At 68.6% G+C, this 95,478-nt stretch carries 102 protein-coding genes and 3 pseudogenes; 62 read left to right on the forward strand and 43 right to left on the reverse strand.

Annotated elements, in window-relative coordinates:
• Positions 1–78 precede the first annotated feature (78 nt).
• Both ACWGID_RS08215 and ACWGID_RS08220 read right to left on the reverse strand, forming a co-directional pair.
• Positions 79–570 carry a hypothetical protein gene (locus ACWGID_RS08215; protein ID WP_452195671.1) on the reverse strand — a complete coding sequence of 164 codons (492 nt, stop codon included), beginning with the start codon at positions 568–570 and terminating at the stop codon, positions 79–81.
• A gap of 116 nt (positions 571–686) precedes the next feature.
• Positions 687–1,226 carry a hypothetical protein gene (locus ACWGID_RS08220; RefSeq protein WP_452195673.1) on the reverse strand — a complete coding sequence of 180 codons (540 nt, stop codon included), beginning with the start codon at positions 1,224–1,226 and terminating at the stop codon, positions 687–689.
• A 238-nt stretch (positions 1,227–1,464) separates the two neighbouring features.
• Here ACWGID_RS08220 and ACWGID_RS08225 point away from each other — a divergent pair, with 238 nt between their 5' ends.
• From ACWGID_RS08225 to ACWGID_RS08240, 4 genes are read left to right on the forward strand one after another with little or no spacing between them, the layout of a single operon-like run.
• A complete protein-coding gene (locus ACWGID_RS08225) occupies positions 1,465–2,100 on the forward strand; it encodes a hypothetical protein (protein WP_452195675.1) in 636 nt (211 codons plus the stop codon).
• A 13-nt stretch (positions 2,101–2,113) separates the two neighbouring features.
• Positions 2,114–3,313, forward strand: coding sequence for a sensor histidine kinase (locus tag ACWGID_RS08230; protein WP_452195677.1), 1,200 nt, complete (start codon positions 2,114–2,116; stop codon positions 3,311–3,313).
• Entirely contained in the window at positions 3,303–3,953 is a 651-nt protein-coding gene (locus tag ACWGID_RS08235; RefSeq protein WP_452196099.1) for a response regulator, read from the forward strand. The genes ACWGID_RS08230 and ACWGID_RS08235 overlap by 11 nt, the downstream gene beginning before the upstream one ends.
• A gap of 13 nt (positions 3,954–3,966) precedes the next feature.
• On the forward strand, positions 3,967–4,323 hold the full coding sequence (locus ACWGID_RS08240) for an MmcQ/YjbR family DNA-binding protein (protein WP_452195678.1): 357 nt from the start codon (positions 3,967–3,969) through the stop codon (positions 4,321–4,323).
• Here ACWGID_RS08240 and ACWGID_RS08245 read toward each other — a convergent pair.
• Positions 4,320–5,051 (reverse strand): hypothetical protein, encoded by a 732-nt coding sequence (locus tag ACWGID_RS08245; RefSeq protein WP_452195680.1) that lies wholly within the window; start codon positions 5,049–5,051, stop codon positions 4,320–4,322. The genes ACWGID_RS08240 and ACWGID_RS08245 overlap by 4 nt on opposite strands.
• Positions 5,052–5,257: 206 nt before the next feature.
• Between ACWGID_RS08245 and ACWGID_RS08250 the strand changes: the two genes are divergently transcribed.
• The 7 genes from ACWGID_RS08250 to ACWGID_RS08280 all read left to right on the forward strand — a co-directional run bounded on the left by ACWGID_RS08250 (position 5,258) and on the right by ACWGID_RS08280 (position 9,357).
• Positions 5,258–5,530: a hypothetical protein gene (locus ACWGID_RS08250; protein ID WP_452195682.1), complete on the forward strand. Its 273-nt coding sequence runs from the start codon at positions 5,258–5,260 to the stop codon at positions 5,528–5,530.
• A 104-nt stretch (positions 5,531–5,634) separates the two neighbouring features.
• Positions 5,635–6,138: a DUF1269 domain-containing protein gene (locus ACWGID_RS08255; RefSeq protein WP_452195684.1), complete on the forward strand. Its 504-nt coding sequence runs from the start codon at positions 5,635–5,637 to the stop codon at positions 6,136–6,138.
• Between the two features lie 2 nt (positions 6,139–6,140).
• Positions 6,141–6,644, forward strand: coding sequence for a hypothetical protein (locus tag ACWGID_RS08260; protein ID WP_452195686.1), 504 nt, complete (start codon positions 6,141–6,143; stop codon positions 6,642–6,644).
• Between the two features lie 116 nt (positions 6,645–6,760).
• Positions 6,761–7,246, forward strand: coding sequence for a DUF7144 family membrane protein (locus tag ACWGID_RS08265; RefSeq protein WP_452195688.1), 486 nt, complete (start codon positions 6,761–6,763; stop codon positions 7,244–7,246).
• 25 nt (positions 7,247–7,271) lie between these two features.
• On the forward strand, positions 7,272–8,567 hold the full coding sequence (locus ACWGID_RS08270; protein WP_452195690.1) for a diacylglycerol/lipid kinase family protein: 1,296 nt from the start codon (positions 7,272–7,274) through the stop codon (positions 8,565–8,567).
• Positions 8,567–8,785 (forward strand): amphi-Trp domain-containing protein, encoded by a 219-nt coding sequence (locus tag ACWGID_RS08275; RefSeq protein WP_452195692.1) that lies wholly within the window; start codon positions 8,567–8,569, stop codon positions 8,783–8,785. Before ACWGID_RS08270 ends, ACWGID_RS08275 begins: the two co-directional genes overlap by 1 nt.
• Positions 8,782–9,357, forward strand: a complete 576-nt coding sequence (locus ACWGID_RS08280) for a phosphatase PAP2 family protein (protein WP_452195694.1) — start codon at positions 8,782–8,784, stop codon at positions 9,355–9,357. Before ACWGID_RS08275 ends, ACWGID_RS08280 begins: the two co-directional genes overlap by 4 nt.
• On the opposite strand, the gene ACWGID_RS08285 is transcribed toward ACWGID_RS08280, so the two are convergent.
• Positions 9,354–9,968 (reverse strand): hypothetical protein, encoded by a 615-nt coding sequence (locus ACWGID_RS08285; RefSeq protein WP_452195696.1) that lies wholly within the window; start codon positions 9,966–9,968, stop codon positions 9,354–9,356. The genes ACWGID_RS08280 and ACWGID_RS08285 overlap by 4 nt on opposite strands.
• Positions 9,969–10,011: 43 nt before the next feature.
• Positions 10,012–12,633 (reverse strand): LuxR C-terminal-related transcriptional regulator, encoded by a 2,622-nt coding sequence (locus ACWGID_RS08290; protein WP_452195698.1) that lies wholly within the window; start codon positions 12,631–12,633, stop codon positions 10,012–10,014.
• Between the two features lie 246 nt (positions 12,634–12,879).
• Between ACWGID_RS08290 and ACWGID_RS08295 the strand changes: the two genes are divergently transcribed.
• From ACWGID_RS08295 to ACWGID_RS08320, 6 genes are all read left to right on the forward strand, one after another.
• Positions 12,880–13,146, forward strand: a complete 267-nt coding sequence (locus ACWGID_RS08295; RefSeq protein WP_452195700.1) for a hypothetical protein — start codon at positions 12,880–12,882, stop codon at positions 13,144–13,146.
• The gene (locus tag ACWGID_RS08300; protein WP_452195702.1) at positions 13,133–13,384 is read left to right on the forward strand and encodes a hypothetical protein; all 252 of its coding nucleotides are present in this window, start codon (positions 13,133–13,135) and stop codon (positions 13,382–13,384) included. The genes ACWGID_RS08295 and ACWGID_RS08300 overlap by 14 nt, the downstream gene beginning before the upstream one ends.
• A 120-nt stretch (positions 13,385–13,504) precedes the next feature.
• Complete coding sequence (locus tag ACWGID_RS08305) at positions 13,505–13,951, forward strand: DUF6325 family protein (RefSeq protein ID WP_452195704.1); 447 nt, start codon at positions 13,505–13,507, stop codon at positions 13,949–13,951.
• Positions 13,952–13,961: 10 nt separating this feature from the next.
• Positions 13,962–14,276: an SHOCT domain-containing protein gene (locus ACWGID_RS08310; RefSeq protein WP_452195706.1), complete on the forward strand. Its 315-nt coding sequence runs from the start codon at positions 13,962–13,964 to the stop codon at positions 14,274–14,276.
• 15 nt (positions 14,277–14,291) lie between these two features.
• Positions 14,292–15,878, forward strand: a complete 1,587-nt coding sequence (locus tag ACWGID_RS08315) for an MFS transporter (protein ID WP_452195707.1) — start codon at positions 14,292–14,294, stop codon at positions 15,876–15,878.
• Between the two features lie 156 nt (positions 15,879–16,034).
• Positions 16,035–17,660, forward strand: coding sequence for a DUF2252 domain-containing protein (locus ACWGID_RS08320; protein WP_452195709.1), 1,626 nt, complete (start codon positions 16,035–16,037; stop codon positions 17,658–17,660).
• On the opposite strand, the gene ACWGID_RS08325 is transcribed toward ACWGID_RS08320, so the two are convergent.
• Both ACWGID_RS08325 and ACWGID_RS08330 read right to left on the reverse strand, forming a co-directional pair.
• Positions 17,596–18,936 carry a hypothetical protein gene (locus ACWGID_RS08325; protein ID WP_452195711.1) on the reverse strand — a complete coding sequence of 447 codons (1,341 nt, stop codon included), beginning with the start codon at positions 18,934–18,936 and terminating at the stop codon, positions 17,596–17,598. The two genes, ACWGID_RS08320 and ACWGID_RS08325, sit on opposite strands and share 65 nt — an antisense overlap.
• Positions 18,937–18,966: 30 nt before the next feature.
• Positions 18,967–19,350 (reverse strand): SHOCT domain-containing protein, encoded by a 384-nt coding sequence (locus ACWGID_RS08330; RefSeq protein ID WP_452195712.1) that lies wholly within the window; start codon positions 19,348–19,350, stop codon positions 18,967–18,969.
• Positions 19,351–19,501: 151 nt separating this feature from the next.
• Here ACWGID_RS08330 and ACWGID_RS08335 point away from each other — a divergent pair, with 151 nt between their 5' ends.
• Together ACWGID_RS08335 and pgm are read left to right on the forward strand one after the other, a co-directional pair.
• A complete protein-coding gene (locus tag ACWGID_RS08335) occupies positions 19,502–20,065 on the forward strand; it encodes an HdeD family acid-resistance protein (protein WP_452195714.1) in 564 nt (187 codons plus the stop codon).
• A 40-nt stretch (positions 20,066–20,105) separates the two neighbouring features.
• Positions 20,106–21,728, forward strand: a complete 1,623-nt coding sequence (gene pgm, locus ACWGID_RS08340) for a phosphoglucomutase (alpha-D-glucose-1,6-bisphosphate-dependent) (protein ID WP_452195716.1) — start codon at positions 20,106–20,108, stop codon at positions 21,726–21,728.
• Here pgm and ACWGID_RS08345 read toward each other — a convergent pair.
• The 7 genes from ACWGID_RS08345 to ACWGID_RS08375 form a co-directional block, all read right to left on the reverse strand.
• Positions 21,725–22,102 carry a DUF3037 domain-containing protein gene (locus ACWGID_RS08345; RefSeq protein ID WP_452195718.1) on the reverse strand — a complete coding sequence of 126 codons (378 nt, stop codon included), beginning with the start codon at positions 22,100–22,102 and terminating at the stop codon, positions 21,725–21,727. The two genes, pgm and ACWGID_RS08345, sit on opposite strands and share 4 nt — an antisense overlap.
• Positions 22,099–22,836 (reverse strand): HipA family kinase, encoded by a 738-nt coding sequence (locus ACWGID_RS08350; RefSeq protein ID WP_452195720.1) that lies wholly within the window; start codon positions 22,834–22,836, stop codon positions 22,099–22,101. Before ACWGID_RS08350 ends, ACWGID_RS08345 begins: the two co-directional genes overlap by 4 nt.
• 107 nt (positions 22,837–22,943) lie before the next feature.
• Positions 22,944–24,722 carry a glycerophosphodiester phosphodiesterase family protein gene (locus ACWGID_RS08355; protein ID WP_452195722.1) on the reverse strand — a complete coding sequence of 593 codons (1,779 nt, stop codon included), beginning with the start codon at positions 24,720–24,722 and terminating at the stop codon, positions 22,944–22,946.
• Positions 24,723–24,834: 112 nt separating this feature from the next.
• Positions 24,835–25,557 (reverse strand): hypothetical protein, encoded by a 723-nt coding sequence (locus ACWGID_RS08360; RefSeq protein ID WP_452195724.1) that lies wholly within the window; start codon positions 25,555–25,557, stop codon positions 24,835–24,837.
• 46 nt (positions 25,558–25,603) lie between these two features.
• Positions 25,604–28,258 (reverse strand): ABC transporter permease, encoded by a 2,655-nt coding sequence (locus ACWGID_RS08365; RefSeq protein ID WP_452195726.1) that lies wholly within the window; start codon positions 28,256–28,258, stop codon positions 25,604–25,606.
• Positions 28,255–29,022, reverse strand: a complete 768-nt coding sequence (locus ACWGID_RS08370) for an ABC transporter ATP-binding protein (RefSeq protein ID WP_452195728.1) — start codon at positions 29,020–29,022, stop codon at positions 28,255–28,257. The genes ACWGID_RS08365 and ACWGID_RS08370 overlap by 4 nt, the downstream gene beginning before the upstream one ends.
• A 420-nt stretch (positions 29,023–29,442) precedes the next feature.
• Positions 29,443–30,048 (reverse strand): hypothetical protein, encoded by a 606-nt coding sequence (locus ACWGID_RS08375; RefSeq protein WP_452195730.1) that lies wholly within the window; start codon positions 30,046–30,048, stop codon positions 29,443–29,445.
• A gap of 375 nt (positions 30,049–30,423) precedes the next feature.
• Here ACWGID_RS08375 and ACWGID_RS08380 point away from each other — a divergent pair, with 375 nt between their 5' ends.
• The 8 genes from ACWGID_RS08380 (at position 30,424) to ACWGID_RS08415 (ending at position 38,233) form a co-directional block, all read left to right on the forward strand.
• Positions 30,424–30,825 carry a hypothetical protein gene (locus ACWGID_RS08380; RefSeq protein ID WP_452195732.1) on the forward strand — a complete coding sequence of 134 codons (402 nt, stop codon included), beginning with the start codon at positions 30,424–30,426 and terminating at the stop codon, positions 30,823–30,825.
• A gap of 82 nt (positions 30,826–30,907) precedes the next feature.
• Entirely contained in the window at positions 30,908–32,017 is a 1,110-nt protein-coding gene (locus ACWGID_RS08385) for a GNAT family N-acetyltransferase (RefSeq protein WP_452195734.1), read from the forward strand.
• Positions 31,989–32,939 carry a potassium channel family protein gene (locus tag ACWGID_RS08390; protein WP_452195735.1) on the forward strand — a complete coding sequence of 317 codons (951 nt, stop codon included), beginning with the start codon at positions 31,989–31,991 and terminating at the stop codon, positions 32,937–32,939. The genes ACWGID_RS08385 and ACWGID_RS08390 overlap by 29 nt, the downstream gene beginning before the upstream one ends.
• Positions 32,940–33,056: 117 nt before the next feature.
• The gene (locus ACWGID_RS08395; protein WP_452195736.1) at positions 33,057–34,046 is read left to right on the forward strand and encodes a LacI family DNA-binding transcriptional regulator; all 990 of its coding nucleotides are present in this window, start codon (positions 33,057–33,059) and stop codon (positions 34,044–34,046) included.
• Positions 34,043–34,966: a carbohydrate ABC transporter permease gene (locus ACWGID_RS08400; RefSeq protein WP_452195737.1), complete on the forward strand. Its 924-nt coding sequence runs from the start codon at positions 34,043–34,045 to the stop codon at positions 34,964–34,966. The genes ACWGID_RS08395 and ACWGID_RS08400 overlap by 4 nt, the downstream gene beginning before the upstream one ends.
• A complete protein-coding gene (locus tag ACWGID_RS08405) occupies positions 34,963–35,796 on the forward strand; it encodes a carbohydrate ABC transporter permease (RefSeq protein WP_452195738.1) in 834 nt (277 codons plus the stop codon). Before ACWGID_RS08400 ends, ACWGID_RS08405 begins: the two co-directional genes overlap by 4 nt.
• A gap of 8 nt (positions 35,797–35,804) precedes the next feature.
• Positions 35,805–37,085, forward strand: a complete 1,281-nt coding sequence (locus tag ACWGID_RS08410) for an ABC transporter substrate-binding protein (protein WP_452195739.1) — start codon at positions 35,805–35,807, stop codon at positions 37,083–37,085.
• On the forward strand, positions 37,085–38,233 hold the full coding sequence (locus ACWGID_RS08415) for an ADP-ribosylglycohydrolase family protein (RefSeq protein WP_452195740.1): 1,149 nt from the start codon (positions 37,085–37,087) through the stop codon (positions 38,231–38,233). Before ACWGID_RS08410 ends, ACWGID_RS08415 begins: the two co-directional genes overlap by 1 nt.
• 3 nt (positions 38,234–38,236) lie before the next feature.
• On the opposite strand, the gene ACWGID_RS08420 is transcribed toward ACWGID_RS08415, so the two are convergent.
• A complete protein-coding gene (locus ACWGID_RS08420; protein WP_452195741.1) occupies positions 38,237–39,049 on the reverse strand; it encodes a discoidin domain-containing protein in 813 nt (270 codons plus the stop codon).
• 12 nt (positions 39,050–39,061) lie between these two features.
• Positions 39,062–40,627 carry an alkaline phosphatase D family protein gene (locus ACWGID_RS08425; RefSeq protein ID WP_452195742.1) on the reverse strand — a complete coding sequence of 522 codons (1,566 nt, stop codon included), beginning with the start codon at positions 40,625–40,627 and terminating at the stop codon, positions 39,062–39,064.
• A gap of 80 nt (positions 40,628–40,707) precedes the next feature.
• Between ACWGID_RS08425 and ACWGID_RS08430 the strand changes: the two genes are divergently transcribed.
• The 8 genes from ACWGID_RS08430 (at position 40,708) to ACWGID_RS08465 (ending at position 50,298) form a co-directional block, all read left to right on the forward strand.
• Positions 40,708–42,003, forward strand: coding sequence for an ADP-ribosylglycohydrolase family protein (locus tag ACWGID_RS08430; RefSeq protein WP_452195743.1), 1,296 nt, complete (start codon positions 40,708–40,710; stop codon positions 42,001–42,003).
• Positions 41,993–42,904: a ribokinase gene (locus tag ACWGID_RS08435; RefSeq protein WP_452195744.1), complete on the forward strand. Its 912-nt coding sequence runs from the start codon at positions 41,993–41,995 to the stop codon at positions 42,902–42,904. Before ACWGID_RS08430 ends, ACWGID_RS08435 begins: the two co-directional genes overlap by 11 nt.
• On the forward strand, positions 42,901–44,889 hold the full coding sequence (locus tag ACWGID_RS08440; RefSeq protein WP_452195745.1) for an SUMF1/EgtB/PvdO family nonheme iron enzyme: 1,989 nt from the start codon (positions 42,901–42,903) through the stop codon (positions 44,887–44,889). The genes ACWGID_RS08435 and ACWGID_RS08440 overlap by 4 nt, the downstream gene beginning before the upstream one ends.
• The gene (locus ACWGID_RS08445; protein ID WP_452195746.1) at positions 44,886–46,073 is read left to right on the forward strand and encodes a CaiB/BaiF CoA transferase family protein; all 1,188 of its coding nucleotides are present in this window, start codon (positions 44,886–44,888) and stop codon (positions 46,071–46,073) included. Before ACWGID_RS08440 ends, ACWGID_RS08445 begins: the two co-directional genes overlap by 4 nt.
• Before the next feature lie 28 nt (positions 46,074–46,101).
• Complete coding sequence (locus ACWGID_RS08450) at positions 46,102–46,929, forward strand: HpcH/HpaI aldolase/citrate lyase family protein (protein WP_452195747.1); 828 nt, start codon at positions 46,102–46,104, stop codon at positions 46,927–46,929.
• 9 nt (positions 46,930–46,938) lie between these two features.
• Positions 46,939–48,531 (forward strand): phytoene desaturase family protein, encoded by a 1,593-nt coding sequence (locus tag ACWGID_RS08455; protein ID WP_452195748.1) that lies wholly within the window; start codon positions 46,939–46,941, stop codon positions 48,529–48,531.
• Positions 48,528–48,935, forward strand: a complete 408-nt coding sequence (locus ACWGID_RS08460; protein ID WP_452195749.1) for a TIGR03668 family PPOX class F420-dependent oxidoreductase — start codon at positions 48,528–48,530, stop codon at positions 48,933–48,935. The genes ACWGID_RS08455 and ACWGID_RS08460 overlap by 4 nt, the downstream gene beginning before the upstream one ends.
• A 127-nt stretch (positions 48,936–49,062) precedes the next feature.
• Entirely contained in the window at positions 49,063–50,298 is a 1,236-nt protein-coding gene (locus ACWGID_RS08465) for an RNA polymerase sigma factor (RefSeq protein WP_452195750.1), read from the forward strand.
• Here the strand turns inward: ACWGID_RS08465 and ACWGID_RS08470 are convergent.
• The 3 genes from ACWGID_RS08470 to ACWGID_RS08480 are packed head-to-tail and all read right to left on the reverse strand — an operon-like array spanning position 50,285 to position 53,305.
• Positions 50,285–51,262 carry a Gfo/Idh/MocA family protein gene (locus ACWGID_RS08470; RefSeq protein ID WP_452195751.1) on the reverse strand — a complete coding sequence of 326 codons (978 nt, stop codon included), beginning with the start codon at positions 51,260–51,262 and terminating at the stop codon, positions 50,285–50,287. The two genes, ACWGID_RS08465 and ACWGID_RS08470, sit on opposite strands and share 14 nt — an antisense overlap.
• Positions 51,259–52,266: an alcohol dehydrogenase catalytic domain-containing protein gene (locus ACWGID_RS08475; protein ID WP_452195752.1), complete on the reverse strand. Its 1,008-nt coding sequence runs from the start codon at positions 52,264–52,266 to the stop codon at positions 51,259–51,261. Before ACWGID_RS08475 ends, ACWGID_RS08470 begins: the two co-directional genes overlap by 4 nt.
• Before the next feature lie 58 nt (positions 52,267–52,324).
• Positions 52,325–53,305: a LacI family DNA-binding transcriptional regulator gene (locus ACWGID_RS08480; RefSeq protein WP_452195753.1), complete on the reverse strand. Its 981-nt coding sequence runs from the start codon at positions 53,303–53,305 to the stop codon at positions 52,325–52,327.
• Between the two features lie 82 nt (positions 53,306–53,387).
• Here ACWGID_RS08480 and ACWGID_RS08485 point away from each other — a divergent pair, with 82 nt between their 5' ends.
• Both ACWGID_RS08485 and ACWGID_RS08490 read left to right on the forward strand, forming a co-directional pair.
• On the forward strand, positions 53,388–54,692 hold the full coding sequence (locus tag ACWGID_RS08485) for an acyl-CoA dehydrogenase family protein (protein WP_452195754.1): 1,305 nt from the start codon (positions 53,388–53,390) through the stop codon (positions 54,690–54,692).
• Positions 54,692–55,900 carry an acyl-CoA dehydrogenase family protein gene (locus ACWGID_RS08490; RefSeq protein WP_452195755.1) on the forward strand — a complete coding sequence of 403 codons (1,209 nt, stop codon included), beginning with the start codon at positions 54,692–54,694 and terminating at the stop codon, positions 55,898–55,900. The genes ACWGID_RS08485 and ACWGID_RS08490 overlap by 1 nt, the downstream gene beginning before the upstream one ends.
• A 145-nt stretch (positions 55,901–56,045) precedes the next feature.
• Here ACWGID_RS08490 and ACWGID_RS08495 read toward each other — a convergent pair whose 3' ends face one another.
• The 3 genes from ACWGID_RS08495 to ACWGID_RS08505 all read right to left on the reverse strand — a co-directional run bounded on the left by ACWGID_RS08495 (position 56,046) and on the right by ACWGID_RS08505 (position 58,388).
• Positions 56,046–56,462 (reverse strand): hypothetical protein, encoded by a 417-nt coding sequence (locus ACWGID_RS08495; RefSeq protein WP_452195756.1) that lies wholly within the window; start codon positions 56,460–56,462, stop codon positions 56,046–56,048.
• 317 nt (positions 56,463–56,779) lie between these two features.
• Positions 56,780–57,442 (reverse strand): response regulator, encoded by a 663-nt coding sequence (locus ACWGID_RS08500; RefSeq protein ID WP_452195757.1) that lies wholly within the window; start codon positions 57,440–57,442, stop codon positions 56,780–56,782.
• Positions 57,432–58,388 carry a HAMP domain-containing sensor histidine kinase gene (locus ACWGID_RS08505; protein WP_452195758.1) on the reverse strand — a complete coding sequence of 319 codons (957 nt, stop codon included), beginning with the start codon at positions 58,386–58,388 and terminating at the stop codon, positions 57,432–57,434. Before ACWGID_RS08505 ends, ACWGID_RS08500 begins: the two co-directional genes overlap by 11 nt.
• 191 nt (positions 58,389–58,579) lie before the next feature.
• Here ACWGID_RS08505 and ACWGID_RS08510 point away from each other — a divergent pair, with 191 nt between their 5' ends.
• The 3 genes from ACWGID_RS08510 to ACWGID_RS08520 are packed head-to-tail and all read left to right on the forward strand — an operon-like array spanning position 58,580 to position 60,095.
• The gene (locus tag ACWGID_RS08510; protein ID WP_452195759.1) at positions 58,580–58,921 is read left to right on the forward strand and encodes a TraR/DksA family transcriptional regulator; all 342 of its coding nucleotides are present in this window, start codon (positions 58,580–58,582) and stop codon (positions 58,919–58,921) included.
• A gap of 29 nt (positions 58,922–58,950) precedes the next feature.
• Positions 58,951–59,316: a TraR/DksA family transcriptional regulator gene (locus tag ACWGID_RS08515; protein WP_452195760.1), complete on the forward strand. Its 366-nt coding sequence runs from the start codon at positions 58,951–58,953 to the stop codon at positions 59,314–59,316.
• Entirely contained in the window at positions 59,313–60,095 is a 783-nt protein-coding gene (locus ACWGID_RS08520) for a rod shape-determining protein (RefSeq protein ID WP_452195761.1), read from the forward strand. The genes ACWGID_RS08515 and ACWGID_RS08520 overlap by 4 nt, the downstream gene beginning before the upstream one ends.
• A gap of 329 nt (positions 60,096–60,424) precedes the next feature.
• Here ACWGID_RS08520 and ACWGID_RS08525 read toward each other — a convergent pair.
• A pseudogene (locus tag ACWGID_RS08525) lies at positions 60,425–61,326 on the reverse strand (IS3 family transposase); the annotation flags it as partial.
• A 128-nt stretch (positions 61,327–61,454) separates the two neighbouring features.
• On the opposite strand from ACWGID_RS08525, the gene ACWGID_RS08530 reads away from it, so the two are divergent.
• The 4 genes from ACWGID_RS08530 to ACWGID_RS08545 are packed head-to-tail and all read left to right on the forward strand — an operon-like array spanning position 61,455 to position 63,965.
• Positions 61,455–62,147, forward strand: a complete 693-nt coding sequence (locus tag ACWGID_RS08530; protein ID WP_452195762.1) for an arsenate reductase/protein-tyrosine-phosphatase family protein — start codon at positions 61,455–61,457, stop codon at positions 62,145–62,147.
• Positions 62,144–62,815 (forward strand): arsenate reductase ArsC, encoded by a 672-nt coding sequence (locus ACWGID_RS08535; protein WP_452195763.1) that lies wholly within the window; start codon positions 62,144–62,146, stop codon positions 62,813–62,815. Before ACWGID_RS08530 ends, ACWGID_RS08535 begins: the two co-directional genes overlap by 4 nt.
• On the forward strand, positions 62,812–63,561 hold the full coding sequence (locus ACWGID_RS08540; protein ID WP_452195764.1) for an aquaporin: 750 nt from the start codon (positions 62,812–62,814) through the stop codon (positions 63,559–63,561). Before ACWGID_RS08535 ends, ACWGID_RS08540 begins: the two co-directional genes overlap by 4 nt.
• Entirely contained in the window at positions 63,558–63,965 is a 408-nt protein-coding gene (locus ACWGID_RS08545) for an arsenate reductase ArsC (protein ID WP_452195765.1), read from the forward strand. Before ACWGID_RS08540 ends, ACWGID_RS08545 begins: the two co-directional genes overlap by 4 nt.
• Here ACWGID_RS08545 and ACWGID_RS08550 read toward each other — a convergent pair whose 3' ends face one another.
• On the reverse strand, positions 63,966–65,006 hold the full coding sequence (locus ACWGID_RS08550; protein ID WP_452195766.1) for an ArsO family NAD(P)H-dependent flavin-containing monooxygenase: 1,041 nt from the start codon (positions 65,004–65,006) through the stop codon (positions 63,966–63,968). It abuts the gene before it with no gap.
• Between the two features lie 5 nt (positions 65,007–65,011).
• Entirely contained in the window at positions 65,012–65,374 is a 363-nt protein-coding gene (locus tag ACWGID_RS08555) for an ArsR/SmtB family transcription factor (RefSeq protein WP_452195767.1), read from the reverse strand.
• Positions 65,375–65,478: 104 nt separating this feature from the next.
• On the opposite strand from ACWGID_RS08555, the gene ACWGID_RS08560 reads away from it, so the two are divergent.
• Complete coding sequence (locus ACWGID_RS08560) at positions 65,479–66,879, forward strand: FAD-dependent oxidoreductase (RefSeq protein WP_452195768.1); 1,401 nt, start codon at positions 65,479–65,481, stop codon at positions 66,877–66,879.
• Between the two features lie 62 nt (positions 66,880–66,941).
• Positions 66,942–68,111 carry an MFS transporter gene (locus ACWGID_RS08565; RefSeq protein ID WP_452195769.1) on the forward strand — a complete coding sequence of 390 codons (1,170 nt, stop codon included), beginning with the start codon at positions 66,942–66,944 and terminating at the stop codon, positions 68,109–68,111.
• Positions 68,112–68,225: 114 nt separating this feature from the next.
• On the opposite strand, the pseudogene ACWGID_RS08570 reads toward ACWGID_RS08565, so the two are convergent.
• Both ACWGID_RS08570 and ACWGID_RS08575 read right to left on the reverse strand, forming a co-directional pair.
• Positions 68,226–68,459, reverse strand: a pseudogene (locus ACWGID_RS08570) (CoA-disulfide reductase); the annotation flags it as partial.
• A gap of 65 nt (positions 68,460–68,524) precedes the next feature.
• A complete protein-coding gene (locus ACWGID_RS08575) occupies positions 68,525–69,580 on the reverse strand; it encodes a flavin-containing monooxygenase (protein WP_452195770.1) in 1,056 nt (351 codons plus the stop codon).
• A gap of 161 nt (positions 69,581–69,741) precedes the next feature.
• Here ACWGID_RS08575 and ACWGID_RS08580 point away from each other — a divergent pair, with 161 nt between their 5' ends.
• Entirely contained in the window at positions 69,742–70,071 is a 330-nt protein-coding gene (locus ACWGID_RS08580) for an ArsR/SmtB family transcription factor (protein WP_452195771.1), read from the forward strand.
• 6 nt (positions 70,072–70,077) lie between these two features.
• Here the strand turns inward: ACWGID_RS08580 and ACWGID_RS08585 are convergent.
• Positions 70,078–70,821, reverse strand: a pseudogene (locus tag ACWGID_RS08585) (TSUP family transporter); the annotation flags it as partial.
• A gap of 167 nt (positions 70,822–70,988) precedes the next feature.
• Between ACWGID_RS08585 and ACWGID_RS08590 the strand changes: the two are divergent.
• Positions 70,989–71,717 carry a sulfite exporter TauE/SafE family protein gene (locus ACWGID_RS08590; RefSeq protein WP_452195772.1) on the forward strand — a complete coding sequence of 243 codons (729 nt, stop codon included), beginning with the start codon at positions 70,989–70,991 and terminating at the stop codon, positions 71,715–71,717.
• Positions 71,718–72,094: 377 nt separating this feature from the next.
• Here the strand turns inward: ACWGID_RS08590 and ACWGID_RS08595 are convergent, their stop codons facing one another.
• The 3 genes from ACWGID_RS08595 to ACWGID_RS08605 form a co-directional block, all read right to left on the reverse strand.
• Positions 72,095–72,445, reverse strand: a complete 351-nt coding sequence (locus ACWGID_RS08595; protein ID WP_452195773.1) for a hypothetical protein — start codon at positions 72,443–72,445, stop codon at positions 72,095–72,097.
• A 191-nt stretch (positions 72,446–72,636) separates the two neighbouring features.
• Positions 72,637–73,035, reverse strand: a complete 399-nt coding sequence (locus ACWGID_RS08600; protein ID WP_452195774.1) for a hypothetical protein — start codon at positions 73,033–73,035, stop codon at positions 72,637–72,639.
• Positions 73,036–73,050: 15 nt separating this feature from the next.
• Positions 73,051–74,502, reverse strand: a complete 1,452-nt coding sequence (locus ACWGID_RS08605; protein ID WP_452195775.1) for an amino acid permease — start codon at positions 74,500–74,502, stop codon at positions 73,051–73,053.
• Between the two features lie 85 nt (positions 74,503–74,587).
• Between ACWGID_RS08605 and ACWGID_RS08610 the strand changes: the two genes are divergently transcribed.
• Positions 74,588–74,725: a hypothetical protein gene (locus ACWGID_RS08610; RefSeq protein ID WP_452195776.1), complete on the forward strand. Its 138-nt coding sequence runs from the start codon at positions 74,588–74,590 to the stop codon at positions 74,723–74,725.
• Positions 74,726–74,839: 114 nt separating this feature from the next.
• Here the strand turns inward: ACWGID_RS08610 and ACWGID_RS08615 are convergent, their stop codons facing one another.
• The 3 genes from ACWGID_RS08615 to ACWGID_RS08625 are packed head-to-tail and all read right to left on the reverse strand — an operon-like array spanning position 74,840 to position 77,138.
• Positions 74,840–75,373 (reverse strand): cation:proton antiporter domain-containing protein, encoded by a 534-nt coding sequence (locus ACWGID_RS08615; protein WP_452196100.1) that lies wholly within the window; start codon positions 75,371–75,373, stop codon positions 74,840–74,842.
• 9 nt (positions 75,374–75,382) lie between these two features.
• Complete coding sequence (locus ACWGID_RS08620) at positions 75,383–76,672, reverse strand: SLC13 family permease (protein ID WP_452195777.1); 1,290 nt, start codon at positions 76,670–76,672, stop codon at positions 75,383–75,385.
• A gap of 19 nt (positions 76,673–76,691) precedes the next feature.
• Entirely contained in the window at positions 76,692–77,138 is a 447-nt protein-coding gene (locus ACWGID_RS08625) for a CBS domain-containing protein (RefSeq protein ID WP_452195778.1), read from the reverse strand.
• Positions 77,139–77,803: 665 nt separating this feature from the next.
• Between ACWGID_RS08625 and ACWGID_RS08630 the strand changes: the two genes are divergently transcribed.
• The 4 genes from ACWGID_RS08630 (at position 77,804) to ACWGID_RS08645 (ending at position 81,519) form a co-directional block, all read left to right on the forward strand.
• Positions 77,804–78,442 carry a TetR/AcrR family transcriptional regulator gene (locus tag ACWGID_RS08630; protein ID WP_452195779.1) on the forward strand — a complete coding sequence of 213 codons (639 nt, stop codon included), beginning with the start codon at positions 77,804–77,806 and terminating at the stop codon, positions 78,440–78,442.
• The gene (locus ACWGID_RS08635; protein ID WP_452195780.1) at positions 78,439–79,371 is read left to right on the forward strand and encodes an ABC transporter ATP-binding protein; all 933 of its coding nucleotides are present in this window, start codon (positions 78,439–78,441) and stop codon (positions 79,369–79,371) included. Before ACWGID_RS08630 ends, ACWGID_RS08635 begins: the two co-directional genes overlap by 4 nt.
• Positions 79,372–79,458: 87 nt before the next feature.
• Positions 79,459–80,967: an ABC transporter permease gene (locus ACWGID_RS08640; protein WP_452195781.1), complete on the forward strand. Its 1,509-nt coding sequence runs from the start codon at positions 79,459–79,461 to the stop codon at positions 80,965–80,967.
• A gap of 240 nt (positions 80,968–81,207) precedes the next feature.
• Complete coding sequence (locus ACWGID_RS08645) at positions 81,208–81,519, forward strand: hypothetical protein (protein ID WP_452195782.1); 312 nt, start codon at positions 81,208–81,210, stop codon at positions 81,517–81,519.
• Positions 81,520–81,677: 158 nt separating this feature from the next.
• Here ACWGID_RS08645 and ACWGID_RS08650 read toward each other — a convergent pair whose 3' ends face one another.
• On the reverse strand, positions 81,678–82,013 hold the full coding sequence (locus tag ACWGID_RS08650) for a hypothetical protein (protein WP_452195783.1): 336 nt from the start codon (positions 82,011–82,013) through the stop codon (positions 81,678–81,680).
• 200 nt (positions 82,014–82,213) lie between these two features.
• On the opposite strand from ACWGID_RS08650, the gene ACWGID_RS08655 reads away from it, so the two are divergent.
• From ACWGID_RS08655 to ACWGID_RS08665, 3 genes are read left to right on the forward strand one after another with little or no spacing between them, the layout of a single operon-like run.
• The gene (locus ACWGID_RS08655; protein ID WP_452195784.1) at positions 82,214–83,998 is read left to right on the forward strand and encodes a chloride channel protein; all 1,785 of its coding nucleotides are present in this window, start codon (positions 82,214–82,216) and stop codon (positions 83,996–83,998) included.
• Complete coding sequence (locus ACWGID_RS08660) at positions 83,995–84,453, forward strand: nitroreductase family deazaflavin-dependent oxidoreductase (RefSeq protein ID WP_452195785.1); 459 nt, start codon at positions 83,995–83,997, stop codon at positions 84,451–84,453. Before ACWGID_RS08655 ends, ACWGID_RS08660 begins: the two co-directional genes overlap by 4 nt.
• A 55-nt stretch (positions 84,454–84,508) precedes the next feature.
• Positions 84,509–85,027, forward strand: coding sequence for a MarR family winged helix-turn-helix transcriptional regulator (locus ACWGID_RS08665; RefSeq protein ID WP_452195786.1), 519 nt, complete (start codon positions 84,509–84,511; stop codon positions 85,025–85,027).
• 13 nt (positions 85,028–85,040) lie between these two features.
• On the opposite strand, the gene ACWGID_RS08670 is transcribed toward ACWGID_RS08665, so the two are convergent.
• From ACWGID_RS08670 to ACWGID_RS08680, 3 genes are read right to left on the reverse strand one after another with little or no spacing between them, the layout of a single operon-like run.
• Complete coding sequence (locus tag ACWGID_RS08670) at positions 85,041–85,625, reverse strand: GerMN domain-containing protein (RefSeq protein ID WP_452195787.1); 585 nt, start codon at positions 85,623–85,625, stop codon at positions 85,041–85,043.
• 5 nt (positions 85,626–85,630) lie between these two features.
• On the reverse strand, positions 85,631–86,998 hold the full coding sequence (locus tag ACWGID_RS08675) for a sensor histidine kinase (protein ID WP_452195788.1): 1,368 nt from the start codon (positions 86,996–86,998) through the stop codon (positions 85,631–85,633).
• Positions 86,995–87,696 carry a response regulator gene (locus ACWGID_RS08680; RefSeq protein WP_452195789.1) on the reverse strand — a complete coding sequence of 234 codons (702 nt, stop codon included), beginning with the start codon at positions 87,694–87,696 and terminating at the stop codon, positions 86,995–86,997. The genes ACWGID_RS08675 and ACWGID_RS08680 overlap by 4 nt, the downstream gene beginning before the upstream one ends.
• A 184-nt stretch (positions 87,697–87,880) precedes the next feature.
• Here ACWGID_RS08680 and ACWGID_RS08685 point away from each other — a divergent pair, with 184 nt between their 5' ends.
• Together ACWGID_RS08685 and ACWGID_RS08690 are read left to right on the forward strand one after the other, a co-directional pair.
• A complete protein-coding gene (locus ACWGID_RS08685) occupies positions 87,881–88,192 on the forward strand; it encodes an STAS domain-containing protein (protein ID WP_452195790.1) in 312 nt (103 codons plus the stop codon).
• Positions 88,193–88,228: 36 nt separating this feature from the next.
• Positions 88,229–88,678: a hypothetical protein gene (locus tag ACWGID_RS08690; RefSeq protein ID WP_452195791.1), complete on the forward strand. Its 450-nt coding sequence runs from the start codon at positions 88,229–88,231 to the stop codon at positions 88,676–88,678.
• Positions 88,679–89,079: 401 nt separating this feature from the next.
• Here ACWGID_RS08690 and ACWGID_RS08695 read toward each other — a convergent pair whose 3' ends face one another.
• The gene (locus ACWGID_RS08695) at positions 89,080–89,364 is read right to left on the reverse strand and encodes a hypothetical protein (RefSeq protein WP_452195792.1); all 285 of its coding nucleotides are present in this window, start codon (positions 89,362–89,364) and stop codon (positions 89,080–89,082) included.
• A gap of 85 nt (positions 89,365–89,449) precedes the next feature.
• Between ACWGID_RS08695 and ACWGID_RS08700 the strand changes: the two genes are divergently transcribed.
• From ACWGID_RS08700 to ACWGID_RS08710, 3 genes are all read left to right on the forward strand, one after another.
• Positions 89,450–90,175 (forward strand): VIT1/CCC1 transporter family protein, encoded by a 726-nt coding sequence (locus ACWGID_RS08700; protein ID WP_452195793.1) that lies wholly within the window; start codon positions 89,450–89,452, stop codon positions 90,173–90,175.
• A 98-nt stretch (positions 90,176–90,273) separates the two neighbouring features.
• Positions 90,274–90,762 (forward strand): hypothetical protein, encoded by a 489-nt coding sequence (locus tag ACWGID_RS08705; protein ID WP_452195794.1) that lies wholly within the window; start codon positions 90,274–90,276, stop codon positions 90,760–90,762.
• Positions 90,763–90,767: 5 nt separating this feature from the next.
• Positions 90,768–91,115 carry a TraR/DksA family transcriptional regulator gene (locus ACWGID_RS08710; RefSeq protein ID WP_452195795.1) on the forward strand — a complete coding sequence of 116 codons (348 nt, stop codon included), beginning with the start codon at positions 90,768–90,770 and terminating at the stop codon, positions 91,113–91,115.
• A 66-nt stretch (positions 91,116–91,181) separates the two neighbouring features.
• Here the strand turns inward: ACWGID_RS08710 and ACWGID_RS08715 are convergent, their stop codons facing one another.
• Complete coding sequence (locus tag ACWGID_RS08715; protein ID WP_452195796.1) at positions 91,182–91,559, reverse strand: MerR family transcriptional regulator; 378 nt, start codon at positions 91,557–91,559, stop codon at positions 91,182–91,184.
• A 76-nt stretch (positions 91,560–91,635) separates the two neighbouring features.
• Here ACWGID_RS08715 and ACWGID_RS08720 point away from each other — a divergent pair, with 76 nt between their 5' ends.
• Complete coding sequence (locus ACWGID_RS08720; protein ID WP_452195797.1) at positions 91,636–92,364, forward strand: SDR family oxidoreductase; 729 nt, start codon at positions 91,636–91,638, stop codon at positions 92,362–92,364.
• A gap of 6 nt (positions 92,365–92,370) precedes the next feature.
• Here the strand turns inward: ACWGID_RS08720 and ACWGID_RS08725 are convergent, their stop codons facing one another.
• The 3 genes from ACWGID_RS08725 to ACWGID_RS08735 form a co-directional block, all read right to left on the reverse strand.
• A complete protein-coding gene (locus tag ACWGID_RS08725; RefSeq protein WP_452195798.1) occupies positions 92,371–93,318 on the reverse strand; it encodes a glycoside hydrolase family 43 protein in 948 nt (315 codons plus the stop codon).
• Between the two features lie 10 nt (positions 93,319–93,328).
• Positions 93,329–94,084: a FadR/GntR family transcriptional regulator gene (locus ACWGID_RS08730; RefSeq protein WP_452195799.1), complete on the reverse strand. Its 756-nt coding sequence runs from the start codon at positions 94,082–94,084 to the stop codon at positions 93,329–93,331.
• Positions 94,085–94,184: 100 nt separating this feature from the next.
• Positions 94,185–95,478: glycoside hydrolase family 36 protein (locus ACWGID_RS08735; protein ID WP_452195800.1), on the reverse strand; the 1,294-nt coding region annotated here is incomplete at its 5' end.

A 95,478-nucleotide genomic window follows, 5' to 3' on the forward strand; every position in this document is an offset into this window, starting at 1 on the left:
GGGGGTTATCAACACCATTTTTTTGTGGTGGGTGTGTTCGGTGTTTCTCCGCCCCCACCCCCCACCGCGTTCAGGGATTCAGGCGTGCCGGGTGGTCTGCTGCAGCAGGGACTCGACCGCCTGGCGCAGCTCGTTGTCGTGGTGCGGTCCGGACCAGACGACGATCCGGCCCTTGTCGCCGAGCTTCGTGCTGATCAGGTCGCGCGCCGGCGTCGGGTCGCCCTGGTTGAGCAGTACGACGAGACGCCGGCCGTCCCGTTGCAGTCGGTCGAGCAGCGGCGGCAGCGTCGAGCCGCGGAACAGTCCGGGATCGCTCTTCACCTTGGTCTCGATCATCACGCCGCGGCCGCGCACCACGAGCAGGTAGTCGGCGCGGTCCCGGGTGAACTCGCGGTCGTGGTAGATCCGCGCCTTCGGCCACAGGCGTTGCAGTGCCGCGTCGACATCGGCGTCGTACTGCGCCGCGAGGCGACTGACCCGGGAACTCGTACCGCGTGGCCGGAAGGACTCCGGCGTACGACGGCCGCCGAGCCACTCCGGCAGCCAACGCCGGATCTGCGTGTCGATCATCGGTGGACCCCCAGACCTGTTCGGCACTCGGTCGAGAGTGTGCCCGGGGTGGTGCGCGGGAATCCGGTGGGCACGCAATCGTGATCCCACCGCCACAAACTTGTCAGCAGGCGTTGTCAGCAGGCGTTGGGAGTGGTGGTGCCGCCGTCGACGATCCAGCGGGACTGCTGGGGCAGAACGCGCATCTGGTCGAGCCAGCGCGTCGGGGTGGTGTTCGGCAGGACGCCGCGGCCGCGGGCGTTCACCGTGCGGGCCGCGGAGGTGTCGTAGCAGGCGCTGACGATGACGCCGTTCGCCGCGAGGGTGCGCTTGGCCCAGAGCACCTTGGTGACCCCGGTGTTGTGCAGCTTCCGGGTCCGGAAGTACTTCGCCTGGGTGCTGATCGCCTGGAACATCGCGGGCGTCATCACCGGCTCGAGCTGCTCGATCTTGCCGCCGCCGCTGCCCATCATCACGTCGAGCGCGACCCGGTAGGCGTAGTACGCGTTCAGCACCGGGTCGTCCGAGCCGGTGTCCGCGGCCGCTTCGTCGGTTGTGGCGGTCGAGGTCGCCTTGTGGGCGGCGGGCGCCGCGGCGGCGACGTCGGTGCCGCTGGTGCCACAGCCGGGGAGCAGCAAAACCGGGAGCAGCGTGGCGGTCACGGCCAGGTTTCGCATCCGCATGATGATCGAGTACCTCCTGTTGGGCGCGGGTTCCCCGTGGGTGCCAACAGCGAGCCGTGCAGGCTGTCCGGCACTGACCGTGTAACGTCAGCAAACGCTCCGTGGTCACTGTGACCTGGATCACGTCCGACCCCCTACTGGAGTACTGGTCCGCGGTTGGCTCCGCGGCTGGATGTCCCGGCCGCGCCTGATTCCTACTCTCGATCTCAGGACTTGAGACTGAGGAGAGACGATGACGGACACGCTCACCCGCCCCGGGGCGGACCGAAGCCCGCAGGCACGGATCGGCCGGCTGGCCAGGTCGCTGGCGTACGACGCTCTGCTCGCGCCGGTCGGCGTACTGACGATCGGGGACGCGGTCCTCCGCGATCCACGCACCGCCGGCCGGCGCTGGCAGCACCTGGCGAATCGGCGAGTCGCGATCCAGCGAGTCGCGAACGGTCGAGTCGCGAACCGGCGACCGGGGGACGACAGCCTCGCCGCCGCGGAGGAGCGCCCGGCGAGCCGTGCCCGCGTCCTCGGCTACGGACTGATCAGCGCACTCATGGGCCTGGCGAGTTTGTTCGTGATGTTCCTCGTCGTGCTGTGCGTGGTGCGCGGGCCGTTCTGGGGCTTCGTCGAGCACGGTCCGGTCCAGCCGGGCACCTGGGGCGGCCCAACCCGCGCAGGCGCATGGACGGTGCACGGCCTGATCGCCGTACCGTGCGTCGTCGTCTTCCTCTTCGCGCTGCGAGGCATCGCGGCGTTGCAGTCGCAGCTCGTCCGGCCGCTCTACGGAGCGACCTCGCGCTGGTGGGTGCTCCCGGCAACCATCGTGTTGGCCGCCGGTGCCCTGGTGTTCTTCTGGGCCTGGCTTCACCAGGTGTGAGTAAGGTCCAACCGTGACGGGTGAAGCGAACGGGTGGCCCCGCGGGCGGTGGGCCTGGGCGGCGGCGCTCGGCGTCGCGACGCTGCTCGTGCTGACCGTCATGGATCTCGCGCAGCACTACGACGTACAACTCGGGGCTGTGCTGGCGCTGGCGAGCGCTCGAGCGCTGGCCCTGAGTCTGGCGTGGCTGCGGCCTCGCGCGGCGGTGGTCGTCTCGTTGGCCACCACCGCCGTCACTGCTGCGCTGACCACACCGGTGAGCTCGAGCGAACCCTGGCCGTGGGGTACGACGGCCGCGTTCGGCCACGCGTTCGTCGTCGCGATCGCGGGCGCTCGCGGGCTCGGTAGGCGGGAGCAGGTCGCGTGGTGGGTGGCGACGCAGGCTCTGGGCGTGGTCGCCACCGCGCTGGCGCCGGACCGTGGCAGTTGGCGCGGTCTGATCACGATGGCGGTGCTGTCTGCGGTCGCTGTGGTGGTTGGCGATCTGATCCACACGCGCCGCGACACGAACCGCCGGCTGGCCGAGCAGGAGACGATCAGCAAGGCGGAGCGTGCTGAGCGAGAGCGTCTGCAGGAGCGGGCCCGGATCGCTCGCGAGCTGCATGACGTGGTGGCGCACCACTTGTCCGTCGTGGTGGTCCGAGCAGACAGTGCGCCGCACCGGCTGTCCGGCGTACCGGATGACGTACGGGCGGAGTTCACGGGGATCGCTGATGAGGCGCGGGCGTCGTTGACGGAGATGCGTCGGGTACTGCGCCTGCTGCGTGAGCCGGTCGACCAGCCGCCGATCGGACCGCAGCCTGGGTTGGCGCAGCTGACAGAGCTCGTGGAGAGCACGCGACGCGCAGGTGCGGACGTACGACTCGTTGGTGACGTGCCGACGGGGTTCGACCAGGCGGTGGAGCTGACGGCGTACCGCGTGGTGCAGGAAGGGCTCAGCAACGCGGTGCGGCACGCTTCGCATGCTGTCGTGGAAGTGCGCGTGCAGCACAGCGCGGGACGGTTGGAGGTCACCGTGCAGAACGGTCTGCCGCCGCGGGCCGTCGTACCGGCGCCTGGGAGTGGGCAGGGGCTGGTCGGGATGCGCGAGCGGGTGGCACTCGTCGACGGGACGGTGAGCGCCGGGCCGACCCCCGAAGGCGGTTATCTGGTGCAGGCGTTCATTCCGGTCGTGAAGGAGGCGGTGCGTGGCGATCACGGTCATGGTGGTTGACGACCAGGAGATGGTGCGGGCCGGGTTCGGTGCGCTGCTCGACGCGCAGCCGGACCTGGAGGTGGTCGGTCAGGCCGGCGACGGTGCCGAGGCGGTCGAGTTGGCGACCGCGCTGAAGCCGGACGTGATCCTGATGGACGTTCGGATGCCGGTTCTCGACGGTCTCGCGGCGACTCGGCGCATCCTCGCCGGCTCCACTCCTGGTGAGCCGCCGCGGGTCGTGATGCTGACGACGTTCGACCTCGACGACTACGTGTACGCCGCGCTGCGTGCCGGCGCGAGCGGGTTCCTGCTCAAGCACTCGACACCTGACGAATTGGCTGCCGCGGTACGGGTCGTGGCCGCCGGCGACGCGCTGCTCGCCCCGTCCGTGACCCGTCGGCTGGTGGAGGATTTCGCTCGCGCGCAACCCGTCGTACCGCTCGCGCCGGCCCGGCTGACGCCGCGAGAGACCGACGTACTGCGGTTGGTCGCGCGCGGACTGTCGAACCGGCAGATCGCCGACGAGCTGGTGCTGGCGGAGCAGACCGTGAAGACCCATGTCAGCAACATCCTGACCAAGCTGGACCTGCGGGACCGAGCCCAGGCCGTTGTCTACGCCTACGAGTCGGGCGTGGTCGTGCCAGGTCCGCGGCACTGAGGAGGGTGAGTCGATGGACGTCCTGGAGCGGGTACGCCGGTTGTGCCTGGCGATGCCCGAAGCAACCGAGCGGCCGAGCCACGGTGAGCCGACCTGGTTCGTCCGCGACAAGTTGACGTTCGTGATGTACGCCGACCATCACCACGACGACCGTCTCGGCGTCTGGATGGCGGCGCCACCGGGTGTCCAGGAGTCACTGGTCGCGACGGATCCGGAGCACTTCTACCGGCCGCCGTACGTCGGTCATCGCGGCTGGCTCGGTGTCTACCTGGACGTCGACGTGGACTGGGAGCACTTCGAGGACCTGGTCGAGAACGCGTTCCGCCAGGTCGCGCCGAAGACCCTGATCGCGCGTCTGGACGAGGTCTAGTTCGCTCGGCGGCGGGCGTCCTCGACGTACGGGAGTGGGTTGCCGGAGGCTCGCGCCCCGGAGGCGAGCCAGGCCGCGAGTCCCTCCGGGGACCGCCGGTGGAGCTCGTCGAGGTACTGCTGTCGCTGGACGACGACGGAGAGCCGTTCGATCGCCGACGGCGCGGCCTCCAGCAAGCGGAAGCTCCGGCGCCAGGCCCAGCACAACGCCTGGTCGTCGAGGGCATCGAGTTCTCGCGCCGGACGGGACGGGGCGTCGGCGCCAGGTGCCGCCGTGTAGGTGCCCGTGTGATTGGGGGGCAGCGGCATCGGCGGTGGTGGAGCGGGAGGGGCCTTCGTCCTCGGCCGCCTCCTCGGGAGCTTCGAGGTGAGGGCCGGTGTGGTGATCGCGAGAAGCCCCACGATCAGCACGCCGGTGAAGCCGAAGACCGCGATCAGCCCCATGGCAGCCGGCGCGACCAGCGCGGTGGCGAACGTGACCCGGGCGATCCGGCGGAACTCGCCGCTCCCCTCGGTCTTCGCCACCGACGCCGCGATGACACCCGCCGCCATCCCGATCACGACCACGCTGATGGCAGTGCCGCCGATTCCCCAGCTGCCGATCGCGCAGATCAGTCCGGCGATGGTGGTCAGGTACAGGCAGTACAGCCGGACACTTTGCAGTGTGCCGACGTAGGAGGACCGGGCCTCTGGCCCATCGGCGTCGGATGATCGCCACGTCTCGCTCACGTTCTCAGTCCTTTACCCCGGGGTCCCGATAGCGCCGCCGCGGTCGCCAGCATGCCCACGCGGGCCCGGCCGCGCCTCCTCCGTCCGGGGTGAAACTCGCTCTGGCGGGATCGCCGACGCGGAGTACAGTCGAAGTGCTGCCGCTGCACAGGGACAGTTCGGGGGAACAGTCCGTTGGCCGAGCAAGAGTCAGAAGGCTTGAGATCATGGTTGACCACCATGCTGACCACCGTGGCGGCGATCGCCGACCCGACCCCTCCCGCGATCCGTTCATCGACAGTCTCCGGACGGCCACGCTCCGGGACGAAGCAACCGTAGTGCTGGCCGGCTATCACCACCTCGACATCGAGGAGGCGGGCCTGCTCCTGCTCGTGCTGGCCGACTGCCTGGGCTGCTCGATCGACGCCTTGTCCGCCGAACTGGTGCGTGCGGGTGCCGCTCGCGATCTCGCCAGCCTCGGTCGCAGGCTCGCCGACTGACTCCGGTACGCCGTCCTGAGTAGTCCGCACGGGGTGAGGTGTTCCGGCCGCGGCCGGAGGCATCGTGAGGGCGAGAGCGCACGCCCGATCAGGAGGACAGACCCGTGGCATCCGACATCAAAGCTCCCGTCGACCTGTACATCGCCGCGTACATGGACGCGGACGCGGCGCGCGAGGACTGGGACGCGATCAAGCAAGCCGCCTCGGACGACGTGATCAAGGTCGACGGCCTGGTCCTCGTCAGCCGCGACGCCGACGGCAAGATCAATGTGGACGACGACTTCCACACCGCCCGGAAGGGCGCGGCCTGGGGCGCGGTCGGCGGCGCGATCATCGGTCTGATCTTCCCGCCCAGCCTGCTGGCCGGCGCCCTCGTCGGCGCGGGCGCCGGGCTCGGGATCGGCGGCCTCAAGTCGCACCACGAACGCAAGGAGATCAAGGCCGACGTCGAGGACACCTTGCCGCCCAACAGCTCGGGCATCGTGGCGCTGTTCGAGGAAGTGTGGGTCAAGGACGTCGACAAGGCGCTGGCGCACGCGACCAAGGTGACCAAGCAAGAGGTCGACGCGGACAGCGCGTCGGAGGTCAAGGACGCCACCGCGAAGTAGCAGTGCAGCCGACGGGGGACACCATGCCACGCCTCGGCGTACGCCGATCGGTCGCCAGCGCACTGGTCACCCTTGCCCTGCTCGTCGTACTGGTGGCTTGCTCGGGCAACTCGACGTCCGGTCAGTCGACTCCGTCGGGGAACGCCTCGGCGCCGGCGACGGGGAGTACTTCGGAGGCCTGCACGACCGCGCAGGCCCTGAAGTCCTCGCTGGACGACCTCTCGAACGTGAAGCCGGCGCAGGACGGCCTGACCGCGCTGAACGCCGCGCTGTCTGCGGTGAAGAACAACCTGGCCGTTGCGAGCGCCGCCATGTCGGCCGCCCTGCAGCCGGCCATCGAAGGCGTCAAGACGGCGTTCATGGCGTTGGAGACGGCCGCGAGCGGAGTGACCGCGGACACGCTCAAACAGAAGGCGCCGCAGATCACCGCGGCGCTCAGACAGCTCGGCACCGCGACGTCGTCGTTCGCGACGACATTGACCCAGAGCTGCAAGGGCCAGGGCTGATCGACCATCGCTCCGGCGGGCTCATCCGCGCGGGGTGAGGCGTAGTTGTGCCTTCCGGAACAGGCTTTCAGATGCGTGCCGCCGAATCCGCGGCGGCCGATGAGAGGAGTACCACGATGGCCGCGAAAGAGAGCAGTCCGGTCATGACCGGTACGGTCGTGTTCGCCGGCTGCCTGATGCTGGTGATCGGGCTGATCAACATCTTCGAGGGATTCATCGCCCTGTTCTCCGATGAGCGTCTGGTGCTGACGCGGAACCACCTGGTCGTTGTGGACACCACCGGTTGGGGATGGGTTCTGCTGATCTCCGGGCTGCTCCTGATGGGCGTCGGCGCCGGCCTGCTGGTGGCGCAGACGTGGGCGCGGATCACTGCCATCATCCTGGTCGGCCTGCACGCAGTGATCCAGGTCGCCTGGATCGGCGCGTACCCGGTGTGGGCGTTGCTGATGATCGCGCTGGACGTCTTCATCCTGTTCGCGCTGACCGCGCGGTGGTCGGGCGTCCGCGAGCAGCTCGGGGACACGGGTGAGGCTCCGTGGGACGGCCAGCAGATGGCCGATGCGACACCGCCGCAGCGGACCACGCCTCCGCTCCAGCGCTGAGTGCGCCGGCGTCGGTGGGTGAGTTGTGAGACAGCGGCTCGCGGCGGTGGTCGCGTTGCTGGTGGGGGCGGCGACGCTGGTGCTCGGCGGCGTCGTCTCGGTGCGCGAGTTCCCTCGCGGCCTGGTGTTGCTGGGGTGTGCGGTCATCGCCGCGCTCGCTGCGTGGTACGGCGTACTTCATCGTGGAGTCGTCCGTATCGTCGGGCTGGCGGTGGCCGCCGCGGCAGTGATCGCCGCGGTGATCATCCTGATCGTCCGTGGTTCGTTCGGCGCTGATCTCCTGGTCGTGGTGGGCCTGCTGATCACTCTGGCGGCGACCCGCGCAAGTTTCGCCTCGCACATGGATCTTCCGTCGGCTCCCGCACCGAAGCGGGCGGTGCTGTTCTTCAACCCGCTCTCGGGTGGCGGCAAGGCGCAGAAGTTCGAACTCGCCAAGGAGGCGCGGGCCCGGGGGATCGAGCCGATCGAGCTGAAGCGCGGCGACGATCTGGAGACCCTGGTCCGGGGCGCGGTCGAGCGGGGTGCCGACGCGCTCGCGATGGCCGGCGGGGACGGTTCGCAGGCGATCGTGGCCGCGATCGCAGCAGAACGCTCACTGCCGTACGCCTGCATACCGGCCGGCACCCGGAACCACTTCGCGCTCGACCTCGGGGTCGACCGTGACGACGTCGTCGGGGCGCTGGACGCCTTCGTCGACGGTGGTGAGCGGCTGGTCGATCTCGCCGACGTCAACGGCCGGGTCTTCGTCAACAACGTGTCGCTCGGCCTGTATGCCGAAGCCGTGCAGCGGACCGGGTACCGCGAGGCGAAACTGCGCACGATCCTGGACACCGTGCCCGATGCCCTCGGTGCCGGCGGCAGCGATCTCGATCTGCGCTGGGACGGGCCGGGCGGCGACGAACACCGCGGGGGCGCCGCGGTACTGATCTCCAATAACCGCTACCGCCTCGGTCGCGCCGTCGGTTCGGGCACTCGCCCGCGGATCGACGACGGTCTGCTCGGCATCACCGTCGTGGGCGCGCCGGCCGACGGCGAGGACCGTCAGCTGCGTCCGATGCGTGAGTGGACGGCGAAGACCTTCGAGGTCGACGCGGATCGCCCCTTGCCGGCGGGCATCGACGGGGAGGCGCTCGTCCTCGACGCGCCGCTGCGGTTCACGACCCGGCCCGGCGTACTCCGGGTTCGGATCGCGCACCAGCATCCGGGCTCCTCGCCGTCGGCGATGGCTCCCGAAGGCTTCCGCGACGGCTTGGCCGCGCTGGTCCGAGTCGCTCTCGGCCGCGAGGCGCACACCGCACCAACGACGCCTGGGAGGCACTGATGGATCTGATCGAGATCCACGAGAAGGAGCCGATGAGCCGCGAGGCCGCGGCCGCCCGCCTGCACGCGATCGCCGACACGCTCACCAAGGAGAACGACGTCGAGTTCGACCAGGGCGGCCTGGTGGTCCGGGTGCACGTTCCCGACGAGGTGTTCCTCAAGCTCGAGTACGAGCTCGGGGACGACGGGAGCGAGCTCGAGGTCGAGCTGACCTGGTGACGCGCATCCGTCGGGCGACGCAGCGGCTCACGGAGTACGACCGCGCGCTGTACCGAGCGGTCGCCCACCTCTCCACGCCCGCGCTCGACGAACCGCTGCGGCGAGTGTCCGATTTCGCCAACTTCTCCAAACCCTGGTTCCTGGTGTCGGGCGGGCTCGCGCTGTTCGGCGGGCCGTCGGGACGCCGTGCCGCGGTCGCCGGGCTGTCGGCGATCGGAGCCGTGTCGTTGGTGGTGAATCAGCCGCTCAAGAAGACCGGCGGTGAACGTACGCGGCCGGATCGGCGCGGGCTCGGGGTGCCCGCGCAACGATGGGTGCGGATGCCGGAGTCGGGGTCCTTTCCGTCCGGGCACTCCGCCTCCGCAGTCGCCTTCGCGGTCGCGGTCGGGCACGTCGTACCGGCGTTGCGGCCGCCGCTGCGGATCGCGGCGGCCGTGGTCGCGTTCTCCCGGGTGTACACCGGGGTGCACTACCCGAGTGATGTTCTGGTCGGCGCGACGCTCGGAGCCGCCTGCGGTCGCCTTGCCGGTCTGGTGGCCACTCCGCGCAGGCCGGGCCGGCGCAGGCGCTAGGCCGTCACGGCCGGCTGCGCGTTCCGTCGTGGCCAGTACGTACGGCGGTTGAGCGCGCGGATGAAGAACTCGCCCAACTGGAAGCGTGCGTCGGTGGCGGTGGGGACGGACCCGGGGCGCCCGAACGTCACGTCCTCGATCGTCAGCCGGGAACCGCGGCTGAACGCGTCGTGGTAGCCGATGAGCCGCCCGTCGGCGCGCAGATAGGTCTTGCCGTTGGTGTGCCAGTCGAGACGCAGCTCCACGAAGTGCGTACTGGCGTTCGGCAGCTGGCCGAGGTCGTGGTATTTGCGGTGCACCTGGACCCGGACCAAGGCCTGATAGGTGGTCAGCGGCTCGAGACTCAGTTCGACCGCGTTCCCGAGCCGAAGGATCGGTACGGACGAACTCACCGCCAGCCCGGGGCGTTCGAACCGCAAGCGGCAGCTGACCCCGACGACCTCCGTCAGCGGAGTGTCGAGGACGTAGTGGAGACTGCGGCCCGGTGCGATCAGCACGATGCCGGCGGACGGCTCCAGGACCAGCGAGTTCGGCGCCAAGCGTCCTGGTAAACCGTGCAGGGTCTCGACCTGATGGTCCGGAAACTCGTGCAGCAACACCGATCGCCACATGGCGATCCCCCCTTGTCCGACGTACCCGGCGCCCGGAGACCGATCACGGCTCCGGGCGTGAGGGCAGCAGTCCCAGCTCCCAGGCGCGCCGGACGGCCTCGTTCCGGCGGGATGCGCTCAGTTTGCGCAGGATGCTGCGTACATGGCTCCGCACCGTGTTCACCGAGACGTACATGGTGCGCGCGATCTCTTCGGTGGTCAGCAGTTCGGCGAGGTACTCGAGCACCTCGTGCTCCTTGCTGGTCAGCGAGGCGGTGACCACCAGCTCAGACCGTGGGACGCCCCAACGACTGGCGGCACGGTCGCGTCCGTCCGAGGTATTCGGCACCCGGAGCCACGGGTGCTGCCGGAGTAGATCGCTGCTCGGTTGCAGGAGGTTGCGCAGTGGCGGGGGTGCCTCCGCGAACGGGCGACGGAGCTGTTCAGGAGCGGCCAGTCTGAGCGCGCGCTCCAGGTAGAGACCACTGCGGGTGGTGTCGCCGCTGCGCAGCGACTCGGCGGCCTGGACCAACCAGCCGTCCACCTGGGTCTCCAACGGGACAGCGCGGTCCGTGAACGCCGGTGCCGGCGTTGGCGGCTGCTCGCCGGCCTCGGCCGTGGCGCACTGCAGCACCAGGAGGGACCCTGTCTGGTCGCGACCCTGGGACTGCTCGATGACCGAGATGGCCTCACGCGGCTGGTGCTGCGCGACGAGCATCTTCGCCTCGTCGACGACCATCGCCTGGCTGAGCCAACCGCCCTGCGCGCCGTACCGCGTTCCGGCCGCGCGCAGCTCGGCAGCGGCAAGGTCGATGTCGCCGTTGGCCCGCAGCAACCGGGCGCGTACCAGCGCGAGCGCGGCAGCGAGTACGCGTGAGTCGTGGGTCGGCGCCGCGTCGGCAGCACGCTGGACGAGCTCCTCGGCGCTCGGCAGATTGCCCCGCGCGGTCTGCACCCAGGCGTCGGCCACGATCGCGGACTGTGGCACCTCGGTCACCGATTCCGTCACGGACTCCGCCAGGGCGGTCGCGTGCGAGACGACCTCGGCTGCTCGCCGCAGATGTCCCCAGACCGCCTCCACCAGAGCTGCCATCCCGAGCAGGTCGGCCAGGGTCTCGTGCGCGGCGGCCGCTTCCGCGATCGCGATCCCGTCGGTGAAGGCCGCGAGGGCGGCCGGGAAGTCGCCACGCTCCAGCAGCACCCGGCCCTTCCCACTGGCGACCAGGAGCCGCGGTTCCGGGTGTGTGACGGCCGAGTCCCAGGACGCCGCGCGCAGATCCGCCTCCGCGTTCAGTACGGCGCTCAACCCCGTGTCGGTGTCCTCGTCCAAGCTCCCGCAGACTGCCTGCAGGACACTGATCGCCAGTTGCGTCGCCCGGCTTCGCGACGACACCTGAGCGTCCAGCCGATCCCTGGCCTGGTCGAGCTTCGACCGCGCCTGGTCGACGTCGAACGTCGCCAGCGCCCGGGCAGCCCGGACGACCGAGGCCTCGGAGTCGTCCAGGTCGTCAGGGAACCCGGCGAACAACGACGACAGTTGCCGGCGCCGGCGTCCGACGAGCAGATCGGCGACGTCGAGGTCCTCCACCAGGTACCGCGCCGCGCTCCGCCAGTCACCGGCAGCGATCGCGTGGTGGATCGCGTCCACCGGCCGATCGTTGGCGGCGTACCAGCCTGCGGCCGAGTGGTGCAGGGCCTGGACGGCGGCAGGACGCTCGTACAGCAGCTGGGCGCGCAGGAACTCGCGGAACAACGGCTGGTAGGTGTAGCTGTCGACGGTGTCCGGAACCGGCTGGATGAACGAGTTGCCGTGCGACAGCATCTCCAGCGACCGTGGGCTGCACGGACGACCGGTCAGCGCCTCGGCCAACCCCGGCTTGACCTCGTCGACGACGCTGGTCCGGAGCAGGAACTCGCGTAGCTCCGGAGGCTGCGTCTCGAGCACCTCGGTCATCAGGTACGCCGCGACGTTCCCCGTGTCGCCGCGGAACTCGCGGATGACCCGCTCCGCATCGGTCTTCCCGGCCAGGTTCATCGCTGCGAACATCAGTCCGGCCGGCCATCCGTTGGTCCGGGCATGCAGGTCCGCGACCTCCGACGTACTGAGGTCGACATGGTGCCCGCGCATCAGCTCGGCCGCCTCGTCCAGCGTGAAGGCCAGGTCGTCGGCGCGGATCTCGGCGATGGTGCCCGCCAGCCGGTACAGGTGCAGCGGCAACGGCGGATCGGTGCGCGTCACCAGGATCACCCGGACGCGCCCGGAGTTCCCCCGGATCAGGCGATGCAGGCTGGTCCCGAACTCCGGCGTCATCGTCGACGCGCCGCAGTCCACCACCAGCACGAGTACGTCGCGTCCGCGTCCGCGCAGGGCGTCGCGGACCGTGTCCAGTACGACGGCCGGCTGGTCACCGCCGGCGTCCAGCGCGATCCGCCGTACCACGGCCGGACCCTGGTAGAGCGCGGTCCACGCGCTCAGCACCATGGTCTTCCCGAAGCCCGCGGGCGCGCTGACCAGCGTGAGCGACGTCTCGACCCCGACGCTCACGCGTTCGACCAGACGCGGCCGCGGCACCGTCCCCGGTGGCATCACCCAGTGCTTCGCGGTGTTCCTGAGGTGATCCTCGAACGGTGCTGCTGCTCGACTGGTGCTGGTGTTCCCCGCCCCTGACTGCTGATCGCTCGGCATTGCCCCCTCCTGCAATGCGCGGCCTTCGCCTACCGCTGGCAGAGCGGTGTCCGGCGAGGCCACACTCTTCGACGAAAACACGGCAGGTCTGGTAAAACCAGCGTTCTCCGCCCGATTGCCGGACATTCGGAGACGGCCCGCGGCCGATTTCCCCAAGCTGCGAAGGCAGTTCACCCCGCAGGGATGACGCCGCCGATCCCGAGCTTTGCGAGCGTCGAACGGACACGTTGGGAACGGAGTGGGGCGATGGCCGACGCGACGTACGAGATCCGCGTGGCGGGCGCCGTACCCGATCAGGACCTTCAGGACATGGGCGCGGAGACACTGGCGGTCGACCAGGTCAACACCGTCGTGTACGGCATCCCCGACCAGTCCGCGCTCTACGGTCTGCTGGCGCGACTGCGGGCCCTGGGCATCGAGGTGATCGAGGTACGCCGGGTGCTCGACGCGCCCTCGTCGTCGACGGAACGGATCGATATCGATCCGGAGAGGGAAGACGATGAAACCACGTGAGTGTCGCGGCCCGTCGTACCAGGTGGTCGTGCAAGGGGATCTGCGGCCGGCCGTGCTCGCGTTCTGCGCCGGCCCGTTCGCCGAGCACGAGACCTTCGGAGCGATCCGGCTGCGGGTCCGTGAGGGGCAGGGCATCGCCGATCTCGTCGCGATGCTGCAGTCCGCCGGCCTGATGATCCTGAGCATCCGGCAGCTCACCCCGGCCGACGCCGCGGCGCCCGCCGTCCTGCCCGGCTGATTTCAGCGCGTGAGTTCATCCGACTGACTTCATCCGACGTGGGGGATGGCGCCGTCACCGCAGCGCGGCAGGCTGACGGCGTACAGGGGTCGCCGGGATCCTGGTGGAGGGACGGAAACCATGTCAGACGTAGAGGTTCATGGCCCCATCGACTACGTGCTCCTCGAGTTCACCGGCAACAAGTTGACCGGTCGGGCGGCCGAGGAAGTCGTCAGCCTCGTCGAACGCGGCATCGTCCAGGTGTACGACGTGATGCTGGTCGGTAAGAACTCCGACGGCACCGTCTACGGCGTGGACCTGGCCGAAGCGACCGGTGAGGCAGGCAGCTTCGCGGCTCTCGGCGGCGCCCGGTCCGGGATCCTCGCCGACGACGACCTCGCCGAGGCGGCGAACGCGATGCGGCCCGGCACGCTGGCGGCGCTGATCGTCTACGAGAACACCTGGGCGATCCCGTTCATCGCGGCGGCGCTGGAGTCCGGCGGCGAGCTGGTCGCCGGCGGCCGGATTCCCGCCGAGGACGTGATGGAAGCACTCGACGCCCTGGAAAGCATGGAATCGACGAGTTGAGGAGCCTGACATGCCGGGACTGTTGCGAGGAATAGCAAGGACCGCCGCCGTCGCGGGCACCGCGTCGGTTGTCGCGGGTCGCGTTCGGCGGCATCAGGACCAGAAGTTCGCCCAGCAGGACGCCGATGCGGCGGCGGACGACCCGCAGTACGCACAGCAGCCGCAGTACGCACAGCAGCCCGCGCCGGTGGCGCCTCCGGAGGCGCCGGCTGACGCCACTGCGGACCGGTTGGACCAGCTCAAGCAACTGGGTGAACTGAAGTCGTCCGGCGTGCTCACCGATGCCGAGTTCGAGGCGCAAAAAGCCAAGATCCTCGCCGGCTGACCTGGCGCCCGCGCCATGACCGAGGAGACGAGTCAGGGGTCGGCCGGGCGGACGGCCAGTCCGAAGCTGGCCGTCCTGCTGGCGATGGCGATGTTCGTGCTCGTCGTCGACACCTCACTGATGAACGTCTCGATCTCGTCGGTGGTCCGCGACCTCGACACGACGGTCAGCGGCGTGCAATCGGCCATCGCGCTCGAGGCGCTGGTGTCCGCGGCGTTCATCCTGATCGGCAGCAAGGTCGGTGACCTGATCGGGCGCAAACGCGCGTACGTGCTCGGGCTGCTCGGGTACGCCGTCGGCGCGATCGCGATGACCCTGGCGCAGAGCCTGACCGCGATCATCGTCTTCTGGGCGTTCGTCGGCGGCCTCGGCGCGTCCATGCTGCTGCCCGCGATGCAGTCGCTGATCCACGGGAACTTCGAGGGAGCGGCCCAGGTCAAGGCGTACGCCGTGGTCGGGGCCGCTGCCGCGCTGGCGGCCGCGGTCGGACCGCTGCTCGGCGGCTTCATCACGACGTACCTGTCCTGGCGGATCGGTTTCCTGCTCGAGGTCGTGGTGATCGCGGTCGTGCTGGCCGGCCAGGGGCTGGTGCACGACGTGCCGTACACCGGATCCCGGCAGGTGGACGTGGTCGGCGCCATCTTGTCCGTGCTGGGTATGGGCGGCATCGTGCTGGGCATCCTGGTCTGGCAGGAAGGCGGGGAGTACGTCGGCCTGACCATCGCCGTCGGCGCGCTGGCGATGGCGGCGTTCGTCTGGTGGCTGGTACGGCGCAAGCGGCAGGGCAAGGCGACGCTGCTCGACCCAGGGCTGTTCAAGTCCGTCGTCTACCGGCTCGGGCTGTCCGGTCAGACGCTCCAGCAGATCGCGCTGGGCGGCACGATGATCGCGTTGCCGATCTATCTGCAGATGGTCCTCGAGTACAACGCGATGCAGGCCGGCCTGTCCCTCGCGCCGCTGTCGCTGAGCATGTTCGGGATGGCAATCCTGGCCGAGCGCCGAGCGGGACGACGGCGCCCGAGCAGCATCATCCGCGCCGGCTTCGCATTGTTGCTCGTGGGGCTCGCGCTGCTGATCCCGATCGTGCCGCGGGTGCACTCCGGCTGGGCCCTGATCGCGCCCCTGATCATCGCGGGATCCGGGTTGGGTCTGCTCGTGTCGCAGCTCAACAACTACACGCTCGGGCCGATCTCGGAGGAACGCGTCAGCGAAGCGGCCGGAGTCAACTCGGCCGCCGGCTCGTTCGGGCTGTCGTTCGGGCTGGCGTTCACCGGCGCCATCATGCTGGCCACGCTGTCCTTCACCTTCACCGCCAAGTCGGATGCGAGCACGGTGCTGAGCCCGGACGAGCAGACCCAGGTCGCCCAGGCACTGGAGGACGACGCGCAGGTGATGAGCAACACCGATCTCGAGAAGGTGCTCGACGGACAGCCGCCGCAGACCCAGGACGAGATCATCCGGATCAACACGACCGCGCGGCCGATCGCCCTTCAGGTCGCGCTGGGCATCCCGGTGCTCGCCGGACTCGCGGGTCTGATCACTTCGTTCCGGATGGCGCGCCAGCAGGATCCGAGGAAGGTACAGGTTCCACCGGGCGGCTGAGACCATCGCACGCGCCCCTGCCGGACGGTTCATCCAGCGGGGGTGATGTTGCCTGGTCGCTCCCGGTGTTTGCTGAGGGCCCCTGGATCGGAGTCTGCACGGGCCCGGATCGACCATACGGAAGGGAAGGGCAGCATGTCCCCACGGAGCACGACGGTGACGACTCGCAAGTCCGCAGCCACGGCGAAGAAGGCCGCGCCCCGGCCGCGAGCGACGCGCGCCAACGGCGGTCTGACCTCGGCGGTTCGCCGGTTGGCTCCGGCCGACCGCGCCCGGTTGGGACTCGCCGCCCGGGTGGCGCTGGCGCCGTTCGATCAGGGCGAGCTGGTCCTGCCGCCGGATCGTCCGGACCCGGTCGCGCTGCTCGAGGAGCAGGCCGCGATCCGCGTGCCCGAGCTCGTGCCGGTGCGGCACGGCCGGATGATGGTGTCACCGTTCACGTTCTTCCGGGGCAACGCCCTCGGGATGGCGGTCGACCTCGGCGCGGCACCGGTCTCCGGCCTCGCCGCCCAGCTGTGCGGTGACGCGCACCTGTCGAACTTCGGGCTGTTCGGATCTCCCGAACGCCGGATGCTGTTCGACGTCAACGACTTCGACGAGACGTACCAGGGGCCGTGGGAATGGGACGTCAAACGGCTCGTCGCGAGCATCTCGGTGGCCGGCCGCGGGAACGGGTTCTCGCGCAAGGAGCGCAAGGCGAACGTCCTGGAGACGGTACGCCGGTACCGCGACGCCTGCGCCGAGTTCGGGACGATGCGCGCCCTCGACGTGTGGTACGCCCGCGCCGACGTCGCGGAACTCGAGGACACGCTGCGCACCAAGATGTCCCGGAGCCGGCGTAAGAACGTCGACCGGACGCTGCTGAAGGCCCGCGGCAGCGGCAGCATGAAGGCCTTCGGGAAGCTCACCGAGATGACCGAGGACGGGGTCCGGATCAAGGCCGACCCGCCGTTGGTGATGCCGATCGCCGACCTGCTGCCGGACGCCGGCCGCGAGGAGCTCGAGGCCCAGTTCAAGAACCTGCTCGCGCTCTACCGCCGGTCGCTTCCGAACGAGCGGCGGGTGCTGCTCGACCAGTTCGAGTTCGTCGACCTGGCCCGCAAGGTCGTCGGCGTGGGCAGCGTGGGCACCCGGTGCTGGATCGTACTGATGCGCGGCCGGGACGACGGCGATCCGCTCTTCCTGCAGGTCAAGGAGGCCGGCCCGTCGGTGCTGAAGGCGAACGTGCCGAGCGCGCTCAAGCCGCGGTCCGCGCCCCGCAACGAGGGCGAGCGCGTGGTGGTGGGGCAGCGCCTGATGCAGGCGGCCAGCGACATCTTCCTCGGCTGGCAACGGGTCGAGGGGATCGATGGTCAGACCCGCGACTTCTACGTCCGGCAGCTGCGGGACATGAAGGGCTCGGCCGTGGTGGAGAAGTTGGACCCACCCACGATGACGCTGTACGGCCAGCTCTGCGGCTGGACGCTGGCCCGGGCGCACGCGCGCAGCGGTGACCGGATCGCGCTGGCGACGTACCTGAACAGCAATGACGACTTCCCGAACGCGATGGTGGAGTACGCCGAGGCGTACGCCGACCAGAACGAACGCGACTACGAGGCGTTCCTGGGGGCATACTCGCGGGGTGCCATCGCGGCCGCGCCCGGGCTATTAAACTGGGCTAGTAACCGGGAACCCCCCCCGCCTGGACGGGGGGGCGGGGTCGGTTGTCAGTCGGGCGTCAGGCAGCGTCAGCGGGCGGGTCGGCAGGGGGTCCGCCGGCCGGGGCCGGGGGACGCCCGATGAACTCGATCACGGCGATGACGAACACCACGATGATCGCGGTGACGATCACGACGGCCGCGGTCGGCTGCGACCAGAGCGTCAGGACCAGCGCGCCGGCAACCACGCTGAGGACCAGCAGCAGCCGCTTGTGCGCGTAGGTCCAGCTTCCGACGCGGCCCGTGCTGAGTCCCGCGGACTCCGACCGGTTCCGCAGGTATCCGATGCCGTTGCCGAGCCCGGCGCGGGTTCGTACCGCGGTGACCGACGGGCCGGTGAAGAAGGCCGCGGCCGCGACGATCAGCGCGAGCGCTCCGACGGCCCGCAGGCCGTAGCGCAGGAACCGGACCAATGTGTCGAAGATGGCGCCGCCGGCGTCCCGGGAGATCACATCCGTCGGTAGGGCATTGAGATAGAAGATGCGCGCAAGTGTCAGGCCGACACCCAGCAATAGCATCGCCGCGGCGAATCCCAGCGCGCCCCAGAGCAGCGCCCGGCGATGGCTCTTGGCGACGTACACCCCGATGGCGAGCAGGAGCAGGGAGATGATCGGCAGCCAGACGCCGAGGTTGTTCAGCAGCCGGTAGAAGCCCTGGGCCTTGGTGACGCTGTCGGACTTGACCAGCACGATCGACTTGTTCACCACCGGGATCTTGTCGGCCAGGCTGAAGCCGTTCGCGACCAGTCGCTGCTTCACCTGGGCGATGATCGGCGCCAGATTGAGCGTGACGGTGTCGTTCTGCGCGCTGAGCGCGCCGCCTTGCTTGCCTTCGAGCATGTTCACCAGCGAGGCGTGCGCGGTCTCGTTCGCCTGCCGCCACACGGTCGCGAACTCCGGGCTGGCGACGAAGCTCGAGACCTGGCCCTGGATGAAGCCCTGGATACCGCTGACGAGCGGTCCGTTGAGCGCCTGCAGGCTGGAGGTGACCCGCGGCGGCAGGCCCTGCCGGGAGATCGCGTTCAGCGCGTCGTTGGTGATCCCCTGGATGTCGACGGCGTTGAAGATCTCGCGGGTGACGGCGTCCGAGATCGTCTTCTGGACCGCGGGATCGTCGGCCAGCGGCGCGACGGTCGCGAGGTACCTGTTGGTGTCCGAGACCTGCCTGCTCGCCCAGACGGCCGTGACCGACAAGGGCGCGAGCAGGCAGGCCAGCGTAATGAGTACGGCGGCCACGACGGTCCGCCAGGCGCCCCGGCGGCTCGCCCGATCGCGAGTCGCCGGCTGCTCGGCGGTGGCCAGTTCGGATTCGAGTTGGGCCACTCGCTCGCGCAGCCGGGCTACCTCGTCGCGTTCACTCACCGCCGGTCCTCCTCCGCTGTGGGTGACAGGTCAGGCCGCCAGCGCCTTGGCCTTCAGGGTGTCGAACTCGGCCTGCGAGATCTTTCCCTTCTCGAGCAGTGCACTGGCCTGGGCGATCTGGTCGGCCGGGCTGGCCGACGACGACGCGACCTGCTTGATGTAGTCCTCCTGTTGCTGCACGGCATCGGCGTGACTGCGCATGGTCCGGTCCGCCATCCCCTTGCCGCGGACGATGACGTAGACGAGCGACGTGAGCAGCGGGATGAACAGCAGCAGGACCAGCCAGATGGCTTTGACCCATCCTGACGTCCCGGAATCGCGGAACAGGTCCACGATGATCGAGAACAGCACCATCAGGTACGCGACGAACGCGAAGCTGATGATGATGAACCACACAATGTCCCAGAAACTCATTGCGAGCGTCCTTTCTCGGAGCGCGGAACACGTGTATCAACCGTGGTGTCCGAATCCCGGAGCGTCCTCACCTCTACCGGATGATCTTCTGGCCGCCGACCCGGACGATCATGAGGTCTTAGCGCGGGGTGGCGGCCGGAAGGGGCTGGCGATGGACCGGGAGCTGTTCGGGTCGAGCTGGAAGATGATGGTGCTCCGCGGGGCGATCGCGATCGTCTTCGGCATCCTGGCGATCGCCTGGCCGATCGAGACCGCGCTCGCGCTGATGCTGCTGTGGGGCTTCTGGGCGCTGTTCGAAGGCGTCAGCCTGATCGCGCAGGCGTTCCGGTCGAGCACGGAGGGAAGCCGGCCACTGCGCGCGGTGCTGGGGCTGATCGCGCTGGTCGTGGGGCTGCTGGCGATCTTCCACCCGGGCGTGACGGCGAAGACGCTGACCTGGCTCGTGGGTCTCTGGCTGATCATCCGCGGCGTGTTCGAGGTGTTCACTGCGTTCAGCAGCTACCGGCTCACGCCCCGCTGGCTGATCCTGCTGGGCGCCGCACTGTCGATCCTGCTGGGCGTGTTCTTCGTCGCCAACCCGGGCGGCGGCGTCGTCGGGATCGCGGTCTGGCTCGGTCTGATCGCGCTCTGCTGGGGCTTCGTCTTCGTCGTCACCGGCTTCCTGCTGCGTCGCAACCCCACGCCGGCGGCCCCGGCCAGCCCGGCGCCGGCCTAGGACCGTTCGGCGCCACCGTCTGTTGTGGTTGCATGTGGTCATGCACCCACGCGCAGGCCAGCCCGCACAGCCCGAGGACCTCGTCGACGTCGACGCCCTGCTGAAGGCGTACGACGACATCACTCCGGACGTGCGGAACCCCGCCCAGAAGGTCGTCTTCGGTACGTCGGGACACCGCGGCTCGAGTCTCGACGGCGCGTTCAACGAGGCGCACATCCTGGCGATCACGCAGGCCATCTGCGAGTATCGCGCCGGACAGGGGACGACGGGCCCGCTGCTCGTCGGCAGGGACAGCCACGGTCTGTCCGAGCCGGCCTGGCGCACCGTCCTCGAGGTGCTGGCCGGGAACGACGTACAAACGCTGGTGGACAGCGGCGACCGGCTCACGCCGACCCCGGCCGTCTCGCACGCGATCCTGCGGCTCAACCGGGGCGCCGGCGCGGACGCCGACGGCATCGTGATCACGCCGTCGCACAACCCGCCGCGCGACGGCGGCATCAAGTACAACCCACCACACGGTGGTCCGGCCGACTCTGACGCGACCAGCTGGATCGCGAACCGCGCCAACGACCTGATCGTCGCCGGCAACCGCGAGGTACGCCGGAAGCCGTTCGAACAGGCCCGTCAGCACGCGGGGGACTACGACTTCGTCGGCCACTACGTCGACGACCTGCCGTCGGTGCTGAACCTTGACGTGATCCGTTCGGCCGGCGTGCGGATCGGCGCGGACCCGCTCGGCGGCGCAAGCGTCGACTACTGGGCCGCGATCGCCGAGCGGCACGGGCTCGACCTGACCGTGGTAAACCCGCGGATCGACCCGGCCTGGTCGTTCATGACGCTCGACCACGACGGCAAGATCCGGATGGACTGCTCCTCGCCGTACGCGATGGCGTCGCTGGTCGCGCAGCGGGACAAGTACGACGTGGCGACCGGCAACGACGCGGACGCCGACCGGCACGGCATCGTCACCCCGGACGCCGGACTGATGAACCCGAACCATTACCTGGCCGTCGCGATCTCCTACCTGTTCAGCAACCGCCAGTGGGGTGCGGACGTCGCGGTCGGCAAGACGCTGGTGTCGTCGTCGCTGATCGACCGGGTGGTCGCGGACCTCGGGCGTCGGCTCTGGGAGGTGCCGGTCGGGTTCAAGTGGTTCGTGCCCGGGTTGGTCGACGGCTCGGTCGGCTTCGGCGGTGAGGAGTCGGCCGGTGCGAGCTTCCTGCGCTTCGACGGCACGGTGTGGACCACGGACAAGGACGGCATCCTGCTGGCGTTGCTGGCGAGCGAGATCACCGCGGTGACGGGGGAGACGCCGTCGCTGGCGCACGCCAAGTTGGTGGATCGGTTCGGCGCCTCGGCGTACTCGCGGGTGGACGCGCCGGCCACGCGCGAGGAGAAGGCGAAGCTCGCCGCCCTGTCCGCGGATGCGGTCACCGCGACCGAGCTGGCCGGTGAGCCGATCGTCGACCGGCTGACGAAGGCGCCGGGCAACGGCGCCGCGATCGGTGGGCTGAAGGTCACCACGGAGTCGGCGTGGTTCGCCGCGCGACCGTCCGGAACCGAGGACCTCTACAAGATCTACGGCGAGTCGTTCAAGGGGGCCGCGCACCTGGAGCAGGTGTTCGCCCAGGCCCGCGACGTCGTGTCCGAGGCCCTCGCCTAACGCACGAACGCGTCGAGCAACCGGTCCAGATCCGCGGCGGGATCGCTCGTCAGCCCGCTGTGGATCGGCCCGGGGTGGACGACGGTACTGCGTGGCGCGGCCAGCCACCGGAACCGTTCACTGATCGTGGTGGCGGCCGCCGGTCCGCCGGCCGGATCGCCCGCGCAGATCGCCCGGATCTGGTCGAGGGACGCGCACACCACGTCCACGTCGACCGCCGGGTCGAGCGCCCGGAGCCGGGCCGGGTCGACGTCCCACCCGGCCGCGAGGAAGTCGAGCGCGCGGCAGTAGAGCACCGCGCCGACGTTGATGAACTCACCGCGCTGGATACGCGGCGCGGCGCGCAGGATGACGTAGTCGAACGGCGCCGTCATTTGGCACCTCCAGGCATCCACGCGGGCCGGTTGTCCAGACGCGCCAGCAGATGACCGAGGTACCGGTCGCGGTCGCCCTCTTCGATCCATTCGTCCGGCACGAGCCCGATCACTTCCTTCAGCAACTCCGGCGTGATCGCGGCGGCCAGCTCGGCGTCGACCGCGGGAACACCGGGGGCCGCGACCGAGAAGACGTGGTCGGACGCGTCGTACGGGAGGCCGGCGAACTTCTCCGCGGGCATCCAGGAGTGGTGGAAGTACAGCGCGGCGCCGTGGTCGATCAGCCACAGGTTCTTGTGCCAGACCAGCAGGTTGGTGTTCCGCCACGACCGGTCGACGTTGGCGACGAACGCGTCCAGCCAGAGGATCCGCGCCATGCCCTCGTCACCGGGGTTGCCGGCCGAACCGTCGTACCCGAAGGAGCCCGGGAGGAAGTCGACGGCCAGGTTCAGGCCGGCGCTGCGGATCAGCAGCTCCTGGATCTCGAAGTCCGGCTCGGACCGGCCGATCGCCGGGTCCAGCTCGATCAGCTTCAGCTCCGGCACCCGCAGGCCGAGGCGGCGGAACAACTCGCCGACGATCACCTCGGCGACGAGGGCCTTCGGCCCCTGGCCGGCGCCGTGGAACTTGATCACGTACGTGCCCAGGTCGTTGCCCTCGACAACACCAGGCAACGACCCACCCTCACGCAGCGGCAGCACGTACCGGGTCGCGGTGACAACAGGCAGACTCACGCCGCAGAGCTTAATGCGCGGACCTCCAGGCCATCACAATCACCCACCCGGCCGGCGCGCACGCGGCAGACCGGCCGGGCGAGCGGATTGTGATGGCCTGGCGGTCCTCAGCCGCGGAGGAAGTCTTCGAGGCCGTGGAGGTCGTCGGTGTTGAGGTAGTCGACGCCGGCGTCGGTGAGTTCACGCCAGAGCGCCTCGCGGGCCGCGCCGGGGGTGTCCGGGGTGGCCCAGAAGCGGACCTTGTAGCCGGCGTGGTGGGCGGTGGTGACGATGTCGTGCAGCTTGGTCTTCTCGGCCGCCGGCATCGGGCCGACGCCCTGCCAGGTGAAGGCGTTCGTCCAGTTGTCGCTGACGAGCGGCATCAGCGACGCCGGCATCCCGGACTGCAGGTCGGCGAGGCGTCCGTCGTACCCGGCGTAGCGGATCTTCTGCGCCTTCAGGACGTCGAGCGGGCGGTTGCCGCTGATCACCGAGGTGACGGCACCCTTGTGCACCCGTCCGTCGACGAAGGCGGTGCTGATCCCGCGGTACTTCGCGAGCGCCTTGTCGAGCGCGGCGTACGTCGAGGGTCCGTCGCTCTTGATGTCGATCAGCAGCTGGAAGTCCCGACCGTGCTGGTACACCTGCCCGTGGTTCTCGCGGACCCGGTCGGCCAGCGGTTTCAGGTACAGGCTCTCCAGGGTGCGGCCGGGCTTGGCGTCGGCGAGATCGTGGGCGACGCGCAGTTCACCGTCGACCAGCCAGACATCCGCCTCGACGCTGTTGAACCCACGGTCGAGCGCGTCCTGCAGCGGCCGGCGGTGGTCGTAGTCGTTGTGCGCGTGCGCGGACGGCAGCGCACGGACTGCCGGAGCGTCGAACGCCTTCGGCAGCCGCATCCCGTTGGCGCGGACGACGTCGCGGACCCGGTCCGGGTAGTCGCTGATGATCCCGTCGACACCCTGGTCGACGAACCACTGGAGGGTCGCCGGGTCGTCGACGGTCCACGGGATCACCTTGAGACCGGCGTCGTGGGCGGCCTGCACGGTGTCCTTCGTGAAGTACGGGCGGAACGCGGGGTCGCTGATCTTCCCGCCCTGCGGGAACCCGTCGACCGGTGAGATCGCCGAGGCGCCGAACGACTTCACGGCCTTGATCGGGTCGCCGCCGAAGTCGTCGATGTCGATGCCGCCGAGCCACGGCGACTTGCCCGGCTTGCCGACCTGCAGGAAGTCGTAGTTGTCCAGGGCGACCAGCGGCAGCTCCGGCATCACCTGGCGCATCCGCATCAGCGAGCCCCAGTCGAAGCTCTGGATCGTGACCTGCTTGGCGATCTTCGCCTTGCGGATCTCGCTCGCGACGACCTGGACGAACTGCTCGCGCGGCGCGGTCTCGGACGGCGCGCCGGCCTCGACCTTGGTCTCCACGTTCAGCTTCACGTCGTTCGCGTGGTAGCGGTGCACGAGCGCGAAGACGTCCTTGAGTTCGGGCATCCGCGCGCCCGGGTCGGGCTGCTGCTGCGGGAAGTTCGAGAGCGGCTGCGAACCGCAGTCGAGCTGCTTGACCTGCTTGAGCGACAGCGTGTTGATGAACTTGCCGACGTACGGGTACTCCGGGTCGCCCGCGGTGTACGGCGCGGTGTCGCGACACTTCTTGCCGTCGACCTTGCGGTCGTGGGTGACCACGGCGTACCCGTCCTGGGTGATCTGGACGTCGAGTTCGAGCGTGCTGACGCCGAGCTGCAGACCGTGCGAGAACGACGCGATCGTGCTCTCGACCGTGAGCCCGAGGCCACCGCGGTGGCCCTGGATGTCGAAGGTGCCGCGAGCAGCGGCGGCCGGGGCGGCCGGAAGCAGCAGTCCGGCGATCAGCGCGCACGGGAGCAGTGCGCGGGGAAGGCGGCGCATGAGGGGTTCCTTCCGGAGGGGTGGTGGGCGGACGCCCCCGAGGCTGGCTGCCGCAGGAGTACCCACGTCCTCGTGAAGGTAACCGACAAGCGGCCCACTGGTGACCAGACAACTACGGTGCGGAGGTGATCCGCCGTACCGACTGGCTCTCGGCCGTGATCGCGCCGTTCTTGAACGCCTTGTCCAGCGTGCCTTCGGTACGCCGGGTCAAGGTGAGGTCGACGGGACAGGTGGTCGTCGGCTTGGTGCCAGGTGAGGGTGTGCCCGCTACGGGTTTGATGGAGCCGATCGGGATGCTGGCCGACGTACGCCCGGGCTCCAGCTGCAGGCTGCCGTCCTGGATGCACCCTCCGGTCCAGGTGAGGATCGTGGGTGTCTCCGACGGTTGGCTCTCGAAGCGCACCGGGATCGCCGCGCGGCGCGAGTACGTCGTGGCCGCGAGCGGGGCGACCAGACGGACTCGCTCGGGAAGTTTGACGGTGGACTGCGGTGCCGCGTCGTCGTTGCTGCCACGGGTCAGGTCGAACGTGATCTCGGTGCCCGGATCGACCACTCCGTCGAGCTGACCGGTGTACTCCGTGACTCCGGCCGCACGGTGATGCTTGAGGCCCGCGTCCTTCCCGCCACCGGAGGCCTTGATCGACTCCTTGTCACCGAGCTCGACGAACGTCAGAGTCCCGACGCGGAACGAGGCACTTACCTTCGCGGCTTCGGTGGACTCGGGCAGCGTGACCACGTAGGTGGCCGTCATTCCACTGGTGCGGATGTCCTTGGACTCGACCGTGGAGCACCCGGCGAGGACGAGCAGCACTGCGAGGGCGGCAATCCGTTTCACGAGCAGCGAAGCTAGCAGCGCGTGGGGTTAGTGCTCCTGCGTAGAACTACTCGTACTGCAGTGCCTCCAACGGGTTGAGTCGTGCCGCGCGGCGAGCCGGCCAGATCGCGGCGAAGATTCCGACGACCACCGAGAGGACCGCGAAGATCACCAGTTGCCCGACCGGGACGGTGAACGCGATCTCCTCCAGCCGGGAGGCCAGCAGCGCGGCGAGCACCATGCCCAGGACGATCCCGATCACCGCGCCGATCAGCGCCGTGATCACGCTCTCCTGCCGGATCATCCGTTTCACCTGGCCCCTGGTCAGGCCGATCGCGCGCAGCATGCCGAGCTCGCGGGTCCGCTCGAAGACGGTCAGCACCAGTGTGTTCACGATGCCGAACAGGCTGACCAGGACCGACAACGCGAGCAGGACGTACAGCACGTTCAGCAGGCTCCTGATGCTGTCCGTCTGGGCCTTCTTGAACTCCGCGATCGTCACGGCCTTGGCGTTCGGGAACGAACCCAAGGCATCGTTCAGCGTGGCCGTGTTGGCCGCCGTGACCCCGCCCTGCATCTTCAGGAAGGTGTAGATGTTCTGCGGCTGCGGGTTCACGGCGTCGAAGGTGGCCGTCGCGATCGTCACGTTCCCGAACGGCGATCCGCCCGCGGGCGGCTTGAAGATGCCGCGCACGGTGAACGGGACCGTCTTGCCGGTCACCATCTTCAGGCTGATGGGCGAACCCAGGCTGAGCGAGTGCGCCTTGGCGTAAGCGGAGTCGACGATCGCGCCGTCCGGCACCAGCGCCGACAGCGACGCCTGGGAGCCGGCCTGCCAGTCGAAGTTCAGCAACCCGGATGCGTCCTGGTCGACGGCCGTGATTTGGATGGTCTTGTCGAAGGCATGGGCCTCACCACCGCGGACACTCGTCAGCTGTTGGACCCCCGGCACCCTCGCTGCCGTGGCGGCGACCGTCGGCGGTAAGGGGCTGAAGTTGTTCTGCGCGGTGATCGCGTAGTCCGAGGTGGAGATCCGGTCGACGGCGTCCTCGAACGGCTTGATCAGGCCGGCCCCGAGCATGGCCACCAGCGTGACCAGGGCGAGCCCGATCATCAGGGCCGCCGCGGTCGACGCGGTCCGGTGCGGATCACGCCGGCTGTTCTGTCCGCCGATCCCGACCGCCGGCCGGTCCGGGAGGACGCGGGGGAACTCGGGATGCTTGCCGAACAGCCGCCGGATCGCCCAGAACGGTACCAGGATGATCGGCCAGATCAGCGCCGTGAGGACGACGACCGACCAGCGCGCGACGGGATCCGCGACGGCCGCCAGCGGACGGACCAGCCGCGAGGAGAACGCGGCGATCCCGATGAACAGCAACAGGACCCCGGCTCCGAGCAGGATGAGCAGCGTGCGCGTCTTCAACCCGTTGGCGAACAGACCGACGACCACCAGCGCGATGCCGACGGCGGCGAGCAGCGCGGCACCCAGCGGACGGTACCGGTGGAACCGTCCGGGCGCGATCGACGCGCCTTCGCGGACCGCGGCGATCGGGGGTACACGGGTCGCCCGCCAGGCCGGCCGCAGGCTGGCGAGGATCGTCACCACGACGCCGACCACCAGCGCGACCAGGATCGTCCGGGTCTTGAAGACCAGCCCGTTGTTGGGCAGCGTGAAGCCGATCGAGTCGAACAGGTTGAACAGCCCGGTCGCGATCGCGAGCCCGAGGAACAGCCCGACGACGGCCGACAGCAGTCCGGTGACGAACGCCTCGAGGACGACGGACCCGAGGATCTGCCGGCGGGAGGCGCCGAGGGTCCGGAGCGTCGCGAACTCGCGGGTGCGCTGCGCGATCGTGATCGACAACGAGTTCGCGATCACGAACGACCCGACGAACAGCGCGATCGCGCCGAACACGAGCAGGAACGTCTGCAGGAAGTTCAGGAAGCTCGTGGTGTCCGAGGCGTCGTTGGCCGCCTGTTGCTCGGCGGTCCGGACCTGGGTCCCCGGCGGCAGGACCTGCTGGACGGCGTTGACGAGCTCCTGGTCGCTGGTGCCGTTCTTGGCGGCGAGCAGGATCTGGTCGAGCTTGCCCGTTTTGTCGAACAGTCGCTGCGCGGTCCCGAGGTCGAACCCGGCCAGCGTCGCGCCGCCGATCGACGACACCGCTCCGAACTCGACCAGCCCGGAGATCCGCATCCGCTGTTCCGCGCCACGCGCCTGTACGCCGATTGCGTCGCCCGAGTGGAATCCCTTCTTCTGGGCGGTCTGGGTGTCGATCACCACCTCGCCGGGATGCGGCCAGGACCCGTTGATCAGCGTCAGCGAGTTGAACTGCGGCAGCGCGGGATCGACGCTGAAGCCGAGGTTCGGCGCGCCGCCGAAGACGATCGCCTTGCCGTCCTTACCGATCAGTTGCGCCTCACCGCTGACCCCACCACCGGCCGCCCCGACCTGGGGCAGGTCGCGGACCTTCGGCAACAGGGTGTCGGAGAACGACGGCGCGGCGGATCCGTTCTGCCCGGCCTCGAACGCGGTCTTGCCGGTGATCGCGGCGTCGGTGTTCTTGTAGTTCTGGGTGAAGATCGAGTGGAACGCGGACGTGATCGAGTCCGTCAGGACGTAGGTTCCCGAGATCAGCGAGACCCCGAGCACGACGCCGATCGCGGTCAGCGCGGTGCGGAGTTTGCGCGCCAGCAGGCCCTGCAGGGCGAAGCGGATCACTGCAGGTCCAGCGTGTCGATGATCTGCAGGATCTCGTGCTGGTCGGAGCGTCCGGTCTCCTTCACGATCTCGCCGTCGGCCAGGTACAGGACCCGGTCGGCCATCGCGGCCGCGCGGGCGTCGTGGGTGACCATCACCGTGGTCTGCCCGTACTTCTCCACCGAGGACCGCATCAGCGTGAGGATCTCGCCGCTGGTCCGGGAGTCGAGGTTGCCGGTCGGTTCGTCGGCGAAGATCACGGTCGGCCGCGACACCAGGGCGCGCGCGATCGCGACCCGTTGCTGCTGGCCGCCGGACAGTTCTGCCGGGCGGTGCCCGAGGCGGTCGGTGAGGCCGACCCGTTCGACGAGGTCGTCGAAGTACTCCGGATCCGGTTTCTCGCCGGCGATGGTCAGCGGCAGCACGATGTTGTCCCGCGCACTGAGCATCGGGAGCAGGTTGAAGAACTGGAAGATGAAGCCGATGTGCTGCCGGCGGAGCTTGGTCAGCGCGTCGTCACCGAGGGTCGTGATCTCGGTACCGTCGATCCGCACCGAGCCCGAGGTCGGGCGGTCCAGGCCGGCGAGGATGTGCATCAGCGTGGACTTGCCCGAGCCGGACGGTCCCATCACCGCGGTGAGCTGTCCGGGTTCGATCTGCACGCTCACGCCGCGCAGCGCCCGGACGGCGGTGTCCCCCTCGCCGTACACGCGGACGATGTCGGCCGCGCGGACGACTTCGGTCGGCCGCGCGGAATCAGTTGTCTGCCCATTTACGGAGACCATGCGCCCTCCCCGGCGGATCAGCGGCCCCCCGGCCGATCGGTCACCTCTTTCGAGTGTGCGCCTCCTCGGCGATCAGATCTACCCACCCCCCCGCGGGCGGCGACCGAACGGCGCGTTGACCCGGCGGGCATACTCCGACGCGGTCCGTGAACGGGACTGCAGCGCATGGGTTCGCCGTTGCCGCAGGCAACCCAGACGTGGTTGCTACTGGCAACAGTTGCCTGGGGAAGAGTGAAGGCGTCGGACCGGGAAGCGCCTCACGGCGCGTGGCCGCTCGTAGCGGCTTATTTTGGGACCCGGGGCTTGCACCGGCCCGACACCTCGAACAGTGTAGCGGGTGCTCAAACCCCTTGTCCTGTTGAGATCTCGGGCTCCGAGACGGCGATCACGCGCCATAACACCAGGACGCGTCGGGCGCAACTACCAGAGCTGTCCGGCACGTTCGGCGCGGGCCGCGGTCTCCAGTTGGTCAGCGGTCTCGACCAGTTTCGAGGCGGACAGGACCTGGTCGTGCCCGTCGTCGGCCAGGTGCGCGCGCCCGGTCGCCACGATCCGCGCGAACGCCGCCGCCCGGTCCAGGGTGATCGCGAAGTCACCGGTCGCGACACCGCGCAGTACGGCGTCCACCATCTCGCGGACCTCGGTCGGGCCGGGGGGCTCGGCGACACCGGCGACGACGGCGTGGACTTCGGCGTACTTGCGGCCGGTGGCGAACTCGCGGGAGACGGCCTCGGCGTTCGAGTGCACCCAGGAGCGCAGGACGTAGAGCCGCCAGAGCGCGCCCGGCAGGGAGTCGGCGGGGGAGTCGGACCAGAGCTCGGCGAGCTCGTCGAGACCGTACTCGTCGGCCAGTTTGACCACCCGGGCGTGCACCTCGGAGTCCTCGGACTTCCGCACGCCGCGGACCAGCAGTTCGGCGGTCCGGTGGGCGGCCTCGGTCACGGTCGCCGGGTCGGCCGCACCGGGCAGCGACTCGAACAACTTGTTGCCGGGCAGGATCGGCCGACGCGGATTGGGGGAGGTCACGGCCTCCATGGTGCCTGACGCGGCGAACGTCCGCATGCCGACGCGACAGGCAGCCCCGAAATGCGCCGGCGAGGGTGCGAAATGAGCGACGTGACGAAGCTGAGCGCATACTGGTGTCCTGATGGAGTCTTCTCGCGCGACGACGCGTCGTCACCTGCCCACGAGTCCTTTCACCGCCCGGACCGCAGCCCCGATCAAGACATTCGAGACTGGTGACCGGGTATCCCACGACAGGGAGGGCATCGGCCGCATCAGCGCTGTCGAGGGCACTCGCGCGGTGGTGGTCGACCTGGGAGGCGGCCGGCTGCTACGCGTCATGTCGCCGTTCGACAAACTGCATACGCTCTGACCGGCTGAGGTCAGTACGCTCGACCCATGGCGGGTGCGGGGAAACCGAATAGCAAGCTGGCCAAGAACGTCGTCAAGTACGGCGTGCGGTACGGGCCGCTGGTCATCGAGGCGGTCCGGCACGGGCGGGAGCCGGCGCAGCAGGCGGTGCAGGCCGCGTGGGCGAAGCGGTCCGCGCGGCGCAAGGCGGTCGAACATGCTCTCACCGTGCGCGACGGTTCCTTGCTGAAGGTGATCAAGGACGGCGCGGCGATCTTCTTCGTGTTCTCCGGGGACGCGATCGTGACGACGTACCCGCCGGTGCCGCAGAGCAGCTATCCCGAGTTGCTCCGGCACGCCGACCTGGACCAGCGGGTGACCGCGGTGGTGCTGGCCGCGCGGAAGGTGAAGATCACGCCGCACCTGCCGAAGGTCCGCCGGAAACGTTGACGCGGGCGTAACATCCCGGACGCGGCGGAGCAACAGGCCGGACGGAGAGTAGAAGGACGTTTCCACGAGGGAGGGCGTCCGCATGCTCTGGAAGATCAGGACCGAACTCGCCGACCGGCCCGGTGCCCTGGCCGAACTCGCTGCACGGTGTGGTGCGGACGACATCAACATCCTCCACCTGGAGGTCTTCACCGCCGAGACCGGCGCGATCGACGAGCTGGTCGTCTCCACCGGGGTCGGCTGGACCGCTGACGATCTGGCGGCCCTGGTCGCGGAAGCCGGATGCGTCGGTACGACGGTGCGCCCGTGCCAGGCCGACGTACTGAACGACGCCCCGACGCGGTACCTGCGCGCCGTACTGCGGCTGATCGACGACCCGGTGTCGGTGGACGACGAACTCGGGAACCTGCAGGGGTTCGAGGAGTACACGCCCGCCGAATGGGCCCGCGCCGATGTGCTGGTGGAGATCGCCGGGCGGCTGTCCGAGCGCTTCGAGGCGCCGGCGGGGCCGCGGCCCGGGAGCGGCGTCCCTGTGCTGCGGACGGCGACCGTCGAGGACGCCGACGCCGTCGTGGCGATGCACGAGCGGTGCTCGTACGAGAGCCGCACGCGCCGGTACCACGTCCCGATGCCGAAACTCACTGCCCGGACCGCGCGGCACCTGTCCGCGCCGGCCGGTGGCGTCTCGATCGTCGCCTGCCTCGACGGCGCGGTGATCGGGATGGCGACCGCGGCGCCGTGGGAGGAGCTCGGGAGCACGACGATGGAGGTCGCGGTCCTGGTCGAGGACGGCTGGCAGGGGCAGGGTCTCGGACTGCGGCTGCTGCGCCAGGTGGTCGACTCCGCCCGTACGCTCGGCGCCGACCGGGTGGTCTGCATGGTGCAGCCGGAGAACCACGCGATGCTCCGAACCCTCGAGCGGTTGCGGATGCGGTCCAGGGTGGTGCGGGACGGCGACAGTCTGATGGTGAGTGTCGCACTGTCCGACCGGAGCCTGTCCTATGCGATGGATCGGCCGTCCGTGCAATATCGTCGTACCCGTGCCACCCCTTCCCACCGGTCGGAACCCACACGGTCTGCTGGTCAACCTGCCCGCGAGCACGCGCTCGCCGCTCTTTCAGCTCTTCAGCCGATTTCTGGTCGCGCTGGGACTGCTGACCGTGATGGTGCTGATCGTGGTGGTCGACCGTGACGGGTACCGGGACAGCTACGACGGCAAAGTCGACCTGATCGACAGCATCTACTACGCAACCGTCACGCTCACCACGACCGGGTACGGCGACATCACGCCGGTGACGCCCGCTGCCCGGCTGGTGAACGCCTTCATCGTGACTCCGCTGCGGATCGCGTTCCTGGTGGTTCTGGTCGGTACGACACTGGAAGTGCTGGCCAACGAGGGTCGCCGGATCATGCGCGACACGCGCTGGAGGAAACGGATGAAGGACCACACCATCGTCGTCGGCTACGGCACCAAGGGCCGGTCCGCGGTGCAGACGCTGCTCAGCAACGGGGTGAAGCGGGACAGCATCGTGGTGATCGACCCGCGGGCCCAGGCGATCGGTGATGCCGGCAACGACCAGATGGCCGCGTTCCACGGTGACGCGACCAACCGGACGGTACTGCGGCGCGCCGAGGTGATGACCGCGCGCGAGGTGATCGTGACCACCGACCGGGACGACTCGGCGGTGCTGGTCACGCTCGCGGTCCGGCAACTGAACTCGAGCGCGCACATCGTGGTCGCGGTCCGCGAGGAGGACAACGTGCCGCTGCTGCGGCAGAGCGGCGCCGACGCCGTCGTCACCTCGTCCGAGGCGGTCGGCCGGTTGCTCGGCCTGTCCGCGGTCAGCCCGAACCTCGGTGAGGTGATGGAGGACTTGCTGACGTACGGCGAGGGTCTCGAGGTCGCCGAGCGGCCGGTGCTCGGGCGCGAGGTCGGCAAGCCGCCGTCCGCCGTACCGGACCGGGTGGTGTCGGTCGTCCGCGACGGCAAGGTGCACCGGTACTACGACTCGAACGTGTCGGTGCTGGCGGCCGGGGACAAGCTGATCGTGGTCCGGCCGGCCAAGGAGACGCCGTGGGCCGAGCGCCCGGGCGCCGAGGAAGACGACGAGTAGTTCGTCACACCGTAGATAACAGCTTGGCCATCCGGCCGTCCTGAGGTTGACCGCTGGCCGACGGCGCCCTACTGTCTCGCTTGTAAACGATTACAAGAACGATTACAGGAGGTCGGCGTGAGTCGTCCGACGATCGCCGGGGTGGCCCGGGCGGCCGGTGTCTCGGTGGCGTCGGTGTCGCGCGTGCTGAACGGCCTGCCGGCCACCGACGAGATGGCTGAGCGCGTCCAGCGGGCGGTTGCCGAGCTCGGGTACGTGCCGGACGCGCGGGCCCGGTCGCTGAAGGTCGGGCGGACGTTCCAGCTGACGCTGGCGGTCGCGGACGTCGGCAACCCGGTGTACGTGACGATGATGCGGGCGGTCGAGGAGGTCGTCGCGGCAGCCGGGTACCGGTTGGTGGTCACCACCACCGGGCCGGACGTGGTGGACGAGGTCGCGCTGGTTCGGGGGATGGCGCGCGGGTACGCCGACGGTCTGCTGATCAGCCCGCTGCGCGTCGACGAGGACCTGGTGAAGTCGATCCGCGAGTGCGAGGTCCCGGTGGTCGTCGCCGGTAGCGTGCCCGCGAAGGCCGGTGTCGACACGGTTCGCGCCAACTCGCCGAAGGGCATGTTGCTCGCCGTCGACCACCTGCTGTCCTGCGGCCGCAAGCGCATCGCTTTCCTGAACGGCCCCGCCGACACTGTCCCCGGAGCCGCCCGGTCCAAGGGCTTCACCGAGGCGCTCAAGGCTCACGACCTGCAGGCCGTCGCGGTCGCCGAAGCGGCCGACTTCACCTTCGCAGCCGGCCGCGCCGCAGCCGCCGACCTGCTCGCCACCGGCAGGTTCGACGCGGTGGTCTGTGCGAACGATCTGCTCGCCGTCGGGTTGATGCACGAGCTCGCGGCGGCCGGACTCGACGTACCGGCTGATGTGGCCGTGGTGGGGATGGACGACAGCGAGCTGGCCGAGCAGAGCTTCCCGCCGTTGACGAGTGTGAACCTGGGGTCGGCGGAGCGCGGGCGGCGTGCTGCCGAGTTGTTGCTGGCCCGCATCGAGGACAACGACCGGACGCCCCGGCGCATCGTCGTACAACCCTCCTTGAGCATCCGGAGGTCAACCCCGTGACCGCGACCCTGACCGCGCCGACCGAGCTGAAGAAGAAGCCCGGTGGGAAGCCGAAGCAGAACCGCGAGGCGATCTTCCTCTTCCTGCCCGCACTGCTTCCGGTACTGATCCTCAGCGTCTACCCGCTGATCCGCGGGATCGCGCTCGGCTTCACCGACGCCCGCGCCGGTCTGCACGTCCAGACGAACTTCGTCGGCTTCGACAACTTCAGCAAACTCCTGCACAACAACCTGTTCTGGGACTCGTTCCGGATCGGCGTGATCTGGACGCTGTCGGTGACGATCCTGCAGTTCGTCGCCGCCCTCGGCCTCGCGCTGCTGCTGAACGCCGACCTGAAGTTCCGCGGCGTCGCCCGCACTCTCGCACTCATCCCGTGGGCGATGCCCCCGGTGGTGGTCGCGATCATGTGGCGGCTGCTGCTGCACCCGACCAACGGCCCGGTCAACGAGATCCTGCAGAAGCTGCACCTCACCGACCATCCGATCAACTTCCTCGGCGACTTCAGTACGGCGCTCCCGGCGGTGATCGTGGTCGGGATCTGGGTCGGGATGCCGATGACGACCGTCACCCTGCTCGCCGGCCTGCAAGGGATCGACCGAACGCTCTACGAAGCGGCCGCCGTCGACGGCGCGGGCGCGTGGAGCCAGTTCTGGTACATCACGCTCCCGCAGCTGAAGACCGTGATCGTCGCGATCACCAGCCTGGACATGATCTGGAACTTCAACTCGTTCGGCCTGGTCTACGTGCTCACCGCGGGCGGTCCGGGCGGCAAGACGATGCTGCCGATGCTGTTCGCCTACAACGAGGCCTTCCGGTACGGGAACTTCGGGATGGCCGCCGCGATGGGTGACGTGATGGTGGTCATCATCATCGTGTTCCTCTTCTTCTATCTGCGGAACCGGCTGAGGAGCGAGGCATGAGAACGCGTCCGGCCACCCGGTTCCTGCAGTACGTCGCCGTCGTCTGCTACCTGGTCTTCCTCGGCTTCCCGCTGCTCTGGCTGATCTCCAGCTCGCTGAAGTCGCCGCAGGAGTTCGCCAGCATCTCGCCGAGCCTGCTGCCGAAGCACTTCGACCTGTCCAACTACACCGACGCGATGAACGAGCAGGGCCTGGTCCGGGGTCTCGGCAACAGCCTGCAGATCTCGATCTACAGCACGATCCTGGTGCTGATCGTCGCCTTGCCGGTGTCGTACGCGCTGGCCCGGTTCCGCAGCCGGCTGCGCCCGTTGACCAACGGCTGGATCCTGGTCAGCCAGGTGTTCCCGGTGATCCTGATCGTGATCCCGCTGTTCATGATCCTGCGGCCGCTGCACCTGACGAACACGATCCCCGGTGTGGTGATCGTGTACATGGTCTGGTCACTGCCGTTCGCGCTCTGGATGCTGCAGGGGTACGTCGCCGCGGTGCCGCGCGAGCTGGAAGAGGCAGCGTCCGTGGACGGTGCCAGTCGGTTGCGGACGATCGTCTCGATCGTGATGCCGCTGCTCCGGCCCGGCCTGATCGCGACCGCGATGTTCACCTTCATCTCGGCGTGGAACGAGTTCTTCTTCGCCCTGGTGCTCCTGCAGGATCCACAGCTCAAAACACTTCCGCTGGTACTCGCCCGCTTCGTCGGTGCCGAGGGCCAGGTGCAGTTCGGCCCGCTCGCCGCTGCGTCTGTTCTGGCGACCGTGCCAAGTCTCGTGTTCTTCGCCTTCCTCCAACGCCGGTTGACCTCCGGTTTGTTGAGCGGCGCAGTCAAGGGTTAGGAGAAGTAATGAAGAAGGTAGTGACCGCGCTGCTCGCGGCAAGCGCCCTGGTGACGCTTGCGGCCTGCGGTGGTAACAGCAACGACAGTTCGGGATCGGGTGATCCGAACGAGAAGGTGACGCTGAAGTTCCAGAGTCTCGCCTTCCAGAAGACGACGGTCGCCGCGACGAAGAAGATCGTTGCCGACTGGAACGCCGCGAACCCGAACATCCAGGTCGAGTACGTCCAGGGCAGCTGGGACTCGGTGCACGACCAGCTCGTCACCCAGTTCCAGGGCGGGACCGCGCCGGACGTGATCCAGGACGAGTCCGCCGACATCACCGGGTTCGTCAACCAGGGGTACCTCGCGGACCTCTCGCCGTACCTGAGCCAGGGGACCAAGGACGCCGTCTCGCAGGGTGTCTGGGACACGGTCTCCAAGGACGGCAAGGTGTACGCCGCGCCGACCCTGCTGCAGTCGTACGTCGTGTTCGCGAACTCGGCGCTGCTCAAGCAGGCCGGGGTGACCGCGGCCGGTGACTCGCTGAGCTGGGACGACCTGGCCGCGAACGCGAAGAAGCTCACCGCCGGCGGCAAGTACGGTCTCGGCTGGGGCCTGAAGAGCCCGACCGCGACGATGCTGAACCTCGGCCTGAACTTCGACGCGAAGTTCTTCGACGGCAGCGGCCAGGACGCGAAGGCGACCGTCGGCGACGCCGAGCTCGAGGTGCCGAAGCGGATCCACGCGATGGCTTACGACGACAAGTCGATCGACCCGACCTCGCTGACGCAGAGCGGTTCCGACGTCCTGCCCGGGTTCTACGCCGGAAAGTACGGGATGATCGTGGCCGGTAACTACGTCGCGCAGCAGATCGCCGAAGAGGCGCCGAAGGGCTTCCAGTGGGAGGTGCTGCCGCCGCTGAAGGGGACCAGCAGCAAGCAGGCCGCGAACCCGCAGACGCTGTCGGTGCCGGCCGAGGGCAAGCACGTCGAGCAGTCGGCGAAGTTCATCGACTACTTCATGAAGGCCGAGAACCTGGCCGCGGTCGGTCAGGGCGACTGGCTGATCCCGACCACCCAGGCGGCCCGGGACGCGATCCAGACGGCGACCGGCGGCAAGAACGGCTGGCAGCAGATCCTTGCCAGCGGCACCGAGCTGACCAAGGCGCCGTTCCAGAGCGTGGAGAACTACCCGAAGTGGAAGGACCAGATCGCGACGCCGGCGTTCCAGGAGTTCCTGGCGAACAAGACCGACACCGCGGCACTGGGGAAGAAATTGAGCGACGGATGGGGCCAGGTCAACAGCTGATGCCTGCACAAGCCAACACCACGTTGGAGCAGAAGGCACGAGGAGTCCTCGTCGGTTCCGCGGTCGGTGACGCGATCGGTGGAGCCGTCGAGGGCTGGACGCCGGAGGCGATCCGGGAACGGCACGGTGGCTGGGTGACCGGCATCGTCGGTCCGTGGTACGAGGACTGGCGGACGGCGCGACCGATCGCGCCGTACCACAAGGGCGACGGCCACATCACCGACGACACCTTGATGACGCACGCACTGGTCGAGGTGTACGACGAGTGCCGGGCCCACCTGGACGCCTATGCGGTCGCCGAGTCGCTGGTGCCGAAGATGCTGAACGGGACCCGCTGGGTCCCGGAGCTCGAGGCGGACGCGCTGCTGCTGCAGCGCGTCTTCCTCGCCGAGAAATGGCTGGTCGCCCGGCTGCACTACGGGCACGTCGATCCGCGCGAGGCCGGCGTCGGCAACATCGTCAACTGCGGTGCGGCGATGTACATGGCGCCGGTCGGGATCGCCAACGCGGGCGACCCCGAGGGCGCGTACGCCGAGGCGCTCGATGTCGCCGGCGCGCACCAGTCGAGCTACGGGCGGGAGGCGGCCGGCGTGTTCGCGGCCGCCGTCGCCGCCGCGATGATCCCCGGCGCGACGCCCGCGTCGGCGGTCGGTGCCGCGCTCGGTCTGGCCAAGGACGGCACGCGGAGGGCCGTCGAGGCGGTGGCCGAGGCAGCTGACGGCGTCACCGACTGGGAGCAGGCGATTCCTGTTCTTCGCAAGGCGATCGAGCCCTACGACACCGTCGGCCCGAACTATCGTGAGCTGTCGATGGACGCCCGCCGTCCGAGCCGCACCAAGGCGATCGAGGAGCTCCCGGTGGCGCTCGGCTTCGTGCTGGTCTCCGAGGGAGATGTACGCCGGGCCGTCCTGGGTGGCACGAACTACGGTCGCGACGCGGACTCGATCGCGTCGATGGCGGGTGCGATCACCGGTGCGTTGAGCGGCCGGGACGGCGTACCGGAGGACTGGGCCGCGGACATCGCCGAGGCGAGCAAGACCGACCTCGACGAGCCGGGTCGGGTGATGGCTTCGGTGGTGCGGGACATCCGGGCGGCCGACGCCGAGCGGTGGGCCCGGCGGGCGGCCGCGTTGGACGCGCTGGTCTGAATGTCAGTTGCTGTAGGCCTCGAGTTCGACGATGCGGGAGTACCCGTGGTCGTTGGAGTCGCGGATGACGAGCTGGACGGCGTCGACCGGGCGCGGTGCGAAGGTCAGGGTCACCCGGCCCTGCACGTTGCCGCGGACCTCGGCGACCGTCGTCCAGTTGCCGTCGACAAGGACCTGGGCGTCGAAGTCGCGGATGCCCATCACGGCTGCCGGGTAGGTGGTCGAGTCCAGGGTCTGCAGGACGATGCGCCCGACGGTCGTCGGTTGGACGAAGTCGACGCCGTACGTGTCGGGGAAGACGCCCTTGGTGTTGTCGTGCCAACCGCTGGCACCCCATTGCGCGGAGTCCGCGTTGCCGTCGACACCACCGCACAGGCGCATGTTGCCGTTGGTGGAGGACGCGACGGCCTGTTCACCGAGCAGGACGTTGTCGCGCGCGGGGACGGGTTTGATGACGACCGGGACCTTCAGGTGGTCGCGACCGACGCTGAGGTCGACGGAGTGCGTCGCGGGTGCGGTGCCGCGCGGGACGGTGATCTCGAGCGGCGCCTTCACCAGCTGGCCGACCGGCAGATAGCTGGAGAACTGGTGCCTGGACAGCGTCAGTGCGGCGTCGCCGGAGACGCGCATGTCGGCGACCGTGGCCTTGCGGCCGGTGTTGGTCATCCCGACGGCGAGCTTGCCGGACGGGAAGCAGGGCAGCGGGACGACCTCGACCGGTTGCGGGGCAGCGCTGATCTCGATGGGGTTGCTGTTGTTGCTGGCAGCAACGAGAGTGGCGGGGGCGAGCAGGAGCAGCAGGGCGGCGCGTTTCATCAGCGGGTCCGTTCAGGCCAGGTGGGTTCCGGGACGGCCGTCCTCGACGACCAGGGTGGCGCGGGTGGACGCCGTACCGCCGGGTGTGGTGACGCGGTCGACGATGCGGAACTCGGAGGTCCAGTGCGTACTGTCGAGGCGGCAGCTGAGGTAGCCGCGCTGGACGTTCTGGAACTTGACGTGCGGGTTCTCGGCGAGCAGTGCGCGCCCGGTCGCGTCGGCGTCGACGCCGTCCTTGCCGGACGAGATCGACGTGGTGACGAACTCGGTGCCGACCGCGGGCGTGGACGGATCGGCGAAGTCGACGCGCAGGTCGGAGGCGACGCTGCGGTGCAGGTCTCCGGTCAGTACGACGAAGTTCCGCACGTCCCGGTCGCGGACCCCGGACAGGACGCGGTCGCGCGAGGCGGCGTATCCGTTCCAGGTGTCCATCGGGAGCTCGAGCTCCGGCCCGGTCTTGCGGTCGAGCTGGGCCATCGCGACCTGTTGGGCGACCACGCTCCAGCGGCTGGTCGACTTGGCGAGCGTGTCGAGCAGCCAGCGTTCCTGTGCGGCGCCGGTGATGGTGCGGGCCGGGTCGGTCGACACGGCGTCCGGCGGCAGCCAGCCACCGGTGCTGGTCTGGTCGTCGCGGAACTGCCGCGTGTCCAGGACGCTCAGGTCGGCGGTGCGGCCGTAGCGCAGGTGCCGGTGCAAGCGGATCGACGGGCCGTCGGGGGACTGGTCGAGACGCAGCGGCATGTGCTCCCAGTACGCGCGGAATCCGTTCGCGCGACGGACCAGGAACTCGTCGTACGGCAGGCCGTCCTCGGACACGTACCCGGCCCAGTTGCCCTCGACCTCGTGGTCGTCGAGGGTGACGATCCACGGCGCCGCCGCGTGCGCGGCCTGAAGGTCGGGGTCGGTCTTGTGCAGGGCGTAGCGGGCCCGGTACTCGTCGAGAGTGAAGATCTCGCCGGCGAAGTCCACCGGGACGGCCTGGTTACGGACGCCCGCGGTCGGACCGACGCCGACCTCGTAGATGTAGTCGCCGAGGAACAGCACGACGTCGTGGTCCCGGCGTACGACGTCCTGGTACGCGGTGTAGAAGCCGTCGTAGAAGGCCTGGCAGGACGCGACCGCCATCGTCACCGCGGGCTCGTCGGACGGCGCCGGCGCGGTCCGCGTCCGACCGGTCGGACTGATCTGGCCGGCGGCGCGGAAGCGGTAGAAGTAGTGCCGCCACGGGCGCAGGCCCCGGACGTCGACGTGCAGGGTGTGCGCGTACTCCGGACGGGCGTGCGCCGTACCGCGTCGTACCACCGTGCGGAACGCAGCGTCCTCGGCGACCTCCCACTCGACGTCCACCGCGCGGTCGGCCATCCCGCCGAACGGTTCGAGTGGACCGGGAGCGAGCCGGGTCCAGATCACCACGGCGTCGGGGAGCGGGTCGCCCGAGGCGACCCCGAGCGTGAACAGCGGCCTGCTGTCGGTGCGGTGCGGTATTCCTACTGCATCGGCGAGGTCGGGGAGGTTTCCAGTCAGAGCGAGCGCGGCGGCGGCGCCGGTGGCGGTCAGCAGACCGCGGCGGGTGACCATGGCCGGAAGTATCGGCCCGCGCCGACGCAACGATCCAGGTGTGTGTTTCGCCTGGCGCAACAGGGGAAGGAAGAGCCTCGATGAGATTGACCTGGGTGCAGCCGGAGGACCTCCTCCCGCACCAACTGGTCCAAGCGCGTTCCGAGGGGGTCGACGTCACCGACGTCCAGGCCCGCTGGCTGGCCGCCGGTGGTACGACGGACGCGCCGGTGTCCGGTGCCTCGGGCGAGCCGGCGACGCCTGCCTTGCGGGCGTTGGCTCGCGAGCTGCTCGACGTACTCGATGCCCGGACGGCGCGGTGGACCGAGCCGGAGATCCCGGAACTGCCCTCGCTGGGTGCGCCGGTCGACCTCGAGACCCGGACCCTGAACGCGTGGCTCGGCCGCGCCGCCGGGTGCCTGCTCGGTAAGCCGGTGGAGAAGATCCCGCGCGAAGGCATCCGGGAGATCCTGACCAGCTCCGGTCAGTGGCCGCTGGCGCAGTACATCACCGCGATCGGCGTACCGGACGACGTGCAGCGGCGGTGGCCGTGGAACCGGCGGTCGAAGCCGACCAGCCTGCGCGAGGTCATCGACGGCATGCCCGAGGACGACGACATCAACTTCGCGATCCTCGCACTGCTGATGCTCGAGCGCTACGGGCGTGGGCTCAGCACCGAGGACGTGGCGCAGAGCTGGCTGAGTGACCTGCCCGCCGGCCGGGTGTTCACCGCCGAGCGTGTTGCCTACCGCAACCTTCTGGAAGGCGTCGAGCCGGCCCGCGCGGCCGTCGTCGGGAACCCGTTCCGTGAGTGGATCGGCGCCCAGATCCGCACCGACGTCTACGGCTGGACCCACCCGGGGGACCTGACGGCGGCCGCTCGGCTCGCCTTGGTCGACGCCCGGCTCAGTCACACCGGTGCCGGCGTCGACGGTGCCCTGTGGGTGGCCGCGATGTCGGCCGCGGCGCTCGTCCTCGACGATCCGGTGAAGGCCGCGATCGCCGGTCTGGACGTGGTCGGCCAGGGCGCGATCGCCCGCGCGGTCCGTTTCGGGCTGACGCTCGCCGACGCCGAGCTCGACGAGGCCCTCGACGCGCTGCACGCGGAGTACGGCGACCTGCACTGGGTGCACGCGGTGAACAACACCGCCCTGGCCGCTTACGCGCTGACCGCGCCGGACTTCGGCACTGCGGTCGGTCGCGCGGTGATGGGTGGCTGGGACACCGACTCGGTCGGCGCCACGGTGGGAGCTGTGTTTGGCGCGACGCGCGGGGTTCCGGCAGAGTGGTCCACACCACTTGACAACCGGGTGGCCACCAGCCTCCCGGGGATGAACCAGATCGCGATCGGCGAGCTGGCGCGGCGGACTGTGGAGGTGGCCAGGGGTGGCGTCTGAGGTTGTGGTCGTGGGGAGCGCGAATGTGGACCTGGTGCTTCCGGTCCAGCGCATCCCGCGGCCGGGGGAAACTGTGCTGTCGGGTCTGATGACCCGTGGTCCCGGTGGCAAGGGCGCCAACCAGGCGGTCGCGTCGGCGCGGGCCGGTGCCCGGACGGCGATGGTCGTCGCCCTCGGCGCGGACGACGGCGGCGCCCTGCTGCGCGCCGCGCTCGAGGACTCCGGCGTGGACCTGTCGCTGGCGACGACCGGCGACGCCCCGACCGGTACCGCGATCATCACGGTCGAGGACAGCGGTGAGAACTCGATCGTGGTCGCCCCCGGCGCGAACGGTGCGCTGACACTGTCGGCCGACGCACTGGCTGCGGTTCGGAGCGCGCGCGTGGTGCTCGCCCAGTTGGAGATCCCGTTCCCGACCGTGCGGTCGGCGGCCGCGGCGTCGGGGTACTTCATCCTCAACGCGGCGCCGGCGGCCCAGCTGTCCGACGAACTGCTCGCCGAGGTCGACCTGCTCGTGGTGAACGAGACCGAGGCCGAGGCGATCGCCGGGCCCGACCGGTCGGCGCTGCTGAAGAAGGTGCCGGCCGCGATCGTCACGCTCGGCGGCGACGGCGCGGTGATCCTGACCCGGCACGCGGAGGAGATCGCGGTCCCCGGCGTCCCCGTGGACGTCGTCGACACGACCGCAGCCGGTGACACCTTCTGCGGTGTGCTGGCGGCAGCTTTGGCTACCCAATTGACTGCGGCGTCAGCTAACGACTCGATCACGGCAGGCGACCTGACGAACGCGGTCCGACGCGCTAACGTTGCTGCTTCATTGAGTGTTCAGGTGGCGGGGGCGATTCCCTCGGTGCCGCACGGGGATGCAATCGACGCGCGTTATGCGGAGGTATACCTGTGAACCCGCTCGAACCGCGGCCCATCGACCTACCCGCCCGGGTGGATCTGGGGGCCGGGGCCGACTTGTCCTTCCTGGACGACGCCAAGATCCTGGGTGCGCCGGAGGACCCGGCCGAACTGCCGCGGTGGCGTGCCAAGCTCGCCGAGTGGCGCTTCGGCGCCTTCGAACGCACGCGGTACGACGGCTCGCACTACGACGAACCGGGCCGCGAATGGACGCAGACGGCGTACTCCGTGGCGCTGGTCTGGCTGTGGGACGACCTGCTGTACGACGTCGCGACCGGGAAGTTCACGCCGGACAAGTTCGTCCAGCACGGCGTCGACGAGTTCGGCGGGCACGACGCGATCGTGTTGTGGCACGCGTACCCGGTGATCGGGATCGACGACCGGAACCAGTTCGACTTCTACCGTGACGTCCCCGGCCTGCGCGCGCTGATCGACGACCTGCACCGGCTCGGTCTGAAGGTGTTCTTCGACTACAACCCGTGGGACGTCGGCACCCGCCGCGCGGCCCGCTCGGACGCGGACGAGTTCGCCGCCCTGGTCAGCGACTACGCCGTCGACGGCGTCTTCCTGGACACCCTGAAGGAAGGCGACCCGGCCTTCACCCGGGCGATCCGGCAGGCGAACCCGGCGATCGCCCTCGAAGGCGAGTCGCGGTTGCCGATGGCAAGGATCGGGGACCACGCGCTGTCCTGGGCGCAGTGGTTCGCCGACACCGACGCGCCCGGTGTCCTGCGGGCGCACCTGTTCGAGCGCCGGCACATGATGCACCACACCCGCCGGTGGAACCGCGACCACAGCGACGAGCTGCAGTCGGCCTGGGTGAACGGCGTCGGCATGCTGATCTGGGAGTCGGTGTTCTCGGCGTGGGTCGGCTGGAACGCCCGCGACCGTGCGACGCTGCGCCGGATGGTCGCCGCCCAGCGCGCGTTCGCGCCGGTGCTGATCAACGGCGACTGGATCCAGCTGACGCCCGAGATCCCGGAGAAGGCGCGTGAGCACGGTGTGTACGGGTCGCGCTTCGACCTGGCCGACATCACCTTCTGGACGCTGATCAACCGCGACGAGGAGGACTTCGACGGCATTGTGCTGCGCTCCGAGGACCAGGTCGGCGACTGGTACGACGTGACCACGGGCGTGCCGATCACCGCGGACGACCAGGGCGTCCACCTGGTCGTCCCCGGCCGTGGCGTGGCCGGCATCGTCCGGGTCGGCGCGACCGCCGGCGCCTCGTGCCGGGCCACGGCTCGCCGGCTGGGCACGATGCCGCGGGCGCATGTCGACGAGTCCGCGTTCCCGATGCGACCTGCCGAGCGGGTCTCGGTGCCCGCCGTGTCTGGACCGGCCGAGATCGGCGCGGCGGTCGTCGTACCGGCGGGGGAGCGGACGCTGACCGTGACGCACCGGCGGCGCGAGACCGGGTTGTACGACACCGCGCCGTACGTCGAGGAGTGGAAGCCGCTGCCGCCTCGCCTGCACGACATCCAGACGATGACGCGGGAGGTGTCGCTGCCGGAGGTCTCGGTCGCGATCACCGAGGTGACGAATGCGGAGTACGCGGCGTTCCTGGCCGCGACGGACTACCGGCCGCTGGTGACGAACCGGTTCCTGAAGCACTGGGTGGACGGCGCGCCCGCGGCCGGCACCGAGGACCAGCCGGTGACGTACGTCGACCTGCCGGACGCGCGGGCCTACGCCGCCTGGCGTGGTGGCCGGCTGCCCACCGAGGACGAGTGGCAGGTCGCGGCTGGGGTCGATGGGTTCCGTCGGTTGGAACCGCTCGTGTGGAACCTCACCGAGAGCGAGCACCGCGACGGCCGCAGCCGGTTCTGCATCCTCAAGGGCGGCTCGCACTACGTCGCCGAGGGCTCCGACTGGTACGCCGACGGCGGGCCGCAGGAGCCGGAGGTCAGCTTCAAACTGGTGCTCACCGGTGGCGGTCTCGACCGCTCGGCAAGCATCGGCTTCAGGTGCGCAGGATGAGACCTGCAGCCCTTGACGGTGTGAAGGTGCTCGAGGCGGCGACGCTCTTCGCGGGACCGCTGGCGGCGACCTTCCTCGGTGACTTCGGCGCCGACGTGACGAAGATCGAGCACCCGTCCCGCCCGGACGCCGCGCGCACGCACGGCGCCTCCAAGGACGGGGTCGGGCTCTGGTTCAAGACCCTCGGCCGGAACAAGCGGCTCGCGACGCTGGACCTGTCCCGCGGGCGCGACGTGTTCCTGGACCTGGTCAAGCAGAACGATGTGCTGGTCGAGAACTTCCGGCCCGGCACGTTGGAGCGCTGGGGACTCGGGCCGGACGTGCTGCTCGAGGCGAACCCGCGGCTGGTGATCGCGCGGGTGACGGCGTTCGGGCAGGTCGGGCCGTGGTCGCGGCGTCCCGGGTTCGGGTCGCTGGCCGAGGCGATGAGCGGGTTCGCGGCGGTCACCGGTGAGCCGGACGGCCCTCCGACGCTGCCGCCGTTCGGTCTCGCCGACGGGATCACCGCGCTCGCGACGGCGTACGCCGTGCTGGTGGCGTTGCGCGAGCGGGACCGGTCCGGGTCGGGCCAGGTGATCGACATGGCGATCATCGAGCCGATCCTGATGATGCTCGGTGGCGGAATCACGGCGTACCAGCAGACCGGGTACGTGCAGCCGCGGCTCGGGAACCGGTCGTCGAACAACGCCCCGCGGAACGTGTACCGGACTCTTGACGGCCGGTGGGTCGCGGTGTCGACGAGTTCGCAGAGCATCGCCGAGCGGGTGGTGACGCTGGTCGGCCGCGCCGATCTGGTCGCGGAGCCGTGGTTCGCGACCGGGCGGGAGCGGGCCGAGCACGCCGACGAGCTCGACGACGCGGTCGGGTCGTGGATCGCCGAGCGGTCGCTGGAGCTCGTGATGGCGGAGTTCGAGAAGGCCGAGGCCGCGGTCGGTCCGGTGCACGACATCCGCGGGATCGTCGGCGATCCGCAGTACGCCGCGCTCGGGACGATCGTGAGCGTCGACGACGACGAACTCGGCGGACCGGTCGAGATGCAGAATGTGTTGTTCCGGCTGTCCGAGTCGCCGGGGTCGATCAAGTGGGCCGGACGGCCGCACGGCGCGAACACCGACGAGGTGCTCGCGGAGATCGGCGTGACTCCGGACCAGCTCGCGGCGCTGCGTGCCGCGGGTGTGGTGTAGAAGCTTTCGCCTGGAGGGGGCCTCGAAAGTGCTGACGGCACTGTATGTTCCGGCCAACCGGCCGGACCGGTTCGCGAAGGCTGTTGCCGCGGGCCCTGATCTGGTGGTGTTCGACCTGGAGGACGCGGTCCCGGTCGCGGACAAGGCGGATGCCCGCGGCTGGGCGGTCGCCTGGCTCGCGGCGAACGTGAACGGCCGGGTGGAGATCCGGGTGAACGCCTTGACCTCGCCCTGGATCGAGGACGACCTGGCCGCGATCTCCGCCGTACCAGCGGTGCGGATCCGGGTGCCGAAGGTGGAGAGCGCGGACGACGTCCGGGCGGTGCTGGACAAGGTGCCGTCGGCAAGGATCACCGCGCTGATCGAGTCGCCGCTCGGGGTCGAGCGGGCGTTCGAGATCGCCACCGCGGACCCGCGGGTGGTCGCGATCGGGCTCGGCGAGGCGGACCTGTCCAGCGCGCTCGGCGTGGACGGTCCGGCGGGGCTCGGCTGGGCCCGTGGCCGGCTGGTCTCGGCGTCCCGGGCGGCCGGGCTGGGCGCGCCGATGATGTCGGTGTTCCCGCACGTGCAGGACGTCGACGGACTCCGCCGTACGTCGGAGGAGGGCCGCGGCCTCGGGTTCGTCGGCCGGACGGCGATCCATCCGCGGCAGTTGCCGACGATCGTCGAGGCGTTCACGCCGTCCGCGGACCAGGTGGCCGCGGCGGAGGCGCTGCTGGCGGCGGTCGACGAGGCCGGCGTCGCCGACGGGGGAGTGATCGTGCTGCCGGACGGCCGGATGGTCGACCCGGCGATGGTCGGGCGCGCCCGCGAGCTCAGCACCCTGATGCGGGAGATCGAGTCCCGGTCACGTTAGGCTCGAAGCATGCTGCCGCGCAGTGTTGATGCCGTGGTGATCGGTTCGGGGCCGAACGGTCTGGTGAGCGCGATCACGCTCGCCGACGCGGGCTGGGACGTCCTGGTGCTGGAGGCCGCCGATACGTTCGGCGGGGCCGTCCGGTCGACCGAGGACGGCGGCTGGACGAGCGATCGTTTCAGTTCGAACTACCCGCTGGGTGTCGCGTCACCGGTGATCCGCGCGCTGGAGCTGGAGAAGTTCGGCCTGAAGTGGGCGCACGCGCCGCTGCCGCTGGTGCACCTGCTCGACGAGGACGGCGCCGCAGCCGCGATCCACCCGGACCCCGAGGACACCGCGAAGTCGCTCGGCGCCGAGCACCCGGGCGACGGTGACGCGTGGCTGCGGCTGTACCAGCAGTACGTGTCGGTGCGCGAGCCGTTGCTGAACGCGCTGCTCACCACCTGGCCGCCGGTTGTTCCGGGGGTGAAGCTGGCCCGCAAGCTCGGGTCGGTCGGTGAGCTGATGCGCTTCGCGCGGTTCATGGCGATGCCGATGCACCGGATGGGTCAGGAGCTGTTCGCCGGCCAGCACGGTCCCGCGATCATCGCCGGGAACGCCCTGCACGCGGATGCGCCGTTGTCGGGCAGCGTCAGCGGGACGATGGGCTGGCTGCTCGCGATGATGGCCCAGGACGTCGGCTACCCGGTCGCAACCGGTGGCTCGTCCGCGTTCTCCGGAGCGATGGTGCGCCGTGCCGAGCGGGCCGGCGCGTTGCTGGTCTCGGGCATGCCGGTGACCCGCGTCGACGTTTCGGCGGGCCGCGTGACCGCCGTACAGACGGCGTCGGGGGAGACGGTCGCGGTCGAGCGAGCGGTCGTCGCGGACACGTCCGCACCGGTGCTGTACGGCGAGTTGTTGCCCGAGGCACTGATCCCGGCAGGGCTGCGGCGCGATCTGGACGAGCGGTTCGAATGGGACTACCCGACGGTCAAGCTGAACTTCCGGCTCAGCGGCCCGATCCCGTGGAAGGCGGTCGAGGCGCGGTCGGCGGGCGTCGTCCACCTCGGTGGGACCGCCGATGAGCTCGTGCACCTGTCGGCCGATCTGGACACCGGGCGGGTGCCGTCGCAGCCGTTCATGCTGATCGGGCAGACGACGAAGGCGGATCCGTCGCGATCGCCGGAAGGCACCGAGGCGGTCTGGGCGTACGCGCACCTGCCGCGCGGTATCGCCGACGACGCGTCGGCGGAGAAGCTGGCCGGCCGGATGGAGCGGACGATCGAGCGGTTCGCGCCCGGGTTCGGCGACCTGGTCGTCGGCCGCGACCTGCAGCGGCCGTCGACGCTGGAGTCGGGGAACGCCGCCCTCGGGTACGGCGCGCTCGGTGGCGGCACGATGCAGCTGCACCAGCAGTTGGTGTTCCGGCCGACGATCGGGCTGGGCAGCGCGCGAACGTTCGTCGACGGTCTGTACCTCGGCAGTTCCGCGATTCACCCGGGTGGTGGCGTGCACGGCGCCTGCGGACACCTGGCGGCGCGGACCGCCTTGCGCGACGCGTCAGTGATCGGCCCGATCACCCGCAGGATCCCGACCGCAGCCCTCCGACACCTGCAGCGGTGAAACTCGACGAGTCTGCCTGCCGGGCCCGGGTGGCAGCCGCACGGGTCGGACGGCTGGCGACGGTCGGGGAGGATCTGCGACCGCACCTCGTGCCGGTGACGTACGCCGTTCATGGTGACAAGCTGTTCATCGCGATCGACCAGAAGCCGAAGACGACGACCGCTCTGCAGCGACTGCGGAACATCGAGGCGAACGAGCGGGTCGCGGTGCTGGTCGACGAGTACGAGGAGGACTGGACGCACCTGTGGTGGGTCCGCGTGGACGGGGTCGCGCGCGTGGCGGTTGAGCACGCCGCAGCGGTCGACCTGCTGGTGGCGAAGTACCCGCAGTACGACGGGGATCCGCCGCGCGGGCCCGTGATCGTGGTTCGGGTGGAGCGGTGGTCGGGGTGGGCTTACCGGTGATCGGCAGCTCGACAGGAGGTGTCGGCTCGGCACGCCTGCGTTCACGCTCAGCGACCCGGCCGATCGGGTTCAGTGGACGTATACGTCCTGTCGAAATGCCGATTGTTCGGCGCGTAGGCTCGGCGGGGTGAACGTCGAGGAGGTACTGCGCGAGCTCGCGCCGCAGGTGCTGGGGTTTCTGGTGCGGCGGCACGGGCAGTTCGATCTGTGTGAGGACGCCGTGCAGGAGGCGTTGCTCGCGGCGGCGACGCAGTGGCCGATGGACGGTGTACCGGCGAACCCGCGCGGGTGGCTGATCACGGTCGCGACGCGGCGGCTGACCGACGCGTTCCGCAGCGAGAACGCGCGCCGGCGCCGGGAGGACAACGTCGCGGCGATGGCCGGGCCGGAGGAATTGGTTGCCCCGGGCGCCGATATCGGCGAGGCGCCGGACACCGACGACACGTTGACGTTGCTCTTCCTGTGTTGCCATCCGGCCGTCACGCCGGCCTCGCAGGTCGCGTTGACGTTGCGTGCGGTCGGCGGTCTGAGTACCGCGGAGATCGCCCGGGCCTTCATGGTGCCCGAGGCAACGATGGCGCCGCGGATCAGCCGGGCGAAGAAGAGCATCAAGGCGGCCGGCAGCCGGTTCGAGATGCCTCCCGAGTCCGAGCAGGCCGAGCGGCTCCGCGTCGTACTGCAGGTGCTGTACCTGATCTTCAACGAGGGCTACACCGCGAGCTCGGGGGAGGAGTTGCAGCGCGTCGAGCTGACGGCGGAAGCGATCCGGCTGGCGCGGATGTTGCGCGCGGCGCTGCCCGGCGACGGCGAGGTCGCGGGTCTGCTGGCGTTGATGTTGCTGACCGATTCGCGGCGCGCGGCGCGGACGACCGCCGACGGCGGGCTGGTGCCGATCGACGAGCAGGACCGCGCGTTGTGGGATCGCGCGCAGATCACCGAGGGCGCCGACCTGACTTTAGAGACGCTGAAGCAGGGCGCGGTCGGGCCGTACCAGTTGCAGGCCGCGATCGCCGCGGTGCACGCCGAGGCACCGAGCGCGGACGAGACCGACTGGCGGCAGATCTACTCGCTGTACCTGCTGCTCGAGCGCCTCGCCCCGAACCCGATGGTGACGCTCAACCGCGCGATCGCACTCGCCCAGCTCGAAGGTCCGCAGGCGGGTCTGGACCTGCTCGCGACCATCGAGGACGACAAGAACATCACCGAGACCCACCGCCTGGACGCCGTCCGCGCCCACCTCTACGAACGAGCAGGCGATCCGGCCAAGGCTCAGGAGCATTACCTTGCGGCGGCCCGCCGTACGACGAGCCTCCCGGAGCAGCGCTATCTACAGGCGAAGGCCGACGCGATCACCCGGTACTGACCTTTCGTCCGGTCTCGTGTGACTCGATGGCTGCGTACGCGAGTTGCAGCGCTCGCCGTCCCGCGCGGGCGTGCACCGGGGGCTGCTCGCCGGCGCGGAGAGCGTCCAGCAGGGCGTCGACGTGCCGGTCGAAGGTACCTGCGAAGTTGCGGGCCTCGTCGTCGAAGTACGTCGAGTGCCAGCGCTGCTCGACCGGATCGCCGGCCTTGCTGAACGTCAGCGCGCGGACGGTGTCGTGGATGACGAGCCGGCCCGCGGTCCCGTTGATCTCGATGCGTTGCGTGTCGGGATAGGCGTACGACGAGTCGTAGGTCCCGAGCATCGTGCCGACCGCGCGGTTCTCGAAATCGAGCGCGAGGGCGACCGTGCTGAAGGCGCCGTAGGTCTTGTCGGTCATGTGCGCGGAGACCGCGGTGATCGGGCCGGCCAGGTGCTCCAGCATGTCGAACCCGTGGCACTGCGTCTCGATCAGACCCGCGTGCGGCGATCCGCCACGGTTCGCCTCGCCACCGAACCGCCAGGTCGCGAAGACGAGATCGCCCAGCTCACCGGCGTCGATCAGCGCCTTCGCGCGCTGGACCGGTTCGGCGTACCGGTGGTTGAAGTTGATCGCGAAGAACTGATCGCCTGCCGCGCTGAGGAGCGTGTCGGCCTCGGCGAGGTCGAAGACGAGCGGTTTCTCCACCAGCAGCGGTACGCCGGTCCGCACCAGCTTGAGCGTGACGTCGTGGTGGTCCTCGTTCGGCAGACACACCGTGATCAGGTCGGGGCGCTCCCGCTCCAGCATCAGATCGAGATCCGTGTACGGCGTGGCGCCGTACCGCTCGGCCCGCTGCCGGGTCTTCTCGGGGGTGCGGCCGAAGACCGCGCGGAGGTCGGTGTCGGGGCGACGGGAGAAGATGCGCGCGTGGTGCTCACCCCAACCGCCCGCGCCGACGACCGCGACCTTCACTGGGACTGTCACTGGGCGCCCTCTTGTGTGATGACGACCTTGCCCGTCTCGCCGGCCATGAACAGGCGGAACGCGTCGCTGATCTCCTCGACCGGGAAACGGTGGCTGATGACCCGCGAGATGAGGTCCTGGTGCTCGGAGAGGATCGCGAGGTTGCCCGGCATCTCGTCGTACCGGAAGTACTCGCTGCCGAGGACGGCGTGCTCGGGGCTGATCAGGTCGTCGGAGGCGTTCAGCGTCACGCCCTCGCCGTGGCCGACGCAGATCAGCGCGCCGCGTTTGCTGATGATGTCGAGGGCGGCGCGGCGCGCGGACCCCTTGCCGGAGGCGTCGAACGCGATGTCCGGATTGCCCGCCGCGGAGATGTCGTCGGCGAGCAGCGGGATCGCACCGAACGTCTCGGCGAACTCGAGGCGCCAGCGGGAGACGTCGGAGATGTAGACCGGCACGTCGGCGCCGTACTTGAGCTTGCTCATCACGGTCAGGCCGAGGCCGATCGGGCCGGCGCCGGCGATGTACACGCTCTCGACGTCCTGGCGGACGAGGGCCGCGCGACCGAGGGCGTGCGTACTGGTGCCCATCACGTCGAGCAGCATCGTGGCGTTGCCGATCTCGATGTCGTCGGTGACGGGGAAGAAGTTGGACTCGTGGACGAGTTCGTACGGGCCGTAGCCGCCGTCGTGGCTGAAACCCATGTCGGCGCGCTTCGCGAAGCACTGGTTGGTGGCGCCGTAGGTGCAGCTGCGGCACTCGCCGCAGTAGTCCATCAGGAAGACGGCGCCGCGGGTGCCGACGGGGGTGCTGGTGCCTGCACCTGCTTGGAGCACCGTGCCGGCGGCCTCGTGGCCCGGGACGACGGACGAGCCGTCGAAGTACTGATGGCGATCGGTGCCGCAGAGGGCGTTGGCCTGGACGGAGAGCAGGAGCTGACCCGGTCCGGGATCGGTGTACTCGTGATCCGCGAACTCGATGTTTCCGGCTCCGGTGAACCTGGGGGCGAGAGCGGTACGTGTCATGCCGCCGAAATTTACTACGTAGCAAATCTGCGCCACAAGAGGTCGGCGCGAGCAGGTTTCAGCGGGTGCTGCTCTCCCGGATCCGGAGTTCGTAGCCGGCCATCCGGTGCTGCGGCACGTGGTCCTCGTCGAGCTGCTCCTCGAGCAGGTCGAGTGCGTTGACCGCGATCTCACCGAGCAGCGGAGCGACCGTGCTCAGCGTCGGCGTGGACAGACCCGACTCGACGATGTCATCGAACCCGACGACCGACACATCACCCGGTACGTCGATCTTGGCGCGCTGCAGCGCCCTGAGCGCTCCGAGGGCGGCCGAGTCGTTCATCGCGAAGATGCCGTCCGGCTGCATGTCCTTGAAGGTCCGCGTGACGGCCTCGGCGGCCGCGGCAGTCGTCCAGTCGCAGTCGACCAGCAGCCCCTCGGTGATTCCGCGCTTCTTGAGTGCGGCCTGGTAGCCCTGGCGGCGGAGCTGGTACGAGCGCTTCGGTCCGTGGTTTGCGCCGAGCAGGAGGATGCGCTGGCGGCCGGTGTCGAGCAGGTGGTTGACCGCGGCCTGCGCCGCCTCGCGGTTCTTGATCCCGACGTGGTCGATCGCGCTGCCCGGCTCCCGGTCCCCGACCAGGACGACCGGGCGGGTACTGCGCTGATCGGTGCGGCCGAGCGATACCGCGCTCATGATCACGCCGTCGGTGAGGATCTCGCCGCCGCCGCGGAGCAGTTCCAGTTCGGTCTCGCGGCGACCGGCGGTGGTCTCGACGAGGACCGTCGTACCGCGGTCGCGGGCGGCGGCGACGATTGCTTCCGCGAGGTCGGCGAAGTACCGCTCGCGGAAGGTCGGGACGGCCAGCGTGACGGTGCCCGTGCGGCCGGTGCGCAGGCGGCGGGCGGCGGTGTTCGGGCGGTATCCGAGGGCGTCGAGGCTGGCCTGGACGCGGGCGCGGGTCGCGGGGGAGACGTGCACGTAGTTGTTCACCACGTTCGAGACGGTCCGCTGTGACACGCCCGCGTGGCGCGCCACGTCGGACATGCTGACCGCCACCACCGCACCCTCCCTCTGCCGAGGTGCGTCAGGTTACAACGGGCGGGGCGTGACCTGAGTTGTAACTTCGGTTTACAGTAGCCGCATGAGCCTTGACGAGCGGACGCGGGGGCGGCGGGACGCGATCGGCGTCGGAGTCGCCTTCCTGAACCGGCTGGCGCGGTCGCGGGCGATCGACCGCCTCGGACTGCGCAAGCCCACCGAGCGAGCGGTGTTCGAGGCAACGAAGACCGGATTCCGGGCGGCGGGAGCGCTCTCCCGGCGGTTCACGGCAGGTTCGAAGCAAGCGGCGCCCTCCCGGCTGCCCGCCGCCCGCGCCACCGGGCGGTTCGACCTGACGCCGACCGAGGACCAGCAGATGATGGTCGACGTCGTTCGGTCCTTCGCGTCCGATGTCCTGCGGCCGGCCGCGTCCGCCGCCGATGTGGTGTGCGCGACCGACGGCAAGGTGCTCGAGTCGTCCGCCGAGCTCGGGCTGAGTCTGATCGAGGTGCCGGAGGAACTTGGCGGCATCGTGACCGAGCGGTCCGAGATGACCGGCGTACTGGTCGCCGAGGCGCTCGCGCACGGCGACATGGGCCAGGCCGTCGCATGCCTGGCGCCGTCGGCGGTGAGTACGGCGATTTCGTTGTGGGGTGACGAGACGCAGCAGGCGACGTACCTGCCGGCCTTCACGGGGTCGTCGGTCCCGGCGGCCGCGCTGGCGCTGCTCGAGCCGCGCGCGTTGTTCGACCCGTTCGAGTTGCGGACGAAGTGCACGGGCGGGTTGCTGAACGGCGTGAAGTCGCTCGTACCGCGGGCCGCCGACGCGGAGCTGTTCGTGATCGGTGCGCAGACCGACGCGGGGCCGCGCCTGTTCGTGGTGGAGCCGGACCACCCCGGCGTCACGATCGAGGCCGAGCCGTCGATGGGGTTGCGGGCGGCGTCGCTCAGCCGGATGATCCTGACCGACGTACCGGCGGTTCCGTTGGGGACGGTCGAGGACTACACCGAGTGCGTTCGGTTGTCGCGGCTCGGGTGGTGCGCGCTGGCCCTGGGTACGGCGCGGGCGGTGCTCGATTACGTCACGCCGTACGTGAACGAGCGGACGGCGTTCGGCGAGCCGATCAGTCATCGACAGTCGGTGGCGTTCATGGTCGCGAACATCGGGATCGAACTCGAGGGCATGAAGCTGGTGACGTACCGGGCCGGATCGCGTGCCTCGCAAGGGCTCCCGTTCGCTCGTGAGGTGGCGCTGGCGCGGCGGCTGTGCACCGAGAAAGGCATGCAGATCGGGACTGACGGCGTACAACTGCTCGGCGGGCACGGGTTCGTGAAGGAGCATCCGGTGGAACGGTGGTACCGCGACCTGCGGGCGATCGGCGTGATGGAAGGTGCGGTGCTGGTCTGATGATCAACCTGGAGACGCCCCGGAAGTTCCGCGCCTTCGTCAACCAGGCGCATCAGGTCGCCGCCGAGATGCTGCGGCCGAACTCGCGGCGCTACGACCTCGCCGAGCACGAGTATCCGGTCGAGCTGGACATGCTCGCCGCGATGGTCGACGGATTAGGGGCCTCAGGCACCGGTTCCGGCGCGGGCGCGTCCGGGGTACGGCGTACCGCTGCCGCCGAGGACGGAGTCGTCAACGGTTCCAACATGTCCTCGGTGCTGTCGATCATGGAGATGTGCTGGGGCGACGTCGGGCTGTTGCTCTCGATGCCGCGCCAGGGCCTCGGCAACTCGGCGATCGCTTCGGTGGCGTCGGACGAGCAGCTGCAGCGCTTCGACGGTGTCTGGGCTGCGATGGCGATCACCGAACCCGACTGCGGCTCGGACTCCGCCGGCATCCAGACCACCGCACGGCTCGACGGCGACGCGTACGTCCTCAACGGCGAGAAGATCTTCGTCACCGCCGGCGGCCGCTGCGACGCCGTCGTCGTCTGGGCAACCCTGGACAAGACCCTCGGCCGCGCCGCGATCAAGTCCTTCGTGGTCATGAAGGACACGCCGGGCATGACCGTGGAGCGCTTGGAGCACAAGCTCGGCATCCGCGCCTCGGACACCGCCACGCTCCGCTTCGACAACTGCCGCGTCCCCCGCGATAACCTCCTCGGATCGCCCGAGGTCGATGCGGACAAGGGGTTCGCGGGGGTCATGCAGACCTTCGACAACACCCGCCCCCTGGTCGCCGCCATGGCCGTCGGGTGCGCCCGCGCATCGTTGGAGGTGACGCGAGACCTGCTGGCCGAGGCAGGTGTCGAGATCGACTACGACCGCCCCGTCCACCAGCAGCCCGCGGCCGCCGCGACGTACCTCGCGATGGAAGCCGACTGGGAAGCCGCCCACCTCCTCACCCTCCAAGCCGCCTGGATGGCCGACAACGGCCACCCCAACTCCCTCCAAGCCTCCATGGCCAAGGCGAAGGCAGGCCGCACCGCCAACGACATAACCCTCCGCTGCGTAGAACTAACCGGCTCCCTCGGCTACTCCGAACACGAACTCCTCGAGAAGTGGTCCCGAGACAGCAAAATCCTCGACATCTTCGAAGGCACCCAACAGATCCAACAGCTGATCGTGGCGCGGCGCCTGCTCGGTAAGACCTCGGCCGAGCTGAAATAGCCTTGTTTATAACGGCTTCCGGCTTGCCCTGACTTGCTCTCAGAGCAAGCCGGGACCTCGATCGATGTCATCGAAGTCCGAGCTCTGATCGGCCCTGCTCCGTGACTGCTCCGTCAGCCGCAGGGCAAGTCGCTCCAGCCGACGATCAACTGCGTGCCGCGGACGGTCGTAGGAGCTTCCAGACGAGCTCGTCATGTAGACGCGCCGTGAGGTGCCGGCCGTCTGTCCAGCTGAAGATCAGGTCATGCGACTGTAGGTAGCCGTCGAGCCGCTCCCACGGCAGCGAGATGGTGGTGGTTCCGAACCGCTCGATGTGGCTCCTGACGGCGCTTGCGAGCACGGGTGCCATCGGAACGAAGCGCTCTTTGTCATTCTTGGGGAGCGCGAAGACGAACTTCTTGCCAAGGCGCTTCACCTGGCGACGGACTCTGATGAGCATCAGGCTGAAGTCGAAATCGTCAACCGAGAGTCCGAACATCTCGCCCTGTCGCAAGCCGGCTGCCGATCCGATCGTCGGAAGCAGCCTGAACCGCTCAGGGTGAGCCTCGACGATGCGCTCCACCGTTTCGTCCGGCCAGGCAACAACTTTGGCGAGCCGCCTACTCGGCTTCCTGACGATCTTCGACTGACCGGATTGCGCTTGATCAGCTCGTCCGCCACGGCGAGTTCAAGACAGCCGTTGAGCACCAAGAACGCGCTCCTGGCCGTCGACGGGCCATAGGCACCCATGAGATCGGTCAACCAGACTGCGACCTCCGACGGCAGGATGCTCTTGACCATCCGCCGCCCGAACACCGGCGCGACGCGGCTGGGAACTCGCCAGTGCTGAGCATGGAAGCGACCAGGTCGGGGTCAGCGATCGGGCTGTGGCGCGCCACGTCACGGCTCGAGCAGACCGGCGCGTATGGCGTAGCGGGTGAGGTCGAGGCGGTCGCGGAGTCCGAGCTTCTGGAGCATGTTCGAGCGGTGGCGCTCGACGGTCTTGACGCTGATCGTCAGGAGCTCAGCGATCTCCTTCGACGAGTTGCCCTCCGCAACCAGTTTGAGCACCTCTTCCTCGCGTGCTGTGAGGATCTGCTGGGGCACGTCGACGCCCTGACGGACGCGGTCCAGGTAGCTGCGCACCAACGCGGTCACGGCGCCGGCGTAGAGGAACGGCTCCCCGCGCATCGTTGCCCGGCAGGCTTCCACCAGGTCGCGGTCGAGGACTGATTTCAGGACGTACCCCGATGCGCCGGCCTTCAGTGCTTGGAAGAAGTACTGCTCGTTGTCGTACATCGTCAGCATCAGCACCCGCAGGTCGGGGCGTGCGACGGACAGCTCACGGGCAGCCTGGAGCCCGGTCATCCGCGGCATCGCGATGTCGAGGATCGCCAGGTCGACCGGTTGACTGCGGGCGAGCGACACGGCCTCACTGCCGTCAGATGCCTCCGCGACGACTTCCAGATCGGGCTCGCGGTCAAGTATCAGCCGGATCCCACGGCGTACCAGCGCGTGATCGTCAGCGAGAAGAATCTTGGTGGGCTGCATCTCAGGCTTCACTTCCTTGCACGGGCACTGTCAGGCTGACCTCTGTTCCGCCGTTCGGCGCAGCGGCGAGCTCGAGGGACGCTCCGATCAGAAGGGCACGTTCGCGCATCCCGCGGAGGCCGGCGCCTTCGTGCGCCAGGCCGATCCCGCGCCCGTCGTCCTTGACCCGCAGTACCACGGCGTCCTCGTGGCCGGTGAGGTACAGATCGATGCGTTCGGCACCGGCATGCCTGGCGACGTTCGTCATGCTCTCCTGCGCGACCCGGTAGAGGACCAACTCGGTCTGCTCGTCGAGCCTCGGAAGGCCGGCTTCGAAGTGCCGGCGGATGAGCAGACCAGTGTGGTCTGACAGTTCGGTCGTAAGGGCCGTGAGTGCGCTGACCAGTCCGAGATCTTCGAGTACGCCGGGCCTCAGACGGTGGGCGAGTCGGCGTACCTCATCCAGGCTGGATCGGGTGGTCTCCTGAGCCTGTGCGAGTTCGACACGCAGAGCATGATCGACTGACAGGTCCGCCGCGCGCTTGAGGTCGAGGAGCACGGCGGTGAGGCTCTGGCCGACCTCGTCATGAAGCTCCCGGGCGATCCGCCGACGTTCGGACTCCTGCGCCGACAGGGCTCGGGCAGCGCTGGTGGCTCGCTCGCGCTCCAGTCGCTCGATCATGGCGTTGAACGCGCGGAGCAGGTTGGGTACTCCGCCGTGGCCGCTCACGGAGAGGCGCTGACCGGGGCGGAGAAGGTCCACGGTTGACATCTGACGGGTCAGCCGCGCGAGCGGGGCGAGCCCGATCCGCAGTAGCGCCGCGTTCGCGACGAGCATGACCGCCAGGCCACCGATCAGAACGCCGGCCTCGGTGAGCAGAACCGGTACAGAAACCGTTACGGGCGCCAACAGGAGCAACGCGGTCGCCGCTCCGAGCACGATGGCGTTCAGCGCGAAGATCCGCCAGAACAACGACACCGCCAGGATCCCTTCTTCTTGACCAACAGCCTCCACTATCTCGCGAGTCCGTCGAGTCTGCTGCCCACGCCGTCAGGATGCTCCCTTGCCGCCAGGATGTCGATCGGTGCTGACACCCATCTGAGGACCAGAGGCAAAGATGGGTGCTGGTCCCGATGGGAAATGCGAGCGCCAGTGGCGATGGTGGAGGCATGAACCCACCACGGACGATCTCCAGCAGCGGCGGTTCGGCCGGTCAGCCCGGCCTGGCGCGCAAGCACGAGATCCTGCAGAGGCTGCAGCACGAGCGAAACACCCGTCTCGCCCAGGTGACAGCCATGGAATCGGACAAGCCCAACGCGAACAAGGACCTGGTGACCGTACAGACCACGGCGATCCGGAAGGTCCTGGCCGAGATCGATGCAGCCGTGGCTCGCGTGCACGACGGTACGTATGGCGTTTGTCACCGCTGCGAGGGGCGAATCCCGGTTGGACGGCTGGAGATCTTGCCCTACGTGCGTTACTGCGTGCGCTGTCAGCAGCTGGCACTCTGACATCGGCGAATCATCGAGGAGTCGAGCCCATGACGATCGATGCGGCCACCGTCATCAATGCCGGACTGTCTCGGCAGGAGTTGGCGACCCTGCGAGTGAACCTACTCGAGCAGCGAGCCTTCCGCCGGGAACAGCTGAGCGCCATCCGCCGGTCGGCCCGGCCGAAGCAGTCGAGCGGTGGTCAGGGATCGGCGCTGGTCGAGGTGCAGGACCAACTTACTGTCGCGGCGCGGCTAGTCCTGGCGGACGTCGAAGCCGCTCTCGACCGGATGGATACCGGCCACTACGGCCGGTGCCACGGATGTCGCAGTACCGTTGAGGTGCAACGGCTGCGGATCTGCCCACAGTGCCTGTACTGCGGCGAATGTCACCGACTGCGGGAATCCGGTCGGTGACTTCGTTGCCCGCCGTCGTTCGGTCGCGGCGGCTGAACGACTTGACCGCACGGACTACCGCGGGCATTGCCATCGATGTGGGCAGCGCACGGACCAGGGCTTGGACGCCGGAGCACGGTGTGGTAGTCGATGCGCCCACGGTGGCCCGCGGTCCGACGAGGAAGCCGGTGCACCGAGGCAAGATCATCGACGCGGATGCGATGGCAGACGTTCTCGGTAACCTTGTCTGTCCTCGAGCGCGTGGACGCGGGCGTCCTACTGTTGTGGCGACGATCCCGGTTGCCTGCGACGAGGTTGACCGCCTCGAACTCCTCTCCGTACTGGAAGTCCTCGACCCCGAAACCGTAATGACGATCACCAGCGTCAAGGCCGCCGCGCTGGGAGCCCGTGCCGACCTGGCGCGGCCGCTCCTGGTCGTGGACGTGGGCGCCGAGCTGACTGAGATCGCTCTGTTGGCGAGCGGTGCTTTGAGTAGCGCTCGCAGTACGGCGCTGGGTGTCAGCGACCTAGGACGTAACCTTCCGGCCTCGCAGCTCATCCAAGAAGTGGCGGAGTCGATCATCGACCTCATGCGTGGAGACGACGGTCCGCAAATGGTCGACGCGCTTGATCGAGGCATACTCTTGACCGGCGGCGGTGCACTCCGTCCGGAAATCACCTTCAAACTATCGACACAGCTGGGTGCGACCGTCCAGCCCGCGCCCGCCCCACACCTGGCGGCGCTTCGTGGCGCCGGAGCCGTCCTCCAGTCCGCCCGCCGACACCCAGGTGCTGTGTGACTCGGAGCAGCCGTCGCCCGGGTCGGCGGTGCGGGGTGATAGCAGGGGCCGGCGCCAAGGTACGGCGGGGAACTCCTGGCGGCCCCGTCGGGACAGACGAGGCGCGCGCTCACACGGGAACGCGCGCGAACCTGCCAGTTTGCCGGTCGGCACCGACCGCCGGCGCCAGTTGGTGCTCCGAGCTCAGTAGACCGTCGTCGAACGCGGTTGTCCGGGGACGTTGGACGGGAGCGCGGGTCGTCGGGGGATCTCCGCTTGTCGTTTTCCGACACCGTGTCGGTGGTGTTGTACCAGTGGACCCAGTCGGCGGTGATGGCCTCGAGGTTGCTGAGGCCGTGGAGTTGCAGGGTCTCGGCGAAGTGCAGCGAGGTGTACTGGGCGAGTTCAACCGGTCGATGCAACACCGGGCTGTTGAAGTGAGCGTATCCGGCGTCTGAGTGGTGAATCGCCTTGTTTTGCGGGGCATTCACAGGGTTGCCTTGTCTGGCGCGGAAGGCGGCGGCCTGGGCGATGGCGCGTTCGACGAACGTGGTGTGCTTGCTGGTGGAGCATTCCCAGCCGACGATCCGCCCGGCGAAGGCGTCGATGACGAAGGCCGTGTAGGCGAACGTGCCGGCGGCCAGGCGTACGTAGGTGAAGTCCGCGACCAGGAGCCGGTTCGGTGCCTGGGCGGCGAACTGCCGGTTGACCAGGTCCGGTGCCCGGGTCGCGGCCGGGTCCGCGATGGTGGTGCGGACCTTCTTGGCCCTGGTCGCACCACGCCAGCCGTTGGTGCACATCAGCCGCTCGATGGTGCAGCGCGCGACCTGGATGCCTTGCCGTTGCAGGTGGGCCCACATCTTCAGCGACCCGTACGGCGACTCCGGCGGGCGCCGGCCGTCGGGGCCGGGTTCGTAGTACCCGGCCAGCAACTCGGTGACCGTGGTGTCCCACAAGGCCCGTTTCGACGGCGCCCGGGTGGCCCAGGCGTAGTAGGTTCTCGGGGCGATCGTGCTGCCGTGCGCGGACAGCGCACGGCAGATCGGAGCGACCCCGAGCCGAGTCTTGTGCTCGGCGACGAACCGGCAGATCACCGCTGTCGCGGGTCGCTCTCCCGCGCGAAGAAACTTGTCGCCGCCTTCAAGATCTCGACCGCCTTGATCGCCGCCCACTCAGAGTCATAGTCATCAACATGATCGAGGACCAGACGAACCGCCTTCGCGCGGGTCTGCTCGTCGTACTTGCTCGGCATGAATGCCACCTTCCCAACGAAGGAGGTGTGCATCAAACCCGGGGTGGTTCAGTGGTGTGGCCGTTGTTGCCCGAGGTGCGGGGCGCCTGTGGTTGACAGTTCGGGATAGCTCAGTGATTATTGAGGCAATGAACGTTGAGCGTACGTCACTGGTGGAGCGGGCTCGGGCGTACGCGGCGCTCGGGGATGCGGCGCGGTTGGCGATTGTGGATGCGCTGGGGGTGGGGGATGCGGCGCCGGGGGAGTTGGGGGCGATTCTGGAGATGCCGACCAATTTGGTGGCTCACCACCTGAAGGTGCTGGAGGACGCCGGGTTGGTGGTGCGGGGTAGGTCGGAGGGGGATCACCGGCGTACGTACGTGCGGCTGGTGCCGGAGATGTTGGCGAAGATCGCGAGTCCCTCGTTGAGCCAGGTGCCGCGGGTGGTGTTCGTGTGTACGCACAACTCGGCGCGGTCGCAGTTGGCGGCGGCGATCTGGGCGCGGCGGAGTCATGTGCCGGCGGTGTCGGCGGGGACGCGGCCTGCGGAGCGGGTGCATCCGCGAGCGGTGAAGGTGGCGCGGCGGCGTGGCTTGGATCCAGATGGCTGGCGGACGGCTCAGGTGAGCGACGTGGTCCGGCCGGAGGATCTGGTGATCGCCGTGTGCGACATCGCGTACGAGCATCTGCCGGCTGACGCCAGGCCGCGGGTGCATTGGTCGGTGCCGGATCCGGCGCCGGTGGACACGGATGCGGCATTCGAGGCCGCGTACGACGAGATCGCCGGCCGTATCGATCGCTTGGTGCCACTGGTGTCAGAACAGAAGGGGAGGGGCGCATGACCGAGGTTGCCGGGTATCACCGTGAAGACCTGTCCATCGATCAGCAGCTCGCGTTGCGTACGGCGGCATCGCGATTGGGCGAGCAGTTCGCCGGGATCTTCGGGCCGGTGACGATCGAACGTTTCCTGCACTCCAGCTACGACCAGTTCGCCACCGGGAGCACGATGCCGAACTTCCTGCCGCTGCTGGCGGAGCGCTTCGCGCGGCAACGTCTCAGCGCGCTCGCGCGCGTTGAGGGACATCACGATGATGGGAAGCCGGTCGTACTGTTTCTGTGCGTCCACAACGCCGGCCGCAGTCAGATGGCGCTGGGGTTCTTCGAGCGGCTGGCGGGCGATCGTGCGATCGCCTGGTCGGGTGGCTCTGAACCGGGTATCGAGGTGAAACCCGCCGCGGTCGCGTCGATGGCCGAGCGGGGGATCGATATCTCGACCGAGTACCCGAAGCCGTGGACCGATGAGGTGGTTCGGGCCGCGGACGTGGTGATCACGATGGGGTGCGGTGACGCCTGTCCGATCTTTCCGGGCAAGCGGTACGAGGACTGGGTCCTTGACGACCCGGCCGGCCTGGATGTCGCCGACGTGCGTCCGATTCGCGACGAGATCGAGCGTCGGGTTCGTGTGCTGCTCGACGAGCTCGCCGTACCGGCTGCTGGTGGGCGCGCGTGACCACGGTTCCCTTGTGGCGGCGGGTGCTTGCCGAAGGCATCGGTACCGGGCTGCTGGTGACGGTCGTCATCGGTTCCGGCATCGCGGCTGCGGCGCTGTCACCGAACGATGTCGGGCTGCAGTTGCTGGAGAACGCCTTCGCCACCGCACTCGGACTCGCCGTACTGATCCTGATGGTCGGACCCGTGTCCGGCGCACACTTCAATCCGGTGGTCTCGGCGGTCGATTGGTGGCTCGGCCGGAGCAGCGGCAGCGGATTGACCGCGCGTGATCTCGGCGCCTATGTTCCGGCGCAGGTCGTCGGTGCGGTGATCGGTGCCATCCTGGCGAATCTCATGTACGGCGAAGCGGCGGTGTCGTGGTCGACGAAGGACCGCAGCGCCGGGCATCTGTGGCTGGGTGAGGTCGTTGCGACGGGCGGGTTGGTCGTGCTGATCTTCGCGCTCGCATCGGCGGGGCGGGCCGCGTTGGCTCCGGCCGCGGTCGGCGCGTACATCGGATCGGCGTACTGGTTCACCTCTTCGACCTCGTTCGCCAACCCGGCGGTCACGATCGGGCGCGCTTTCAGCAATACCTTTGCCGGGATCGCGCCCGCGTCGTTGCCGGGCTTCATGATCGCGCAGCTCGTCGGTGCCGCTGTCGGAGTGGGTCTGCTGGCGCTGCTGTACCCGCGAGCCGGACGGGCCGCGGACGAAGTTGTCACACCTCATGTCGACACCACTGCGAGTACTGGAGCATCGAAGTGAGCAAGCCAAGTGTCCTGTTCGTCTGTGTCCACAACGCCGGCCGGTCTCAGATGGCTGCCGGGTGGTTGCGGCAGTTGGCGGGTGATTCGGTCGAGGTCCGGTCGGCCGGTTCGGAGCCGCGCGACCAGATCAACCCGGTCGCGATCGAGGCGATGCACGAGATCGGCATCGACATCACCGGGGCGGTTCCGCAGCTGTTGGAGACCGAGGCCGTTCGTGAGAGCGACGTCATCGTGACCATGGGCTGCGGCGACGCCTGTCCGATCTTCCCGGGCAAGCGGTACGAGGACTGGGAGCTCACCGACCCGGCTGGTCAGCCGATCGAGGTCGTCCGCCAGGTCCGTGACGAGATCCGCAGCCGGGTGGAGAAGCTCGTCGGCGAACTGCAGGTTGGTCCTGCCTGATCACAGGTGCGCGACGAGCTCGCGGGCGGTCCGGCCGGCGCCGATGAGCGTAGCGGAGGCAGGCCCTGTCCAGTCGCCGTACCCGATGAGGTGCAGACGGGGTTCCTTGATGGCGTGGGTGGCGTTGGTCGGGATGAGTCCGTCGGGTCCGCGCAGGCCGAGCGGGGCGAGATGCCCGAGGGCCGGCCTGAAACCGGTGCACCAGATGAGCACGTCGTACGACGACTCGCGGCCGTCCGGCCAGCGGACTCCGTGATCGACCAGGCGGCGGAACGGACCGCGAGCCTGCAGTACGCCGCGACTCCGGGCCTCGCGGACGCTCGCGACCATGACGATGTCACCCAGCCCGGCGACTCCGCCGTCGTCGGGTTCGCCGGCCTCGCGGGCCTGGTGCCGTTTGGTGGCGATCTCGAACAGCGCCCGGCCGTCGACCTCGTCGGGCAGGAATCGAGGCGGTCGCAGGGTGGACCAGGTGGCGTCGGCGACGGTCGAGACCTCGGCGAGGATCTGTGCGGCCGAGTTGCCACCTCCGACGATCAGCACCCGCTGACCGGCGAAGTCGGACGCGCGGCGGTAACCGGCGGTGTGCAGTTGCCTGCCGGCAAAGGAGCCCGGGTACGCCGGAACGAACGGCCGGCTCCAGGTTCCGGTCGCGGAGACGACGTGTTCTGCGGACCAATCGCCGTCTCCGGTCTTCACGAGCAGCCGCCCGTCGTCGCCTCGTCGTACTGCGTTGACCTGCGTGTCTCGCCGTACGACGAGGTCGTAGCGCTGCTCGTAGCGGGTGAGGTAGTCGACGACGTGCGCGGCCAACGGGTAACCGCGGTCGCCGGTCCAGGGCGGCATCATCCAGCCTGGCAGTGAGGAGTACTGGGTCGGAGAGAACGTCCGCAACGTCGGCCACATCCGCGCCCAGGCGCCGCCCGGCTGCTCGGCGCTGTCGAGGATCACGAAGTCCTGGCCCGGGACGAGCCCGGCGCGACGCAGGTAGAACCCGGTGGCCAGACCCGCCTGGCCACCGCCGACGATCACTACCCGCACGTCGTTCAGTTGACGGTCGCGGGCGCCGGGACGGCCAGCAGCGTCGAGAGCCAGGTCAGGCGCTCGGGCAGGGGCCAGTAGTAGACCCAGGTGCCGCGGCGCTCGCAGTCGACCAGGCCGGCCTCGCGCAGCACCTTCAGGTGATGCGAGATGGTCGGGCCGGAGACGTCGAACTGCGGGGTGATGTCACAGACGCAGACTTCCTCGCCGGCCGAGGTGATCATCGACAACAGGCGCAGCCGGATCGGGTCGCCGAGCGCCTTGAACACCGCCGCACCCTCGGTCGCGCCGGCACTGTCGAGTGCGGCATCCATGATCGGCGTGCAACAGCCACTCGAGGCCCCGATGACGACGTCCTGTTTTGACATACGTCTATCTTGACTTATGTCTAATCAGGAGGCAAGGTGGGTGTCGCTGATTAGATGAACGTCAACTCAGCCCTCAGGGCTTCGCAGAGTTTTGGAGACAAGCAATGAGCGTTGGATCGAAGGATCTGCCGGTCGTCGTGATCGGGGCGGGGCCGGTCGGCCTCGCGGCCGCGGCTCACCTCGCCGACCGTGGCCTGGACTTCGTCGTCCTCGAGTCCGGCCCGAGCGTGGCCGCGGCGATCGAGGAGTGGCGGCACGTCAAGCTGTTCAGCCCTTGGCGCTACGACATCGACGGTGCCGCGCGCCGTCTGCTGGAGCGGACCGAGTGGATCGAGCCGGACCTGGACCAGCTGCCGAGCGGTGGCGACCTGATCGACTCCTACCTCGCACCGTTGGCCAAGGAGTTGTCGGACCGCATCCGGTACGGCGCCGAGGTGACCGCGGTGACCAGGGTGGGATTCGACCGGATCCGTACGACGGGCCGCGAGGACGCGCCCTTCCTGGTCCGGCTGGCAGGCGGCGACGAGCTGCTCGCCGCGGCCGTGATCGACGCGGCTGGTACCTGGCGGCGTCCGAACGTCCTAGGCGGTTCCGGCATTCCCGCCCGCGGCGAGGCGGAGGTCGCGGACGCGATCTCGTCTGCGCTGCCGGATGTTCTCGTGAGGGACCGTGAGCGTTTCGCGGGTCGGCGTACGGCGGTTGTCGGTGCCGGTCACTCGGCTGCGACGACGCTGTTGGAGCTAGGTGATCTGGTCGCTCAGGAGCCTGGCACCGAGGTGTTGTGGGTGGTGCGCGGTGCGGACCAGGCCCGGACCTACGGCGGCGGTGATGCCGACGAACTCCCCGCGCGCGGCGCGCTGGGCAGCCGCCTGAAGGCGTTGGTGCAGTCCGGCCGGGTGGAGCTGGTGAGCAGCTTCCGGATCGAGTCGATCGCCCGTACGGCGGACGGCCGGGTCGAGCTGGCCGCGGGGGAGCGCCGGGTGGTGGCCGACACGATCGTCAACTCGACCGGCTTCCGGCCGGACCACGACATCGTCGGCGAGCTGCGCCTCGACCTGGACCCGATCCTCGGTTCCACACGGGCGCTGGCTCCGCTGATCGACCCGAACCAGCACTCCTGTGGCACGGTCCCGCCGCACGGCGTCGACGAGCTGCAACATCCGGAGCCCGGCTATTACGCCGTCGGTGCGAAGTCGTACGGACGGGCGCCGACGTTCCTGCTGGCTACCGGCTACGAGCAGGCTCGATCGGTGGTGGCTGCGTTGGCCGGTGACTGGGACGCGGCCCGCGACGTACAGCTGAACCTGCCAGAAACCGGCGTGTGTTCGTCGAACCTCGCTTATGGCGACTCTGCCGATGAGTCCGCGGGTGGTTGCTGCGGCCCGGCTCCGCAGGCTGTCACGATCGGTGCGCCTGCCGGGCGTGGTCTGGCCACCGGTATCAGCGGCGGGCTGCTGACCGTGGTCGACGCGAAGCCTGCCACCCAGTCGGGCTGCTGCAACTGATGTCGCTCAGTTCAGGTCTGGCGGCTCGAATGGTCGCCGCCAGGCCTGGACCACGGCGGCTGGTGAGAGCCCTCGCCGTCACACAGACCGTCGGGTACGGCGTTCTGTACTACGCCTTCAGCGTGATCCTCGGACCGATGAGCCGGGACCTGGACATCTCGAACGCCATGGCCGCCGGTGCGTTGACCACCGCCGTCCTGGTGTCGGGCCTACTGTCCATCCCAGTCGGCCGATGGCTCGACGCCCGCGGCGGTCATGCGCTGATGACGGTCGGCTCGGCCCTGGGCGCGACGGCCGTGCTGGCCTGGTCGCAGGTGCAGACCGCGACACAGTTGTACGCCGTGTTCGTACTGATCGGTGTCGCCTCGTCGATGGTGCTCTACGAGCCGGCGTTCGCCGTGGTCGTCGCCGTCACCGAGCCGGCTCGGCGTGCGAAGGCGCTGCTCGGTATCACGTTGGTCGCGGGATTCGCGAGTTCGATCTTCATCCCGCTGACCGGCCAGCTGGTGGCTCGGCTCGAGTGGCGGTCCTCGCTGCTTGTGCTGGCGGTTCTGCTTGCGGTCATCACGGTGCCGCTGCATGGCCTGGCGTTGCGGCATGCGGGGCCGGCAGGTGAGCGAGTGGGGCGGCGCCAACGCCCGTCACCGCGGCGGGCGCTCCGCGATCCGGCCTTCTGTTTGCTGGCAGCAACGTTTGTGCTGCAAGGTGCCGCGCTGGCGGTGATCGCCGTACACCTGGTGCTGTATCTGACCAGCCTCGGCCACTCGGCCGCGTTGGCCGCGACGCTTGCCGGGTTGCTCGGGATCTTGTCGGTCACCGGGCGGATCGTCAGCACGCTGTCCACCCGATGGTTGCCGATGACGACCATCGCTGGGGCGATCTTCATCGTTCAGGGGACGGCACTGTCGTTGCTGCCGGTGGTCGGGCGGCAGCTGACGGGGGCGATCGTGTGCCTGGTGCTGTTCGGTCTCGGCTTCGGGATCGCCTCGATCGCGACACCCGCGATCCTGCTCGACCGGTACGGCGCCACCGGCTACGGCACCATCGCGGGAACGCTGGCCGCACCGGTTCTCGTTGCCAGAGCTTCGGCGCCGCTCGGCGGAGCCGTGATCGCCGCAGCTGTCGGCTACGCGCGCCTCGTCGTACTGGTCGCGTCGGCATGTGTGCTCGCAGGCCTGCTGCTGTTGGCAGCTGCCCGCCTGCCTACTGCTCGGTCGGCATCTCGTCCGTGAAGGATGACGGCGGCAACGCGTCGTGGTGTCTGGAGAAGTCCGCGTCCCCCAGGCGGGGACTGAGGTGGCATCCGACGCTCTGGTCGGCGCTGGTGCGGGCTATCGCACCGCGAGTCAGTGCTGCGCGGCCAGCTGTACGGCGTCCCACGGGCTTCCGAGTGGCGGGGTGTAAGCGAGGTCGAGGTCGAGAAGTTGCTCGACGGTGAGGCCGGTCTGCAGTGCCACGGCGTACGTGTCGACCTGCTTGGCGATCTCGGCGCCGTGGACATCGAGCAGTTGCGCGCCGGGCAGTCGGCCTGTCTCGCGGTCTCCGGTGAAACGGATGTGTATCGGTGTGGCGCCGGGGTAGTAGCCCTGTCGTCTGCTGAAGCGACCGCTCTGCTCGTGTGCTTACGGACCAGCTTCGGTATTCCCTAACGGTGCTGGGCGCGGACGTGCTTGCTGAGGGCCTTGCCGACGTACGCCGCGTCCCGTGCGACGCCGCGGAGGGTGTTCGAGGAGAAGGATCGCTGGAACTCGATGCCGAGGTATCCGAGTCCAGGGCGGGTCGAGGAGACACCACGTTTGTGTAGTGGCAGCCCGGTGTCGTCGAGTGCGCCGAGGCCTTGCAGATACGGGAGGTTGGGGCGATAGCCGGTGGCGAGGATGACGGCATCAACGTGTTCCTGGCGGCCGTCTGCCCAGACGACGCTGTCGCCGTCGAACCTGGTGAACATCGGGCGTTGGTCGAGCAGTCCCGACTTGAGCGCGTCGCTGTAGATGCCGGTGTCGAAGACCAAAGTGCCGCGGATCAGTCTGCGCAAGACCGCCGGTGGCAGGAGGTCCAGCCGCAGGGTGTGCAGCCAGTAGTGCATGTCGCGACCGCCCCGGACCTGGGGCACGAACTGGACCGGGCGCCGTACTGCCAGGGTGACCTTGGCGAGCTCGGCGAGTTCGTAGCCGACCTGGATCGCGGAGTTCCCTGCGCCGACAACGACGACGCGCTGGTCGGCGTACTGCTTGGGGCTGCGGTACTCCGCCACGTGCAGGAGTTGACCGCTGAAGCTGCCGGGAATCTGCGGACGGTATGGGTTACTGAACGATCCGCTGGCGCAGATCACGCCATGTGCCTCGAAGACCGGGCCGGCGTCGGTGTGTACGACGAAGCCCCGATCGGCGACCGTCACGGCCTGGACGCGGCTGTTGGTGTGCAGGTCGAGGTCGAGTCGCAGGGCGAGCTGCTCGAGATAGGCGACGACCTCGTCGCGGGTCGGGTAGCGGTCCGGGTCGCCGGGAAACGGCACGCCGGGAAGACCGCTGTATCGGGCGGGGGAGAAGAGCGTCAGGCTGTCGTAGTAGCTCGGCCAGGATCCAACGGCTCGGTCGCCCGCCTCCAGCAGCACCGGACGCATCCCGGCTGCGCGCACAGCGGAGGCGCCCGCGATCCCGGACTGCCCGCCGCCAATGATCACCACGGTGTCAGATGTCATGACAGAAACATATCGTAATATCCCGATATGACGAAATGATTAGGCCTGGGGACATGATGCTGCTGAGCGAGAGAGGCTGGGGCCAGATCAGCCATGCAAGCTTCGACGGACTCGTGTCTCGAGGTCGGCTAATCTGTCATCAGAGGTGAGCGAGGAGGATGATGGGCACCGGCAAGCGCGGCGAAGGTCCGGCCACGGTTCTGCCGGCCGAGCTGTCGGCCACGACCCACGACTTCCTCAAGGCTCTCTCAAGCCCGACTCGTCAGCGCATCATGCTGCTGTTCGCGCGTGGCGCGGAGCTGTCGGTGAACGAGGTCGCCGAGCAGGCCGGCATCGGCCAGTCCACGGCCTCTCAGCAGTTGGACATCCTGCGCCGCGGTGGCATCGTCACCTCCCGCCGCGAAGGCAAGACTGTGCTCTATCGCGCTGACCGCGAGGGTGCCTCGGCCGCACTCGCCGACCTGCAATCGTATCTGGGGAGCTGCTGCTGAGCGCCGTCAGCGGCGCCATACCTTGACGGCCGAGGCGAGCAGCAGGGCGACCAGCAGTGGGATGAGCACGCGCGTGGACACAACCCCGAGCAGCAGGCCGCCGACGACTGTGCCCGTGATTGATCCCGAGGTCATGAAGCCGGCGAAGCCCAGGTTCGCGCGCAGGACCTGGAAGCTCGCGTCTCGGCTGTAGCGCGCGAACGCAACGAGCATCGTCGGGAGCGAGACGGCAAGAGAGAGACTCCCCGCGACCGTGATGTCGATGCCGAACAGCAAGACGATGGTCGGGATGAGGAGTTCTCCGCCGGCGACTCCCATCAGCGCGGCGACGATGCCGATCAAGAGGCCCGCGATCACGCCCACGGGTATCCGGACCGCACTCGGGAGATGGGACGCAGGAATCACTCCGAGGTGATTGGCTGCGAGCGCGGCGGCGATCAGGATGAGCAGGCTGGCGAGTACGCGGTACAGCGTCGCGGATCGCATTCTCGTCGCCCAGGTCGCTCCCGCCCAGGCACCGACGAGCGAGCCGGCCAGGAGGTTCACCGCGACGCTCCAATGCGTCGCCACCGCGCTCAGAGGGATCGCGAGCAATCGTGCGGGGAGCGCTGTCAGGACGACCACCAGGCTCATCGCCTTGTTGAGGATCATCGCCTGCAACGCGACAAATCCGAAAACACCGATCAACAACTGCAGCCGGAACTCGGCGCCGCCAAGCCCGATCAGCCCGCCCAGCATCCCGATCATCGCGCCAGCGGCGAACGCGGCGGGCGTGAGCGCCGAAGGACTGGCATCGACTTGTGCATATTACACCCGGTGGGCATCGGCGACAGACAGACCACCGCATGCCGGGACGGCGCTTGTAGCGTCGGCCAGGTGCTCGGCGAGATCTGTGGCAGGTAGGGCAAGCTGGGCTCGTGCTGATCGCCGCCCTTCCGTTTCTGTTCGCCGCTGCGGCTGCGTACTGTCTCGCCGTACTGTCGGCCGTGGCGGGGTTCGGCGGCGGGGTGTTACTGCTGCCGGTGTTCACGGCGCTGTTCGGCCTCAAGGCCGCCGTACCGATGCTGACAGTCGCCCAACTGACGAGCAACGGGGCTCGGGCCTGGCTCAATCGCGGGCACCTGCGCTGGCGCTTGATCGGATGGTTCGCCCTGGGTGCGGTCCCGCTGGCTGCCGGCGGTGGTCTGTTGCTGTCTCACGCGCCGCTGACTCCGCTGAAGCGGGTGCTGGGAGCGTTTCTGATCATCGTGGTGGTCTGGCGCCGGTTCACGCCGACAACAGCCAAGCCGTCCGATCCCGCGTTCGCGGCTGTCGGCGCCGCTTCGGGCCTCGGGTCGGCGCTCCTGGGGTCGGTCGGTCCGCTAACCGCGCCCTTCTTCCTGGCGTACGGGCTGACCCGCGCCGCCTACATCGGAACCGAGGCGTGCAGCGCACTGATCATGCATCTCACCAAGTTGGCTGCGTATGGAACCGGCGACCTCCTCACCCGCCGGGTTTTGCTGTACGGCCTGGCGCTCACGCCGGCAACCTTGCTCGGAGCATGGACCGGCAAACACCTCGTCGGAAAGATGAGCGACCGCGTGTTCGTCGTACTCGTCGAAGCCGGCCTCCTCGTCGCCGGCGTACTCTTTCTCGTCGGCCTCTAAAACCCCAATCCACGCTCGTCCGTAAAAGTTGCTGGAAGCAACTAAATGCTCCGTCCCTGCTCCGTGAGTCGCTGGCAAACCAGGATCACCGCTGATCACCGACGAACGAGAAAGCCGCAGGTCAGGTGCACTCAGTGGACCGGCAAGCACGCAAACGAGTTCCGGCAGGCTTGGGCGCAGTGCCAGAAGAACATCGGCCATCGAGACCGACCTGGCGAATGCGGCCACCGCAGTCCAGAAGAACCGCCAGGCCAGCACGATCGCCACCGGCGGTCAGTGACCAACGCACCCTCTCTGGGCCGGCCGGGGCGCCCAGCCTCGGTCGGCCATCAGCCACCCTTCGGAGATCAATCCCGACAAGTCTGTCTCTTCGAGTGTCATCGCGCCACGCAGCCGGTCGCCGGCGGGCCGGGTACGTCGACTGCACCGTCTCGGCCGAGGTAGCGAACCGACCGCGCATCGAGGCAGTAGGTCACCTTCGCGTCCTGTGCCGTGTCGGCGTCTACAGACAGGAGTTGGACGACAACTGGTCCGGTCTGGCCGATGTTGTCGGTCGCCAGCGGCGTGTAGGGGGAATCGGGGAGCACGCTGCGCGCGTAGACAGGATCAATGACCCAAGGGTGCGACCAGTGCCGAAACTGCGCATTGATGAACTCGGAGAAGGCCGCCAGGACTTGCTCCTGACGGGTAGCCAGCGTTCCGCCGGTCGGCCGGATCTCCACAGTCACAGCCGTGGGGATCAACGCAGTCGACTTGGGCGACGGGGTGGTCGAACTTGCCGGCTGCTGCGTCGCAGGATGATCTGCGCCGGACGAGGTGCATCCAGCGACCGCCAAGATTGTCGACCCTGTTACAGCCGCCATGATTGTGAAAGAGGAGGCCGTCCTCATCGTGTTGGGGTCCCCTGACTCGTCACTGGTTAAGTCCTGGTGGGTGCGTTGACATAGTTCCGGAACGCCTCGGGCCCGTTCTTCACCCTCTCGGCGAATGTGTAGTAATTGCCGAAAGAAGTGGTGTAGTCCCTGAGATAGCTGTCACCCGCGGCGTGGACGGCCCAGGTCTGACGCGCCTCCCGTTGATTCGAGGTCAAGCGTGCGAGTTCCTTCAAGTGGAGTCCGCCGCTCGCGTGACGCTCCAGTAGCTCGGGTTTCAGGCTGGCCGCGACCTTGCCGGTTGGATCAACACGCAGGCGGGCGGCGACGGGATCGTACGCGGCTTGGTTACGAGCGACGTCCACACCCGTGGCGTCCTGGCTCGTGTCAATAGTCGTGGGCAGCACCTTCTCCGGCTCCGGAGTGGTGATGATGCCGTCGTTCATGATCCAGGACAGTACTCAGTCGGCTTCAGCTCTGGCCTCGACATCCTCGAGTCCGCTGGGCCGGCCGGCGCGCGTCCACCGCAAATAGAGAGCGCCGGCGATCAGAACCGTGCTCAGTAGCGAGAGGATCGGCCAGCCACGGGTGAGATTGACGGCTAGCGTGAACGCAACCGCGACCGCAGCCGTCGCGTTGACGATCGCGAGAGCGGGCTTGCGCTCGGCTCGGGCGAAGTGCGTCATGGCGACCAGGCCAACCAGGAAGCTGACGAAGACGGCGACCGCATAGAACAGGACGAGTTCCTGTTCCTGCCCGGCCGCAGCCACGATGATCAGGCCTGCGGCCACGAGATAGACCACCACCGAGAAATATGGCGTATGGTGCTGGTTGGTTCGTCCCAGCCAGGCGGGTAGGACGCCGGGCTGCTGCTTGCTGCCGGCAAGGGCTTTGAGCAGGCCGGGACCGGCCTGGAATGACGAGCTGGCGGCGGCGAGCAACAGCAGAGAACTGGTGAGCTGGAAGGCGGCGTACAACCAGCCAGGCCCAGTTGATGCGTGGGCGATGTCGGCGATCTGCGTGGAGTCGTTTGCGGGTATGCCGATGTGCAGCCGTCCGGCCAGCGCGGTCAGTGCGAGAGTCAGGCCACCGACGATCACGACCAACAGGGCGAGCGTGCCTCGCCCGAAGCGCCGTCGAGCGGTGTTGTCGAGCTGGCCGAGCTGCGCGATGGCGGTTGAGGGCGCTTCCACGCCGGTCGCCAAGGCCATCGCCACCGGAAATGCGAGTAGTACGGCCAGCGTCGCCGAGTGCGCGCCGGGGTGCGGGGTCGCCGGGGCGTGCCCCATGGAGTGTGGGGCAGCGAAGCCCATCACCAGCACAGCCAGTGCGACGAGGACGAACAAGGCGGTCATCAGGGCGAACAGGAGCCGTCCGCCGTGCCCGAACCAGGTCAGCCCGGCCACCACCACCAGCAGGAGCAAGGCGAAGACGATGCGCCATGGAGCCAAGGCCGGTGCCAGCGCGATGACGGCGCTGGCCGCGGCCGAGATGGAGATACCGATGGTCAGCACGAAGTCGACGACCAGCGCGCCGATCGGCAGGAAGGTCCATCGGGGCCCGAACGCACGGCCCGCCGCCGCGGCGGCGCCCCCGCCCCGCGGGAAGCGCGCGACGAGTTGCCAGTAGTTGGCCGTCACCACCGTCACCAGTGCGACGACCAGGATCATCGTCGGCAGCAGGCGCGACAAGTCACCATGCAGTGCCCGCAGCGCCGCTTCGATGGCGTAAGCCACAGAGGAGACCGGGTCGGCGATCACTGCGAATGCGAAAGCGAAGAACAGCACCCAGCGGGGTGGCACTTTACGTACCGGCACCTCGGCTGCGGCAGTAGCGGACGTCGGCGGTTTGGGCATCACAAGATCCTGACACTCGGCATGGATGTGCATCTCGCCGACCAGACTTCCCGGCACACCAACAGGACACGCTACACCCCCCGCACGACCCGCCGGCACCCACTACTTGCGCAAGGATTGAACGGGTGTTTAGGCTTTGAACGTGCGTTCAAAGGACGACTCCGTCGGCCCGGCTGAGGGTGCTGGGCGGGGCACGACTGCGCGGATTCGGGATGCGGCGATCCGGCGGTACGGGCGGGACGGGATGAACTTCGAGCGGCGGGACCTCGACCTGCCCTGAGGTCGGAGTGTTGGTGTCGGATCACAATGCTTGGCGGCTTGTTGGGACTGTGCCGACGGCTCGTTTACGGTCGTGATCGGTCCGGTCGCTGTCCCCGTGGCGGCCGGGCCGTTGTCACGGCACAGACAGGTCGGCGTGTTCGAAGGAGCGGGCGACCAGGATGTCGGTCGACGAGTGGGCGACGATCGATACGACGATGGTCAGAGCGACCAGATGGAAGACCTGGTCAGCCGCCGGGATGCCTGACTCGAGGACGAGCAGGCCGTAGACGACCGACGCGAAGCCCTTCGGCCCGAACCACATTGCGGCGAGTTGCTCGCGGGCGCCCAAGCCGGAACGCAGGAAGGACAGGGCGAGGGCGGCCGGGCGGGCGACGAGCAGTGCGACGAGCGCGAAAACCCAACCCTGCCAGCTGATCTCGCCCAGAAACTCCACCGAGATCAGCGCGCCGAAGACGAGCAGCGCGGCGAGTTTGAGGCCTTCGGCAATCAATTCACCGGACTGTTCGAACGCGGTGCGCTGTGCCGGACCGAACGTGGCGACGGTGATACCGGCCGCGAAGGCAGCCAGGAACAGGTTGCCATGCAGGGTCTTGGCCAGCGCCAGCACGAGCAGGCCGATCGCCATCGCGTTCAGTGGTTCGTACAGGACTCTCCCTCAGGCCAGGACGAAGTAGCGCAGCCAGAGGTACGGCGCTGCGACGAGGATCGTGACGGCGGTCATCGCCACACCCTTGCGGGTGAACTCCCAGAAGCTGATCGGATGGTCGGCGCGCAACGCGATGCCGATCACGACGACGTTGGCGCTGGCGCCGATCGCCGTCGCGTTGCCGCCGAAGTCCGCGCCGGCGGCAAGTGCCCACCACAACGCGTGCGCATGCGCGGGGTCGGTCATGGTCTTGGTCAGGTCGTAGACGATCGGGCTCATGGTGGCGACGTACGGGATGTTGTCGACGATGCCCGACAGCAGGGCCGATACCACGAGGATCAGCAGCACCGCGAGCAGTGGCTTGCCGCCGGTCGCGTCCCCGACCAGGTCGGCGAGCTCGGCGATGACGCCGGTTTTGACGAGTGCGCCTACCATCACGAACAACCCGGCGAAGAACAGCAACGTCTGCCACTCGACGCTGCCCATGTAGTCCTTCGTCGGGACGCGCGAGATGAGTACGAGGACCCCCGCACCGAGTAATGCCACGACAGCGGGCTCGAGATGGAACAGGGCGTGGCCGATGAAGCCGGTGAAGACCGCGAGCAGCACCACTCCGCACTTGATCAGCAGTTGGGTGTCGTGGATCGCTTCGCGTTCGTTCAGCCGCAGGACGTCCTCGACCTTGTCGGGGTCGGCGTCGAACGCGCCCTTGAACAGTCTGGGCAGCACGAGCGTGAATGCCACCAGTTCGATGACCACCAGCGGCGTCATGTGAATCAGGAAGTCGTTGAACGTCAGGCCCGAGCGGCTCGCGATGATGATGTTCGGCGGGTCACCGATCAGCGTCGCGGCGCCGCCGATGTTCGATGCCATCACCTCGGCGACCAGGAACGGTACGGGTTTGACGCCGAGCCGGTCGCAGACCAGCAGGGTGACCGGGGCGATCAGCAGGACGGTGGTGACGTTGTCGAGGAAGGCCGACGCGGTCGCGGTGATCAGCGTCAGCAGGATCATCACCCGCAGCGGCGATCCCTTCGCGCGCTTCGCAGCCCAGATCGCGACGTACTCGAAGACACCGGTACGGCGGAGGATGCCGACGATGATCATCATCCCGAGCAGCAGGAACACGACGTTCCAGTCGATCCCGGTGTCTTCGGAGTAGAACGCGTGGCCGGTGTCGGTCACGCCGAGCGCGAACAGCAGACCCGCGCCGCCCAGCGCTGCGATGAGCTTGTGCGTCCACTCGGTCGCGATCAGCACGTACGCGACCACGAAGACCGCCACGGCGATCACGGTCACGCGATCACCGACTTGGAGCTCAGTTCGTTGCGCTGACCGTTTCCAGGAGCCGGGAGGCGGTGATCGCGCCGATGATCTTGTTGTCCTTCATGACCGCGACCAGCGGTGAGCGGAGCCGGGCCATGATCGCGGCCACCTCGATCACCGTGTCGTCGTATTCCACCACCGGCAGCTCGACCGGCTCGGACGGCAGCAGCTTGCGGACCGTGACGGCCGCCAGCTTCTTCGCGGTCTCGTCGGCGAGCGTCTCGTCCATGACCCGGGCCAGCGAGGGGTCGTCCTGCACGTACGTCGGCACGAGGCAACGGACAACCTGCGAGGCCGGCAGGACCGAATGCGGCTTGCCCTTCTCGTCCACGACGATCAGGCCCGGGAGACGCCGGGACGCCAGCTGCTCCAGAGCCTCCTGAGCGGTGGTGTCGAGGCTGACCACCGGGTAGTCCTCGGCCATCTGCTCTGCATGCACACTGGCAGGATACGCCGGAGCCGGGCCGGGAACCTGACTTGCCGCACGTCAGCGCCACGCCGCCTCCAGGGTCGTCGACCAGCCCGCACCCCGGTCGGAGACGGGCACTGCCGACCAGACTTCCCGGCGCACCGGGCCCAAGCCTCCCTCATGGGCCGGTGCGAGCGCAAACGATCCGAACGCTCCGCAGCGACGAGTTGCCTGTCCTGACGGCGGTGCGGTTGCTTCTCGTGGCTGCGGTGGCCGTTGTCAGCGGCAAGTGTTTCGCAGCGCTTGCGCGATGCCAGGTCTGGACCGATGGCCACCTGCCCAAGGTCGCACTCCGCGTCAGCCAGGGCGGACTGTGGCTCGCGGGTCTCACGTCGTACGACTGGACGACAGTCCAGCGGATCCGGCTCAGCCTGGTGACGGAGTGCGGTTGCGCTGCTGCTCGCGGTGCGGTTCAGGTGGTGGTACGGCGAGTCGTTCTGGTGCTCGGTGAGCCTGGGCGTGTTCCACGCGCTCATCACAAAAGCGGTGTTGCTGCTGCGCTCCGCCGACGCAACACATGCCGAACCCTTGAACGCCTTGGCGCCACCCCGGGCCGGCGACTGATCGGGGTGAGCTCACCGGTGCGGGCCGCTGATCCCTTGACCGAAGCTGTTCATGTGTTTAGTGTGCTGAACATGAGTTCAGTCATGGATGACGGTGATCTGACTGGCAAGGCGAACATCCGAAACGCCGCGCTGCGGCTTTTCGCCGAGCGTGGGCACGATGCCGTCACGATGCGGGAGATCGCCTCCGCGGCGGGCGTTTCGCCGGCCCTCGTCGTCCATCACTTCGGCAGCAAGGAAGGGTTGCGGGCCGCCGTGGACGAGTATGCCGGGAGGGCCTTCGACTCGTTGTTCGCGATGGACGAGGGGGTCCTGGTCGACGCGATGACCGGCGACAACTGGACGTCGGTTGCGGAGATGTTCGCTCGTGCGTTCCCGCCGGGTTCGCCGTTGCCGGCGTACCTGGGTCGTCTGTTGCTCACCAACGATCCGGCGGGTGCGGCGTTGTTCGGACGCTGGTTCGCGCAGACGTGCCAACTGATGGACACCATGGCCGATCTCGGTGCCACCCGGCCGGGTGAGGATCCGGCGGTTCGTGCGGCGTTTCTGCTGGCCAACGATCTGGCGGTACTGCTGCTGCGCAATCACGTCGCCGCCGCGATCGGGGTCGACCCGCTCACCCCGGAGGGGATGTCCCGCTGGGCCAGAGAGGTGGCCGCCATCTACCAGGACGGCGTGTTCCTGGCTGTACCTGAGAAGGAGAAGTCGTGAGCGACGTCATCATGGTCCGCGAACTGACCAAGACCTTCGGGAAAGTGCGCGCTCTCGACGGCCTGAACCTGACTGTTCGGCCGGGGGAGGTGCATGGCTTCCTCGGTCCGAACGGGGCGGGCAAGTCGACGACCATCCGGATCCTGCTCGGCCTGATCCGGGCCACCAGCGGCCACGTCGAACTGTTCGGCGCCGATCCTTGGCGAGCAGCTGCCGGTCTTCACGAGCGCCTTGCGTACGTCGCCGGGGATGTCGCGCTCTGGCCCGGTCTGACCGGGGGTCAGTGCCTCGACGTGATCGGTACGACCTACGGCGGCGTCGACCTGAAGCGCCGCGAACAGTTGATCGAGCGCTTCGAACTCGATCCGACGAAGCGGATCCGCGACTACTCCAAAGGCAACCGGCAGAAGGTCGCCCTGGTGGCCGCACTGTCTGCGGAGGCTGAACTGCTCGTCCTCGACGAACCCACGGCCGGGCTGGATCCGCTGATGGAGCAGGCCTTCCAGCAGTGTGTGCGCGAGCGGAGAGCGGCCGACGTGACCGTGTTGTTGTCCAGTCACATCCTCGGTGAGGTCGAGGCGCTGGCCGACCGAGTCAGCATCGTCCGGCGCGGGCGTACGGTCACCACCGGCAGTCTCGCGGACCTGCGACGTCACACCCGTACGGCGGTCCATGCGGTCACTGGCGCTCAACCCGACGGACTGGCCAGCGCTGCCGGGGTCGCCGACTGCGTCTCGGAGCGAGTGGCCGAACAGACCGACACCCGGTTCACGATCGACGCGGATCACCTGGACGAGGCGATCGGCCTGCTGTACGCCGCGCGCATCCACACGTTGACCGTCACGCCGCCGAGTCTGGACGCACTGTTCCTGCGCAATTATGCGGACACGGTGGAGGCCGGCGAGAAGCTCGCCGGGGCAGCGCAATGAACGTCGCCGGCCGACCGGCCCGTCGCGGCGGCCTGGGCGTGATGACTGCGATCGTCTGGCGTACACGCCGGCGAAGCATCCTGGTGGGTGATCGCCTTGGCGGCCGGCATGGCCGCGACGGCCGCGGCGGTCGCGGGCATGTACGACACTCCGGCCAAGATCCATACCTACGCCGCGGCGGTCACCGCGGGCAGCGCGCTGGCCGCGATCAACGGGCACGTCGAGGGCATCGACAGCCTGGGCGGCGTCATCCAGGACGAGTTCGGGTTCCTGGCGTCCTTCCTGCTGCCGCTGCTGGGTATCGGGTTGGTCGTCGGCTCGACGCGGCGTGAGGAGGAGTCCGGCCGGTTGGAGACCACGCTCGGTGGCCGGATCGCGCGCTACCAGCCCACGCTCGCAGCGCTCGGGCTCGCGACCGGCGCGATCCTGGCGACGGCGATGCTGTTCGCGGGCGGACTCGTTCTAGCGGGAGTGCAGGAGTCCAGGGCGATCCTGTACGGCGCGGCACTCGGCGGACTGGCCTTCGTGTTCGCAGGCTTCGCCGCACTGGTGGCGCAGCTCGTACTGCATTCGCGTGGGGTCTATCTCTGGAGCTTGATCGTGCTGGCCGTCGCGTATGTGCTCCGGGGCATCGGCGACGTGACCAAGACCTGGTTGACCTGGTTGTCTCCGCTGGGGTGGGCGGAGAAGACGGCGCCGTTCGGAGTCCAGCGGTGGTGGGCGCTCGCGATTCCACTGCTCGTCGGGGTCGTACTCGGCGGCTCGGCGGTGTGGCTGGCAGCCGGACGCGACCTCGGTAGCGCCCTGCTGCGGGAAGGTGCCGGGCCTGCCCGGGCGACCTGGCTGCGGCGGCCGGCCGGTCTCGCGATCTGGATCCACCGCCCGGCGGCGCTGGGCTGGCTGGCCGGCGGCGTCCTGCTGGCCGCGATGATGGGCTCCCTGGCCAACCAGTTGCTCGGAGCAATGGCCGGGAATCCCGCGTTGGCCGAGTCCATGGGCGTCCAAGGCGGCCGCCCCCTCGACGGTCTGATCGCGGCGACTCAGCTGTACCTGGCCGTCCTCGCCGGCGGGTACGTGATCCAGGCCGTCGGGACACTCCGTGCCGAAGAAGCTGACGGACGCCTGGAGACGCGTCTCGCCGGCACACTGTCCAGGATCCGCTGGCTGACCGTCCACGCCGCCGTCGTCGCAGCCGGACTCGTACTCATCGTCGTCGTTGGGTCCTGCATGCTCGCGTTCACGACTGCCTGGTCCGTTGGGGACACCCACGATATCGGCGCGTTCATCACGGCCGGCCTCGACTATCTGCCGGCCGAACTCGTCCTCGCAGGTCTCGCACTGTTCCTGTTCGGATCATGGCCCCGCCGCTTCGGGCTCGCCTGGGCGGCGTACGCCGTCGTCACCTTCATCGCCTTCCTGGGGCCGGGACTCAAGCTCTCGCAGTGGGTGCTCGACATCGCACCGACGGCCCACGTCGGAAACCCTCCGCTCGGCACGATCGACGCCGGCGGTATGTCCGCGCTGACCATCGTGGCCGCGGCACTCCTGTACCTCGGCTTCATCACCTTCAATCGCCGCGACATGCCCCAGGCCTAGTCCGGGCGCAGAGCGTCGCGTAGTAGAGCGCGGGCTGAACTGCGCATCAGAGCGGCGGCTGCGGAACGGGAGAGGCCGGCAATATCGGTGAGGGCTTCGATACCGGTGGCGGTCGATGCTCCACAGGCCAATTCACCGGCAGCCGCGGCCACGTGGAGTCATCGGATCGTAAAGAGCGTGACCGGGCGATCTCAAAGCGCGGTGGAGAAGGTTGGAGGGGTCTCGAACGGAAGGATGTTGATGGCGGAGCGTGTCCACAGTCTGTCGACGTGCAGGATTCCGCTGTCCGCGCTGACGCACTACTACCGGCGGAACCTGACCGGCGACGCTGCGCCCAGTCGTGGAGCGCAGATCGCCGGGCGTCGGCGTACCGTCTGTGTGACCTTCGACGGCATGCGGGCGGAAACAGTCGTGACGGTAGCTGAGTTCGCTGCGCACGTTGCCTATCTGGAGCCGGAGACCGGAATCGGCCTGCTCGTGGCGCCCCGACCTGACACGGATGTGGCAGCTCCTGATGACTGGTTCATCGAGGTCGCCTGGCCCTGTGTCTGAGCGCCGGGCCAGGTGCCGGCCGTCCGCTCATGTTGGAAGACCTGCAGTACGCGGTCACGGCTCTGCATGTGAGTGCCGACCTCCGGCACGAGCGGTTTCTGGCTGCCCAGGCTGGCCGCGTTTCCCCGTAGCGGCCGGTCCGGGTCTTCTGGATGTGCTCAGCTGTCGCGCAGCAGGAACTTCGGCGGTTCGCCGTACAGGATGGCGTCGGAGGCGAGCCAGGCAGCCGTTGCCGCGGGATGGCGGTGTTCGATCTCGGCCAGTAGGTACCGCCGAGCCTCGGCGGCCGTGTCGGTGTGGTCGGCTTCTTCGGTGCGCAACGCCTTGAGAAGCTCCGCCGCGGTTGCGCACCAGACCTTGTAGAGCTCCGCGTCCGTCCAGTCCGACAGTACGCCGTATTTCGACGGGTCGGCCTGAGGCCGCCTGGGGCGTCCTCGCATCAGCGACCGGGTCGCCGCAGCGAGCCTCGAGCGAATCGTACGGCGAGATCCCATCTTCCGCTCCACTGCTCCCGCCTGTGCCTGAGACCGCTCCCACGATGTTCTCGCCATCTGTCTAGCCCGGCCGGCGTGTTCGGTCCCGCTGCCGGCGCCGAACGTCATCTGATCTCAAAGTCACCGCAGTGTCGTCGCCAACTCAGGCCAGGGGCGAGACGGTTGGAGTTAGTAGGGCTAACTGTTGCATAATGCAATTCATGTCCGCCGATATGTTGACCGTTGCCCGTGGTGCGTCGTACCGAGCCGGCCTGCGCCAGTCGTTGCGGGTCGAGAACTCGGGGCTGCTGGTGCTGGCGCTGGTGGTGGGTGCTGGTGCGGCGGGCTTCGCGGTGTTGTTCCGTTGGTTGATCACGACCTTCACGACACTCGCGACCGGGCACGCCGATTACGCGGCGTCACCGGGTGCGGCGCATCCTGGGTTGCTCGGGCTGGGGCGTTGGTTTCTGCTGGTTGTACCGGTGCTGGCCGGGCTGCTGTATGGGCCGTTGGTGCACTTCTTCGCGCGGGAGGCGCGTGGGCACGGTGTGCCGGAGGTGATGTATGCGGTGAGCCGGAACGGCGCCCGGATCCCGCCTCAGGTGGCGGCGGTGAAGGCGCTGGCCTCGGCGTTGTGTATTGGCGGCGGGGGATCGGTGGGCCGGGAAGGACCGATCGTGCAGATCGGTTCGGCGCTCGGGTCGACGATCGGTCGGCTGGTGCGGGTGCCGGAGCCGCGGTTGCGGGTGCTGGTCGCGTGTGGTGCGGCGGGCGGGATCGCGGCGACCTTCAACGCGCCGCTGGCGGGCGTGTTCTTCGCGATGGAGCTGATCCTGGCCGATTTCACCGCGCAGTCGTTCGGGATGGTGGTCATCGCCGCGGTCACGTCGGCTGCGATCGGCCGGGCGGTGCTGGGTGACGTGCCGTTCCTTGCCCTGCCGCAGTTCCACCTCGACCACGTCGCGCAGTACGGGCTCTTCGCAGTCCTCGGACTCGTCGCCGGAGTGGTCGGCGTGATCTTCACGCGGGTGCTCTATCAGATCGAGGACATCTGCGATGCGCTGTGGCGCGGTCCGGAATGGCTGCGGCCGGCGGTCGGTGGTGTGCTGCTGGGGTTGCTGCTGATCGCCTTGCCCGAGATGTACGGCGTGGGCTACCCGGTGCTGGGGCACGCGATCGTGGGTGTGTACGGCGTGGCGTTCCTGCTGCTGCTGGCGGTGGGGAAGATGGTCGCCACCAGCCTGACGATCGGGATCGGCGGGTCGGGCGGTGTGTTCGCGCCGAGCCTGTTCGTCGGCGCCATGGTCGGGTCGGCTTTCGGTGCGGTGGCGCACCAGGCGCTGCCGGGGACGGCGGGGGCCGCCGGCGCGTACGGGTTGATCGGGATGGGTGCGGTCTTCGCGGGGGCGGCGCGGGCTCCGATCACCGCGGTGGTGATCATGTTCGAGCTGACCGGCGAGTACTCGATCATCCTGCCGCTGATGACCGCGATCGTGCTGGCCACCGGCGTCAGCCATCTGCTGTCGGGCGACACGATCTACACGTTGAAGCTGCGCCGTCGGGGTGTCGACCTCGGCCGCTCCGAGACTATCTCCGCGGCGCCGCGGATCGTGGTCGCCGACGTGATGACCGACGTACCCGACGCTGTCCGCGGCGACAGCCCGCTGCGGGACGTCGCGGCAGTACTGGCGCGTTCGGTGTCCGGTGTGCTGCCCGTTGTCGACGACGGCGGTGAGTACGTCGGCATCGTGACGGCACGCGTGGTCGCCGAGGCGCTGGCCGACGGGCGCCACGACACCGCGCCGGCGTCGCTGGTACTCGAACTGCCGATCGTGGTCACCCCCGACGATCACCTCGACCAGGCGATAGAGGCGCTCGACGGTAGTGGATGTGCCGCTGTTCCGGTTCTCCAGGACCGGCGGATCGCCGGGTGGATCAGCTACCGTGTCGCGCTGGCGAGGATACGAACAAGACCGGTCACGAAGACGATCGAGGTGCAGCCATGACACGGCGGATTCCTCGCGGACTCGCGCGGTCGCCGATCCCGGTGTTCCGGGCCGGGTTCGGTTTCGTGTTCGGGCGGCGGCTGATGATGCTGGAGCACGTCGGACGGAGCAGCGGGTTGCGGCGGTACGTCGTACTCGAGGTGCTGGAACGCGATGCGCACGGGCTGGTGATCGTGTCCGGGTACGGCCGCGACTCGCAGTGGTACCGCAACGTCCTGGCGCATCCAGGGGTGCGGGTGTGGACCGGATTTCGACGTGGAGCGCAGGCGACCGGTGAACCGGTACCCGCCGATGAGGTCCCGGTGCGGCTGGAGCGGTATCGCGAGCACCATCGGCGAGCGGCGAAGGCGCTCGGGCGGACCCTTGAGCTACCGGATCTCGCGGGTGACGGCCCGGTGCCCGCAGATGTCGGGTCGAGGTTGCCGCTGGTGCGGATCGAGTTCGGAACCCGGTGAGCCGATCGATTAGCCTCTGCAAGGATCAGCCAGAACGAGTCGTGGAGGTGGATCCGTGACCGGTGCAGCCAACCGGGCGGCCGACGCTGCGTCCCATGCTGCGTCCGAAGAGACAGTCGACGAGGTGGTGGCCGCTGTCCTGACCGCGTCACGCGTGCTGGTCGGTGTCTCGGCCAGGTCGCTGGCTCAGGTCGAGGAGTCGGTGACGCTGACCCAGTTCCGTACCCTCGTCGTCCTCGACGGTCACGGACCGAGCCGGCTCAACCTGCTGGCGGAACGGCTCGACGTCACTGCGTCGACCGCGCTGCGTATGGTCGACCGGCTGATCGCGGCCGGTCTGGTCGACCGCCGGGAGAACGTGCAGGACCGCCGTGAGGTCGTCATCGACCTGACCGCCGAGGGGCGGAAGCTGGTACGCAAGGTCACCAGGAAACGCCGGACGGAGATCGAGCGAATCGTGCTCGGGATGCCCGTCGGCCGACGGCGAGAGCTGGTCCGGGCGCTGCTGTCGTTCGCGGGTGCCGCAGACGAGCCGGCCGTCGTTGCGGAGGCCGCGAGCCGCCTCGGCTGGTAACTCCGTTGGTCCGTCACCGCGCGCGCAGCGATGCATAGTCGGCTGCCCTCAACGGATCGGTCGTCAGCGCGCCGTCGGCGAGCAGTGCCTCGACGGGCACGCCGTCTCTGGAGAACGTGACCTCGTCGACGGACGGCAACGCGGTTGCAGAGAGCACGATCTGACCGACTGCCAGGACGTTCTCGGCTGCCGAGCGTCCCTCTGTGTCCCCGGAAAGTTCGAGGACGACCTGGGTACCCTGGATCTTGGCGATCGAAAGCGTGAGGCCGGGCGGCAAGGCGGTGGTGATGCCGTTGGCTTGTTCGGTCTTCGTCGGACCGGCGATCAGGTCGTCGATCACGGTCGACAGGCGATCGGCCGGTGTCCCAGCCGGCACATCTCGCCGGATGCTGACCAGCTGGTCGTTGCGGACGAAGTTGACCTGCAGCGGGAACTTGCGGGTCGTTGCGGTTGGCTGTGGCAACGGGGCCTGTCCGCTGTCGCGTAGCTGCGACGGGACAGATCCGGGCTCAATGGGCTCGGGCCCCGACTGGACGGGAACGCCGCAGGCCGCAAGTGTCAGGATCGCTGTGAGCAAGCCGGCGACCGCTTGCGACACGGCTCTCATGATGTCGCCTCCGGCAGCGGCTGAGCCTCGGGGAGTCGTACGACGAACCGGGCCCCGCCTCCGGGCGCGGCGGAGCACCACACGGCTCCGCCGTGGGCGGCCGCGGTTTCCGCGACCAGCGCCAGACCGAGGCCCGTGCCCGACGAGGAACGGCGTTGGGTAGCACCGGTGGCGAAACGCTCGAAGACGCGCTCGCGATCGTCGGGCCGGATTCCGGCACCGGAGTCGTCGACCAGGATCAGTACGTCGCTGTCGGCTCGGGTGACCTGCACGCTAGTGAGGCCGCCGCCGTGAGTTGCCGCGTTCTCGAAGAGATTGCGGAACAGACGGCTGAGGCGTGGTTTGTCCGCGGCCACGAAGACTTGCCCAGCCCCGTCCAGGGCCGATGGATTGCAGCCGACCTCGCCGAGTACCTGTCGCAGCAGTTCGTCGAGATCGACGAGGGTGGTCGGCCGGCGGTCGAGGCCGGCGTCGGCGCGGGCGAGCTCCAGGAGGTCGTCGAGCAGGCGCCGGAAGCGTTGCAGATCAGCCGTTACCAGGTCGAGGACCCGTTGCGAGCGTTCGGACAGTTCGTCGCGTCGCGCGTTCAACAGGTCGACGCTTCCGACCAGCGTCGTCAACGGCGACCGAAGCTCATGACTCACATCCGCCGCCAGCCGTGCATCCCGATTGATCCGCTGCTGCAACGTGTCGACCATGCTGTTGAACGAACCAACGATCGTCGCGAGCTCCGGATCGTCCGTCGCCGACAGCCGATCGTCCAGCTCACCACCCGCGATCGACGCGGCCGTCACCGCCACCCGATTCAGCGGCGTCACCACCGACCGGCTGGCCCACGCACCCAGCACCGCACCGGCAGTCGTGGCCAGCAACGCACCGCCGATCAGGATGCTGGAGAGCAACCGCAGCGTTCCGTCCAGCTCCGTCAACGGCGCGATCTCGTAGAAGCCCGCATCCACTGACGGCACCGGTACGCCGATCACAATCGCCGGGCCGTCGCTGTTCCGGAACCGTTGCACGGCTGCCTGTCCGTTCCCGACCTGCTGCCGTACACCGGCCGGTACGACGTCCCGTCCCTGATCGAGCGCCGACGCGTACCACTGCCCGCGCCACTGCAGGATGATTGTGTGCCCCGCCGGCGTACCGGACGCGGTCAGGATGTCCGACACGTCAGCGCCCGCGCTCTCCAGCCGGCGCTGGACGAAGATTGCGTCCTCGAACGCCTGATGCCGTACGACGCGCTCGCGCTGCGCGAGCAGGTACCCGCGCGCCAGCAGGTACGTACTCGTCGCGAACACCGCCGACACCAGCAACGCCATCAACCCGAAGGCGAGCGTCAACCGGCGGCGCAACCCGAGCCTCATCGGGGATCCAGCCGGTAACCCATCCCGCGGACCGTGACAACGATCTGCGGCTTGCCCGGGTCGCGCTCGATCTTCGTGCGCAGCCTCCGGATGTGGACGTCGACGATTCGCTCGTCACCGTAGTACCCGTGCTCCCAGACCGACTCCAGCAGCGACGGCCGGCTGAGCACCCGCCCGGTCGGCTGCGCGAGCTCAGCCAGCAGCCGGTACTCCGTGACGGTCAGCGGGACATCCTTCCCTTCGAGTACGGCGGCACCGCGCGCGGTGGACAGCACCAGGTAGTGCTCCGGGTCCCGGTCGAGCACGATGTCCGGCTCGACCGCGTCCGTACTCGTCCGCAGCCGGCGGCGCAACGCCCGCAGCCGCGCGGTGATCTCCTTCACCTGGAAGGGTTTCGTGACATAGTCGTCCGCGCCCGCCTCCAGGCCGGCGACGATGTCGTGCGTGTCGGAACGCGCGCTCACGATGACGATCGGGATGTCGCTGATCCGCCGTACCTCCCGGATGCAGGTGTACCCGTCGACCTCGCCGAGCATCAGGTCGACCATCATCAGATCCGGCAGCTCGGCCCGGGCCAGTTCGAGCGCGGTGGACGTGTCGGCGGCCTCGGCGACCCGGTACCCCTCGTCCTCCAGGGCCAGCCGCAGCACGGTACGGATACGGTCGTCGTCCTCGACGACCAGGACCAGCATCGGCATCATCCCATCTTGGCAACCCCGCCGCCGGGTCGTGACCTCGGGGTCGCTCAAGTCATCCGATCGTAAAGAACCGTGGCGGCCGTGCGTGGTCCGTCATCCGATCGTCAACTGCGCGCAGCTCCGATCTCAAACTCGGGGCACCACAGTGGTAAGAGCACCCTTGCAGCCGGCACAAAGGACCCCGATGACCGACACAGCTCACAGCCCACATCCGCAGCGGGCGATCGTGACGCTGTCCGACACAGAGCTGGCCGGTGGGCCGGCGTCGCTTCGCTGGCGCTTGCGTGATCTGGTGATGGACGGGGTATGCCTGGTGATCGTGGACGTGTCCGATGCCGACCAGATCTCCTCGACAGTGCTGGCCGCGTTGCTCGACACGCATCGCGTGTGCCGCCGACGTGGCGGCGGCGTGGTGATCCGGCACGCGAGCAAGAAGATGGGCGACGTCCTGCGTCGTACCGGCCTCGACCGAGTGTTCGACGTCGAAGCCGCCTGATCAACACGCTCCGTTTGACCAAGAACAACTGAGGACATGAACCCGCCCGACAACGAACAGGCCGCGCCGCGGTACGTCGACGTCACAATCGTCGAGTTCGCGGCCCACACCGCCTACCTCGACCCCCTGACCGGGATCGGATATCTGCTGACACCACGCCCCGGGACCGATGTCGCTGCGTTGGCGGACCCATTGGTCGAAGCCGCCTGGTCGGAGCGGCTGCACGATCTCGAACGACCGGTGCACCTGTCGCTGCACAGCGCCGATCGCGAACGTGCTCTCGCCCAGCTCGGAGAGCAAGGCTGGGCGCTGCTGTACGACGAGGAGGGCCGCGTCGAGATCGCCGGCAGGACGGCAGTTGGACGCCAGGCCCTGTGCATCTACGGTCAGCCGACGGCTGAGAATCCGACACTCGAAGCACTCGACTGCGCGATCATCGCCCTCGACATCGCCGCCGACATCGATTTCGAAGCGCATCTGGACTGAGTCGACGCGACGTATCTGGCGCACTGGCAGGCATCTCCGTGGTGCGTGAAGCACCTCGCCGATGACCGACCGGATGCCGGCGACGGCGTCCCCCCACCAGTCAACCGTCACCGGCACCCGAGTCTGCACGACCGGCTGGGCCAGGCCATGATCGGAGTGGCTGCGAAGTTGATTCGAGCAGGACACCACCTGCTCGAATGCCGTCCGGACCATGGCCTTCGCAGGCGATCCGCTCCGGCCGGATAGGGATGCTCCCCGGCCCGAGACATCACCCGCCTCCACTCGGTGGTGCTGCACAGACGGTAATCCGGTGCGGCACCGGAGTCGTCGGCCAGCAGTTGACCGTCATGAACTCTCAAACTGTGCTCAACACATGAGTGCAGTGTATGGCTGGCAGGTGATCAGTATCGGCGTGATGGAAGCCTTCCGGGGCCCTGTGGAGGAACCCGGCGACCGTGGCGATCCGGTCGTGCCCGTCGAGTTCGAGGAAGTCGGTCCCGGTGGCGAACGACGTAGCCGGGTTGGTGCTCCGCGAACTGGCCGCGGAAGTCGATCAGCTCGCCGACACCGTGCAGAACGCCGATCGGTGCGTGGTACCTGACCTGCTCGGCGAAGTCTGCGTCGGCAGTGGCGTTCCAGAAGTCGACGTACCGGCCGACTGCGGTCAGGTCGGTCTTGTCCGTCATGCCCTGGCTCCGCGGATCGATCATGATGATGTGTACCTGAGGTGGGATCTGCAGTGTTCGCGAGCGAATTCGGAGGCTGATCTGTATGTCGCGCTTTGACGACGTGCCCGACCATCCCGGTGAGCCGCATCGCGGGGGTCTGGCCGGCCGGTTGAACTGGCTACGGGCTGGGGTCCTGGGTGCGAACGACGGCATTGTCTCGACGGCCGGTCTGGTGGTCGGCGTCGCCGGAGCGACGACGTCGACCGCCGCAATCCTGACAGCAGCCGTTGCGGGCGTGACGGCGGGCGCGGTGTCGATGGCGCTCGGCGAGTACGTCTCCGTGAGCAGTCAGCGGGACACCGAACGGTCGCTGCTGGCCAAGGAACGGGCCGAGTTGACCGCCTCACCCAACGATGAGTTGGCCGAGCTGACCGCTATCTACAGGAGTAAAGGTCTGCGCCCCGAGACAGCGGCGTTGGTCGCGGCCGAGCTGACCGAAAAGGACGCTTTGGCGGCGCATGCTGAGGCGGAGCTTGGTATCGATCCGGATGAGCTGAGCAATCCGTGGCACGCGGCCGGAGCCTCCGCTCTGGCGTTCACAGCCGGGGCTCTGCTACCCGTCATCGCGATCCTGCTCCCACCACCTGGTATCCGGGTCCCGGTGACCTTCGGCGTCGTCCTGCTGGCACTCGCTGGAACCGGTGCCTTGAGCGCGCATCTGGGTGAGTCACGCAAGACCCGTGCAGTGATTCGCTTGCTGGTGGGCGGTGCGCTCGCGATGGTGGTCACGTTCGGCCTGGGCCAACTCGTCGGCTCCACCGGCCTCTAGGCCCACGGCGACGGCGGTTCCGAGTGAGGTGAGGCCGGTACGGGTTGTCAGGCGAGATTGGAGAATCGATGTCAGACCGGCCGGTTAGGCTTGGCGCCATGGCTGAGTCGCTGTACCGGAACAGCAGTGGCAATCAGTGGGTTTACGGCGGACTCTCCATCGTGGCGCTCGCGCTCATTGGCGGTGGTGCTCTGCTCGCTCAGCCGGTGCTTCTCGTGACCGGTGTTGTAGCGCTTCCGGTGGCGATCTACTTCTTCGCCCAGGCGCGCTACGGGAATGTCATGGTGACTCGTCAAAACCTGACCATCGGCAAGCACACTCTCGCGCTGCGTGAGCTGGATCGGTCGTTCGGTGCACACCCGGCGGAGGCGGTGCTGAGCAAGGTTCAGCTGGACAGGCTCAACACGCAGACCGCGAGCGATGTGGTCGGGGACACCGGTGTCCGTATCGTCGGCGGCGCGTGGGGGCGGCTGGGCCGCGGGATGCGGTGGGTCGTGATCCGCCGCAGCGGCTCTCCTGACCTCCTGGCCGTTCCGGCGAGGCAGCAGGAGCATCTCCTCGCGGCCCTCAACACAGCCCTGGCATAACTGTCGTGGAGGAAGCTCGCGAACTGCTGGAGGCGCAACGGCGACAAGCGCTCCGCCGGCTGGCGAGCCTGACGGGAGACTTTCACGAGGTGGTCGCCGCCTCACGAGACTCCAACGCCGACGACGAACACGACCCCGAGGGCGCCACGATCGCCTTCGAGAGATCCCAGGTCACGTCGCTCGTGCAAGAGGTTCAGCAGCAGCTGGCGGAGATCGACGCAGCGTTCGACCGACTATCAGTCGGCACCTATGGCACGTGCGAACACTGCGCGCAACCCATCTCCCCAGCCCGCCTGCAAGCCAGACCCGCAGCCCGCACCTGCATCACCTGCGCCCAGCTCAGAAGCACGTGAAGTGAGCGCCCGGCGGCCTGCAGAAGGTTCCCGGCTTCGAGCGCTCGCAGTTGGCTGTGATCGTGCCTACGGGTGGGTGTCCGTGATTTTGATGACTTCGTCGAGGCGGTCGAGGGCGGCTTGCAGGTCGTCGACCTTGGCTTGGATGCGGTCGCGCTCGGCGTGCAGCATGGCTCGCTGTTCGGTGTCGGTGTGGCCGGAGTCCCAGCACGGAAGGAGTTCTGCGATCCGCTGGCTGGTCAGACCGGCGGCGTACATCTGCTGGAAGAAGCGCACCAGCGTGACGGCGTCCTGCCGGTACAGGCGTTGGCCGGAAGGGCTGCGCTCCGGGGTGAGCAGGCCTTGCTGTTCGTAGTAGCGCACGGCGCGCACCGAGACGCCGGCGCCCCGAGCCACCTCGCCTATCCGGATCAGCTGCTCGGCGGTGGTCGCCGTGGTGGTCAACCGTGACTCCTCTCACTTCGGTGCGTGCGACGAATACTTGCCTCTGACGTCAACGTCAGGTCTTAGCGTAGCGGACATGGACATCGACAACTCAGTTGCTCTCGTCACCGGAGCCAACCGCGGCCTCGGTCGCGCCTTCGCCCAGCGCCTGCTCGAACGGGGCGCCCGCAAGGTCTATGCCACGGCCCGCCGGCCGGAAACCGTCGACCTGCCCGGGGTCGAGGTACTGGCCCTCGACATCGCACGCCCGGCATCGGTGAAGGCCGCGGCCGATGCTGCCCGTGACGTCTCGCTGCTCGTGAACAACGCGGGGATCCAGACGGGGACCGATCTGCTGACCGGCTCGCTGGACGCGGTTCGGCACGAGCTGGAAACCAACCTGTTCGGCCACCTGGGGATGATCCGCGAGTTCGCGCCGGGTCTGGCCAGGAACGGCGGGGGAGCGATCGTGAACATCCTTTCCGCCATGTCGTGGTTCGGTACGAAAGGCGCCAACGCCTACCACGTGACCAAGGCGGCCGCTTGGGCCATGACCAATGGTGTCCGCCTGGAGTTGGCCGAGCAGGGAACGCTGGTGACGGCGGTCCACCTCGGTCTCGCCGACACCGACATGTCCGCGGGCTGGTCCGTGGCCAAGCTGGCACCGTCGCAACTGGTCGATGCTGCACTCGACGGTGTGGAGGCGGGTTCGGCAGAGGTACTCGCGGATCAGTGGAGCCGGGACGTGAAGTCCCGGCTACCGCTGACGCCGGAAGAGTTCACCACGGCAATGGACCGCGCCCTGGCGACACTGACGGGAGCCTGAAACCCTTTAGACCCAAGCGGAGCGGAGACGCTCGTGTTCGTCCGCGGTTACTGGCAGTACGACGCCGTGGCAGGGGTCTTTCGGGAGTTGGTGATTCTGGGACGGAACCCATCGGCCGCCGGCCAGGTCGGTGGTTTCGAAGGGGACGTAACGACGTTCGGGGGTGAACTCGTCGATCCAGAGGTACCACTTGTCCTCGGTGTTCGACTTGTACACCAGCGGTCCTTCGCCCCGGATGACACTTCCGAGACCGATGCCTTCGGCCAGTGGCTTCCAGTCGGAGGCCGTCAGCGAGGGTGACGTCTCCGAGAAGATCGACTTGCCGTACGGCGCCTCGCCGCTGCGGCTGCGTTCGTCCTTGAGGAATCGGTAGTACACGCAGTTGTGATCGATCACTGTGGTGTCGATCGTCTGCCAGCCACGGTCGATCCAGACGCGCGGTTCGGAGAACTCGCGGAAGTCGCGGGTGGTCGCGTACATGATCCGGTTGTAGCTGTCACCGGCGTGTTCGGGGTTGTCGTACAGCGTCGACGACCAGTGGACGAGGTAGGCATTCTGTTCGGGGTCCCAGACGGCCTCGGGCGCCCAGGTGTTGCCGGCCTCCGGCGGTGCGACCTCGACGAGTCGTCCGTGATCCCAGTTCACCAGATCCGGCGACTCCCAGATCATGATCGAGCGGCTGCCCCGGCGCTGATGGCGGTCCCAGTCCAGGCTGGAGTAGAGACGCAGGTCGGTGGCGACCAGGTAGAACCGGTCACCGGCTGGAGCCCGGACGATGTGCGGGTCGCGAACGCCACGTTCGCCGAGCGTCGAGTACAGCACCGGCCTGCCTGCGTTGAGGTCGATGAAGCGCAGGGGGTCGTTGCCGTCGCTCAAGGCGAAGTGGATCTGCTCACCGTCGGCGGATTCGCGTTTGAAGTGTGCGTACAGGTAACCCGCGTAGTTCGAGCTCATCTGGGCAGAGTCATCCTTCGGTGTCGGTCGCGGCCGGCCGGCTGAGCAGGAAGTCCTCGACGGTGAAGAGGTGCGCGGACATCCGGGTGCGGGCGCGGTCGGGGTCGTGGGTGGTGAGGGCCGCGAGGATGGACAGGTGCTCGCGGTGTGCGGTGTCGTCGGCGCCGGGCTGGGCGATGGAGCGGCGGAGCCGGTCGCGCATCGTGCGTCCGCCGAGGGCGTGGATGAGGGCCGCGAGCACCGGGTTGCCCGAGGCGTCGGCGATGATGCGGTGGAAGGCGATGTCGTTCTCGATCACCGCCTCGTGATCGGGGTCGGGCAGCGCGAGTTCGCTCTCGTTGCGTCCTAGTAGGTCCTCGGCGGCGGCCAGCTTGTCGACGGTGATGTCGCGCGCCGCCAGCGCGGCGGCCTCCGTCTCCAGCATGCGTCGTACGGCGTGCACGTGATGGGTTCCGTTGACGTCCTGGAGGTCCACGACGAACCCCATCGGGGCGAGCAGCAGGGACGGATCGAGGGTGGTGACGTAGGTACCGTCACCCTGGCGGGTCTCGAGGACGCCCATCATCGACAGCGCCCGGACGCCTTCGCGGAGCGGGTTCCGAGACACGCCGAGGGCGGCGGCGAGATCCCTCTCGATCGGGAGCCGGTCACCGGGCCGGAGGCGTCCGTCGACGATCATCTGCCGGATGGCCTGTACAACGACGTCGGTCTGCGAGACGCCGGGTGTGCGGGGCTGGGCGGCCGCCTTGTTCGGGCTCGCAGTCATGATTCCCGGGCCGCCCGCGAGACCCGGAAACCGCCGCCGGGAAGCCTGATGATGGTCATCTCGGCACTGTAGCCGGGCGGTGAAGTCGTGAGCATCGGGGTTATTCCAGGCGGAGGACGCGGGCCGCGGGTTCGGGTGTGTTGGCGGTGACCGTCAGAACGTCATCGTCGTTCCAGGCGTACGACCAGCCGCCGAGATCGGACGGGAAGTGTGGTGTGAGCCTCGAGCGGGGAATCGGGACGGTGATGGTGGACGGCCCGGGGGAGCGGTGCCAAAGCGTCAGGTAGGACACGTCAGGACCGTTGAGAGCGAGTGCGATCCACTCGTCGGTCCACGTCGGCAGACCGAGCGGCCAGGCAGGCACGAGTGACGGCAGATCAGCGAGTACGGCGCGATGAGCGGTGAGGGCGCCGCGTACGAGATCGAGCTCTCCCGGCGTCATGTGGTTCAGGTGACCCGAGAGATACAGCCGGCCCGGGATGCCGTTGATCAGGGCGAGAACGAACTCCTCGCGGGTGCTGCCGGTGATCGGGTAGGCCCAGTGACCGGACTGCTCGGGAAGCACCGCGGCGGGTGCGGCGGCGGTGATGGGTGCGTAGAGCAACGGATGTTCCTGGTCCGAGGTCGACTGCAGGTGCAGTCGGGACAGCATGGCATAGTCCATCCGCATCGCGCCGGAGGCGCAATTCTCGATCAGCAGCTCCGGATGGCGTTCCTGGAGGCCGTCCAGCCAGTCCAGCAGGGCACGGTTGTGCTCCAGGAGTCCCTGGCCCAGCGACGTACCGTCCTTGTCCGTTCCCGGTCCCGTCATCGTGTTGTTGTCGAACTTGAAGAAGCCGATGCCGAAATCGCCGACCAACCGGTCGACAGTCGTGTCGAGGTGCTTGCGAGCGATGAGGCTGCGCAGGTCGAGCAGGTGGCGACCCTTTTCGGCGATGCGTCGACCGTGCCGGGTGAGGAACGCCTCGTCGGGTAGTTCCTGGGCGATCGGTGATCGGACGCCGATGACCTCGGGTTCCAGCCAGAGCCCGGGCACCATGCGCCGGCGGTGGATCCGGTCGATCACCTCGGCGAGTCCGCTCGGGAACCGGGTGGCCGAGGGCTGCCATGCACCGACGGTGTTCCACCAGTCGCCGTCGGCGTACCAGCCGGCGTCGATGCAGAAGTAGTCCGCGCCGACCTCCGCGGCGGCGTCGATCAGCGGCAGCAGCTTGTCGGTCGTCGGGTCACCCTGCAGGGTGTTCATGTAGTCGTTGAAGACGACCGGCAGCCGGTCGTCGACCGGCCGCCTGGTGCGGTTAGCCCCGCGCGGGCGGGGGGTCGCCCCGAAAAACCAGTCGACAAACCTCCCCGCGACAAACCAGTACGCCCCCCACCAGAAACCTGTGTCACCC

Source organism: Kribbella sp. NPDC054772 (assembly GCF_053611945.1).

What these genes read in the sequence shown, in the direction of transcription:
- ACWGID_RS08215 (WP_452195671.1), bottom strand. Translation starts at nt 570, where the DNA reads ATGATCGACACGCAGATCCGGCGTTGGCTGCCGGAGTGGCTCGGCGGC.
- ACWGID_RS08220 (WP_452195673.1), bottom strand. Translation starts at nt 1,226, where the DNA reads ATGCGAAACCTGGCCGTGACCGCCACGCTGCTCCCGGTTTTGCTGCTC.
- ACWGID_RS08225 (WP_452195675.1), top strand. Translation starts at nt 1,465, where the DNA reads ATGACGGACACGCTCACCCGCCCCGGGGCGGACCGAAGCCCGCAGGCA.
- ACWGID_RS08235 (WP_452196099.1), top strand. Translation starts at nt 3,303, where the DNA reads ATGGTGGTTGACGACCAGGAGATGGTGCGGGCCGGGTTCGGTGCGCTG.
- ACWGID_RS08240 (WP_452195678.1), top strand. Translation starts at nt 3,967, where the DNA reads ATGGACGTCCTGGAGCGGGTACGCCGGTTGTGCCTGGCGATGCCCGAA.
- ACWGID_RS08250 (WP_452195682.1), top strand. Translation starts at nt 5,258, where the DNA reads ATGGTTGACCACCATGCTGACCACCGTGGCGGCGATCGCCGACCCGAC.
- ACWGID_RS08265 (WP_452195688.1), top strand. Translation starts at nt 6,761, where the DNA reads ATGGCCGCGAAAGAGAGCAGTCCGGTCATGACCGGTACGGTCGTGTTC.
- ACWGID_RS08275 (WP_452195692.1), top strand. Translation starts at nt 8,567, where the DNA reads ATGGATCTGATCGAGATCCACGAGAAGGAGCCGATGAGCCGCGAGGCC.
- ACWGID_RS08285 (WP_452195696.1), bottom strand. Translation starts at nt 9,968, where the DNA reads ATGTGGCGATCGGTGTTGCTGCACGAGTTTCCGGACCATCAGGTCGAG.
- ACWGID_RS08290 (WP_452195698.1), bottom strand. Translation starts at nt 12,633, where the DNA reads ATGCCGAGCGATCAGCAGTCAGGGGCGGGGAACACCAGCACCAGTCGA.
- ACWGID_RS08295 (WP_452195700.1), top strand. Translation starts at nt 12,880, where the DNA reads ATGGCCGACGCGACGTACGAGATCCGCGTGGCGGGCGCCGTACCCGAT.
- ACWGID_RS08300 (WP_452195702.1), top strand. Translation starts at nt 13,133, where the DNA reads ATGAAACCACGTGAGTGTCGCGGCCCGTCGTACCAGGTGGTCGTGCAA.
- ACWGID_RS08305 (WP_452195704.1), top strand. Translation starts at nt 13,505, where the DNA reads ATGTCAGACGTAGAGGTTCATGGCCCCATCGACTACGTGCTCCTCGAG.
- ACWGID_RS08310 (WP_452195706.1), top strand. Translation starts at nt 13,962, where the DNA reads ATGCCGGGACTGTTGCGAGGAATAGCAAGGACCGCCGCCGTCGCGGGC.
- ACWGID_RS08315 (WP_452195707.1), top strand. Translation starts at nt 14,292, where the DNA reads ATGACCGAGGAGACGAGTCAGGGGTCGGCCGGGCGGACGGCCAGTCCG.
- ACWGID_RS08330 (WP_452195712.1), bottom strand. Translation starts at nt 19,350, where the DNA reads ATGAGTTTCTGGGACATTGTGTGGTTCATCATCATCAGCTTCGCGTTC.
- ACWGID_RS08335 (WP_452195714.1), top strand. Translation starts at nt 19,502, where the DNA reads ATGGACCGGGAGCTGTTCGGGTCGAGCTGGAAGATGATGGTGCTCCGC.
- pgm (WP_452195716.1), top strand. Translation starts at nt 20,106, where the DNA reads ATGCACCCACGCGCAGGCCAGCCCGCACAGCCCGAGGACCTCGTCGAC.
- ACWGID_RS08345 (WP_452195718.1), bottom strand. Translation starts at nt 22,102, where the DNA reads ATGACGGCGCCGTTCGACTACGTCATCCTGCGCGCCGCGCCGCGTATC.
- ACWGID_RS08355 (WP_452195722.1), bottom strand. Translation starts at nt 24,722, where the DNA reads ATGCGCCGCCTTCCCCGCGCACTGCTCCCGTGCGCGCTGATCGCCGGA.
- ACWGID_RS08370 (WP_452195728.1), bottom strand. Translation starts at nt 29,022, where the DNA reads ATGGTCTCCGTAAATGGGCAGACAACTGATTCCGCGCGGCCGACCGAA.
- ACWGID_RS08380 (WP_452195732.1), top strand. Translation starts at nt 30,424, where the DNA reads ATGGCGGGTGCGGGGAAACCGAATAGCAAGCTGGCCAAGAACGTCGTC.
- ACWGID_RS08385 (WP_452195734.1), top strand. Translation starts at nt 30,908, where the DNA reads ATGCTCTGGAAGATCAGGACCGAACTCGCCGACCGGCCCGGTGCCCTG.
- ACWGID_RS08390 (WP_452195735.1), top strand. Translation starts at nt 31,989, where the DNA reads ATGGTGCTGATCGTGGTGGTCGACCGTGACGGGTACCGGGACAGCTAC.
- ACWGID_RS08405 (WP_452195738.1), top strand. Translation starts at nt 34,963, where the DNA reads ATGAGAACGCGTCCGGCCACCCGGTTCCTGCAGTACGTCGCCGTCGTC.
- ACWGID_RS08410 (WP_452195739.1), top strand. Translation starts at nt 35,805, where the DNA reads ATGAAGAAGGTAGTGACCGCGCTGCTCGCGGCAAGCGCCCTGGTGACG.
- ACWGID_RS08415 (WP_452195740.1), top strand. Translation starts at nt 37,085, where the DNA reads ATGCCTGCACAAGCCAACACCACGTTGGAGCAGAAGGCACGAGGAGTC.
- ACWGID_RS08420 (WP_452195741.1), bottom strand. Translation starts at nt 39,049, where the DNA reads ATGAAACGCGCCGCCCTGCTGCTCCTGCTCGCCCCCGCCACTCTCGTT.
- ACWGID_RS08425 (WP_452195742.1), bottom strand. Translation starts at nt 40,627, where the DNA reads ATGGTCACCCGCCGCGGTCTGCTGACCGCCACCGGCGCCGCCGCCGCG.
- ACWGID_RS08430 (WP_452195743.1), top strand. Translation starts at nt 40,708, where the DNA reads ATGAGATTGACCTGGGTGCAGCCGGAGGACCTCCTCCCGCACCAACTG.
- ACWGID_RS08445 (WP_452195746.1), top strand. Translation starts at nt 44,886, where the DNA reads ATGAGACCTGCAGCCCTTGACGGTGTGAAGGTGCTCGAGGCGGCGACG.
- ACWGID_RS08455 (WP_452195748.1), top strand. Translation starts at nt 46,939, where the DNA reads ATGCTGCCGCGCAGTGTTGATGCCGTGGTGATCGGTTCGGGGCCGAAC.
- ACWGID_RS08475 (WP_452195752.1), bottom strand. Translation starts at nt 52,266, where the DNA reads ATGACACGTACCGCTCTCGCCCCCAGGTTCACCGGAGCCGGAAACATC.
- ACWGID_RS08485 (WP_452195754.1), top strand. Translation starts at nt 53,388, where the DNA reads ATGAGCCTTGACGAGCGGACGCGGGGGCGGCGGGACGCGATCGGCGTC.
- ACWGID_RS08490 (WP_452195755.1), top strand. Translation starts at nt 54,692, where the DNA reads ATGATCAACCTGGAGACGCCCCGGAAGTTCCGCGCCTTCGTCAACCAG.
- ACWGID_RS08510 (WP_452195759.1), top strand. Translation starts at nt 58,580, where the DNA reads ATGAACCCACCACGGACGATCTCCAGCAGCGGCGGTTCGGCCGGTCAG.
- ACWGID_RS08515 (WP_452195760.1), top strand. Translation starts at nt 58,951, where the DNA reads ATGACGATCGATGCGGCCACCGTCATCAATGCCGGACTGTCTCGGCAG.
- ACWGID_RS08530 (WP_452195762.1), top strand. Translation starts at nt 61,455, where the DNA reads ATGAACGTTGAGCGTACGTCACTGGTGGAGCGGGCTCGGGCGTACGCG.
- ACWGID_RS08535 (WP_452195763.1), top strand. Translation starts at nt 62,144, where the DNA reads ATGACCGAGGTTGCCGGGTATCACCGTGAAGACCTGTCCATCGATCAG.
- ACWGID_RS08555 (WP_452195767.1), bottom strand. Translation starts at nt 65,374, where the DNA reads ATGTCAAAACAGGACGTCGTCATCGGGGCCTCGAGTGGCTGTTGCACG.
- ACWGID_RS08560 (WP_452195768.1), top strand. Translation starts at nt 65,479, where the DNA reads ATGAGCGTTGGATCGAAGGATCTGCCGGTCGTCGTGATCGGGGCGGGG.
- ACWGID_RS08575 (WP_452195770.1), bottom strand. Translation starts at nt 69,580, where the DNA reads ATGACATCTGACACCGTGGTGATCATTGGCGGCGGGCAGTCCGGGATC.
- ACWGID_RS08580 (WP_452195771.1), top strand. Translation starts at nt 69,742, where the DNA reads ATGGGCACCGGCAAGCGCGGCGAAGGTCCGGCCACGGTTCTGCCGGCC.
- ACWGID_RS08600 (WP_452195774.1), bottom strand. Translation starts at nt 73,035, where the DNA reads ATGAACGACGGCATCATCACCACTCCGGAGCCGGAGAAGGTGCTGCCC.
- ACWGID_RS08630 (WP_452195779.1), top strand. Translation starts at nt 77,804, where the DNA reads ATGAGTTCAGTCATGGATGACGGTGATCTGACTGGCAAGGCGAACATC.
- ACWGID_RS08645 (WP_452195782.1), top strand. Translation starts at nt 81,208, where the DNA reads ATGGCGGAGCGTGTCCACAGTCTGTCGACGTGCAGGATTCCGCTGTCC.
- ACWGID_RS08650 (WP_452195783.1), bottom strand. Translation starts at nt 82,013, where the DNA reads ATGGGATCTCGCCGTACGATTCGCTCGAGGCTCGCTGCGGCGACCCGG.
- ACWGID_RS08655 (WP_452195784.1), top strand. Translation starts at nt 82,214, where the DNA reads ATGTCCGCCGATATGTTGACCGTTGCCCGTGGTGCGTCGTACCGAGCC.
- ACWGID_RS08660 (WP_452195785.1), top strand. Translation starts at nt 83,995, where the DNA reads ATGACACGGCGGATTCCTCGCGGACTCGCGCGGTCGCCGATCCCGGTG.
- ACWGID_RS08675 (WP_452195788.1), bottom strand. Translation starts at nt 86,998, where the DNA reads ATGAGGCTCGGGTTGCGCCGCCGGTTGACGCTCGCCTTCGGGTTGATG.
- ACWGID_RS08680 (WP_452195789.1), bottom strand. Translation starts at nt 87,696, where the DNA reads ATGCCGATGCTGGTCCTGGTCGTCGAGGACGACGACCGTATCCGTACC.
- ACWGID_RS08685 (WP_452195790.1), top strand. Translation starts at nt 87,881, where the DNA reads ATGACCGACACAGCTCACAGCCCACATCCGCAGCGGGCGATCGTGACG.
- ACWGID_RS08690 (WP_452195791.1), top strand. Translation starts at nt 88,229, where the DNA reads ATGAACCCGCCCGACAACGAACAGGCCGCGCCGCGGTACGTCGACGTC.
- ACWGID_RS08695 (WP_452195792.1), bottom strand. Translation starts at nt 89,364, where the DNA reads ATGACGGACAAGACCGACCTGACCGCAGTCGGCCGGTACGTCGACTTC.
- ACWGID_RS08700 (WP_452195793.1), top strand. Translation starts at nt 89,450, where the DNA reads ATGTCGCGCTTTGACGACGTGCCCGACCATCCCGGTGAGCCGCATCGC.
- ACWGID_RS08705 (WP_452195794.1), top strand. Translation starts at nt 90,274, where the DNA reads ATGGCTGAGTCGCTGTACCGGAACAGCAGTGGCAATCAGTGGGTTTAC.
- ACWGID_RS08720 (WP_452195797.1), top strand. Translation starts at nt 91,636, where the DNA reads ATGGACATCGACAACTCAGTTGCTCTCGTCACCGGAGCCAACCGCGGC.
- ACWGID_RS08725 (WP_452195798.1), bottom strand. Translation starts at nt 93,318, where the DNA reads ATGAGCTCGAACTACGCGGGTTACCTGTACGCACACTTCAAACGCGAA.
- ACWGID_RS08730 (WP_452195799.1), bottom strand. Translation starts at nt 94,084, where the DNA reads ATGACTGCGAGCCCGAACAAGGCGGCCGCCCAGCCCCGCACACCCGGC.